The sequence below is a fragment of the Pseudomonas sp. GW823-FHT03E05 genome (assembly GCF_058796855.1).
The window spans coordinates 1,024,837-1,137,019 of record NZ_JBXAJB010000002.1; the positions used below are offsets into that span (position 1 = coordinate 1,024,837).

At 62.0% G+C, this 112,183-nt stretch carries 101 protein-coding genes, 1 other RNA gene and 3 pseudogenes (1 of these 105 cut by a window edge); 58 read left to right on the plus strand and 47 right to left on the minus strand.

Annotated elements, in window-relative coordinates:
• A protein-coding gene (locus AC1RCO_RS12450) for a YhbY family RNA-binding protein (protein ID WP_015634115.1) crosses the window boundary here: on the plus strand, positions 1-84 show its 3' portion. The gene continues 225 nt to the left of window position 1, outside the view; the window shows 84 of its 309 coding nt (coding positions 226-309); its start codon lies beyond the left edge, outside the window; its stop codon occupies positions 82-84.
• 12 nt (positions 85-96) lie between these two features.
• On the opposite strand, the gene AC1RCO_RS12455 is transcribed toward AC1RCO_RS12450, so the two are convergent.
• From AC1RCO_RS12455 to grpE, 8 genes are all read right to left on the minus strand, one after another.
• On the minus strand, positions 97-501 hold the full coding sequence (locus tag AC1RCO_RS12455) for a hypothetical protein (RefSeq protein WP_011059194.1): 405 nt from the start codon (positions 499-501) through the stop codon (positions 97-99).
• A gap of 28 nt (positions 502-529) precedes the next feature.
• Positions 530-1,006, minus strand: a complete 477-nt coding sequence (gene greA, locus AC1RCO_RS12460) for a transcription elongation factor GreA (protein ID WP_011059193.1) — start codon at positions 1,004-1,006, stop codon at positions 530-532.
• Complete coding sequence (carB, locus tag AC1RCO_RS12465; RefSeq protein WP_011059192.1) at positions 1,003-4,224, minus strand: carbamoyl-phosphate synthase large subunit; 3,222 nt, start codon at positions 4,222-4,224, stop codon at positions 1,003-1,005. Before carB ends, greA begins: the two co-directional genes overlap by 4 nt.
• 129 nt (positions 4,225-4,353) lie before the next feature.
• Positions 4,354-5,490 carry a glutamine-hydrolyzing carbamoyl-phosphate synthase small subunit gene (gene carA, locus AC1RCO_RS12470; RefSeq protein WP_011059191.1) on the minus strand — a complete coding sequence of 379 codons (1,137 nt, stop codon included), beginning with the start codon at positions 5,488-5,490 and terminating at the stop codon, positions 4,354-4,356.
• A 256-nt stretch (positions 5,491-5,746) separates the two neighbouring features.
• Positions 5,747-6,553: a 4-hydroxy-tetrahydrodipicolinate reductase gene (gene dapB / locus AC1RCO_RS12475; RefSeq protein WP_011059190.1), complete on the minus strand. Its 807-nt coding sequence runs from the start codon at positions 6,551-6,553 to the stop codon at positions 5,747-5,749.
• Positions 6,554-6,563: 10 nt separating this feature from the next.
• Positions 6,564-7,688: a molecular chaperone DnaJ gene (gene dnaJ / locus AC1RCO_RS12480; protein ID WP_015634112.1), complete on the minus strand. Its 1,125-nt coding sequence runs from the start codon at positions 7,686-7,688 to the stop codon at positions 6,564-6,566.
• Positions 7,689-8,010: 322 nt separating this feature from the next.
• A complete protein-coding gene (gene dnaK / locus AC1RCO_RS12485) occupies positions 8,011-9,927 on the minus strand; it encodes a molecular chaperone DnaK (protein ID WP_011059188.1) in 1,917 nt (638 codons plus the stop codon).
• A 102-nt stretch (positions 9,928-10,029) separates the two neighbouring features.
• A complete protein-coding gene (gene grpE / locus AC1RCO_RS12490; protein WP_011059187.1) occupies positions 10,030-10,596 on the minus strand; it encodes a nucleotide exchange factor GrpE in 567 nt (188 codons plus the stop codon).
• A gap of 250 nt (positions 10,597-10,846) precedes the next feature.
• Between grpE and recN the strand changes: the two genes are divergently transcribed.
• Positions 10,847-12,520, plus strand: a complete 1,674-nt coding sequence (gene recN / locus AC1RCO_RS12495; protein ID WP_011059186.1) for a DNA repair protein RecN — start codon at positions 10,847-10,849, stop codon at positions 12,518-12,520.
• Positions 12,521-12,614: 94 nt separating this feature from the next.
• Here recN and fur read toward each other — a convergent pair whose 3' ends face one another.
• Positions 12,615-13,019: a ferric iron uptake transcriptional regulator gene (gene fur, locus AC1RCO_RS12500; RefSeq protein WP_011059185.1), complete on the minus strand. Its 405-nt coding sequence runs from the start codon at positions 13,017-13,019 to the stop codon at positions 12,615-12,617.
• Between the two features lie 98 nt (positions 13,020-13,117).
• On the opposite strand from fur, the gene AC1RCO_RS12505 reads away from it, so the two are divergent.
• The gene (locus tag AC1RCO_RS12505; protein WP_011059184.1) at positions 13,118-13,645 is read left to right on the plus strand and encodes an outer membrane protein assembly factor BamE; all 528 of its coding nucleotides are present in this window, start codon (positions 13,118-13,120) and stop codon (positions 13,643-13,645) included.
• 60 nt (positions 13,646-13,705) lie between these two features.
• Here the strand turns inward: AC1RCO_RS12505 and AC1RCO_RS12510 are convergent, their stop codons facing one another.
• From AC1RCO_RS12510 to AC1RCO_RS12520, 3 genes are read right to left on the minus strand one after another with little or no spacing between them, the layout of a single operon-like run.
• Positions 13,706-14,020: an RnfH family protein gene (locus AC1RCO_RS12510; RefSeq protein WP_053149012.1), complete on the minus strand. Its 315-nt coding sequence runs from the start codon at positions 14,018-14,020 to the stop codon at positions 13,706-13,708.
• Positions 14,013-14,447, minus strand: coding sequence for a type II toxin-antitoxin system RatA family toxin (locus AC1RCO_RS12515; protein WP_011059182.1), 435 nt, complete (start codon positions 14,445-14,447; stop codon positions 14,013-14,015). The genes AC1RCO_RS12510 and AC1RCO_RS12515 overlap by 8 nt, the downstream gene beginning before the upstream one ends.
• Positions 14,448-14,454: 7 nt before the next feature.
• Positions 14,455-15,858, minus strand: coding sequence for a sodium-dependent transporter (locus AC1RCO_RS12520; protein ID WP_492617772.1), 1,404 nt, complete (start codon positions 15,856-15,858; stop codon positions 14,455-14,457).
• 117 nt (positions 15,859-15,975) lie between these two features.
• Here AC1RCO_RS12520 and smpB point away from each other — a divergent pair, with 117 nt between their 5' ends.
• A complete protein-coding gene (gene smpB / locus AC1RCO_RS12525; protein ID WP_011059180.1) occupies positions 15,976-16,458 on the plus strand; it encodes an SsrA-binding protein SmpB in 483 nt (160 codons plus the stop codon).
• 81 nt (positions 16,459-16,539) lie between these two features.
• Here smpB and AC1RCO_RS12530 read toward each other — a convergent pair whose 3' ends face one another.
• Positions 16,540-17,307: an FCD domain-containing protein gene (locus tag AC1RCO_RS12530; protein ID WP_011059179.1), complete on the minus strand. Its 768-nt coding sequence runs from the start codon at positions 17,305-17,307 to the stop codon at positions 16,540-16,542.
• A gap of 261 nt (positions 17,308-17,568) precedes the next feature.
• Between AC1RCO_RS12530 and AC1RCO_RS12535 the strand changes: the two genes are divergently transcribed.
• The 14 genes and pseudogenes from AC1RCO_RS12535 (at position 17,569) to AC1RCO_RS12600 (ending at position 35,857) form a co-directional block, all read left to right on the plus strand.
• Positions 17,569-19,263: a lactate permease LctP family transporter gene (locus AC1RCO_RS12535; protein WP_019095641.1), complete on the plus strand. Its 1,695-nt coding sequence runs from the start codon at positions 17,569-17,571 to the stop codon at positions 19,261-19,263.
• Between the two features lie 142 nt (positions 19,264-19,405).
• Positions 19,406-20,230 (plus strand): (Fe-S)-binding protein, encoded by an 825-nt coding sequence (locus AC1RCO_RS12540; RefSeq protein ID WP_093404858.1) that lies wholly within the window; start codon positions 19,406-19,408, stop codon positions 20,228-20,230.
• On the plus strand, positions 20,227-21,681 hold the full coding sequence (locus AC1RCO_RS12545) for a LutB/LldF family L-lactate oxidation iron-sulfur protein (protein ID WP_065364634.1): 1,455 nt from the start codon (positions 20,227-20,229) through the stop codon (positions 21,679-21,681). The genes AC1RCO_RS12540 and AC1RCO_RS12545 overlap by 4 nt, the downstream gene beginning before the upstream one ends.
• Positions 21,681-22,352 carry a LutC/YkgG family protein gene (locus AC1RCO_RS12550; RefSeq protein WP_161467220.1) on the plus strand — a complete coding sequence of 224 codons (672 nt, stop codon included), beginning with the start codon at positions 21,681-21,683 and terminating at the stop codon, positions 22,350-22,352. Before AC1RCO_RS12545 ends, AC1RCO_RS12550 begins: the two co-directional genes overlap by 1 nt.
• Entirely contained in the window at positions 22,349-25,159 is a 2,811-nt protein-coding gene (locus tag AC1RCO_RS12555; protein ID WP_492617738.1) for an FAD-binding and (Fe-S)-binding domain-containing protein, read from the plus strand. The genes AC1RCO_RS12550 and AC1RCO_RS12555 overlap by 4 nt, the downstream gene beginning before the upstream one ends.
• A 208-nt stretch (positions 25,160-25,367) precedes the next feature.
• Entirely contained in the window at positions 25,368-25,655 is a 288-nt protein-coding gene (locus AC1RCO_RS12560; RefSeq protein WP_019095638.1) for a PA2433 domain-containing protein, read from the plus strand.
• A gap of 88 nt (positions 25,656-25,743) precedes the next feature.
• Positions 25,744-26,137, plus strand: a transfer-messenger RNA (tmRNA) gene (ssrA, locus tag AC1RCO_RS12565).
• Positions 26,138-26,323: 186 nt separating this feature from the next.
• Positions 26,324-26,803 (plus strand): annotated as a pseudogene (locus tag AC1RCO_RS12570) (integrase arm-type DNA-binding domain-containing protein); the annotation flags it as partial.
• Between the two features lie 781 nt (positions 26,804-27,584).
• Entirely contained in the window at positions 27,585-28,463 is an 879-nt protein-coding gene (locus tag AC1RCO_RS12575; protein ID WP_492617739.1) for a DUF6731 family protein, read from the plus strand.
• The gene (locus tag AC1RCO_RS12580; protein ID WP_492617740.1) at positions 28,460-28,906 is read left to right on the plus strand and encodes a hypothetical protein; all 447 of its coding nucleotides are present in this window, start codon (positions 28,460-28,462) and stop codon (positions 28,904-28,906) included. Before AC1RCO_RS12575 ends, AC1RCO_RS12580 begins: the two co-directional genes overlap by 4 nt.
• Positions 28,907-29,034: 128 nt before the next feature.
• Positions 29,035-30,465, plus strand: coding sequence for a DNA cytosine methyltransferase (locus AC1RCO_RS12585; RefSeq protein ID WP_492617741.1), 1,431 nt, complete (start codon positions 29,035-29,037; stop codon positions 30,463-30,465).
• Positions 30,462-32,045, plus strand: coding sequence for an ATP-binding protein (locus tag AC1RCO_RS12590; protein ID WP_492617742.1), 1,584 nt, complete (start codon positions 30,462-30,464; stop codon positions 32,043-32,045). Before AC1RCO_RS12585 ends, AC1RCO_RS12590 begins: the two co-directional genes overlap by 4 nt.
• A 2-nt stretch (positions 32,046-32,047) precedes the next feature.
• A complete protein-coding gene (locus AC1RCO_RS12595) occupies positions 32,048-34,297 on the plus strand; it encodes a Z1 domain-containing protein (protein WP_492617743.1) in 2,250 nt (749 codons plus the stop codon).
• A gap of 1,173 nt (positions 34,298-35,470) precedes the next feature.
• Complete coding sequence (locus AC1RCO_RS12600; RefSeq protein WP_492617744.1) at positions 35,471-35,857, plus strand: DUF6124 family protein; 387 nt, start codon at positions 35,471-35,473, stop codon at positions 35,855-35,857.
• Positions 35,858-35,923: 66 nt separating this feature from the next.
• On the opposite strand, the pseudogene AC1RCO_RS12605 reads toward AC1RCO_RS12600, so the two are convergent.
• Together AC1RCO_RS12605 and AC1RCO_RS12610 are read right to left on the minus strand one after the other, a co-directional pair.
• Positions 35,924-36,437 (minus strand): annotated as a pseudogene (locus AC1RCO_RS12605) (helix-turn-helix domain-containing protein).
• Between the two features lie 100 nt (positions 36,438-36,537).
• The gene (locus AC1RCO_RS12610; protein WP_492617745.1) at positions 36,538-37,392 is read right to left on the minus strand and encodes a helix-turn-helix domain-containing protein; all 855 of its coding nucleotides are present in this window, start codon (positions 37,390-37,392) and stop codon (positions 36,538-36,540) included.
• 156 nt (positions 37,393-37,548) lie between these two features.
• On the opposite strand from AC1RCO_RS12610, the gene AC1RCO_RS12615 reads away from it, so the two are divergent.
• Together AC1RCO_RS12615 and AC1RCO_RS12620 are read left to right on the plus strand one after the other, a co-directional pair.
• On the plus strand, positions 37,549-38,097 hold the full coding sequence (locus tag AC1RCO_RS12615; protein WP_492617746.1) for a GNAT family N-acetyltransferase: 549 nt from the start codon (positions 37,549-37,551) through the stop codon (positions 38,095-38,097).
• 293 nt (positions 38,098-38,390) lie between these two features.
• Positions 38,391-38,828, plus strand: coding sequence for a GNAT family N-acetyltransferase (locus AC1RCO_RS12620; RefSeq protein ID WP_401403412.1), 438 nt, complete (start codon positions 38,391-38,393; stop codon positions 38,826-38,828).
• Positions 38,829-38,926: 98 nt separating this feature from the next.
• Here AC1RCO_RS12620 and AC1RCO_RS12625 read toward each other — a convergent pair whose 3' ends face one another.
• A complete protein-coding gene (locus tag AC1RCO_RS12625; protein WP_011059170.1) occupies positions 38,927-39,556 on the minus strand; it encodes a helix-turn-helix domain-containing protein in 630 nt (209 codons plus the stop codon).
• A 165-nt stretch (positions 39,557-39,721) separates the two neighbouring features.
• Here AC1RCO_RS12625 and AC1RCO_RS12630 point away from each other — a divergent pair, with 165 nt between their 5' ends.
• From AC1RCO_RS12630 to AC1RCO_RS12640, 3 genes are all read left to right on the plus strand, one after another.
• On the plus strand, positions 39,722-40,858 hold the full coding sequence (locus AC1RCO_RS12630) for an NAD(P)/FAD-dependent oxidoreductase (protein ID WP_492617747.1): 1,137 nt from the start codon (positions 39,722-39,724) through the stop codon (positions 40,856-40,858).
• Between the two features lie 26 nt (positions 40,859-40,884).
• Positions 40,885-41,262: a RidA family protein gene (locus tag AC1RCO_RS12635; RefSeq protein WP_015634090.1), complete on the plus strand. Its 378-nt coding sequence runs from the start codon at positions 40,885-40,887 to the stop codon at positions 41,260-41,262.
• A 99-nt stretch (positions 41,263-41,361) separates the two neighbouring features.
• Positions 41,362-42,417: a YkvI family membrane protein gene (locus AC1RCO_RS12640; protein WP_019092824.1), complete on the plus strand. Its 1,056-nt coding sequence runs from the start codon at positions 41,362-41,364 to the stop codon at positions 42,415-42,417.
• Between the two features lie 78 nt (positions 42,418-42,495).
• Here AC1RCO_RS12640 and AC1RCO_RS12645 read toward each other — a convergent pair whose 3' ends face one another.
• Positions 42,496-43,371, minus strand: a complete 876-nt coding sequence (locus tag AC1RCO_RS12645; protein WP_011059166.1) for a LysR family transcriptional regulator — start codon at positions 43,369-43,371, stop codon at positions 42,496-42,498.
• A gap of 151 nt (positions 43,372-43,522) precedes the next feature.
• Here AC1RCO_RS12645 and AC1RCO_RS12650 point away from each other — a divergent pair, with 151 nt between their 5' ends.
• From AC1RCO_RS12650 to AC1RCO_RS12675, 6 genes are all read left to right on the plus strand, one after another.
• Positions 43,523-44,974: an aldehyde dehydrogenase family protein gene (locus tag AC1RCO_RS12650; protein ID WP_492617748.1), complete on the plus strand. Its 1,452-nt coding sequence runs from the start codon at positions 43,523-43,525 to the stop codon at positions 44,972-44,974.
• The gene (locus AC1RCO_RS12655) at positions 44,971-46,020 is read left to right on the plus strand and encodes a membrane dipeptidase (RefSeq protein WP_019092821.1); all 1,050 of its coding nucleotides are present in this window, start codon (positions 44,971-44,973) and stop codon (positions 46,018-46,020) included. Before AC1RCO_RS12650 ends, AC1RCO_RS12655 begins: the two co-directional genes overlap by 4 nt.
• Before the next feature lie 122 nt (positions 46,021-46,142).
• Complete coding sequence (locus AC1RCO_RS12660) at positions 46,143-47,702, plus strand: BCCT family transporter (protein WP_492617749.1); 1,560 nt, start codon at positions 46,143-46,145, stop codon at positions 47,700-47,702.
• Positions 47,703-49,397 carry a hypothetical protein gene (locus AC1RCO_RS12665; protein ID WP_492617750.1) on the plus strand — a complete coding sequence of 565 codons (1,695 nt, stop codon included), beginning with the start codon at positions 47,703-47,705 and terminating at the stop codon, positions 49,395-49,397.
• Positions 49,378-50,031 carry a DUF3726 domain-containing protein gene (locus tag AC1RCO_RS12670; RefSeq protein WP_011059161.1) on the plus strand — a complete coding sequence of 218 codons (654 nt, stop codon included), beginning with the start codon at positions 49,378-49,380 and terminating at the stop codon, positions 50,029-50,031. Before AC1RCO_RS12665 ends, AC1RCO_RS12670 begins: the two co-directional genes overlap by 20 nt.
• Before the next feature lie 43 nt (positions 50,032-50,074).
• Positions 50,075-50,434: a RidA family protein gene (locus AC1RCO_RS12675; protein WP_175456899.1), complete on the plus strand. Its 360-nt coding sequence runs from the start codon at positions 50,075-50,077 to the stop codon at positions 50,432-50,434.
• A 1-nt stretch (position 50,435) separates the two neighbouring features.
• Here AC1RCO_RS12675 and AC1RCO_RS12680 read toward each other — a convergent pair whose 3' ends face one another.
• The 3 genes from AC1RCO_RS12680 to AC1RCO_RS12690 form a co-directional block, all read right to left on the minus strand.
• The gene (locus AC1RCO_RS12680) at positions 50,436-50,915 is read right to left on the minus strand and encodes a GNAT family N-acetyltransferase (RefSeq protein ID WP_053148985.1); all 480 of its coding nucleotides are present in this window, start codon (positions 50,913-50,915) and stop codon (positions 50,436-50,438) included.
• 69 nt (positions 50,916-50,984) lie between these two features.
• A complete protein-coding gene (locus AC1RCO_RS12685; RefSeq protein ID WP_492617751.1) occupies positions 50,985-52,625 on the minus strand; it encodes an ArnT family glycosyltransferase in 1,641 nt (546 codons plus the stop codon).
• 261 nt (positions 52,626-52,886) lie between these two features.
• Positions 52,887-53,771, minus strand: a complete 885-nt coding sequence (locus AC1RCO_RS12690) for an EamA family transporter (protein ID WP_015634081.1) — start codon at positions 53,769-53,771, stop codon at positions 52,887-52,889.
• A 115-nt stretch (positions 53,772-53,886) separates the two neighbouring features.
• Between AC1RCO_RS12690 and AC1RCO_RS12695 the strand changes: the two genes are divergently transcribed.
• Entirely contained in the window at positions 53,887-54,669 is a 783-nt protein-coding gene (locus AC1RCO_RS12695; protein ID WP_019092815.1) for an AraC family transcriptional regulator, read from the plus strand.
• A gap of 26 nt (positions 54,670-54,695) precedes the next feature.
• Here AC1RCO_RS12695 and AC1RCO_RS12700 read toward each other — a convergent pair whose 3' ends face one another.
• Positions 54,696-55,013, minus strand: coding sequence for a hypothetical protein (locus tag AC1RCO_RS12700; protein ID WP_011059155.1), 318 nt, complete (start codon positions 55,011-55,013; stop codon positions 54,696-54,698).
• A 365-nt stretch (positions 55,014-55,378) separates the two neighbouring features.
• Here AC1RCO_RS12700 and AC1RCO_RS12705 point away from each other — a divergent pair, with 365 nt between their 5' ends.
• Both AC1RCO_RS12705 and AC1RCO_RS12710 read left to right on the plus strand, forming a co-directional pair.
• A complete protein-coding gene (locus tag AC1RCO_RS12705; protein WP_015634078.1) occupies positions 55,379-55,849 on the plus strand; it encodes a hypothetical protein in 471 nt (156 codons plus the stop codon).
• 85 nt (positions 55,850-55,934) lie between these two features.
• Entirely contained in the window at positions 55,935-56,453 is a 519-nt protein-coding gene (locus AC1RCO_RS12710; RefSeq protein ID WP_177190977.1) for a hypothetical protein, read from the plus strand.
• A gap of 100 nt (positions 56,454-56,553) precedes the next feature.
• On the opposite strand, the gene AC1RCO_RS12715 is transcribed toward AC1RCO_RS12710, so the two are convergent.
• Positions 56,554-57,588 carry a zinc-binding alcohol dehydrogenase family protein gene (locus tag AC1RCO_RS12715; protein WP_370058611.1) on the minus strand — a complete coding sequence of 345 codons (1,035 nt, stop codon included), beginning with the start codon at positions 57,586-57,588 and terminating at the stop codon, positions 56,554-56,556.
• A 106-nt stretch (positions 57,589-57,694) separates the two neighbouring features.
• Here AC1RCO_RS12715 and AC1RCO_RS12720 point away from each other — a divergent pair, with 106 nt between their 5' ends.
• From AC1RCO_RS12720 to AC1RCO_RS12740, 5 genes are all read left to right on the plus strand, one after another.
• Positions 57,695-58,048: a winged helix-turn-helix transcriptional regulator gene (locus AC1RCO_RS12720; protein ID WP_047283843.1), complete on the plus strand. Its 354-nt coding sequence runs from the start codon at positions 57,695-57,697 to the stop codon at positions 58,046-58,048.
• 32 nt (positions 58,049-58,080) lie between these two features.
• Positions 58,081-58,446, plus strand: coding sequence for a hypothetical protein (locus tag AC1RCO_RS12725; RefSeq protein WP_169893843.1), 366 nt, complete (start codon positions 58,081-58,083; stop codon positions 58,444-58,446).
• Between the two features lie 122 nt (positions 58,447-58,568).
• The gene (locus AC1RCO_RS12730) at positions 58,569-60,035 is read left to right on the plus strand and encodes an ArnT family glycosyltransferase (protein ID WP_220223664.1); all 1,467 of its coding nucleotides are present in this window, start codon (positions 58,569-58,571) and stop codon (positions 60,033-60,035) included.
• A 148-nt stretch (positions 60,036-60,183) separates the two neighbouring features.
• Complete coding sequence (locus AC1RCO_RS12735) at positions 60,184-60,381, plus strand: hypothetical protein (protein ID WP_125063635.1); 198 nt, start codon at positions 60,184-60,186, stop codon at positions 60,379-60,381.
• An 85-nt stretch (positions 60,382-60,466) separates the two neighbouring features.
• Positions 60,467-60,925, plus strand: coding sequence for a hypothetical protein (locus AC1RCO_RS12740; protein ID WP_492617752.1), 459 nt, complete (start codon positions 60,467-60,469; stop codon positions 60,923-60,925).
• Between the two features lie 42 nt (positions 60,926-60,967).
• Here the strand turns inward: AC1RCO_RS12740 and AC1RCO_RS12745 are convergent, their stop codons facing one another.
• A complete protein-coding gene (locus AC1RCO_RS12745) occupies positions 60,968-61,525 on the minus strand; it encodes a pesticin C-terminus-like muramidase (RefSeq protein ID WP_011059147.1) in 558 nt (185 codons plus the stop codon).
• Positions 61,526-61,693: 168 nt separating this feature from the next.
• Between AC1RCO_RS12745 and AC1RCO_RS12750 the strand changes: the two genes are divergently transcribed.
• The 3 genes from AC1RCO_RS12750 to AC1RCO_RS12760 all read left to right on the plus strand — a co-directional run bounded on the left by AC1RCO_RS12750 (position 61,694) and on the right by AC1RCO_RS12760 (position 63,481).
• On the plus strand, positions 61,694-62,077 hold the full coding sequence (locus AC1RCO_RS12750) for a hypothetical protein (protein ID WP_011059146.1): 384 nt from the start codon (positions 61,694-61,696) through the stop codon (positions 62,075-62,077).
• A gap of 82 nt (positions 62,078-62,159) precedes the next feature.
• Positions 62,160-62,819, plus strand: a complete 660-nt coding sequence (locus AC1RCO_RS12755; protein WP_011059145.1) for a DUF2589 domain-containing protein — start codon at positions 62,160-62,162, stop codon at positions 62,817-62,819.
• A gap of 80 nt (positions 62,820-62,899) precedes the next feature.
• Entirely contained in the window at positions 62,900-63,481 is a 582-nt protein-coding gene (locus tag AC1RCO_RS12760; RefSeq protein WP_401403437.1) for a DUF2589 domain-containing protein, read from the plus strand.
• A 50-nt stretch (positions 63,482-63,531) separates the two neighbouring features.
• Here the strand turns inward: AC1RCO_RS12760 and pmrG are convergent, their stop codons facing one another.
• Entirely contained in the window at positions 63,532-64,209 is a 678-nt protein-coding gene (pmrG, locus tag AC1RCO_RS12765) for a lipopolysaccharide core heptose(II)-phosphate phosphatase PmrG (RefSeq protein ID WP_011059143.1), read from the minus strand.
• Positions 64,210-64,276: 67 nt separating this feature from the next.
• Here pmrG and AC1RCO_RS12770 point away from each other — a divergent pair, with 67 nt between their 5' ends.
• From AC1RCO_RS12770 to gliR, 4 genes and pseudogenes are all read left to right on the plus strand, one after another.
• Positions 64,277-64,573, plus strand: coding sequence for a hypothetical protein (locus tag AC1RCO_RS12770; protein ID WP_138641097.1), 297 nt, complete (start codon positions 64,277-64,279; stop codon positions 64,571-64,573).
• 131 nt (positions 64,574-64,704) lie between these two features.
• A pseudogene (locus AC1RCO_RS12775) lies at positions 64,705-65,583 on the plus strand (methyl-accepting chemotaxis protein); the annotation flags it as partial.
• Between the two features lie 201 nt (positions 65,584-65,784).
• On the plus strand, positions 65,785-66,489 hold the full coding sequence (locus tag AC1RCO_RS12780) for a methyl-accepting chemotaxis protein (RefSeq protein WP_373366100.1): 705 nt from the start codon (positions 65,785-65,787) through the stop codon (positions 66,487-66,489).
• Between the two features lie 172 nt (positions 66,490-66,661).
• A complete protein-coding gene (gliR, locus tag AC1RCO_RS12785) occupies positions 66,662-67,690 on the plus strand; it encodes an AraC family transcriptional regulator GliR (RefSeq protein ID WP_492617753.1) in 1,029 nt (342 codons plus the stop codon).
• Positions 67,691-67,696: 6 nt separating this feature from the next.
• On the opposite strand, the gene AC1RCO_RS12790 is transcribed toward gliR, so the two are convergent.
• The 8 genes from AC1RCO_RS12790 to mdaB all read right to left on the minus strand — a co-directional run bounded on the left by AC1RCO_RS12790 (position 67,697) and on the right by mdaB (position 77,182).
• Positions 67,697-68,065, minus strand: a complete 369-nt coding sequence (locus tag AC1RCO_RS12790; protein WP_492617754.1) for a glyoxalase superfamily protein — start codon at positions 68,063-68,065, stop codon at positions 67,697-67,699.
• Between the two features lie 116 nt (positions 68,066-68,181).
• Positions 68,182-69,648: an N-acyl-D-amino-acid deacylase family protein gene (locus tag AC1RCO_RS12795; RefSeq protein WP_174395811.1), complete on the minus strand. Its 1,467-nt coding sequence runs from the start codon at positions 69,646-69,648 to the stop codon at positions 68,182-68,184.
• A 1-nt stretch (position 69,649) separates the two neighbouring features.
• Entirely contained in the window at positions 69,650-70,510 is an 861-nt protein-coding gene (locus AC1RCO_RS12800; protein WP_053156278.1) for a MurR/RpiR family transcriptional regulator, read from the minus strand.
• On the minus strand, positions 70,511-71,860 hold the full coding sequence (locus AC1RCO_RS12805) for a GntT/GntP/DsdX family permease (RefSeq protein WP_492617755.1): 1,350 nt from the start codon (positions 71,858-71,860) through the stop codon (positions 70,511-70,513). It lies immediately after the preceding gene.
• A 190-nt stretch (positions 71,861-72,050) separates the two neighbouring features.
• Positions 72,051-73,496 (minus strand): SulP family inorganic anion transporter, encoded by a 1,446-nt coding sequence (locus AC1RCO_RS12810; protein ID WP_011059136.1) that lies wholly within the window; start codon positions 73,494-73,496, stop codon positions 72,051-72,053.
• Positions 73,497-73,724: 228 nt separating this feature from the next.
• Complete coding sequence (gene ggt / locus AC1RCO_RS12815) at positions 73,725-75,392, minus strand: gamma-glutamyltransferase (protein ID WP_492617756.1); 1,668 nt, start codon at positions 75,390-75,392, stop codon at positions 73,725-73,727.
• Positions 75,393-75,612: 220 nt separating this feature from the next.
• On the minus strand, positions 75,613-76,524 hold the full coding sequence (locus AC1RCO_RS12820; RefSeq protein ID WP_011059134.1) for a LysR family transcriptional regulator: 912 nt from the start codon (positions 76,522-76,524) through the stop codon (positions 75,613-75,615).
• A 67-nt stretch (positions 76,525-76,591) separates the two neighbouring features.
• On the minus strand, positions 76,592-77,182 hold the full coding sequence (gene mdaB, locus AC1RCO_RS12825) for an NADPH:quinone oxidoreductase MdaB (protein ID WP_015634065.1): 591 nt from the start codon (positions 77,180-77,182) through the stop codon (positions 76,592-76,594).
• A gap of 203 nt (positions 77,183-77,385) precedes the next feature.
• On the opposite strand from mdaB, the gene AC1RCO_RS12830 reads away from it, so the two are divergent.
• Positions 77,386-77,700 (plus strand): putative quinol monooxygenase, encoded by a 315-nt coding sequence (locus AC1RCO_RS12830; protein WP_011059132.1) that lies wholly within the window; start codon positions 77,386-77,388, stop codon positions 77,698-77,700.
• 7 nt (positions 77,701-77,707) lie between these two features.
• Here the strand turns inward: AC1RCO_RS12830 and AC1RCO_RS12835 are convergent, their stop codons facing one another.
• Positions 77,708-78,472 (minus strand): sulfite exporter TauE/SafE family protein, encoded by a 765-nt coding sequence (locus AC1RCO_RS12835; protein WP_065364667.1) that lies wholly within the window; start codon positions 78,470-78,472, stop codon positions 77,708-77,710.
• 214 nt (positions 78,473-78,686) lie between these two features.
• Here AC1RCO_RS12835 and AC1RCO_RS12840 point away from each other — a divergent pair, with 214 nt between their 5' ends.
• The 3 genes from AC1RCO_RS12840 to AC1RCO_RS12850 all read left to right on the plus strand — a co-directional run bounded on the left by AC1RCO_RS12840 (position 78,687) and on the right by AC1RCO_RS12850 (position 80,636).
• On the plus strand, positions 78,687-79,568 hold the full coding sequence (locus tag AC1RCO_RS12840) for a LysR family transcriptional regulator (protein ID WP_072442959.1): 882 nt from the start codon (positions 78,687-78,689) through the stop codon (positions 79,566-79,568).
• A 56-nt stretch (positions 79,569-79,624) separates the two neighbouring features.
• Positions 79,625-80,200: an NAD(P)H-dependent oxidoreductase gene (locus AC1RCO_RS12845; protein WP_015634061.1), complete on the plus strand. Its 576-nt coding sequence runs from the start codon at positions 79,625-79,627 to the stop codon at positions 80,198-80,200.
• A 64-nt stretch (positions 80,201-80,264) separates the two neighbouring features.
• The gene (locus AC1RCO_RS12850) at positions 80,265-80,636 is read left to right on the plus strand and encodes a MerR family transcriptional regulator (RefSeq protein WP_019095167.1); all 372 of its coding nucleotides are present in this window, start codon (positions 80,265-80,267) and stop codon (positions 80,634-80,636) included.
• A gap of 21 nt (positions 80,637-80,657) precedes the next feature.
• On the opposite strand, the gene AC1RCO_RS12855 is transcribed toward AC1RCO_RS12850, so the two are convergent.
• Both AC1RCO_RS12855 and kynU read right to left on the minus strand, forming a co-directional pair.
• Positions 80,658-82,061, minus strand: coding sequence for an amino acid permease (locus tag AC1RCO_RS12855; protein ID WP_011059127.1), 1,404 nt, complete (start codon positions 82,059-82,061; stop codon positions 80,658-80,660).
• A 110-nt stretch (positions 82,062-82,171) separates the two neighbouring features.
• On the minus strand, positions 82,172-83,422 hold the full coding sequence (gene kynU / locus AC1RCO_RS12860; RefSeq protein ID WP_236203631.1) for a kynureninase: 1,251 nt from the start codon (positions 83,420-83,422) through the stop codon (positions 82,172-82,174).
• Positions 83,423-83,609: 187 nt separating this feature from the next.
• Here kynU and AC1RCO_RS12865 point away from each other — a divergent pair, with 187 nt between their 5' ends.
• Entirely contained in the window at positions 83,610-84,083 is a 474-nt protein-coding gene (locus AC1RCO_RS12865; RefSeq protein ID WP_011059125.1) for an Lrp/AsnC family transcriptional regulator, read from the plus strand.
• A gap of 6 nt (positions 84,084-84,089) precedes the next feature.
• Here the strand turns inward: AC1RCO_RS12865 and AC1RCO_RS12870 are convergent, their stop codons facing one another.
• Positions 84,090-85,103: an AraC family transcriptional regulator gene (locus tag AC1RCO_RS12870; RefSeq protein ID WP_011059124.1), complete on the minus strand. Its 1,014-nt coding sequence runs from the start codon at positions 85,101-85,103 to the stop codon at positions 84,090-84,092.
• 369 nt (positions 85,104-85,472) lie between these two features.
• Between AC1RCO_RS12870 and antA the strand changes: the two genes are divergently transcribed.
• The 5 genes from antA (at position 85,473) to AC1RCO_RS12895 (ending at position 91,258) form a co-directional block, all read left to right on the plus strand.
• A complete protein-coding gene (gene antA, locus AC1RCO_RS12875) occupies positions 85,473-86,861 on the plus strand; it encodes an anthranilate 1,2-dioxygenase large subunit (RefSeq protein ID WP_492617757.1) in 1,389 nt (462 codons plus the stop codon).
• A gap of 2 nt (positions 86,862-86,863) precedes the next feature.
• Positions 86,864-87,355: an anthranilate 1,2-dioxygenase small subunit gene (gene antB, locus AC1RCO_RS12880; protein WP_492617758.1), complete on the plus strand. Its 492-nt coding sequence runs from the start codon at positions 86,864-86,866 to the stop codon at positions 87,353-87,355.
• Positions 87,356-87,372: 17 nt separating this feature from the next.
• Positions 87,373-88,395: an anthranilate 1,2-dioxygenase electron transfer component AntC gene (gene antC / locus AC1RCO_RS12885; RefSeq protein ID WP_492617759.1), complete on the plus strand. Its 1,023-nt coding sequence runs from the start codon at positions 87,373-87,375 to the stop codon at positions 88,393-88,395.
• Positions 88,396-88,462: 67 nt separating this feature from the next.
• Complete coding sequence (locus AC1RCO_RS12890) at positions 88,463-89,863, plus strand: amino acid permease (RefSeq protein WP_011059120.1); 1,401 nt, start codon at positions 88,463-88,465, stop codon at positions 89,861-89,863.
• Positions 89,864-90,049: 186 nt separating this feature from the next.
• Positions 90,050-91,258 (plus strand): benzoate/H(+) symporter BenE family transporter, encoded by a 1,209-nt coding sequence (locus AC1RCO_RS12895; RefSeq protein ID WP_065364672.1) that lies wholly within the window; start codon positions 90,050-90,052, stop codon positions 91,256-91,258.
• Positions 91,259-91,285: 27 nt separating this feature from the next.
• On the opposite strand, the gene pdxR is transcribed toward AC1RCO_RS12895, so the two are convergent.
• The 3 genes from pdxR to kynB form a co-directional block, all read right to left on the minus strand.
• Positions 91,286-92,785 (minus strand): MocR-like pyridoxine biosynthesis transcription factor PdxR, encoded by a 1,500-nt coding sequence (gene pdxR / locus AC1RCO_RS12900; protein WP_065364673.1) that lies wholly within the window; start codon positions 92,783-92,785, stop codon positions 91,286-91,288.
• 225 nt (positions 92,786-93,010) lie between these two features.
• Positions 93,011-93,862: a tryptophan 2,3-dioxygenase gene (gene kynA, locus AC1RCO_RS12905; protein WP_492617760.1), complete on the minus strand. Its 852-nt coding sequence runs from the start codon at positions 93,860-93,862 to the stop codon at positions 93,011-93,013.
• Positions 93,863-93,955: 93 nt separating this feature from the next.
• On the minus strand, positions 93,956-94,609 hold the full coding sequence (gene kynB, locus AC1RCO_RS12910; protein WP_015634049.1) for an arylformamidase: 654 nt from the start codon (positions 94,607-94,609) through the stop codon (positions 93,956-93,958).
• Between the two features lie 287 nt (positions 94,610-94,896).
• On the opposite strand from kynB, the gene AC1RCO_RS12915 reads away from it, so the two are divergent.
• The 3 genes from AC1RCO_RS12915 to AC1RCO_RS12925 all read left to right on the plus strand — a co-directional run bounded on the left by AC1RCO_RS12915 (position 94,897) and on the right by AC1RCO_RS12925 (position 96,368).
• Positions 94,897-95,241, plus strand: coding sequence for a cupin domain-containing protein (locus tag AC1RCO_RS12915; RefSeq protein WP_011059115.1), 345 nt, complete (start codon positions 94,897-94,899; stop codon positions 95,239-95,241).
• A gap of 126 nt (positions 95,242-95,367) precedes the next feature.
• Entirely contained in the window at positions 95,368-95,853 is a 486-nt protein-coding gene (locus tag AC1RCO_RS12920) for an Xre family toxin-antitoxin system antitoxin (RefSeq protein ID WP_492617761.1), read from the plus strand.
• A complete protein-coding gene (locus AC1RCO_RS12925) occupies positions 95,850-96,368 on the plus strand; it encodes an RES family NAD+ phosphorylase (RefSeq protein ID WP_011059113.1) in 519 nt (172 codons plus the stop codon). The genes AC1RCO_RS12920 and AC1RCO_RS12925 overlap by 4 nt, the downstream gene beginning before the upstream one ends.
• 336 nt (positions 96,369-96,704) lie before the next feature.
• Here the strand turns inward: AC1RCO_RS12925 and mmsB are convergent, their stop codons facing one another.
• Positions 96,705-97,592, minus strand: coding sequence for a 3-hydroxyisobutyrate dehydrogenase (mmsB, locus tag AC1RCO_RS12930; RefSeq protein ID WP_053156260.1), 888 nt, complete (start codon positions 97,590-97,592; stop codon positions 96,705-96,707).
• Between the two features lie 10 nt (positions 97,593-97,602).
• On the minus strand, positions 97,603-99,129 hold the full coding sequence (locus AC1RCO_RS12935) for a CoA-acylating methylmalonate-semialdehyde dehydrogenase (protein ID WP_492617762.1): 1,527 nt from the start codon (positions 99,127-99,129) through the stop codon (positions 97,603-97,605).
• Between the two features lie 149 nt (positions 99,130-99,278).
• On the opposite strand from AC1RCO_RS12935, the gene AC1RCO_RS12940 reads away from it, so the two are divergent.
• Complete coding sequence (locus AC1RCO_RS12940; RefSeq protein WP_053156256.1) at positions 99,279-100,229, plus strand: LysR family transcriptional regulator; 951 nt, start codon at positions 99,279-99,281, stop codon at positions 100,227-100,229.
• 45 nt (positions 100,230-100,274) lie between these two features.
• On the opposite strand, the gene yfiB is transcribed toward AC1RCO_RS12940, so the two are convergent.
• From yfiB to recC, 6 genes are all read right to left on the minus strand, one after another.
• Positions 100,275-100,769, minus strand: a complete 495-nt coding sequence (yfiB, locus tag AC1RCO_RS12945) for an outer membrane lipoprotein YfiB (protein WP_015634043.1) — start codon at positions 100,767-100,769, stop codon at positions 100,275-100,277.
• A gap of 14 nt (positions 100,770-100,783) precedes the next feature.
• Positions 100,784-102,052, minus strand: coding sequence for a diguanylate cyclase DgcN/YfiN (dgcN, locus tag AC1RCO_RS12950; protein WP_011059108.1), 1,269 nt, complete (start codon positions 102,050-102,052; stop codon positions 100,784-100,786).
• Positions 102,049-102,630: a regulatory sequestration protein YfiR gene (yfiR, locus tag AC1RCO_RS12955; protein WP_072451365.1), complete on the minus strand. Its 582-nt coding sequence runs from the start codon at positions 102,628-102,630 to the stop codon at positions 102,049-102,051. Before yfiR ends, dgcN begins: the two co-directional genes overlap by 4 nt.
• A 116-nt stretch (positions 102,631-102,746) precedes the next feature.
• Positions 102,747-104,828, minus strand: coding sequence for an exodeoxyribonuclease V subunit alpha (recD, locus tag AC1RCO_RS12960; protein ID WP_125063621.1), 2,082 nt, complete (start codon positions 104,826-104,828; stop codon positions 102,747-102,749).
• Positions 104,825-108,517, minus strand: coding sequence for an exodeoxyribonuclease V subunit beta (recB, locus tag AC1RCO_RS12965; RefSeq protein ID WP_077933300.1), 3,693 nt, complete (start codon positions 108,515-108,517; stop codon positions 104,825-104,827). Before recB ends, recD begins: the two co-directional genes overlap by 4 nt.
• Positions 108,514-111,966, minus strand: a complete 3,453-nt coding sequence (gene recC, locus AC1RCO_RS12970; RefSeq protein WP_492617763.1) for an exodeoxyribonuclease V subunit gamma — start codon at positions 111,964-111,966, stop codon at positions 108,514-108,516. The genes recB and recC overlap by 4 nt, the downstream gene beginning before the upstream one ends.
• Between the last annotated feature and the right edge of the window lie 217 nt (positions 111,967-112,183).

The following is a 112,183-nucleotide window of genomic DNA, read 5'->3' on the forward strand; positions in this document are numbered from 1 at the left end:
CAGGTCATCGGCAAGATGGCGCTGATCTACCGCAAGAACGCCAAGGTAAACAAGCAATTGTCGAACGTCCATCGTTTCCACTGACGTCGACTCGGGTCAAGGGTGTGCCTGGCGCACCCTGCCACCCCATCCCGGCACTGGCTGCAACACCAGTACCAGCCCGGAAAAACCCAGGACCAGATAGCTGAACAACTGCCAGCGCTGAGCTTCCGGCAACAAGATGCGTACGACGAAATACATCGCACACGCATACATCGCCATCAATAGCAGTTGCCCCCGAATATCCCGCCACAAGCTCCTCAGCCCTTCGGACTGGATCAATACCAGTATCTGCAGGACCAGGCACGCCGCCGAAAAACCTACCAGCAACGCACTGAGCAGCGACGAGATTTCTTCGATCAGCAAGGGGGCAAGGCCAATCTGCCCCAGGGCGGGCAGCAAGCCGAGATGCAACAACCACAAGCCGCCGACCCACAACATCTGGGCCAGCTGCCAAAGCATGGCGCCCGCGTGCAGCGGGCGCCTTCTTTCAGATGTGACGGACTTCGACAATCTCGTACTCGATAACGCCACCAGGCGTTTTGACCGCCACCACATCACCCTCTTCCTTGGCAATCAAGGCGCGAGCGATCGGCGAGCCGACGGAAATTTTACCGAGTTTGATGTCAGCCTCGTCCTCACCCACGATCTGGTAGGTGACGCTTTCGTCAGTTTCGACGTTGGCGATTTCTACCGTGGTGCCAAAGATCACCTTGCCGGTATGGGGAATGGTCGTGACATCGATGACCACCGAGTTCTGCAGGCGACCTTCAATATCGCGGATCCGCGCTTCTACCATGCCCTGCTGTTCGCGAGCAGCATGGTATTCGGCGTTTTCCTTCAGGTCACCCAACTCGCGGGCCGTACCGATGTCCTGGCTGAGCTTCGGACGCACGACCTTGGTCAGGTGAGCATGCTCTTCTTCCAGGGCGCGCGCGCCCTGGACGGTCATTGGGTATTTATTCATGCCTTCAATCCTGCGTGTAGATCCTGCAAGCGACGCACGGTCTTTTCCGGACCGAACTTCAACGCTTCACAGATAGCTTCGCCAGCAGCAATGGTGGTGGTGCAGTAGATCTTGTGCTGCAAGGCGTTACGACGAATGGAATAAGAGTCAGCAATCGACTGACGGCCTTCGGTGGTGTTGATGATCAGAGTGACTTCGTCGTTCTTGATCATATCGACCACATGCGGACGACCTTCAGTCACCTTGTTCACACGACGCACCTTCAGGCCGGCCGCCTCGATCAGCTTGGCGGTGCCCGCAGTAGCGACCACTTCGAAGCCCAAGTTGATCAGATCACGGGCCACGCCTGCAACCAGAGGCTTGTCATCGTCGCGCACGCTGATGAACGCAGTACCGCCGGTCGGCAGCACTTCGCTGGCACCCATCTGGGCCTTGGCAAAGGCTTCGCCGAAGGTGTCGCCCACGCCCATCACTTCACCGGTGGACTTCATCTCTGGGCCGAGGATCGGGTCGACGCCCGGGAACTTGGCAAACGGGAATACCGCTTCCTTGACGCTGTAGAAGTTCGGAATGATTTCCTTGGTGAAGCCCAGCTCTTTCAGGGTCTTACCGGCCATCACACGAGCAGCGATCATCGCCAGGGAGACACCGATGCACTTGGACACGAACGGCACGGTCCGGGAAGCGCGCGGGTTCACTTCGATGACGTAGATCTGATCGCCCTGCAGGGCCAGCTGCACGTTCATCAAGCCAACCACACCCAGCTCCAGGGCCATTTTCTTGACCTGCTCGCGCATCTCGTCCTGGATGTGCGCCGGCAGCGAGTACGGCGGCAGCGAGCACGCAGAGTCACCGGAGTGAACGCCAGCCTGCTCGATGTGCTGCATGATGGCGCCGATCACTACGTCGGTGCCGTCGCAGACCGCATCCACGTCCATTTCAATGGCGCAGTTGAGGAAGTGGTCCAGCAGCACCGGGCTGTCGTTGGACACTTGCACCGCTTCGCGCAAGTAGCGCTTGAGTTCATCTTCCTCGTAGACGATTTCCATCGCCCGACCGCCCAGCACGTAGGACGGACGCACCACCAGCGGGTAACCGATCTTGGCGGCGGCACGAATTGCTTCGTCTTCGCTGCGCACGGTAGCGTTTGGTGGCTGACGCAGGTTCAGGCGTTCGACCATCTGCTGGAAGCGCTCACGGTCTTCGGCGCGGTCGATAGCGTCTGGGCTGGTGCCGATGATCGGCACGCCGGCGGCTTCCAGGGCACGAGCCAGTTTCAGCGGAGTCTGGCCGCCGTACTGCACGATCACGCCTTTTGGCTTCTCGACACGGACGATTTCCAGCACGTCTTCCAGGGTCACTGGCTCGAAGTACAGGCGATCCGAAGTGTCGTAGTCGGTGGAAACGGTTTCCGGGTTGCAGTTGACCATGATGGTTTCGTAACCATCGTCGCGCAGCGCCAGGGCGGCGTGTACGCAGCAGTAGTCGAACTCGATGCCCTGGCCGATACGGTTTGGACCACCGCCCAGAATCATGATCTTGTCACGGGTCGAAGGTGCGGCTTCGCACTCTTCTTCATAAGTCGAGTACAGGTACGCGGTGTCGGTGGCGAACTCGGCGGCGCAGGTGTCGACGCGCTTGTAGACCGGGAACACTTCCAGCTTCTGACGATGTGTGCGCAGGTTCTTCTCGGTCACGCCCAGCAACTTGGCCAGACGCTGATCGGAGAAGCCTTTGCGCTTGAGGCGGAACATCAGGTCGCGGTCGATGGCCGACAGGCCCAGGGTCTTGACCTTCTCTTCTTCCTTGATCAGGTCTTCGATCTGCACCAGGAACCAAGGATCGATCATGTTCATGCCGAAGATCTGCTCGACGGTCATGCCGGCACGGAAGGCATCAGCCACGTACCAGATACGCTCGGCGCCGGGCACGGTCAGCTCGCGCTTGAGCACGTTCATGCTTTCCGGATTGCTCAGGTCGAGCTTGGGATCCAGGCCGCAAACGCCCACTTCCAGACCGCGCAGGGCTTTCTGCAGGGATTCCTGGAAGGTCCGACCGATGGCCATGACCTCACCCACCGACTTCATCTGGGTGGTCAGGCGCGCGTCGGCCTTGGAGAACTTCTCAAAGGCGAAGCGTGGCAGCTTGGTCACGACGTAGTCGATGGACGGCTCGAAGGACGCCGGGGTCTTGCCGCCGGTAATATCGTTGGACAGCTCGTCCAGGGTGTAGCCGACAGCCAGCTTGGCCGCGACCTTGGCGATCGGGAAACCGGTGGCTTTCGAAGCCAGCGCCGAGGAACGGGACACCCGCGGGTTCATCTCGATCACGACCATGCGGCCAGTGTTCGGGCAGATACCGAACTGCACGTTGGAACCGCCAGTTTCCACACCAATCTCGCGCAGCACCGCCAGGGAGGCGTTACGCAGGATCTGGTATTCCTTGTCGGTCAGGGTCTGTGCCGGAGCCACGGTGATGGAGTCACCGGTGTGCACGCCCATCGGGTCGAAGTTCTCGATGGAGCAGACGATGATGCAGTTGTCCTTCTTATCGCGGACCACCTCCATCTCGTACTCTTTCCAGCCGATCAGGGATTCGTCGATCAGCAGTTCCTTGGTCGGCGACAGGTCCAGACCGCGGGCGCAGATTTCTTCGAACTCTTCACGGTTGTAGGCGATGCCACCACCGGTGCCACCCATGGTGAAGGATGGACGGATGATGCAAGGGAAGCCCAGCTTGTCGAGGACCGCATTGGCCTCTTCCATGCTGTGGGCGATACCGGAGCGCGGGCACGCCAGGCCGATGGACTTCATGGCAGCGTCGAAGCGCGAACGGTCTTCAGCCTTGTCGATGGTGTCGGCGTTGGCGCCGATCATCTCTACGCCGAACTTCTCCAGGACGCCTTCACGTTCCAGGTCCAGGGCGCAGTTCAGCGCAGTCTGGCCGCCCATGGTCGGCAGCAGCGCGTCCGGACGCTCTTTCTCGATGATCTTGGCAACGGTCTGCCACTTGATCGGCTCGATGTAGGTGGCGTCGGCCATGGCCGGGTCGGTCATGATGGTGGCCGGGTTGGAGTTCACCAGGATGACCCGGTAACCCTCTTCGCGCAGGGCCTTGCAAGCCTGGGCGCCGGAGTAGTCGAATTCGCAGGCCTGGCCGATCACGATCGGGCCAGCGCCAAGAATCAGGATGCTTTTAATGTCTGTACGTTTTGGCATGGGTTGTCACTCAAATCCGCAGGTCAGTCGGCAAGCCGTCTTGAACATTCTCTGAGGCGCCCGAGGGGTTCCGCCGGATTTGCCGGGGCCGCCCTCAAGCGCTGCTCGCTACACTTTCAAGGCGAGCGCTTAGCGTCGCTTGGCCATCTCGTTGATGAAGCGGTCGAACAGCGGCGCCACATCGTTCGGACCCGGGCTGGCTTCCGGGTGGCCCTGGAAGCTGAACGCGCTCTTGTCGGTACGCTCGATACCCTGCAGGGTGCCGTCGAACAGCGACTTGTGGATCGCCCGGACATTGCCCGGCAGCGTGGCTTCATCCACCGCAAAACCGTGGTTCTGGCTGGTGATCATGACCACGCCGCTGTCCAGATCCTGCACCGGGTGGTTGGCACCGTGGTGGCCGTGGCCCATTTTCAGGGTCTTGGCACCAGAGGCCAGGGCCAGCAGTTGGTGACCCAGGCAGATGCCGAACACCGGAATCTCGGTTTCGAGGATTTCCTTGATCGCCTTGATGGCGTAGTCGCAAGGCTCGGGGTCACCTGGGCCGTTGGACAGGAACACACCGTCAGGCTTGAGAGCCAGCACATCGCTCGCTGGGGTCTGGGCAGGCACCACGGTGACGCGGCAACCGCGCTCCACCAGCATGCGCAGGATATTCAGCTTGACCCCGTAGTCGTAGGCAACCACGTGATACGGCAGCTCGGAAGCCTCGATGGTGGCGTGGCTGTCGGTCTTCAGATCCCAGACAGTCGAACGCCACTCGTAGCTTTCCTTGGTGCTGACGACTTTCGCCAGGTCCATGCCTTTGAGGCCAGGGAAGCCGCGCGCTGCAGCGATCGCCGCTTCTTCGGAAATGTTGTCACCGGCCATGATGCAGCCGTTCTGTGCACCTTTCTCACGCAGGATGCGGGTCAGGCGACGGGTGTCGATACCGGCGATCGCCACCACGTTGTTGGCTTTCAGGTAATCGGACAGGGACAGGGTGTTACGCCAGTTGCTGGCTACCAGCGGCAGGTCACGGATGACCAGGCCGGCCGACCACACACGGTCGGACTCGGCATCTTCCGGCGTGGTGCCGGTGTTGCCGATGTGAGGGTAAGTCAGGGTAACGATCTGTTGGGCGTAGGAAGGATCGGTAAGGATTTCCTGATAGCCGGTCATTGCGGTGTTGAACACCACCTCACCAACGGTTTGACCGTCGGCTCCAATGGCTTCGCCGCGAAAAATGCTGCCATCAGCAAGGGCGAGTATGGCTGGCTTAGTCAAGAAGACCTCCCGTAAATAGAGCCTGAAAGGGCGATCGCAGGTTGCAAAAAAGCGGAATGACGTATAGACACGTCACCCCGCTTCTTCGTCGAATTATCTGCGCGCTTTTAGTGGACACACTAAAGCTGTAGCTTACAGAAAAAGGCTTTTTCGGTCCACCGCTAATGAGCCCTAAAGGCAGAGGAATGCGACAGAACATCGCCTAGCGGTACGAAGTGGGGTTGAAGGACAGCCTCAACCCCACTTCAGATGCATCTCAACGCAGATCCAGCACATCCTGCATGTCGTATAGGCCGGCCTCGCGCCCGTCCAGCCACAGCGCGGCACGCACCGCGCCCTTGGCGAAGGTCATGCGACTGGAGGCCTTGTGGGTAATCTCCAGGCGCTCGCCCTCAGTGGCAAACAGCACGGTGTGATCCCCCACCACATCGCCACCACGAACCGTGGCGAAGCCGATGGTTTCACGCTCACGGGCGCCGGTATGGCCTTCACGACCATACACCGCGACCTGCTGCAGATCGCGCCCCAGAGCGCTGGCGATCACCTCACCCATGCGCAGGGCGGTGCCCGATGGCGCATCGATCTTGTGTCGGTGATGCGCCTCGATGATCTCGATATCCGCATCATCACCCAGCACCCGAGCCGCCATATCCAGCAGCTTCAGCGACAGGTTGACCCCAACACTGAAGTTGGCAGCGAAGACGATCGGAATCTCCTTGCCCGCCTCGGCCAGCAATTGCTTTTCCCTGGCACCCAGGCCGGTGGTACCGATCACCATGGCCTTGCCTGCCTTGCGGCAGAACGCCAAGTTCTTGAGCATCACTTCCGGCAAGGTGAAGTCGATCAGTACATCGAACTCATCAACCACCTTCTCCAGGCTGTCGGACATCGGCACGCCAAGACGCCCCAGGGATGCCAGCTCACCCGCATCCGCCCCCACCAGAGAACTGCCCGGACGCACGATCGCCGCGGTCAGCCCGGAGAGCGGCGAACGCAGTTGCACGGCCTCGACCAGGGTCTTGCCCATGCGCCCAGCGGCGCCCATCACTGCTATACGTCGCATGCGTTACTCCTTACAGGTCGCCGAAGAAGCGCTTGACGCCCTCGAACCAGCCGGTAGTTTTCGGCGAGTGAGAATTGTCGTCGTCCAGCGAACCACGCAACTCTTCCAGCAGCTCGCGCTGACGACGACTCAGGTTCACTGGCGTCTCCACCGCAACCCGGCACATCAGGTCGCCGGCACCGCCGCCACGCACGGGAGCAACGCCCTTGCCACGAATCCGGAACTGCTTGCCGGTCTGAGTTCCTTCGGGAATCTTCAGCTTGACCCGACCATCCAGGGTCGGAATCTCCAGCTCGCCACCCAACGCCGCATCTACGAAGCTGATGGGCACTTCACAGAACAGGTGCTTGCCGTCGCGCTGGAAGATCGCGTGCTCACGCACATTGATCACCACATACAGGTCGCCAGTCGGGCCACCCTGGGTCCCCGCCTCGCCTTCGCCGGACAGACGAATACGGTCGCCGGTATCGACACCTGCCGGCACTTTCACCGACAGCGTCTTGTACTCTTCGACCCGACCTTCGCCGTGGCACGAATCGCACGGATCGGAAATGATCTTGCCCTGGCCATGGCAGCGCGGGCAGGTCTGCTGCACCGAGAAGAAACCCTGCTGCATGCGCACCTGACCAATACCGCCACAGGTCGGACAAGTGACAGGGGAAGACCCCTTCTTGGCGCCCGAACCATCGCATGGCTTGCAGTTGACCAGTGTCGGCACACGGATATTCACCGTGGTGCCACGCACCGCCTCTTCCAGGTTCAACTCCAGGGTGTAACGCAGGTCGCTGCCGCGTTGCGCACCGCCACGGGAACCGCCGCGACCGCCACCGAAGAAATCACTGAACACGTCACCGAAGATATCGGAGAAGTTCTGCCCGCCGAAGCCGGCACCCCCGCCACCCATGCTCGGGTCGACACCAGCGTGGCCGTACTGGTCATACGCGGCACGCTTGCTGGAATCGGACAGTACTTCGTAGGCCTCGTTGGCCTCCTTGAACATGTCTTCCGACGCTTTGTCGCCGGGATTACGGTCCGGGTGATGCTTCATCGCCAAACGACGGTAAGCCTTTTTCAGCTCCGCATCGCTGGAGCCACGCTCCACACCCAACACTTCGTAATAGTCACGCTTTGCCATAAGTCTTTGCACTCTTAAGGACGTCCGGCAAACCCTCCTGAGCTCTGCCAAACTCGCTGAGCCCCAATACAGGCCCGGACCCAACTCACGTCAATTCAACGATCCTGGTCTTGGAAAGCCAACCCGGTTGCGGGCCGACCATTGCGGTCATCACAGCCGGAAAGCAGGAGCTTCTCCGACCCGACCGCCAGCGCACAAACGGAGCTTGTACGCCGTCAAAATTTCGCTGACTCCAGACACGCCAACGCGGGAGCAAGCTCCCGCGCGGCGACATCCTACCAGCCACCGCCCGAAGGCAGTCAACCGGCCGACCAACAAGCCATTACTTGTGGTCTTTTACTTCTTCGAACTCGGCGTCGACGACATCGTCGGCTTTTTCAGCGGACTCCGCGTGCGGTGCCGCGCCTTCTGCAGGCTGGGCCTGTTCGGCGTACATCTTCTGGGCAACCGGGGCCGAGACTTTCGACAGCTCTTCGACCTTGGCGTCGATGGCGGCCTTGTCGTCGCCCTTGACGGCAGCTTCCAGGGCAACCACGGCGGCTTCGATTGCGGTTTTCTCTTCCGCGGTCACTTTGTCACCGGCGTCAGCCACCATCTTGCGAGTCGAGTGCACCAGCGCATCACCCTGGTTACGGGCGGTGGCCAGTTCTTCGAACTTGCGATCCTCTTCCGAGTTGGCTTCAGCGTCACGGATCATCTGCTGGATCTCCTCATCCGACAGACCCGAGTTGGCCTTGATCACGATCGACTGAGTCTTGCCGGTAGCCTTGTCCTTCGCACCTACGTGCAGGATGCCGTTGGCGTCGATGTCGAAGGTCACTTCGATCTGCGGCACGCCACGTGGAGCTGGTGGAATGTCGGCCAGGTCGAACTTGCCCAGGGACTTGTTCTGCGCGGCTTGCTTGCGCTCGCCCTGCAGTACGTGAATGGTCACTGCGCCCTGGTTGTCGTCGGCAGTCGAGAACACTTGGGATTTCTTGGTAGGAATCGTGGTGTTTTTCTCGATCAGCGCGGTCATCACGCCACCCATGGTTTCGATACCCAGGGTCAGCGGGCTGACGTCCAGCAGCAGTACGTCTTTCACGTCGCCGGCCAGTACCGCACCCTGGATGGCAGCACCCATGGCAACAGCTTCGTCCGGGTTGACGTCCTTGCGGGCTTCCTTACCGAAGAAGTCGGTTACGGTCTTCTGTACCAGCGGCATACGGGTCTGGCCGCCGACCAGGATCACGTCGTTGATCGAACCCACGTCGATACCGGCGTCTTTGAGCGCGATACGGCAAGGCTCGATGGTGCGCTGAACCAGGTCTTCAACCAGCGACTCCAGCTTGGCGCGGGAAATCTTCACGTTCAGGTGCTTAGGACCGGTGGCATCTGCAGTGATGTACGGCAGGTTGACGTCGGTCTGCTGGCTCGAGGACAGCTCGATCTTGGCTTTCTCGGCAGCTTCTTTCAGGCGCTGCATGGCCAGCGGGTCACCCTTGAGGTTCATGCCGCTTTCTTTCTTGAACTCATCAACCAAGTAGTCGATCAAGCGGATGTCGAAGTCTTCACCACCGAGGAAGGTGTCACCGTTGGTGGCCAGCACTTCGAACTGGTGTTCGCCATCGACTTCAGCGATTTCGATCACCGAAACGTCGAAAGTACCACCGCCCAGGTCGTAAACGATCACGGTGTGATCGCCCTTGGCCTTGTCCATACCGTAGGCCAGAGCGGCTGCGGTTGGTTCGTTGATGATACGTTTGACGTCCAGGCCTGCGATGCGGCCGGCGTCTTTGGTCGCCTGGCGCTGGCTGTCGTTGAAGTAGGCCGGAACAGTGATGACCGCTTCGGTCACGGCTTCGCCGAGGTAGTCTTCGGCGGTCTTCTTCATTTTCTTGAGGATTTCAGCCGAAATCTGTGGCGGAGCCATTTTCTGGCCGTTCACTTCAACCCAGGCGTCGTTGTTGTCAGCCTTGACGATCTTGTAAGGGACCATCTGGATGTCTTTCTGCACAACTTCTTCGTCGAAACGACGGCCGATCAGACGCTTAACTGCGTACAGGGTGTTGTGCGGGTTGGTGACAGCCTGACGCTTGGCCGACTGACCTACCAGGATTTCGCCATCGTTGGCGTACGCGATGATCGACGGCGTGGTACGCGCGCCTTCAGCGTTTTCGATAACTTTTACGTTGCCGTTTTCAAGAATGGAGACGCACGAGTTGGTGGTCCCCAAGTCAATACCGATAATCTTGCCCATGTTAACTCTCCCGAAACTTTGGATTTGGATGCCGCAGCTGTGGTGGCAAACTGCGGTAGCACTTAAACGCTTGACTGATAAATGGGGGCTCTACAGCCGTTTTCAAGCCTTTTCGTCAATCGAAGGCGAAACCGGTGCAGGAGCCTTGCTGACCACGACCATGGCCGGGCGCAGCAGGCGACCGTTGAGCTGGTAGCCCTTCTGGAACACTTTCAGAACACTGTTCGGCTCGACATCCGCGCTTTCCTGCATGGCCATGGCCTGATGCTGTTCAGCGTTGAAGGGTTCGCCGTGTGGATCGATGGCTTCCAGCTGATAACGCTTGAGGGTGTCGTGGAACATCTTCAAGGTCAGCTCGATGCCTTCACGCATCGGGCGGATGCTTTCGTCGTCCGGGTTGGACAGCTCCAGGCCACGTTCCAGGCTGTCGATCACCGGCAGCAGGTCGCCGGCAAACTTCTCCAGCGCGAATTTGTGAGCTTTCTCCACGTCCTGCTCAGCGCGGCGGCGGACGTTCTGCAGATCGGCAGCAACACGCAAAGCCTGATCCTGCGCGCCAGCCAGTTGCTCTTCGAGCACTTGTACACGAGCCGCCAGGTCATCACCCGATGCCTCGGGAGCCTGATTGGCGTCTAGATTTTGCGTATCCAGCGTCTGTTCGTCAGCCATGAAATTCTCCTTTCAATATCGTCTGTGAGCCGGGCTCACTCTTCTGCCCAGCTATATGGGGTCGCATTTTCAAGGTTCAAGTCCGCAGCCACAGCAAAAGTCGTTCCGACCCGATAAATCCTGTATGTGGACATTACCGAGCGCACTAAAAAGCCAGAACGACCAAGCAAATCGAGCTAAGGGAAAGCATTGTCAGCCCGAAACAAAACACTGTATAAATAACCAGACATCTAGTTTGGGAGCGGCCTTAATGCTGGTGCACCTGTCCGTACACAATTACGCCATCGTCGAACACCTGGATCTGGAACTCGATCGCGGGATGAGCGTCATTACCGGCGAGACCGGTGCCGGCAAGTCGATCATGCTCGACGCGCTCGGCCTGACCCTGGGTGATCGTGCCGACAGCGGCGTGGTACGCCCCGGAGCCGACAAGGCCGATATCCTCGCCACCTTCGATCTGGCGGATATCCCCGAGGCCCACGCCTGGCTGGCCGAGCGTGACCTGGACACCGACGGCCCGTGCATCCTGCGTCGGGTCATCACGGCAGAAGGACGTTCCCGCGGCTATATCAACGGTACGCCCTGCCCGCTCGGAGACTTGAAAGCCCTGGGCGAACTGCTGATCGATATCCACAGCCAGCATGAACACCAGTCGCTGCTCAAGACCGATACCCATAGGCGCCTACTGGACGAGTACGCCGGCGCAACCGACCTGGCGCGCCAGGTGCAACTGGCTGCGCAGCGCTGGCGCCAGACCCGCCTGGAGCTGGAGCGCCTGTCCAACTCCGGCGACGAGCAGCGCGCTCGCCATCAACTGCTCAGCTACCAGCTCGAAGAACTGGAAAACCTGGGGCTCGGGGAAAATGAACTCGAACAGCTGGAGCAGGAGCACAAGAACCTGACCAATGCCGAAACCCTGCTGGGCATCTGCCGCCAGGTGGTGGAGCAATGCAGCGAAAGTGATTCAGGCAATGTCCTGAACGCCCTGACTGTCAGCCTCAACCGCCTGTCGAGCATCGGCAACTCCTCGGGCTCCCTGGGCGAGGCCACCAACCTGCTGGCCAGCGCGCAGATCCAGGTCGAAGAAGCCGTGGGCGAGTTGAATCGTTTCCTTGACCACTTCGACGCTGATCCGGCACGCCTGCAACAACTCGAAGAACGCCTCGACGCCATCTATACCCTGGCGCGCAAGCATCGCATCCAGCCCTTCGAACTCGCCGCCATGCAGCAAACCCTGCTGGATGAAATAGAGACTCTGGACGCCAATGACGAATCCATCGAACGGCTGGGCGAAGAGCTGCAATCCTTCGCTCGTCATTATCAGGAGAAAGCCCAGGAACTGAGCCAGTTGCGCCAGCAGGCCGCGACCAGCCTGGCCAGCGCAGTGGAGCAGGAAATCCAGCGCCTGGGCATGCCCGGAGGGCGCTTCACCATCGAGCTGCGCGCCAACAGCAGCGATGAACTGCTGCCCAACGGCCTGGAGCAGGTGGAACTGCTGGTCAGTGCCAACCCCGGGCAACCCCTCAAGGCCCTGGCGAAAGTCGCGTCCGGCGGTGAGCTGTCACGTATCAGCCTGGCGATCCAGGTCATCACCGCGCAGACCTCGCGGGTTCCCACATTGGTATTCGACGAAGTCGACGTGGGGATTGGCGGCCCGACAGCCGAGATCGTCGGCCAGCTGCTGCGCCGCCTCGGCGAACGCGGCCAGGTATTGACCGTGACACACCTGCCGCAAGTCGCCGCCCAGGGGCATCAGCATCTGTTCGTGCACAAGGTGCGCGGCAGCGATGCCACTCATACCGCAGTATCCAAGCTGGGCAAGAATGAGAGGGTCGAGGAGGTGGCGCGGATGCTCGGCGGCATCGACCTGACCAAGGAGTCTCTGGCCCACGCCAAGAAAATGGTGGTGACCGCCAAGGCCTGAACCTTCAGCGCTTCTTTTATATAGGCACAAAACACGAAGGCGACCCTAGGGTCGCCTTCGATCGTTTCACGACGATAAACGCCGCGTGAGGGGCTTACTTCTTCTTGCGCACGTACAGCACAAGATTGTGATCCACCAACTCGAAACCGTGCTTTTCGACAATCGCCTTCTGAAGCTTTTCGATTTCTTCGTCGAAGAATTCGATCACTTCACCAGACTCCACGTTGACCATATGGTCGTGGTGACCGCCATCCGCCAGCTCGAATACAGCGTGACCGCCATCAAAATTATGGCGTACCACCAGTCCGGCTGCTTCGAATTGAGTCAGTACACGGTAAACCGTGGCCAGACCCACATCCTCACCAGCTTCCATCAGCGCCTTGTAGACATCCTCAGCGCTCATGTGCCGCTGCTCGGTGGAATCGAGCATTTGTAGAATTTTGACTCGTGGCAGAGTCACTTTGAGGCCGGCTTTACGTAGTTCGCTATTTTCAACCATGGTCAGCTTTCTCGCCGATGCTGCTTCGCAGCTTCTCTTAATGCGGGTATGATCGGGGTTTACGTTGTCCCAGCCAAGATAGTGGAAGTCGCCCACCGATGCAAAACACCAAGCTCTTGCTAACCAGTTTCACCTTCGTGGGACTGCTCGCACTCGCCGGTTGTTCATTCCCCGGGGTTTACAAAATCGACATCCAGCAGGGCAATGTCGTCACGCAGGACATGATAGACCAGTTGCGCCCCGGAATGACCCGACGGCAAGTACGGTTTATCATGGGCAACCCTCTGTTGACCGACACGTTCCATGCCGATCGCTGGGATTATCTCTACAGCCTGCAGCCTGGTGGTGGTGAACGCCAACAGGAACGCGTGAGCCTGATCTTCAACGGCAACGACCAGTTGGTCAGCTTGGCCGGTGACTTCATGCCAGGTGTAAGCCGCGACGAAGCCCTGCTGGGCAAGGACAGCGCCAACACCGTGACAGCGCCTGCCGAGAACGTCGAAAAACCAAAAGCCGAGAAACCAGCCAAGCCTGGCTCGCTGCTCGACCAGATCCAGAAGGACGTGGATGGCGTGAAAACCGTGCCAGTTCCTACGCCTGAACCACTGGATACTTCGCCGGAATAATTTGTGGCGAAATAAAAAAGCCCGGGCATGCCCGGGCTTTTTATTGCCTGTCACCATCAATCACGATTCGCGCTTGCGAGCCTCGGCCGCTTTCGCCGCCCGCAGACGCCGAACCTCTTTCGGATCGGCCAGCAATGGGCGATAGACCTCGATCCGATCCCCCGCCTGAATCACATGCTGTTCAGGGTCACTGACCTGCTTGCCGAAGATCCCCACCGGACAAGCCGCCAGATCCAGTTCGGGAAACTGCTGCCCTATGGCTGAAGCCTGCAAGGCTGCACGCAGCGTCGACCCCTGAGGCACCTGCACACTGATCAACGCCTGGCGATCGACAGCCGCGTAGGCCACCTCAATCGAAATCATCGGCTCAGCCATGCAACTGCTTGGCCCGCTGGCAGAAAGCGTCCACCAGGGTATTCGCCGCCTGGTTGAACAGCGGCCCCAAGGTCGCTCGAACCAAAGGCCCCGCATAATCGAAAGACAGATCAAGGCTGATCTTGCAGGCCTTCTCGCCCAGCGGCTTGAACACCCACACGCCATGCAACTGATTGAATGGCCCCTCCTCCAGATTCATCTCGATCGACTGCCCCGGCACCAGATTGTTGCAGGTAACGAAGCGTTGGCTCATGCCGCCCTTGGCCACCGCCAGGCTCGCGCGCATCCGCTCTTCGCTGCTTTCCAGCACCTCGGCCGACGAGCACCAGGGCAGAAACTCCGGGTACCGGGCCACGTCATTGACCAGGTCGTAAAGGAACTGCGCCGGATAGGGCAGAAGGGCCGAACGTTGAATATGGGTCGTCATGTGAGCTTCATTTCCACAACTGGGCGGCAAACACCACAAGAATGCCGACGGGCGCCACATAGCGCATCAAAAACAAGGCCAGAGCGAACAACAGCGGGCTACGTAACGACAGCTCATCACGAACTGCCTCACGGCCCATCACCCAACCTGCAAATACCACGAAGCACAAACCGCCAAGAGGCAACATGATCCGCGAGGTGAAAAAGTCGATCACACCAAAGAAGTCCAGACCGCCGGCCGCGCCCCATCGGTAGAGATGAAAAACGCCGCCTTCGTTCACGAAAAATTTGGCCTGTTGCCAGATGTTGAAAGAGAACACCGTTCCCAATCCCACGAACCAGCAACTGAACGCCAGCCAGAATGTCACCCAGCCGCGGCGGATTTTAGTCCTCTCGACGAGATAAGCCACCATCGGCTCCAACAAGGAAATGGCCGAACTCCAGGCAGCGATCGCCACCAGGATAAAGAACACTACGCCCATAAGCTGGCCGAACGCCACATTCCCGAAGGCAAACGGCAGGCTGATGAACATCAGCCCCGGCCCTTCGCTGGGGTTCAGCCCGGCGGCAAATACAATGGGGAACAGGGCCATCCCAGCCACCAGCGAAACGAAGGTATCCAGCAGCGCCACCCCGACCACGGTGCCGGCCAGGGACGAATGCTTGGGCATGTAGGCGCCGTAGATCATGATCGAGCCCACTCCCACGCTGAGGGAAAAGAACGCGTGCCCCATGGCTGGCAACAGCCCGTCCAGCAAACGCTCCAGGCTGAAGTCGAACATGAAGTGCAGGCCCTGCATGAAATGCCCGGTGGTCATGCTGTAGCCCAGCAGCACCAGCAACATCACGAACAGCAGTGGCATCATGACCCGCAAGCTGCGCTCAAGCCCGGCCACCACACCCTTGGCAATCACCAGCGCCGACAACAGCATGAACAGCGTGTGCCACAGGGTCAGGCGCCAGGGATCGGCCGTCACCGCGGAAAAATAGGCGCCGACCTGATCCGCCGTGACACCCTGAAAATCGCCGCGCCCCATGTCGATGATGTAGTCCAGGGACCAACCACCCACCACGCTATAGAAGGAGAGGATCAGCAGCGCCGTGATCATTCCGGCAAAGGCGCCCCAGGACCACTTGGCCGAATGCCCGGCCTCCAGGGCCAGCACCTTCAGGGCATTCGCCGGGCTTTGCCGCGCGCGGCGGCCAATCAGGGTTTCCGCCAGCATCACCGGCAACCCGATCAGCGCAATACACGCCAGAAACACCAGGACAAAGGCACCACCACCATAGACGCCGACCATGTAGGGGAATTTCCAGATGCTCCCCAGGCCCACGGCCGAACCAGTTGCAGCGAGTATAAAGACCCAGCGGCTTGCCCAGCCGCCGTGGACAGAGACCCTGTCTGTCGACATCGTTAACACGCCCAACCGAAAAAAAAGAGCGCGCATTGTCCGGGATTCAATCAACCTGCTCAAGCACGCTGCGTCACCGTAGCCGACGCGCGCGCAACTCCCTATAATGCCGCCCCTATGGCTAAACAGAAGAAACACCCAACAGGGACCATCGCGCAAAATAAAAAGGCGCGTCACGATTACTTCATCGAACATCGGTTCGAGGCTGGCATGGTCCTGGCCGGCTGGGAAGTAAAGAGTCTGCGTGCAGGCAAGGCACAGCTGGTGGACAGTTATGTGCTGCTCAAGGATGGTGAAGCCTGGTTGCTCGGCAGCCACTTCACGCCATTGACCACCGCCAGCACCCACGTCATTGCCGACCCTACGCGCTCGCGCAAGCTGCTGCTCAACCAGCGCGAGCTGGAAAAGCTGTTTGCCGCCGTGCAACAGAAGGGTTATGCCTGCGTATGCCTTTCGCTCTACTGGAGCAAGCACCTGGTCAAGTGTGAGATCGCACTGGGCAAGGGCAAGAAGGAATACGACAAGCGTCATACCGAACGCGAGCGCGATTCCGATCGCGAACTGCAGCGTGCGGTGCGGACCAAGGGCAAGGAAGACTGATCTTCCTGCCTTGAGGTCGTTTTCGCCGGCAAGCCGGCTCCTACAGAACCCAGGTAGGAGCCGACTTGCCGGCGATTTGCATTACATGCCCTTGCGCCGTTCGGCCCGGGCCACTCGCTGCACTTCCTGACGCACTTCTTCGAGCACCTCCTGCACATAGAGAATGTGCCGGCTGGAGATTTCCCGTGCCTCTTCGGCCCGCCCTTCGATAATCGCCTGGTACAGGTCGCGGTGTTGGCTGATCAGCATGTCGCGGGTTTCCGTACGCTGCTTGTACATGCCGCCAATGTTGGTCACCACATTGCGCTTGAGCAGGTCGAACAGCCCGCGAATGGTGTGCAGCAGCACGGCGTTGTGGCTGGCCTCGGCAATCGCCAGATGGAACTTGGCATCCGCCGCACCCTCCTCGATACGACTGACATCGTCGGAACGGGAATAACAATCCTGCAACTCCTCGAAGGCTTGAGTCAGTCGCTCACGATCCACTGCCGTCGCCCGCAGCGCCGCGTAATAGGCGCAGGACGCTTCCAGCGTATGCCGGAACTCCAGCAGATCGCGCTGGGCATCGGTGTTGTTTTCCAGCAGGTGCAGCAGAGGATCGCTGAAGGTCGAGCCCAGGGATTCCACCACGTAGTTGCCGCCACCCTGGCGGCTGATCAGCAACCCCTTGGCCGTCAATTTCTGGATCGCTTCGCGCAGTGAGGGCCGGGAGACACCAAACTGCTCGGCCAGGGCGCGCTCGGCCGGCAGCCGCTCGCCAGCCTTCAAGGTGCCTTCAAGAATCATCCCTTCCAGACGCTCGACGATATCGTCGGACAAACGGCGCTGGCGTATCTGATCAAACCCCATAACTCACTCTCCCCCCTCCCGACCCTTCGCCGGGGGGCTCTATTCTGGCCTATTCATGGCGCGCCAACACCTGTCAGAACACGGCCATTTGCACCGATCAGATGCCCGCGCCATAGCGCATTCGACAAAAGTTTTAGGGCGGCAAATTGACACACCGAGCACAAGGCTTTTACCCTAGCCAACAGCGATTGTAAATTGGTCTTACCAATTAACCAAAACGCTAGCAGTGCCTGACCAACAACAATTAGGGGCCACCCCATTATGCAAACCTGGCAACAGCTCTATAGCCCGCTTGGCAGCCTCGGCCTGTCCGCCCTCGCCGCCGTCATCCCGATCGTGTTCTTCTTCCTGGCTCTGGCCGTGTTCCGTCTCAAAGGACACGTCGCCGGGAGTATCACCCTGGCCTTGTCGATCCTGGTGGCGATCTTCGCCTTCCAGATGCCCGCCGACATGGCCCTCGCTGCCGCTGGCTATGGATTTGCCTACGGTCTGTGGCCCATCGCCTGGATCATTGTCGCCGCCGTTTTCCTCTACAAGCTGACCGTGAAGAGCGGCCAGTTCGAAATCATCCGCAGCTCGGTGCTTTCGATCACCGACGACCAGCGCCTGCAGGTGCTGCTGATCGGTTTCTGCTTCGGCGCCTTCCTCGAAGGTGCGGCAGGCTTCGGTGCGCCAGTGGCGATCACCGCCGCCCTGCTGGTGGGCCTTGGCTTCAACCCGCTGTACGCCGCCGGCCTGTGCCTGATCGCCAACACCGCGCCCGTGGCCTTCGGCGCCCTGGGGATTCCGATCATCGTCGCCGGCCAGGTGACCGGCATCGACGCCTTCAAGATCGGCGCCATGACCGGCCGCCAACTGCCGCTGCTGTCGCTGTTCGTGCCGTTCTGGCTGGTGTTCATGATGGACGGTATGCGTGGCGTCAAAGAGACCTGGCCGGCCGCTCTGGTAGCAGGCCTGAGCTTCGCCGTCACCCAGTACTTCACCTCGAACTTCATCGGCCCAGAACTGCCGGACATCACCTCGGCCCTGGCCAGCCTGATCTCCCTGACCCTGTTCCTGAAAATCTGGCAACCCAAGCGCACCGCCGGCGCGCAGATTGCTGGTGCCACCTCCAGCGCGGCCATCACCGCCAGTGCCGGTGGCTTCGGCCAGCCACGCCAAACCCAGGCCTCACCCTACAGCCTGGGCCAGATCTTCAAGGCCTGGTCGCCGTTCCTGATCCTCACCGTGCTGGTGACCATCTGGACCCTCAAGCCCTTCAAGGCGATGTTCGCTGCCGGCGGCTCGATGTACGGCTGGGTGTTCAACTTCGCCATCCCGCACCTGGATCAGCTGGTGATCAAGATGGCACCGATCGTGACCACGCCAACGGCCATCCCGGCGGTATTCAAGCTCGACCCGATCTCGGCCACCGGCACGGCGATCTTCTTCTCCGCGCTGATCTCCATGCTGGTGCTGAAGATCGACTTCAAAACTGGTCTGACCACTTTGAAAGAGACCTTCTACGAGCTGCGCTGGCCGATCCTGTCCATCGGCATGGTGCTGGCGTTCGCCTTCGTCACCAACTACTCGGGCATGTCTTCGACCATGGCCCTGGTCCTGGCAGCGACTGGCGCGGCGTTCCCGTTCTTCTCGCCGTTCCTGGGCTGGCTCGGGGTGTTCCTCACCGGCTCCGATACCTCGTCCAACGCCCTGTTCAGCTCGCTGCAGGCCACCACCGCACACCAGATCGGGGTCAATGACACACTGCTGGTCGCGGCCAACACCAGCGGCGGCGTAACCGGCAAGATGATCTCGCCGCAATCGATCGCCGTGGCCTGCGCCGCCACCGGCCTGGTGGGCAAGGAATCGGACCTGTTCCGCTTCACCCTCAAGCACAGTCTGTTCTTTGCCACTATTGTCGGTCTGATCACCCTGGCCCAGGCCTACTGGTTCACCGGCATGCTGGTGCACTAAGCAACACCGATGGAACCGACGCCGCCCTCACCCGCGGCGTCAGTCATTCACCACCCGGTCTGCAAGGCTGCTGAAAGCTTGCTGGTTTATCTTTCAGCCGCCGCAACGGACGAATAACCGGGACCACCCGGAGACACGCCTGATGAGCGAGCTTTTCTACAACGCCGTGCCCAATGCGACCCGTGTCGCACCGCCGCTGGCCGAACCCCGGCAGTACCCTAGTGCGAAGCCGGCGCGGGTCTACCTGTTCGGCACCTGCGTGGTCGACCTGTTCTATCCCGAAGCCGGGATGGACGCGATTCACCTGCTGGAGCGCGAAGGCATTCGCGTGGATTACCCGCAAGGGCAAAGCTGCTGCGGACAACCGGCCTACACCTCGGGTTACACCGAGCAGGCGCGCACCGTGGCCCGCTCGCAACTGGCGCTGTTTGCCGGCGACTATCCGGTGGTGGTGCCGTCGGGTTCCTGCGCAGGCATGTTGCGCGAGCATTACGCGGACTTGTTCAAGGACGAGCCCGAAACGCTGAAACAGGTGCAGGCCCTGGCTGCCCGCACCTTTGAACTGGCCGAGTTCCTCCTGCACGTGTGCAAGGTGCAGCTCAAGGACAGCGGCGCACCGGTCAAGGTGGCGCTGCACACCTCCTGCTCGGCACGCCGGGAAATGAACACCCACCTGCACGGCCGTGAGTTGCTGTCACAGCTGAGCAACGTGGAACGGGTAGAACACAGCCACGAAAGCGAATGCTGTGGCTTTGGCGGGACTTTCAGCGTCCGAATGCCGGACATCTCCGGCGCCATGGTCGCGGACAAGACCCGGGCGCTGAAGGAATCCGGCGCCCACCAGGTACTGAGTGCCGATTGCGGCTGCCTGATGAACATCAACGGCGCGCTGGAGAAACAACAAGAGGCATTGCGCGGCCAGCACCTGGCGAGCTTCCTCTGGCAACGTACTGGAGGTGCGCAATGAGCACCCCAGAGCTGATTCCGACCACCAACGTGGCGGACGATTTTCGCACCCGGGCCCACCAGGCCCTGGGCGACCAACAACTGCGAAACAACTTTCGCAGCGCCATGGATTCACTCATGGCCAAGCGTGCGGCCTCTTTCAGCGATGCCCACGAAAGAGAACACCTGCGCGCCCTGGGCAATGCGATTCGCGCCCGGGCGTTATCCAAGCTGCCCGACCTGCTCGAGCGCCTGGAACAGAACCTGACCCGCAACGGTGTGACAGTGCACTGGGCGGAAACGGTGGACGAAGCCAATGGCATCGTCCTCTCGATCATCCGCGCTCACGAGGCGCGGCAAGTGATCAAGGGCAAATCGATGGTCAGCGAAGAGATGGAAATGAACCATGTCCTCGCTGAACAAGGCATTGAATGCCTTGAGTCGGACATGGGCGAGTTCATCGTCCAGCTCGACCACGAGAAGCCTTCACACATCATTATGCCGGCGATCCACAAGAATGCCGGTCAGGTCGCGTCCTTGTTCCACGACAAACTCGGCGTGGAGTACACCAAGGACGTTGACCAACTCATTCAGATCGGTCGCAAGGTCTTGCGGCAGAAATTCTTCGAAGCCGATATCGGCGTCTCCGGCGTCAACTTCGCCGTAGCGGAGACCGGCACCCTGCTGCTGGTGGAAAACGAAGGCAACGGGCGCATGTCCACCACCGTGCCGCCAGTGCACATCGCCGTCACCGGGATCGAGAAAGTCGTCGAGAACCTGCGGGACGTGGTCCCCCTGCTCTCGCTGCTGACCCGCTCGGCCCTGGGCCAGCCCATCACCACCTACGTCAACATGATCTCCGGCCCGCGCAAAGAGCATGAGCTGGACGGCCCCCAGGAAGTGCACTTGGTGCTGCTGGACAACGGCCGCAGCCAGGCGTTTGCCGACAGCGAACTGCGCCAGACCCTGAACTGCATCCGCTGCGGCGCCTGCATGAACCACTGCCCGGTCTACACCCGGGTCGGCGGCCACACCTACGGCGAGGTCTACCCGGGGCCGATCGGCAAGATCATCACCCCGCACATGGTGGGCCTGGCCAAGGTGCCGGATCACCCCAGCGCCTCGTCACTGTGCGGCGCCTGTGGCGAAGTCTGCCCGGTGAAGATCCCGATCCCGGCGCTGCTGCGGCGCCTGCGGGAAGAGAACGTCAAGGCCCCGGACAGCCCCCATCAAGTGATGCGCGGCCAGGGCAGCAAGTACTCGCGCAAGGAACGTTTCATCTGGAACGCCTGGGCCCGCCTCAACAGCTCGCCGACCCTGTATCGCCTGTTCACCCTGGCCGCCACCCGCCTGCGCGCCCTCGCCCCGAGCAAGGTCGGCCCCTGGACGCAGAACCACAGTGCGCCAAAACCCGCCGCCCGGTCGCTGCACGACCTGGCCCGTGAGCACCTGGACAAGCAGGGAGACCGCTGATGAGCGCGAAACACAACATCCTCGCCAAGCTGCGCAACAGCCTGAGCGGCACCACGCCGATTGTGGATAACTTCGATGAGGCGCTGGTCACCGAGCCTTACAGCTACAGCGCGGAACAACGCATCCCGCAGCTGCGCAAACAGATGGAAGCAGTGCACACCGAAATCCACCTGAGCACCGGCGCCGGTTGGCCCGAACTGCTGGCCCGCCTGCTGCAGGAACGCCAGTTGCCCAGCCTGCTGATCGCCCCCGGCACGCCCCACGGCCAGCGGGTCACCCAGTACTGGGCCGAGCACCCGCAACTGCCGGCGCTCAAGGCCTACGACCGCCCGGTGGAAGAATGGAAAGCCGAGCTATTCAACGACACCCCGGCCAGCCTCACGACCACCCTGGGCGCCATCGCCGCCACCGGCAGCCTGATCCTCTGGCCAACCCGGGAAGAACCGCGGCTGATGAGCCTGGTGCCGCCGGTGCATTTCGCCCTGCTCAAGGCCAGCGAGATCCGCGACAACTTCTATCAGGTGCAGCAACAGATGAACTGGGCCGCCGGCATGCCGACCAACGCGCTGCTGGTGTCCGGCCCGTCGAAGACCGCTGATATCGAGCAAGTCCTGGCTTACGGCGCCCACGGCCCGAAAGACCTGGTGGTGCTGATCCTGGAGGACCAATGAGCCTACCGGCCGCTTTTCTGCGTGATGCCCAGCAACTGATTCCCCAGGAGCGGCGCTTCGACGACCCGCTCTCGACCCTGGCCTTCGGCACCGACGCCAGCTTCTACCGGCTGATCCCCAAGCTGGTGATCCGCGTCGAGTCCGAAGATGAAGTGGTGACCCTGCTCCAGCTGGCCCAGCGCGACCGGGTGCCGGTGACCTTCCGCGCGGCGGGCACCAGCCTTTCCGGGCAGGCCATCAGCGACTCGGTGCTGATCGTTCTGGGGGATAACTGGAACGGCAAGGAGATTCGCCACCAGGGTACGCAGATTCGTCTGCAGCCTGGTGTGATCGGCGCCCAGGCCAATGCCTGGCTGGCACCTTTCGGGCGCAAGATCGGCCCCGATCCGGCCTCGATCAACGCCTGCAAGATCGGTGGCATCGTCGCCAACAATGCCAGTGGCATGTGCTGCGGTACCGCGCAGAACACCTATCACACCCTGGCCGGCATTCGCCTGGTACTGGCCGATGGCACGCGTCTGGATACCGAGGATGAGGCCAGCATCGCCGCCTTCCGCGCCAGCCATGGTCCGCTGCTGGAGCGCCTGGCCGAGCTGGGCCGCAGCACCCGCGCCAACAGCGAGCTGGCAGCGAAGATCCGCCACAAATACCGGCTGAAAAACACCACCGGCCTGTCCCTCAATGCCCTGGTGGATTTCGACGAGCCACTGGACATCCTCAGCCACCTGCTGGTGGGTTCCGAGGGCACCCTGGGCTTTATCAGCGCAGTGACCTACGACACGGTGATCGACCACCCGAACAAGGCGTCGGCGCTGATCGTCTTTCCCGATGTGGAAACCTGCTGCAACGCGGTGACCGTGCTCAAGAGCCAGCCGGTGTCGGCGGTGGAACTGCTGGACCGCCGCAGCCTGCGCTCGGTGCAGGACAAGCCCGGCATGCCGGCCTTCGTCCAGCAACTCTCGGCCAACGCTTGCGCGCTACTGATCGAGTCCCGCGCCGCATCCTCGTCTCTGCTGCATGAGCAACTGGCGCAGATCATGAATTCCCTGGCCGCCTTCCCGGTGGAAAAGCAGGTGGACTTCACTGAAGACCCGCAGGAAAACGCCAAGCTCTGGGCGATCCGCAAGGACACCTTCCCGGCGGTGGGCGCGGTGCGCAAGACCGGCACCACGGTGATCATCGAAGACGTGACCTTCCCCGTGGAACAGCTGGCCATCGGCGTCAACCGCCTGATCGAGCTGTTCGACAAGCACCACTACGACGAAGCGATCCTGTTCGGCCACGCCCTGGAGGGCAACCTGCACTTCGTCTTCACCCAGGGCTTCAACAGCAGCGAGGAAGTGAACCGCTACCAGGCGTTCATGGACGACGTGGCGCAACTGGTGGCGGTGGAATTCGGCGGTTCGCTGAAGGCCGAGCACGGCACCGGGCGCAACATGGCCCCCTTCGTCGAGCTGGAATGGGGCAGCGATGCCTACCAGCTGATGTGGCAGCTCAAGCGCCTGCTGGACCCCAACAACATCCTCAACCCGGACGTGGTACTCAGCGAAGACCCGCAGATCCACCTCAAGCACCTCAAGCCACTGCCGGCGGCCGACGAGATTGTGGATAAGTGCATCGAATGCGGCTTCTGCGAGCCGGTGTGCCCGTCCAAGGGGCTGACCCTGAGCCCGCGCCAGCGCATCGTCATCTGGCGTGATATCCAGGCGCGTAAACGGGCCGGCATCGATACGTCCGAGCTGGAAGCGGCCTATCAATACCAGGGCATCGACACCTGCGCCGCCACCGGGCTGTGCGCCCAGCGCTGCCCAGTGGGCATCAACACCGGCGAGCTGGTGAAGAAACTGCGCAGTGAACACGCCACCCATAACGGCACCGCCGACTGGCTCGGCTCGCACTTTGCCACCACCTTGCAGGGCGCCCGCTTCACCCTGCACGTGGCCAACGGTGCGCGCATGCTCTTGGGCGCGCCGCGCCTGAGCAAGCTGTCGGCGAGCCTGACACGCCTATCCAAAGGCCAGGTGCCGCAGTGGAGCAGCGCCATGCCTCAGCCGGAAAAGGCCATTCGCTTCAGCCCGAGCGTCAGCGACGCGCGTCCGCGGGTGGTGTACCTGGCAGCCTGTGTGTCCCGGGTCATGGGGCCAGCGGCGGGCGACAAGGAGCAAAGCTCGCTCTACGAGAAAACCCGCGGCCTGCTGGAAAAGGCCGGTTATCAAGTAGTGCTGCCGGACAACCTGGACAACCTCTGCTGCGGCCAGCCGTTCGCCTCCAAGGGCTACGCCACCCAGGCCGAGGACAAGCGCCAGGAACTGATCGGCGCCCTGCTCCACGCCAGCCGCGGCGGCCTCGACCCGATCTACTGCGACACCAGCCCCTGCACCCTGCGCCTGGTGCAAGACCTGGGGGACGTGCGCCTGGACCTCTACGATCCGGTACGTTTCATCCGCACCCACCTGCTGGAGCGCCTGGAGTTCACGCCGCAGGAAGCGCCGATCGCGGTGCACGTCACCTGCAGCACCCAGCACCTGGGCGAGAGCCAGGCCTTGATCGAACTGGCCCGGCGTTGCAGCAAGAATGTGGTAATCCCCGAAGGCATCCACTGCTGTGGTTTCGCCGGCGACAAGGGTTTCACCACCCCGGAGCTCAACGCCCACTCCCTGCGCAGCCTCAAGGACGCGGTGCAGTATTGCAGCGAAGGCATCTCCACCAGCCGCACCTGCGAAATCGGCCTCAGCCAGCATGGCGGGATCGACTATCACGGGCTGGTCTACCTGGTGGATCGGGTAACCCGGGCCAAGGCGCTCTGAGCCATCGAGCCGGAAAAAAGGGGCGTTTTCGCCCCTTTTTTGTGCCTGGCGGAAAACGCCCCTGGCTTTTTCATTCCTTCGAAAAAAAAACAGAACCCCAGCGCGCGGCTACAGTCCATTTTCTAGGCCCGCAAAAAAGGGCTTAGCCCACTCGGCCGCCGGCCCTGTTGACCGGCAACACCGAGCCCCTGCGATCAAGGAGATAACCATGAAGCGTTCCGCACTGGCTGGACTGTTCATTACCGCCGCGATGCTGGCCTCCCCGGTGTTTGCCGCCGGGCAAGAGGACCTGTGCCAGATCAACCTGCAAAAGATCAAGGATGCCAAGGTCAGCACCGAAGCCATGAGCTCGGACCTGAGCAGCGACATCGACGCCACGGTGCAGCAAGCCACCGCCGAACAGGCCAAGGGCACCGAGCAAGGCACCAAGAATTGCATCTCCCTGACCACCCAGGCGATCCAGAAATTGCAGAACAACACCAAGGGCGATCAGTAGGCCGATGCACTGGGCCAACCTTCGGGTTGGCCTTCTGGCCTCGGTTAGCGTAGAATCCGTCCACCTGTTGGTAATGCACAACAGGTTCGGGGCCGTTTAGGATTCGACGCCGGTTGCGAAACTTTAGGTGCATGCCGAGTTGGTAACAGAACTCGTAAATCCACTGTTGCAACTTCCTATAGTTGCCAATGACGAAACCTACGGGGATTACGCTCTCGCTGCGTAAGCAGCCTTAGCCCTTCCCCCCTGGTACCTTCGGGTCCAGCAATCATCAGGGGATGTCTGTAAACCCAAAATGATTGTCATATAGAACAGAATCGCCGTGCAGTACGTTGTGGACGAAGCGGCTAAAACTTACACAACTCGCCCAAAGCACCCTGCCCGTCGGGTCGCTGAGGGTTAACTCAATAGACACGGCTAAGCATGTAGTACCGACAGCGGAGTACTGGCGGACGGGGGTTCAAATCCCCCCGGCTCCACCAACTCAACAATAAAAGACGTCCATGGACGTCTTTTTTTGTGCCTGAAATCCAATGAATACGGGATTTTCAGGGCTGCGAGAGGCTTTCCAGGTTTTTTGAGTTCCAGGCGGTTTGGTATTCCCAATGGTATTCCCGGCTACCCGGGCCAATCTTGGGAATGCCAAAAGGTGTCATGGAGTACTTCTCATGTGCGCTCAAACCACTCGCCCCTCCGACCGTCAGCTCAAGGCGGTCAAACCGAAAGACAAGGATTACGTCCTCACCGATGGCGACGGGCATCAGCTGCGAGTCAGGGTCAATCGCTCGATGCAGTGGAATTTCAACTACCGGCATCCCGTAACCAAGCACCGAATCAACATGGCACTCGGCTCCTATCCCGAGGTTTCTCTTGCGCAAGCCAGGAAGAAAACCGTTGAGGCTAGAGAGCTGCTTGTACAGGGCATCGACCCCAAAGCTCAACGCAATGAATTGCAGGAAGCAAAACGAGCGGAAACGGAACATACGTTCGAGGACGTAGCCACCGCGTGGTTCAAATTGAAGAAGGATTCCGTCACTCCGGCGTATGCCGAAGACATCTGGCGCTCGCTCACACTACGTGCTTTTCCAAGCATGAAATCAACGCCGTTATCGGAAGTGAACACGCCGATGGTCATCAAACTGCTTCAAAGGCAAGCACCGGAACGCCTTGTCAAACAACACTGCAGCATCATCCAGGAGTTCAACAGCCAGCTAAACGTCCTGCGGAAAATGCAGCAGAATGCTTTGTGCTCCATTAAGCCGAAGAGTGGCAGCCTGCCGTAGTTTATTCGCAGCATCTTCAGGAGTGAGCGATGCAGTATCGATGGTGTTGGATTTGGGGAGGCTGACTAGTAGCGAGAGATCAAACATCACGGATGTCCTCCGAGATAGTTTGCAGCTTGAACCAAATAGCCAGGGTGGAGCACGAGCTTAAAAGGCGGGCATGCCATTTTCCTTATCTCCTTGGTTTGATTAAGGATTGCCATCCACCGTTCTGACGCAGCATAGGGTGGTAAACCGTACGGGGGTCAGAAACCGGAAACCAAGGAACCGGCCAGGCCTAAGCCTGCCCAGCACGGTTCGACATAGAAAAGCAGCAGCTAGCACTCGAAGTGCTGCCTGTGCAGAATGGAAGAAACCGCGCCTTGGTTTTGATTCAGGTTCTGACGCCCGGTCGCGGGATTGACCGCAACGAAGCAAAGCGTAAATGTGAAGCCGCGACAACATAAGCATGCAGTATCAATAGGCTCTGCATCTCAACGAAAGCTGCCAACCAGCCGCAAATACTCTGCGGTATCTACGGGATTTCGTAGATGGCAATCTAGCGTGGCAGCGGAGTGGCGTTATGCTACCATTTCAAGGTTAAGCAAAAGCAAATTTCAAGTAAGAGGTTTAGACCTCTAATCGAGCGATTTCAGGGAAGAATAGAGTGACAAAAAAAATAATTCGCGTACATCTTTTTGCAGTTGATGAACGCCTAGCTAAAGTACAGTTGGAATCGGTACTCGAATCTGTAAGTTCTGCATCTCTAGAAGACAGACTTAGAACATTTAGCGATTACGAACTTCGGATCGATAAAATTGAACCGCCTTCAGATGAAAAAGCCTTTTGGCTAATGGATTTTGGAAAATTTCGTTGGGATGGGCCAGGTCAAGGCGGCCGGACTACCCATATTAAAGACATTACTTTAACCGATGGGCATTCTTTCGCAGAAGATACCGCTGCGCTTTTTGTGCGTGGACGAGATGGTCGAGGCTGGCTATTAATTCAGCATAATCATAATGGCGCAAGAGCATCTGCCATCGAAAAGTATTTAAGTATATACCTCAATGACAGCCAGTCTTACGTCTATGAGCTAAGTGTAAAAATGCGAGAAGATGCGTTTGCGCGTTTGGAACAGGCAAAACATTTTACAAAGGTTAAAGTTAAGGTAGCTACAGCATCACTAACCCCGGAGCTTTTGGAAGGAAACCTATCCATTCAAAGCGCCCTTGCTGCGTCGATGCCACTACATGGTGATTATATTACAATTGAGGTCTCAACACGAAAACGCAAAGCTGAAAATGGCTTAAGTGTGCTTCCGATGATCGGTTGGCTTAAGAAACTTGTCCAAAGTGACGCGATAGAATCTGCTGAGGTAAGGGCAAGTGATGGCAATCATAGGCCCGAGCCAATTGACTTATTAGAAGGGAAACTGTCTAAAACATTTAATATAACCGAGAAGTCCAAGGGAAGAATTACTCAAGCTCAGCGCTGGAACATGTTGGAACAAGCGCTCGCAGATTGGCAGTCAGTGATAAAATCATGAACCTCCAGCATAGACTGTTTCATAAATGGTATCCTGCAGTGGCGTCTTTATTATTGACCGCCTTGCTAGTAGCACTATCAATTTCATTTGGTTTTGCTTACGGCGTTAGTGATCGGTCAGCATTTCTTTCGGCCTCGATAAGTTTGGGGGCAATTTTGACAGGCTTTACGGCTACATCTCAAGCGATCTTGATGACTTTGCCGGAAGGCGGACTCTTGCTAAGACTACGATCCAGCGGGTATATAAATGATTTAGTTGGCTGCTTTGTAGCCGCTATAATTGGGGCTTCCGCCTTTGTAGCTCTGAGCTTAATAGGATTTTTTATAGTAGCGCTTAACCCCTATTTTTATTATATCTGGTTCTTTTCATTATTTTATTGTGTTTTGACTCTTTTCAGACTGAGCAAGCTGATGATGCTGATATTGAAATACGGCGCAAAGTGATCACGCTTAACTCATTAACTTGGTATTTGGTGCTGTATAAAATATGGTGAACAACTGTTGCAAATATAGTATATTCCTATTTTAGGTCTTGATTTTGATGGGTGAGCTAGCGGTATGGTCCAATACTCATGGAGAGCGGAGTCTATGGAGATGATTTTTTTAGTGAAATTGCCGTGCTTGCTCGGGCTCCTATCATGCTAGGTTCACATTTCCGTTTTATCGATTTATTTTCGGGGCTTGGCGGCTTTCACCTCGCATTAAATCGATTGGGGGGGGAGTGTGTATTTGCTGCGGAATGGAAACCTCATCTTCAAGATCTTTACGAGAAAAATTTTGGAATTCGCCCTTCTGGTGATCTGACGCTAATATCTCCAGTCGATGTCCCTGATCACGATTTGCTTGCTGCTGGCTTCCCATGTCAGCCATTTTCAAAGGCAGGGGAGCAATTAGGTTTTGAATGCACAAAGCAAGGCGGACTGTTTTTTGACGTAGAGGAAATATTAAAAGAAAAACAACCAGCCTTTTTCATTCTTGAAAATGTACCTCACTTACTTAAGCATGATGACGGGCGGACCTGGGAAAAAATACAAGAAATTTTAGGACTCAATGGTCTTGGTTATCATGTGAGAGCGACGAAGCTATCTCCGCATAATTTTGGCATTCCTCAAATTCGCGAGCGTGTATATATTGTTGGCTCAAAGGAGTCATTAGATAACTTTCAGTGGCCACTAAAAACAAACGCCGAAACTTCGATCGAAAGTGTGCTTGATAGCAATCCTCCAGATGCTAAAAGATTTTCAACGCGAATAGCAGACTGCCTTAAAGTATGGAATGATTTTCTTGAGGCGTGTCCAGAAAGGGTTAGGCTTCCATCATATCCTTTATGGTCCATGGAATGGGGGGCAACCTACCCCTTTGAAAATGACACTCCGTACTCGCGAAGGATGCTTGCTGGTAGCAAGGCCCTAGATGGGTTCAAAGGCAATCATGGACTAGACTTGGATCTTCTCGATACTATCGATAAAAAATGGGAGTCTATACCAAGCCATGCCCGAACGGAGCAGATGAGGTTCCCAACTTGGAAGCGAACTTTTATTAGACAGAATAGGCAATTCTATCAAGATAATAAAGATTGGATTGATCCTTGGTTACCGAAAATTCTAAGTTTCGCTTCTAGCCATCAAAAATTAGAGTGGAATGTACAAGGCGGCGTTCAAGATATATGGCAGTACGTCATCCAGATGCGTGCTTCTGGGGTGCGTGTAAAGAGACGAACAACTGCTCCTAGCCTAATTGCAATGACAGACACTCAAGTGCCAATAATTGGCTGGGAAAGAAGATACATGACGCCTAAGGAGTGTGCGCGACTTCAAAGTATGGAAGAGCTAGCGTTTCTTCCGGATACTTCGACACAAGCCTTTAAAGCTCTAGGTAATGCCGTAAATACTAAAGTTGTTGAGGCGGTGGCTAGTGCATTGCTCATGTCTACAAAAGGAGTGGATTTTAACATGGATGATCGGACAGGCCTGCAACTTTCGAGTGAGTTGAGTGTTGCATGAATGACCTCAATATTATAGATGTGGCACCCATTGAAATTCGTCCGGAAGTAACCATACTTTCAGTACTGAGACACTTAAATTATAAAGCATGGTTTGCAATCGCAGAGTTTATAGATAATGCAATTCAAAGCTCCATCGCAAATTATGAAGCATTACAAGAAAATGATGAGACCTATAAATTAGTTGTCGATATACGGCTGAATACAACAAAGCCTGGCAGTTTGATAATTACGGATAACGCGGCGGGAATTTCGCTTAAAGACTTTCCCCGAGCGTTTAAAGCTGCACAGGTACCAGACATGAAGGGTGGACTTTCAGAGTTTGGTATGGGAATGAAAAGCGCTGCCTGTTGGTTCGCAGAAAAATGGAGCGTTAGAACTAAAGCTCTGAATGAAGCAGACGAGAGATTAATAAGCTTCGATGTTCAAAATATTATAAATAATAAAATTGAACGCCTTGAAGTGGAAAGTAGACGCGTAAAGATTTCGTCGCATTATACAGTTGTAAACCTGCAAAACCTGCACCATCTTCCTCAAGGAAGAACAGTCGGCAAGATTAAAGACCATCTCACTAGCATTTACCGCGTTTTTTTACGCAATCAAGACGTCGTTATTCGTTTTAACGGTGAGCCTCTGGTGTACACTCCACCTCTTATCTTAAGAAGTAAGAAGTACTCCGCTCCTGGACAGGTATTTGACATATCCGCTCCGGAGATTGAGTGGAAAAAAGACATCAATCTCGATTTCGGTGCAGGTCAAAGGGTTTCTGGCTTTGTCGCGCTACGAAAGGTTGGATCTACTCCCTTAGCTGGTTTTGCGCTATTTAGGCGGAACCGGTTGATTGTAGGTAGTCATGATGAAACATACCGACCTTCATTCATTTTTAAAAATACAAACAGTTATCCATATCAAAGACTTTTCGGAGAACTCCACATTGAAGGGTTTGAAGTTAGTCATACGAAAGATGGTTTTCGCTGGGAAGAATACGAAGATATTTTTTTAGAGCTTCTAAAAAACGAGATCAGCTCTGAGCCTTTAGACCTGCTATCTCAAGCTGAAAACTACCGAGCTCTGCCTACAAAAAACACCATAGAACAGAACGCTATAGAGGCGACACAGATTGTCGCTGATTACATTGAGTCTACTGTCGCACCCATAATTATCGAAGCGCGACAACAGCCTGCTTCACCTGCTCCCTTACCATTAGAGCTTGAGTCAAGTCCTTTACAAGCATCCGAAAGGACAGTAAGTGTAGATGATGGGGATTGGAGTTGGGTAATAACACTCAGAACATCTATTGATCCTGCCGTAAATGATTGGGTTAGTCTTTCTAAAATGGAAAATGGAGATGAGGACTCTAGCCGTTTGCGGCGTATTAGTTTAGATGTCTCTCTAGCTCATCCGTTTTCCTCCGAGTTCTTGGGTGCTAACAACGAAAATATAGAGCTGTTCTTACGTATAGCTACTGCGGTTTGTATCTCACTAGTACTTTCTGAAGATCTTACCTCTGAACCTCCTCACGTAGTACTTTGCCATTTGAATAGCCTCCTGAGAGGCGCGCTAAGACGCAAGGAAATTTGATTATGGACATAGCTGTTGGTGATTTGAAGTCAAATGATTACGGTTTGCTGTGGGAGCCTCAAGTATTAGAAGTTACAGAGGAGTTTCTGCGAAATAAGACGAAGGATCAAAGTCCGAGTTATGAGGACTTGACCGAAGGGGAAGACTCTGTCCTATCTGAAGCTAAGCGAATTTTAGGGCGTTGTTTACCGCCCGACAGCATAGCTGGAAGTGAAACAGGATTAGTCATTGGTTATGTTCAGAGCGGTAAAACGATGTCCTTCGAAACGGTTATCTCCTTGGCTAGGGACAACGGTTTTGGAATGGTCATCGTTTTCGCGGGAACCAAGACTAATTTGAGAGAGCAGTCAGAAGATAGACTTAAAAAAGATCTAGGAATTGAAGAGGGCGAGAACTGGCACCTTTTTTCAAATCCAACTAAAGGTGCTAGCAGTCAAATATCCGACAAAATAGGCGCATGGCGAAGGAGGCCGAAAACAAAACGTGCGATACTGATCACAGTACTGAAGCAAATTAATCATTTAGACAATCTGTTCGCTTTGCTGAAAGATCTTCCTTTAAATGATTTACCTGTGCTGATTATCGATGATGAAAGTGATCAAGCTAGTCTAAATACTAACGCCGCGAAAATCCGTACGAACCAAGTTGACGAAGATACTAAAAGTGCTACATATGATCGAGTTTGTTTGATACGCAGCCAGTTCCTCGCTCACTCCTTTCTTCAGTACACAGCAACGCCACAGGCAAATTTACTTCTCGCTCATGCAGATATTTTGAATCCTTCCTTCGCGGAGTTGGTCACACCTGGTCCCGCGTACACAGGAGGCAAAGCTTTTTTTAGAGACAATCCAGCGCTAATTAAAGAGATCCCGGCGACTGAAGTCCCAAGTAAGAATAATGTCGTGGATAGCTCCCCTAAGAGTCTTCTCAGCGCGCTTAGGTATTTTTTGTTGATAGCAGCCCAGCATTCGTTAACTCGAACGAAGGGCAAAGACAAAAATAGATCTATGATGGTGCATCCTGCGATGCAAACCGCCTCACATAAAGCGTATAAAACTTGGCTGGATAGATCATTCAAAGCTCTAAAAGGGATCATTCTAAATGACTACACTAATTCTCCCGCCGAAATAGAAAAAAGGTTTGCGGTTGAATACGCCTCTTTGAAGCAGACATTTCCTAAAATCCTTCCATTAAATACACTTTTGCAGGAAATGATCCAAGAAGTTCTCGATGAAATTACCATTGTAGAGGTGAATGGCACTCCAGATGCAGAGAAAAAAATTGACTGGAAGTTGTCTCCTTATTGGATTGTGGTAGGTGGTGCCAAGCTTGATAGGGGATACACCGTAGAAGGCTTGGCTATTACATATATGCCAAGGCCGCTAGGAAATGCGGCAGCGGCAGATACTTTGCAACAGCGAGCTCGCTTCTTTGGCTATAAAAAAAGTTATCTAGGCCTTTGTCGTGTTTTCGTACAATCTGATGTTAGATCCGCATTTTCAAACTATGTTGAGCATGAGGAATTTGTGCGTACCGCATTAATGGAGCATCGTGGCCGGCCGCTTATTGAATGGAGGCGCGACTTTGTTTTAAGTGCGCTAATGAAGCCGACAAGGCCGAATGTAATAGGGCTCGACACAAGAAAAATAACTGTTGATGGCTGGATATACCCCAAAGCTCTTCATCGTGATTCTGTTGCTGTGTCAGAAAATAAGAAACTACTACACAAGGTAGTTGCAGACTGGTCTGCAAATTTTGGTTGCCCCGTGAATTGTTCGATCTACCCTCAGTTCCAACGGGCCAATTCAACGACTACAGTAATTGAGGGCGTTCCACTTCTAAACGTGCTAAGTGAGTTTCTTTTAACACTCCAAGTAAAAGACACTCGTGATGCAGAATTACATAGTGCAATTTTAGTATCTTTGGCTGAACTTCAGCGCATTAATTCAAAAGCAGTAGTTGATGTTTTTTTGATGAATGGGCTAGAATCTCAGTATCGAACTAGAGAAAACGCCAGGGGTTATTCTCGCGATGATTTTAATGCTCCTATAAACCAGTATTTCAGTTTAAGCGCCAACGCGATCAATGATAAAAGCTATGCATTTAAAGATCGTATCACATTGCAACTTAGGCGGTTTAACTTGGGAACCAAGCCGGGAGATACATCTAGCGCTAACGTATTTGACGTGACTTGGTTTTCATTGCACATCCCCTCAAAGCTTAAAAAAGAGTTGGTAATTGAGTTGAGATAGCAAAGGCCAACTTGACATTAGCCTAATACTTGATCGCTAAGCGACTTTGCATTTAATACCAACAACAAATAATAAAGCCATATAAATGAGCTTCATAGCTGCGATCGCGTAGGCTATGAAGCTCAGCTTTTTGTTTCGCACAACGCATATTTATTCGTAAGATTAAATCGTTTCGCACATCTCTAAAAATAAAATAGAATTTTAGAAGCGAAACCATTGAGTTTCTAACTAGCAAACTCTCTCTCTGAAAACGCTCAGAGACAGATATTTCAGAATATATTTAAACACTTGATTCTACCCGAAAGACATCCCACCCTGATTGAGCATCTGAGCCCATCCCGTCGGTTAACGGCGCAGATTGTGTAAAAATGCAGGCCCCGTTTTTAAATCTGCGCGACTACATAAAATCTGCCGGTGGTTCAGTAAACTGCAGATCTTAAATTTACGTAGCACCCAATTTGCGCTTGGTTCTAACCGTCAACCCGCTCTTAATTTTTTTAGACCGCCTCAGCAGATTGCTCTCTGTTGTCCCGACAGCTGGAAGAAGTTCTACGCTCATCATGGATACGAAGCACGGTAGTCACAGCGGATGTGCATCATCGTCAGGTCGAATACAAGCGGGAGGTTAATGGAATGCTATTGGGTGAAGTATTTCTATTGGTATTCCAATCAAAATACAAAACAAACATTAATTATAATAATCAATGAGATAAAAGACCGACTCAGATTACCCCGGCCAAACAAAGCACCAACAAAGCCCGCCTTATGCGGGCTCTGTTGTTTCTGGCCTTAGCGTTCCGCCACCATCGCCAACCGCCCCTCCCCGCACTCACAAACCGCGCCTTCGTTCCCCCAAAGCAGCGTTAAGTCTCTTTCTATTGTGCGAACTTTCCTAGAAACTCCTAGCCGCTTGCGCCTACCCCCTCACCCTGGCTAGCCTCGATCCGTCACTGCAAATTCAGTGACCGGGTTTAGCAGTTCGACGTGTAACTAGGCGCATGGCGCCCCCATTACGTGGCGCTTTTTTTGGCTCCGCTTTATGGCGGCCGTGCGCAGGGCACCCTCGGGTGCGCCGGGTTCCTAGTACACCGGTCTGCTAACCTGCGAACGGCCGCCGCCCTATCGTTTAGCAGCGACGGTGAAGGCTCCTATCTCTGTACTAGGAGTTACGCCATGAAAAAGCTCGTCCCCGATCCGCCCCTCACAGCTGCCCAGCGCGGCAGAAACCCCGACCACGATCTGGCCAATCAGCAGATCCGGCAAAAACTGTCACTTCAGCCTGCCGATGCTTCTCTGATCCAGTCGCTGAAGAAAACCATCAGTACCCCGGTGAGTCGCGATTCCTTGTTCTCAGTATGCGGCGGTATCAGCGCCGAAGAAGCCCTGCTCCACGTCTCCCTGCTGCTGAAAAGCGCCGAAGAGGTTTCCGATGAAATCACCGAACGCGGCAGCGGCATCGAGCGCGGTCTGATCTGGTCCCTGGTGCACTCGGTGGAAATGGCCCGGGCCGTGGTGGATGCCTTGCTAGATGGCAGTCGCCACACGCAAACGCTGAAGTAGAACGCCCCACGAAAGCACGGCGCGGCAGCACGATCTGGCGCGCTGTTGCTTGATGAGTAGAGCGCTTCAACGCTCCGACATCACCACCATCACTTCCGCATCCTCCTCCCCTTCCGCCAGGTAGATATGGCCGACACTGCTGTTGAAGTAGGCCGTCTCCTGCGGGCCAATGCTCACCGCTTCCACGGTCTCGAACTGGATTCGCACACGCCCCGACAGCACCAGGGCGAACTCCTGCCCGGGGTGGCGGATGTAGTCCTCGAACTGCTGCAGCTCGCGGGCAAAGATTCGTGCGTACATGGGGGTCATGCTGCGCCCGGGAAAGTCGCCGGCCACGGGGTGGTAGTCGTAGTGGCCGGTGCTGTAGCCGGGGGCGTCGGCGATGGTGGTGCTGAACCACGGTCGGTTGCACCTGGACGCTGCAGGCCAGGCCTGGGGGGAACAGTTGAGCGATGTCGACACCCAGGGCGGGGGCCGCGGCGGCGAGTTTTTCGTAGCTGACCGATATCTGCACGAGCTCCATTTTCGACAGGGTCGACAGTACGACGCCGGAGCGTTCCGAGAGCTGTTTTAGGGTCAGCTCGTCCTATGGACAACCGATCGCGCGCTGGAATCAGTGTTATATCTAGGAGGGAAACCTTTTCCATAGTGCGCCTTCCCTCCTCTATTTCGACCGCAGGTCAGCCCTGCTCCCCCTCCTCTCTCTTGTGCTTACGATAACGGGAGAGCGAAATTCCCGTTTGGCGCTTGAAGTAGCGACACAAGTAAGACGCGTCGACGAAGTTCAATTCGTCGGCCACACGGCCAATAGCCAAGTCACTGTATAAAAGAAGAGCCTTGATCTCCAAGGTTACCTGCCGATCGATCAGGCCCTTGGGTGTGTCATTGAAAAACGCTTTGGTCAACTGCGACAGGTAGAACGGCGTGATATTCAGTGCGTCGGCGTAGAACTTCACATCTCTGTGGCGCACACAATGTTTGCCTATCAATTCCCAGAAGCGCCAACTGAGCATTTCCTTCCGGCTGAACCCCCTGTTTTCTATCTGGTTGGCTGGAAGTTGCTCGGCTATTTTCAGAAAGAGGTTCTGCAGCTGATTGCGCAACATGATGCGTTGGTAGGTGGGACAGGTCTGCGCAATGTTCCGCATCTGCGTCACCCACCCCTCTATCAGCGGCATGTCGTCCTTGGATGGAACGCAATGAGGATGGTCATGCAGAAATACGAACAAGGTATTGGGTAGCGGGTAGGCAACCTCCGCGGCAAAACTTTTCGGCATAAGGCAGAAAAACACCTTGAAGCGCCGCGAGCGACGTTTGAGCAAGGCAATAGTGTCCTCAGCCAGCAGCATCACAGCACCGCGCCTAACCGCATGCTCTTTGAAGTTAAGTGTGAAGTGGGCACTACCGCAGAGGCATACCAGCAGCGTCAAGTAAGCGTGACCGAAGGAGAGCGGTAAACCGAGCCCTTCCGCTAGCGTGGTTTCTCCCATCCGCATCGAGTCGTCAGGAGCGGAAAGTTTCGGAATGTGATGCATAGTGACCCAGCGCTACAACAAACAAGAGCCAAAATCCTATCACCGCTTGGCGCAGCTGTTTCGAAAAGTACCGAGAAAGCCGAGGTACTGGCGTGTACCGATGATCTGTCTCCCAATACTCTGTCCCGAACGAACCAATCCATTCGGGTACAGGACATGACACTTGAAACAGAACGACTCTTGCTTCGCCCCTGGCAGGCCACAGACGCCGCCGATCTATACGAATATGCCAAAGACGCCCGAGTCGGCCCTATCGCTGGCTGGCCCCCACACACCAGCGTGGAGAACAGTGCCGACATCATCCGTACGGTCTTCAATCACCCCGAGGTGTACGCGGTCGAACTGAAGGAAAATCGCCGTGCTGTTGGTTGTGTGGGCATTCTCATAGGCAGCAACAGCAATTTTGAAATCAGTGAGCAGGAAGGGGAAATCGCCTACTGGATCGGTGTGCCGTACTGGGGCAAAGGCCTGACTCCGGAAGCCGTGCGTGAAGTGATGCGACACGCCTTTGAAAACCTGAATCTCAAAGCACTTTGGTGTGGTTACTTCGCCAACAACATCCAGTCCTATGTTGCTCAATCCAAGTGTGGCTTTCGCTTTCATCACACGGAAGAAAACAAATACAACCAGTTCCTCCAAGACTATCGGACAGAACACATTAGCCGTATCACCTACCAAGAATGGCTGGACCATACGAAAGAGTAAGGACACAAACCCAAGATACCGGGGGGCGGAGGCAACGACCGGCGGACGCAGCCTGGTGACGACGTAAACCGCACGAACGCCGCAGAGGAGTTCAAACCTTACTTGGAGCTGCACGGAGAGCTAACCGGAATCCCTCGCCGCCCCAGAACTGCCGCGAACTGCAACAGCTAGAGTGCGAAGCCTGCCGCAGGACAGCGCCGAGCTGTTCGTCGCGCTGCTGGCGAAGGCGCAGGAGGAACTGAATGCCCGTGAAAGTTAATTGAGCCTTATCCACACCCCAGTTCAGGAGACTTATGAAAATCTCGCTTACCCAAGTAACGCAAAAAAACTATGAAGCGATTTGTGAACTGGAGGTTACTGAAGAGCAGGAAGACTACGTGGCAAGTAATACCTGGTCGCTCGTTGAGGCTGCGTACAACCCAGGTTACTTCACACGCGCCATCATCGCGGATGGAAAGCCCGTAGGCTTCTTTATGTGGGTGCAAGAGTCAAAAGGCAAAGTTTCTATCTGGCGCTTTATGGTGGACAAAGAACATCAGCAGAAATCCATCGGTAGAGTAGCGCTGGGCCTCGCCCTACATGAAATAAAACAGATCGCGGATTTGGAAGAAATTGAAATTTGCTACAACCCCAACAACATCGTAGCCAAAGGGTTTTACTCCAGTTTCGGGTTTGTCGAGGTTGGTATGGATGCAGACGGCGAAGATATGCTGGCGAGGATCAGGATTTGAACTGCGCCAAATACAATCCGAGCTTTGCACAACAGTTCTAATTACCTTCAACTCCAACCGCTTATGACTCAGGAGGGCGCAGAGGATGATCAGGGGCCTCAACGCTCCGACATCACCACCATCACTTCCGCATCCTCATCCCCTTCCGCCAGGTAGATATGGCCAATGCTGCTGTTGAAGTAGGCAGTCTCCTGCGGGCCGATGCTCACGGCCTCCCCGGTCTCGAACTGAATTCGCACACGCCCCGACAGCACCAGGGCGAATTCCTGCCCGGGGTGGCGGATGTAATCCTCGAACTGCTGCAGCTCGCGGGCAAAGATCCGCGCGTACATGGGGGTCATGCTGCGCCCGGGAAAGTCCCCGGCCATGGGGTGGTAGTCGTAGTTGCCGGTGCTGTAGCCGGGGGCGTCGGCGATGGTGGTGCTGACCACGGTCGGTTGCACCTGGGCGCCGCCGGTCTGGATCAGGTTCGGCGCGGGGGTGAACAGCCGGGCGATGTCGACGCCCAGGGCGCGGGCTGCTGCGGCGAGTTTTTCGTAGCTGACCGAGACCTGGGCCAGCTCCATTTTCGACAGGGTCGACAGCGCCACGCCGGAGCGCTCCGAGAGCTGTTTGAGGGTCAGCTTCTGGTTTTTACGAATGGTCCGCAGGCGTGCGCCGACCTGGGTCCGGTCGATCAGTGGATGGGCGTGGGAGCTCGAGGCGGGCTGGGCTCGGTCGGAACTCATTGAGGCTCTCTGTCTGGCAAATAAGGGCAACCGCGACGCTAGCCGGGGCACGTGGCGAAATATTAACCCATGACCCCGGGTTGACTGGAAAATTCTCATATCTTACATTTCTCGTATGTGAGAATTTTGACCCCTGTCATTTCCCAGCGATTCAGGAACCCCGGCATGCACGCGAACCAATGCTTCGACTTCGTCATCATCGGCGCCGGTATTGCCGGTGCTTCCCTGGCCTATCGCCTGGCCGGGCAGGCCAGCGTGCTGGTGCTGGAACGTGAATCGCAGCCGGGCTACCACTCCACCGGGCGCTCGGCGGCGATGTTCATGGAGGCCTACGGCACCCCGCAGATCCAGGCCCTGACCCGCGCCAGCCGGGCTTTCTACCAGCGGCCGCCGCAGGGTTTCTGCGATCACCCGTTGATGGAACCCCGTGGCTGCCTGTACGTGGCCAGCGAGGAACAGCTGGACCAATTGCAGCAAACCTACAATGAAACCCGCGCCCGCTCCGCCAATGTGCGCCTGATCACGGCCGAACAGGCCCGGGCCCTGGTGCCCTGCCTGCGCCCCGAGGCCGTCGCCGGGGCGATGCTGGAAACCGCCGCCCAGGACCTGGACGTGCACGCCCTGCACCAGGGCTTCCTGCGGGCCATGCGCCGGGCCGGTGGGCTGCTGGAGTGCGACCTGCACATAGTCGAGGCCAGCCGCGAAGACCGCCACTGGAACCTCAAACTCAGTGATGGCCGCGTACTGCAGGCGCGCAATCTGGTGAACGCTGCCGGCGCCTGGGTCGACGACGTGGCCCAGCTGTGCGGCGTGGCCCCCATCGGCCTGCAACCCTGCCGGCGCAGCGCCTTCACCTTCGATGGCCCACCGGATGAAGACTTCAGCCGCTGGCCGGCGGTGATCGGCATCGACGAAAGCTTCTACTTCAAGCCCGACGCCGGCCAGTTGCTCGGCTCCCCGGCCAATGCCGACCCGGTGCCGCCCCAGGACGTGATGCCCGAAGAGCTGGACATCGCCACCGGCATCTACCACATCGAGAACGTCACCTCCCTGAGCATCCGCCGCCCGCGCCACAGCTGGGCCGGCCTGCGCTCCTTCGTCGCCGACGGCGATCTGGTGGTGGGCTGGGACGACAGCTGCGAAGGCTTTTTCTGGCTCGCCGCCCAGGGCGGCTACGGCATCCAGTCGGCGGCCGGCGTCTCGCAACTGGCCGGCGCCCTGCTGCTGGGGCAACCGGTCCCAGAAGAACTGCTGAGCCAGGGCGTCGATGCCCAGGCCCTGGCCCCCGCTCGCTTGCGTTAACCCACCCAGCCCACGAGGCCCTTGCCATGTCCAATGACATCCAGCGTTATCCCAGCCACCTGCCCTACCCCTTTTCCCGGGCGATCCGGGTCGGCGGCTTCCTGTTCCTCTCCGGCCAGGTGCCCATGAGCGCCGAAGGCGAAGTGGTGCACGGCGACATCCGCGTGCAGACCGAGGCCGCCCTGGCGCGCATCGGCGAGACCCTGGCCGAATGCGGTGCCAGCTTCGACCAGGTGGTGAAGAGCACTGTCTGGCTCACCGACATGCAGCACTTCGCCGGCTTCAACGAGGTCTACCAGCGCCACTTCAAGAACGGTTTCCCGGTGCGTTCCACCGTCAGCGCCCAACTGGCGCTGGGGGTCGATGTCGAGATCGAAGTCCAGGCCTGGGTCGGCGAAAACTGAGTCACCCGCCCCAGCCCTCAAGTGCGATGCCCAGGGCCGCCACAGCCATGAATGTGGTGGTCCACCCCACATAACAACAAAAAATCGAGGCTAATCGTCATGAAAGAAAGTCTGAAGATCGCCGGCGCCTTCGTCGGTGTGATTGTCGGCGCGGGGTTCGCCTCCGGTCGTGAACTGCTGTTGATGTTCGTCGACTTCGGCGCCTGGGGCCTGGCGGGTGCGGTGGTCAGCGCGGCGCTGTTCACCTTCCTCGGCATGGCCCTGGCCAGCATGGGCAGCCGCCTGCGAGCGGCGTCGCACAAGGACGTGGTGCAGGCCCTGTGCGGCAAGCACCTGGGGGCCCTGGTGGACCTGATGATCACCTTCTTCATGTTCGCCGTGACCGTGGTGATGCTGGCCGGCGGCGGTGCCCTGCTGGAACAGCAATTCGGCATTCCCGCCATTGCCGGCAGCGTGCTGGTGACCCTGATCGTGGTCGCCATCGTGTGCCTGGACGTGCACAAGGTCATCGGCATGATCGGCGCGGTGACGCCCTTCCTGATCATCACCGCGGTGGGCGTGGCCCTGTATGGCGCCGCGACCCGCGACCTGAGCTTCGGCGAACTCAATCAACTGGCGGCCAAACAAGAAGCCGGCGCCAGCCACTGGCTGCTGGGCGCCTTGCTCTACGTCTCCTACAACATCGTGGCCGGGGTGCCGATCCTGGCGATCATGGGCGGCGCGGCCAAGGGCGAAAAACAGGCGATGTGGGGCGGCATTTTCGGTGGTGCGCTGCTGGGCCTGCTGATGCTGGTGATGAGCCTGGGCCTGCTGTCGCGCCTGGACAGCGTGGCGGACCTGCCGATGCCCATGCTGTCGATCGCCAGCGAAGTCTCCCCGGCCCTGGGGCTGCTGATGGCGCTGATCATCTTCTGCATGATCCTCAACACCGCCGTGGGCACCCTGTACTCCTTTTCTGCGCGGCTGTTTCCGGCGGGCACCCGACAGTTCCGCCTCGGCTCCATCGCCGCCGGCGCCCTGGCGTTTGTCGGCAGCCTGGTGGGTTTTATCAGCCTGGTGGGGCAGGTGTATCCGTTCTTCGGCTACCTGGGGTTCCTGCTGATTGCCGCGGTGGTGATCGGCTGGCTGCGACCACGACGGGTGGTGGTGGCGTAAGCGTCGCTCGATGGGGCAGGCACCCGGGAATTATCCCAGGTGCCTTGAGTCAAGCCCGGGGCCGTAGGAGCGGCCCGCTCAAGCAAACCGGCTCCCTTTGAGCGCCTTCAAGAAGGTATAGGACGCATGGTTCAACGTCTCTCGCGGGGCGGTGATCACGCTCACCGAGCGCACGATGCGCTGGTCTTCCAGGCGCAGGAAATTCAGCTGGTCACCCGCTGCCGAACGGCTGAGCAGTTCCGGTAGCAAGGTCACGCCCATGCCCTGGGCCACCAGCGCCAGCAAGGAGGTGGTGTTTCTGACGCTGAGGGTCGAGTGGTCGCGGATGTGCCGGAACTCGGCGGCGTTGATCTCGGCGCCCAGGCCGCTGTTGATGAAGTTCTGCCCGTCCAGATCGCTCCAGCGCAGCGGGCGCGCCAGGCGGTTGAGGGGGTTGTCGCTGGCGCAGACCACGCAGAAGGCGTCGGAGAACAGGAAGTCCTGGTCGATGTTGGGGATGCTCGCCGGTACGGTGCCGATGCCGATGTCCACGTCGCCGCTGAGCACCGCTTGCACCACTCGCTCGGAATCCATGTCGCGGATATCCAGGTGGAACTGCGGGTGCTGTTCATGGAATTGCTTGAGCAACGGCGGCAGCAGGGTAATGGCGAAGGACGGCACCGCCGCCACCCGCACCAGGCCGGTCTCGGCCTTGGCGTAGGTCTTGATGGTGCTGATGGTGCGGTCGAAATGCGCCAGTTCGCGCTGGGCTTCCAGCAGCACGAAACGCCCCAGGGGGCTGAGCTGGTTCTTGCGCTCGCCTTCGAACAAGGCGCCGCCCAGTTCCTCTTCCAGTTGCTTGAGCGAGAGCGACACCGCTGCCGGTGTGCGGTGCAGGCGCTGGGCAGCCTGGGTCAGGCTCTGGCTGGTGGCCACCGCGACGAAAAACTGCAAATTGGAGATCTTGATGCTCATGGCGGCGCGTCCTGCTGGCAAAGGTATAGCTTAAATTTTACTTAAACAACCTTAAAATTTATTAGATTTACTTAATACAAGGCCGACTCATAATCCTCCCAGAACCGCACAAAGGCAACGCCCCGCCTGGCGTGCCGCCCTGGAGGATTTCATGAGCGACAACCATCACAACTACATCGCCGGCCAATGGCTCAAGGGCGCCAGCGAGATCGAGAACCGCAACCCGTCCGACACCCGCGACCTGATCGGCCTCTACGCCCAGGCCTCCCGGGCGCAGTTGGACAGTGCCATTGCCGCCGCCAGCGAGGCCCAGCGAATCTGGGCCCGCAGCGGCCTCGAGCAACGCTACAAGGTGCTGATGGCCATCGGTCAGGAGCTGATGCAGCGTTCTGCGGAAATCGGCAGGACCCTGTCCCGGGAAGAAGGCAAGCCCATGGCCGAAGGTGCTGGCGAGGTGTACCGCGCCGGGCAGTTCTTCACCTACTACGCTGCGGAAACCCTGCGCCAGTTGGGGCAGACCGCCGACTCGGTGCGCGACGGCATCGAGATCGATATCCGCCGTGAACCCATCGGCGTGGTGGCGATCATTTCGCCGTGGAATTTCCCCATGGCCACCGCCTGCTGGAAGATCGCCCCGGCCCTGGCCTTCGGCAACGCCGTGGTGTGGAAGCCGGCCAACCTGACCCCGGCCAGCGCAGTGATTCTCAGCGAGATCATCGCCCGCCAGGACTTGCCCGCGGGCCTGTTCAACCTGGTGATGGGCGCCGGTTCCGAGATCGGCCAGGCGCTGATCGAGCACCCGGGCATCAACGCCATATCCTTCACCGGCTCGGTGGACGTGGGCAAGGGCATCGCCGCCTCGGCCGCCGCCAACCTGACCAAGGTGCAACTGGAAATGGGCTCGAAAAACGCCCTGGCAGTGATGGACGACGCCGACCTCGACCTGGCGGTGAGCTGCGCGGTGAATGGCGCCTTTGGCGGCACCGGGCAGAAGTGCACCGCCTCCTCGCGGTTGATCGTGCATGCAGGCATCCACGATGCCTTCGTGGAAAAACTGCTGGCGGCAACCCAGGCGCTCAAGGTCGGCCATGCCCTGGAAGCCGGTACCCAGATCGGCCCGGTGGCCAGCGCCGCACAGCTGGAGGCCAACCTGGCGAACCTACAACTGGGCCAGCAGGAAGGCGCCGAACTGCTCACCGGCGGCCAGCGCCTGGAGCTGGAAAGCCCCGGTTACTACCAGGCACCGGCGCTGTTCATTGGCGGCAGCAATGCCATGCGCATCAACCGCGAAGAGCTGTTCGCGCCCATCGCCTGCGTGATCAAGGCCGGCAGCTACGAAGAGGCCCTGAGCCTGGTCAATGACACCCGCTTCGGCCTCACCGCCGGCATCATGACCCGCTCCCTGGCCCGCGCCAGCCACTTTCGCCGCAATGCCCGGGTCGGCTGCGTGATGGTCAACCTGCCCACCGCCGGCACCGACTACCACGTGCCTTTCGGCGGCCGTGGCGAGTCCAGCTACGGCCCGCGCGAGCAGGGGCGCTCGGCGGTGGAGTTCTACACCCACGTGAAGACCGGCTACATCGCCGCGGGGGCGCCACTATGAGCCTGCCCCAGACCTTCGCCAGCCGCGGCCCGCGCATCGATGCCATGCAGTACGACAACTGGTCGGAAAAGATCTTCCAGCAGATGCGCGAAGGCGGCGTCGATGCGGTCCACGTGACCATCGCCTACCACGAGACCTTCCGCGAAATGGTGGCCAATATCGAAGCCTGGAACCGCAGGTTCCAGCGCTACTCGCACCTGATCCTGCACGGCAAGTGGGCCAGCGACATCGCCCTGGCACGGCAGACCGGGCGCACGGCGATCTTCTTCGGTTTCCAGAACCCCTCGCCCATCGAGGACGACATCGGCCTGGTGGAAGTGGTGCACAGCCTCGGCGCACGCTTCATGCAGCTGACCTACAACAACCAGTCGCTGCTGGCCACCGGTTGCTATGAACAGGAAGACCCGGGCCTGACCCGCATGGGCAAGCAGGTGGTACGGGAGATGAACCGGGTCGGCCTGGTGGTGGACATGTCCCACTCCGCCGAACGCTCGACCCTGCAAGCCATCGAGCACTCCGAGCGCCCGATCGCCATCACCCACGCCAACCCGGCGTTCTGGCACGCGGCGCTGCGCAACAAGTCCGACACCGTGCTCAAGGCCCTGGGCCAGAGCGGTGGCATGTTCGGTTTCTCGCTGTACCCGCACCACCTCAAGGACAAGAGCGCCTGCAGCGTGCAGAGCTTCTGCGAAATGATCGCGCGCACCGCCGAGCTGATGGGCGTCGAGCACCTGGGCCTGGGTTCCGACCTGTGCCAGGACCAGCCCAACAGCGTGGTGGACTGGATGCGCGTCGGCCGCTGGACCCTGGATGTCGACTACGGCGAAGGCTCCAAGGCGCAACCGGGCTTCCCCGACCAGCCGGCCTGGTTCCGCGACAACCGCGACTTCCCCAACATCGAGGCGGGCCTGCACGGCGTGGGTTTCAGCGCCCAGGAGGTCGCCGCGATCATGGGCGGCAACTGGCTGCGCTTCTTCGAGAACAATTTTGTTCCGGCCAAGGCCCAGGCAGGTGCCGCCGCCCACCCTCACGAGATCGCGGTCTGAGACCCCCGACTGTTTCCCGATTGTCCTGACGTCCGGCCTGAACAGGGTCATCGCCAAGCACTAACAACAACAAATGCGCCCATAACAATTATTAGCGATCGACAACGCAACACGGAGGCACCATGGAAATTCCAGGCGAAATCAAAGCGGGGATCGACACCCGCTCGCTGCACAGCCGCGCCGCTGGAACCCTCGACTGGTCGATTTTCTGGATCAGCGGAGGTTTCTTCCTGCTGTTCCTGGTCATTGCCCTGATAGACCTGAACACCCTTTCCAGCCTGATCGGCCACGCCTTCACCTGGAGCACCCACTACTTCGGCCTGTACTGGCAGGTGCTGATGCTGGCGACCTTCGGCGCCAGCCTGTACATCGGCTTCACCCGCCTGGGCCGGGTGCGCCTGGGCGGCGTCGGGCACAAGCCCAGCATCAGCACCTTCAACTGGGTATCGATGATCATGTGCGCCCTGCTGGCCGGGGGCGGCGCCTTCTGGGCCGCTGCCGAACCCATGATGCATTTCATCGCCCCACCGCCGTACTTCGGCGCCGTGGCCAAGAGCGACGCCGCCGGCGTGGCCGCACTGTCCCAGTCGTTCCTGCACTGGGGCTTCATGGCCTGGGCGGTGCTCGGCAGCCTGCTGACCGTGGTCTACATGTACCTGCACCACGAAAAGAACCTGCCGCTGATGCCGCGCACCCTGCTCTATCCGCTGCTGGGCGAGCGTGCCCTGAAGGGCCCGATTGCCGTGTTCGCCGATGCCTCGGCGATCATCGCGGTGGTGGCCGGCACCATCGGCCCGGTGGGTTTTCTCGGCCTGCAGATCGCCTTCGTCCTGCACTCGGTGTGGGGCGTGCCGAACACCATCATGGTCCAGGCCATGGTGATTCTCTCGGTGACGGTGATCTACACCCTGTCCTGTGTGGTGGGCCTGGGCGGCCTGCGGCTGGTGAGCAAGGTCCACGTGTGGCTGATGCTGGGCCTGGCGGCGTTCCTGTTCATCTTCGGCCCCACCCTGTTCCTCAGCGAAACCCTGGCCCAGAGCCTGGCGGTGCACGTCACCAGCTTCTTCCAGATCGCCCTGTACCGCGATGACAACGCCTGGCTCAACAGCTGGACCCTGTTCTACTGGGGCTGGTTCATCGGCTACGCGCCGATGATGGGTATCTACGTGGCCAAGGTCTCCCGCGGGCGCAGCATCCGTGAGGTGATCACCCTGATGTCGGTGGCCGCCCCGCTGATCACCATGCTCTGGTTCACCCTGGTGGGCGGCACCGGGATCGGTATCGAACTGCAGTCGCCGGGCCGCGTGATCAGCCACGGCGTGCAACCTGAGGCGCTGCTGCTCGGGGTGGCCCAGTCGATGCCGCTGCCCAACCTGATTTCGGCGCTGTTCCTGTTCCTCAGTTTCTTCTCGGTGGTCACCAGCGCCGGCTCCATGTCCTATACCGTGGCCATGGCCATCAGCAGCAACCACGCCGAATCCCCGGCCTGGCTGCGGGTGTTCTGGGGCGCCGGCATGGGCCTGGTGGGGGCGACCCTGATCACCCTCGGTGAGGGCGGCATCAGTGCCTTGCAGTCGTTCATCGTGATCACTGCGGTGCCGGTGTCGCTGCTGATCCTCCCGGCGGTCTGGGACGCGATCCGCATTGCCCGGCAAATGGCCCGTGAACAGGGGGTGCTCTGAATGAACCTGCGACCACCCGCCAGCGTCATGAAGGCGGCGCGCCTGGGGGCCTTCCACCAGTCCCGGCTGTCGTTCATGCGCCAGTTGCTGCGCCGCCTCAAGGCTGAAAACTGGCAGTTCCAGCGCCCGCTGTGGACCCTCGACAGCCAGGGCGTGGGCCGCGCGGTGTACACCGCCACCGGCCCGCAGCGCAGCTACAGCCTGGTGGCCTTCGCCCATGACCTGGACCCGGCACTGCGCTCGGACCGGGTCATCGCCACCGCCTGGGATGCCACCTTCGCCCTGTTCGACGGCATCCCCGATGCCGCCGACCTGGACCGCCTGGAGGCCAATGTGCCGAAGCAGGAAGCCGGGCGTATTTCCTCCCGCGAGCTGTGCATGGCCCGGGCCAACCGTTCGGTGCGGCTGTTCGACCATGTGATCGAGGCCCTGGCTGCCGGTCGCCAGCCGCAGCGCGAGTTCATCGATGAAGTCGGCTACCTGATGCGCACCACCGCGGTCTATGGCAGCGGCAAGTTCGGCGCCGCCGACCGTGAAAGCATCGCCCAGCGGCCGGAGCTGGCGGCACCCTTCCAGGCGGAAATGCTCACCGTGTTCCTGATCCGCACCTTCACCCTGGACCTGGTGGAGCACCTGGCCCAGGCCCGGGCGCCCCGGCAGGCGGTGCCCCTGGAGCCGCAACTGCGCCGGCGCCTGGGCATCGGCAACTCCACGGGGCTGGGCATGGCGCCGTTCCTGCTGAACCATCCAGTGCTCTTGAACAACTGGGTACAGGCCCGGGAAACCGCCCTGCAACGGGTACGCGCCGTGCGCCAGCCATCGGCTGCGGAGCGCCAGCGGTTCGTCGAGTTTCTCACCCGGGCCCAGGCCGGCATCGGCCACTGGCACTCCGAGCACGAACTGCAACACGGCCGCATCCTGCAACTGCAAGGTGACCTGCAGCGCCTGGAGCACCATCTCGCCAGCGGCATCCTGGAGCAGGATTCCCCCTGGGACGAACTCTATCGCTGGGCCGAAGGCGCGCTGTCGCTGGAAGCCCAGGAATGCCTGGTGTCGCTGCTGCTGGAGCCCTACGGCCACCTGGTGGATGAGCTGGGCGCCGGTATGCAGGCCGATGAGCAGGCCAGCTTCAGCGTCGACGGCAGCATGAGCATCGGCCGCCTGCGGCAGATACTCGACGAGCATTATTCCTGGGTCGCGGCCATCGACTTTTCCAGCCAAGCCAGCCGCGCGCTGTTCTGGTACGTCTCCGAGGAAAAACTCGAACCGCGGATCGGCCAGCGCTTTGCCGAGCCCGGGCAAGACCTGGAGCAGCCCCTGGCAGTGGCCCGGGACATCGCCCAGTTGCAAGCCGCCCTGCCCGGCTGGAGCGACGCGCAAAGCGTCGCCAGCTTCCTGCTGCGGCACCCGGAACATCGCCACAGCCTGCGCCGGGTGCAACTGGCGCCAGCGTTCCCCTACGCCGACATCCAGGACAATCTGATCGACCAGGCGCTGCTGCCCATCGACCTGCTGCGCTGCAAGCTGTCGTTCTTCGGCGCCACCCACTTCGACCCGCGCTCGGATCGCTGGGTACGCATCACCCTCTACCAGAACGCGCCCTTCCCCCATGAGCTGGGGCAGATGGCCGCGGACGACTGGTCCTACCCCAACCTCGACAGCCAGGAGCAGCGCCGTGCATGCCTCGTTGAATGAAATCGAAAGCCTGTGCAAGAAAGCCGCCCGCGGTGCCGGGCTGTCCTGGGGCCTGGCGGAGGAAGCCGGCAAGGCCGCGCGCTGGCTCTCGGCCCACGGCCTCGACGGGCCCGGCGTGCTGGCCACGCAACTGCGACAGAATGACGGCTGTGCCTACCAGCAACTGGCCCCGGATGTCAGCGCCGAGCCCTGGCAGGTGCCAGGGCATGCCCTGTGCCCGCTGATTGCCGGGGCGACCCTGAGCGACCACGCCTACCTGCTGCGCAGCAACGGCCGCATCGAGCTCCGGCAGGTGGCGCACCCGCAACTGCTGCTGCCCTTTGCCAGCGCCACCGCGCGCCAGCTCGGCCTGTGGCTGGAGCTGTCCTGGAACGGCTGCTGCCTGAAGTTTTCCCCCTCGGGCGAAGCCTGGCTGGTACGTGCGCAGAACCTGGGCGCCGCCACAGCCGCCCAGGTGCGCTGCGCTTGCACAGATCCTGCCGGCACCCTCGGCAAGCCTCTGGCGGGCAGCATTCCGGACCTGGGCGACAGCCCCCAGCACGACCTCGATCACCTGGCCGCCCGCACCTACGTGCCGGCCTCCGAAGCCTCGCGCCTGCTGGGCGCCGGGGCCGGCCTGAGCGACAACAACTGACCTTTCCACCCTTGAACCAATGGACGAACCAATGGACCTCGACATGACCTCATCCCTCCAGCGAATCGGCACCACCGCGCGCTTCAGCCAGGCCGTGATCCACAACCGGACCGTCTACCTGGCAGGCCAGGTTTCGCAATTGACCGAAGGGGACATCCGCGCCCAGACGCAGGATGTGCTGCAACAGATCGACGCCCTGCTGGCCAGGGCCGGCACCGACAAGGGCCACCTGCTCAGCGCGCAGATCTGGCTCAAGGACATGGCCGACTACCCGGCCATGAACCTGCTCTGGGATGCCTGGCTCGAAGGTGTGCAGGCACCGGTGCGGGCTTGCGTGCAGGCGCCCATGGCCAAGCCGCACTACCGTATCGAAGTGTTGGTGATTGCTGCGCAACCGGCCTGAATCAGCCCAGCCCTGGCCCGGTCTCAGTGGCCACCAGGGCCCGCTCCATGATCAGCGTCAGCTCCTCGCCCTCATAATGCTCGCGTACCCGGACAAAGCCCAGGCGGGCATAAAAGCCTTCAGCGGTGACCGACGAGGGCACCACCAGCGAGGTCTGGCCCGAATCCAGCGCCGCCTGCTCGACCGCGGCCATCAGTTGCCGCCCCAGGCCCTGGCCGTGGTAGGCCGGGTCGACAAACACCGAACGCACCGCACGCCCGTCGAGGCTGGCGGTGCCCCGCAATTCCCCGTGCACCAGGGCGACAAACATCTGCCGGCGCTGCATCAGTTGGCGCACTGCATCGGGGGTGAAGCTGGCCTGGACCCGCTCGATCACACTGGCGGGGTAGTCCTGGGCATTGCTGGCGAGCAAGGCCGCCAGGATCACCTGGCTGACCTGTGGAGCATCGGCCGGTACGGCCGGACGAACCTGATATTGCATGACCACTCCCTGGTTATCCCGCGGATGACAGTGGCCAAAATACGGCCCGCCCCAGGCCCTGCCAAGCACTTATTGCAACTGGAACACCAGGCAGGGGTTGTCGTTGAGCCGCCCCTCGAACACCGGCAACTGATTCTCCAGGGAGGTGTTATCCAGCAGCCCCCGGTCCTTGCGCGCGATGATCACCCAGGAGTCATGGGGCAGCGAGTCCAGGTGCCCGGGGTCGTCGCCACTGACGAACAGCGGCTGTTCGTCGTGGTCCAGGTTCATCATGTAGCGCACCGCCCAGGTGTCCTGGCCCAGGTTGAAGAACACCAGCGGCCCGGGGCTGGCCTGGCGCAACTGCTCCACCTGGGAAACGAAGGTCCTGGTGTCGAACTGCAGGTCCTTGGCCGGGTCCACCACCGCCACCAGCAACGTCCATTGCGCCGCCAGCGCCAGGGCGCTGAGCAGCACCAGGCGCCGCCCGAAACTGCCCAGGGTCCTGCGCCAGCCATACAGCGCCAGCAGCTGCAACACGACGAAGATCGCGATCAGCAGCGGCATGGACACCGGCGGCCAGTAACCGTGCTTGTGCCAGCTGTGGCGCAAGACGAACAGCACCAGGATGCACAGCCCCGGCAGCAGCCCCACCAGCCACAGGTAGCCGCTGCGCACCTTGCCCAGCCAACCCCGGGCCGTGAGCAGGCCGTAGGTCGCCACCGCAGCGAACATCGGCACCATGGGCAGGATGTAATAGGCGCGCTTGAAGTGCGGCACCGACAGGCCCAGCAGGATCATCAGGCCACAGGCCCCCAGCCGAAGTACCAGGCGCAGCTGCGGGTTCACATGGCGCTGCGACCATTGCCGGCGCAATACCCAGAGCGTCGCCAGGGCCAGGGGCACCACCGGGAAGTAGCGGTACAGCGCCAGCTGGAAGTAGAAGTAGAACGGCTCGCCGCTTTCATCCAGGCGCCCGACCACCTGCATGTTGTAGACCTGACGGACGAAATCTTCGCCACCAGCGAGATAGGCCAGTTGCATCAGCAGCCACCAGCAGCCGGCCAGCAACAGGAGGCCACTGACGCCATAGGCGAGCACCCGTTTGATCAGCGTCAGCCGCGCCTCGCGGGTGCGGCTGTCCCCCAGCAACCAGTAGGTGCAGGCCACCCCGCAGACTTCCACCAGCCCCAAGGGCCCGCGAATGGCAAAGGCCAGCACCAGCAGCGGCAGCACCGCCCACAACCGCAGCCGGGAGCCCAGTTGCTCGCCGCTGTGCAGCAGGTAGAAGGTGCCCAGGCACAGCAGGGAAACCATCTGGTCCAGGCACACCGAGCGGGACTTGTCCAACAGCTGGCTGGTCAGCGCCGTGAGCAGCACCGCGAGCAGTGCCCAGGTGCGCCCCGAAGGCGCCAGCAAGCGATACAGCAGCGCCAGCACCCCGGCCGAGGCCAGCGCGGTGGGCAGGATATTGGCCAGGTGGTTGGGGGCGCCGAAAGCCTGGGCGAACAGGTAGCTGAAGAAGGTCGCAGTGCCCGGGTAGTCCGGGTATGGCTGGCCGTAGGTGGTGGGGAACAGGCTGGCGCCGTGGCGGAACATTTCCTGCAGGAACAGCGCCCAACGGCCGTCGAAACCCTGGGGCTGCTGGTCCCAGATGCCAAAGGTGAACAGCAGCAGGGCCACCAGGTAAATACCCCAGGCCTCAATACTCAAACGCGTTTCTCGAACCATCTTCGCCCCACCAGAAAGCGCCGCACCCAAAGCGAGGCATTAAGGCTGGACATGTTGCTCGCGCAGCCCCTGAACGGTGCCTGAACAAGGATAAAAAACCCGCTCCGGCACAGCCGACTGTAGCCGCTGCCGAGCCCGCGAGGCTGCGAAAAGGCCCGTAGGGCCTTGCCTGGCGGTCTCCTGGCAAACCTCTGGCGGCCTCAGGGTCCCTGCGCTTCCTGCGACAGTGCCGCCCGGAGCGTTCGCAGCCTGCGGCAGCGGCTACAGGGAACGGCGACCCAGGGTGAAAAACCGGCGCCAGTCGAACTGCCCCACCGCCAGCGCCAGCAGGATCAGGCCCATGGAAATGCCCTCCTCGACCCCAAGCCGCTGCCCCAGGATCAACACCGAACCGGCCATGCCGAACACCGGGATCAGCAGCGACAAGGGCGCCACCCGGGAGACCGGATACTCGCGCAGCAACAGGTTCCAGCCCCAGTAACAAAAGTGCGTTGCAGCATAGACCTGAAACATCAGCGACAAGGCCGCGCCGGCGGACACTTGCCCGGCCAGTTGCAAAAACGGCGCCGCACCATGGCTTATCCAGGTCAATGCCAGCAGCGGCAATGGCGCAAACAGGCTCGCCCAGACCACGAAAGCAAACACCTCGCGCACCCCGCAGCGCTTGATGATGACGTTGCCCACGCTCCAGCTGAATGCACTCACCAGCAGCAGGGCATAACCCAGGCTGGTGGCATGCCCGGGGCTGTCGCCAATGATCCGCAGCAGCCCCCACAGGGCAATGGCCGTGGCCAGCACCTGTTGCAGGCGCAGGCGCTCGCCGAACAGCAGCACGCCCCAGCCCAGGGAGAAAAAGGCACTGAACTGGATCAACAGTGCAGCCGTGCCCGGCGCCACGCCGTGATCGATCCCCAGGTTGATCAGCGCCCACATGGCCACGCCGAAAATCAGCCCGTAGGCCGCCAGCCAGGCGAATGCCACCGGCGGGCGCGGCACCAGGAACACCCAGGGCAGCGCCGCCAGGGTGAAACGCAGGGCGGTGAGCAGCAACGGATCGATACTGGCCAGGCCCAGTTTGGTGATGGGAAAGTTCAGGCCCCACAAGGCCGTCACCAACAGGGCCAGGAACAGGTGTTTTTTCTGCATGTCGCGCGATCCAGGACAGGCGGCCGCAGGTCATTCCCCGGCCGGGGCCGAACTATCGCCCCGGCGCGCCATGGCCCGCTTGCAGTATCAGGTCAATTATCAGTAGATTCGGGCCATGCAACCCATCGATATCGACCCTTACGAAAATACCCCGCGGGATGTGGTGGTCACCGCCATCGACTACCCCGACGGCCTATACTTCGCCGAGCACCAGCACCGGCGCGGGCAGTTCGCCTATGCGGCCACGGGGGTGATCAGCGTCTTCAGCGACCAGGGCAACTGGGTGGTGCCGCCGCAGCGGGCCATCTGGGTGCCGGCCGGCGTGCCCCACGCCATGCACATGAGCGGGCCGGTGACCATGCTCAACACCTATGTACGGCCCCGGGCAGCCAAGCGCCTGGGCCTGCCGGAGCAATGCCAGGTGCGGGAGGTGTCCGAGCTGCTGCGCCAGTTGCTGCTGCGGGCCACGGCCATTCCCCCGCGCTACGCCGTGGGCAGCGTGCAGGGCCAGGTGATGAACCTGCTGCTGCATGAAGTCGCGGCCATGCCGGCCCTTGCCCTCAATGCTCCGCTTCCCCGCGAGCCACGGCTGGCCAGGGCCTGCCGCGAGGCGCTGGAGCAACCTTCGCTGGAGTTGGGGATCGATGAAATGGCCGAGCGCGCCGGCATGAGCCGCCGCACCTTCACCCGGCTGTTCCGCCAGCACACCGGCATCAGCTTCGTCGAGTGGCGCCAGCAGGCCTGCCTGCTGGCTGCCGTGGTGCGCCTGGGCCAGGGCGAAGCCGTGACCCGGGTCGCCAGCGACCTGGGCTACAGCAGCCCGAGCGCGTTCAGCGGTGTGTTTCGCAAGGTATTGGGCGAGACGCCCAGCCGCTACTTTGCCCGGGCCCGGGCCTGAAGGACCCGAGCCGGAGCGAGGCCGTGCTAGAGGAACACGGCGGACAACATCCCCAGCGCGCCGAGGCAGAAGCCGATCAAGGCACCGCGCCCAGGCGCCTGCTGGAACAGGGCCCAGATCACCAGCGGCTCCAGGAGCAGCAGCGACGTTACCGAGACCACGGTGATGATCCAGATGTCGCCCACCGCCACGTAACCCAGCCAGTAGGCCGCCAGCAGGCAGATACCGCCCAGGCACATGATCAGCACCGGCAACGCCAGTTCGGCACCGGAGGTGTTGCCGGAATGGGCCAGCCGCGCCACCACCACTTCACTGTAGATGGCACAGAACTCGCCCAGCACCATCAGCCCTACAGCAGAAACTCCGAGTAATTCTTTGGACATGTAACAAACCCCTTCGTATTGAGAGCCCGATTTTTCAGCTCCCAGGCATTGATCGCTCCGCTGACGGAGCCTGTATCTCGATGCGCAGGGGTACGAGGCAACTCGGTAATATCCAGGAACTTGAACATGTCCATCTCCTTCTGGGTGGGGGTACAAACCGGGCCCGTGCACGACCGACGGGCCGCTGCCTGTATAAGGGATTTTCTGCCCCGGCGTCATCCACCAGAGCGCGTCGACCGCGAAAAAACCACGCAAACTCCACAAACAGACAGGCTCGCTGCCGATAGCCTTGCTCCGGTCATTCTCAGCCTGAAGCCACTGCCACCATGCCCCAGCCGTCCACATCCCTTCGCACCGTTGAGCCCTCTGATTGGGTTGCCACCTATTTCATCAGCGTCGCGACGCTAGCCCTGGTCCTGACATTGCTGGTCAACCTGGTCGTGCAGTTCAGCAGCCGGGACCCGTGGAGCAATCTGCTCGATGTCCTGTCTTTCAGCGTGGTGGCACTGCTGGTGAGCGTGGCGGTGATAGGCGCCGTCGCCGCCCTGCCCTGCATCCTGTTCTTCTGGCTGGCCCAGCGTTTCACCTGGCGCCATCTGTGGATCTACCTGTTGGGCGGAGCCCTGGCGGCGCTGCCCGCCATTCCCATGGTGGTGGGCCTGTCTCCCGGCTTTTTCAACCTCCCGCACGGCGTCAACATCCTTGAGCGCTATGCACCGTTGGCACACTTGTTCGGCGCTTGCGGGGCCTTTCTGGGAGCGATGTCCTGGTGGCTCAGCGGGCGTCATCTGCGCTGACTACTTCCTGCAGGAGCCGGCTTGCCGGCAAAGAAAGCTCCCACGGCCCCGGCCTTGTCACTCACCTCAAGAAGCGATATTTCCCATGCCCGCAAAAACGCCAACCCTTCGTACCGTGCAGCCTGAAGACTGGTTCGCCGCCTACTTCATCGGCGTCACGGCCCTGGCCACGCTCGTGGCCGTGCTGATGATGCTGGGGATGCTGGCCGGTGCCGGCGCGTTGAACACGGACATCATTCTCCAGACGCTGTTCGTGGGCCTGCTGACCCTGGTGTTGAGCGGTGTGCTGATCGGCATTTTCACGGTCCTGCCCTGTGTGCTGTTCTTCTGGCTGGCCCAGCGCTTTGCCTGGCGCAATGTGCTGATCTATCTGTTCTGCGGTGCACTGGCGGCGATGCCGACCATTCCGCTGGTGATGAGCCTGGCCCCGTCGAGCTTCTACACCGACTCGCCGGATGAAGAACCCGAGCCCGAAGGGCTGGCGCGCTACCTGCCGGTGGCGCCGCTGTTCGGCTGTTCTGGGGCCTTCCTCGGCGGCATCTTCTGGTGGCGCAGCGGGCGCCACCTGCGCCGATCAGCCCTCCCCGACACTCCACTTCCATAGGAGCCGGCTCGCCGGCGCAGAGGCCCTGCGGCCCTGCGCCAGAGGTGGTGCCGCCTTCGCTGGCAAGCCAGCACCCAATCAGCGCCCACCCAGCCAGCGCCTACAAGGAGGCGATGGGCTGGGCGTCGCGGGCCACTACCACCTTGCCCGGCAGGCCGCCCTGCTCCACGCGCTCATGGGCCCGGCGCAGGCTGTCGGCGTTGAACGGGCTGAAGACTTCATTCAGGGTGCAGCGGATCAATCCCTGGTCCAGCAACTGCGCCAGCCGGTTGAGGATGTGGTGCTGCTCGATCATGTCCGGGGTCTTAAACAGGGCGCGGGTGAACACCATCTCCCAGTGCAGGGATACGCTCTTGGCCTTGAGTGGCACCGCATCGAAGAAGTCGTGATCGTCGATCAGCGCGATATGGCCATGGGGCACGATGATCCGGGCCAGCTCGGCATAGTGCCGCTGGGTATGGGTCAGGGCGGCAATATGGGTCACGGGTGGCAGGTCCAGGGCCGCCAGTTGCTCCACCAGCGAACGAGAATGGTCCAGCACCTGATGGGCCCCCAGGTCCAGGCACCACTGGCGGCTGTCCGGCCGCGAAGCCGTGGCGATGACGGTCATTGCGGTCAGCCGGCGCGCCAGCTGGATCAGCACCGAGCCAACGCCACCGGCACCGCCGACAATCAGCAGCGTGCCCTGTTCAGCGAGGTCGCCGGGCACCCGGCCCAGGCGCTCGAAGAGCAATTGCCAGGCGGTCAGCGAGGTCAGCGGCATGGCGGCCGCCTGGGCGAAGGACAGGCTGGCCGGCTTGTGCCCCACCAGGCGCTCGTCCACCCGGTGCAGCTCGGCATTGGCGCCATCGCGGGTGAAGGTGCCGGCATAGAACACCGCGTCCCCAGGGGCGAACAGGGTCACCGCGCTACCCACCGCGCGGACCACGCCACTGGCGTCCCAGCCCAGGGTCCGCACCTCGTCGGGCACCGCCACCTGGCCGGCGCGGACCTTGGTATCCAGGGGGTTGACCGACACTGCCTCGACCGCCACCAGCAGGTCGTGGGGTTCCAGTGGCGGCGGGTCCAGTTGCACCTCGCAGAACGCGTGGGGGTCAGACAAGTGCGAGCCTTTGAGGTAGGCGATGGCCTTCATTGCAGAGCTTCCTTGGCGATTGAAAGCGCACACTTAAATCCCTCATGCCCTGCCCGCACAAGTAGGGTACTTTTGCGTACCAGCTACGCAAAAGGGTCGTCAGGCAATGAAAAACAAACACTATCAGGACATTCCAGGCTGCCCGGTGGAGGTCACCCTGGACCTGATCGACGGCCGCTGGAAAGGCGTGGTCCTGCACCAGTTGCTGGCCAACGAGTTCCTGCGTTTCAACGAACTGCAACGGCGCCTGCCGGGGATCTCCCAACGTCTTTTGACCAAGCAGTTGCGGGACCTGGAAGCCGCCGGCCTGGTGTCGCGCACGGTGTACGCCGAGGTGCCGCCGCGGGTGGAATACCGCCTGACCGACGAGGGGCAATCGCTGCAGCCGGTGATCGAGGCGCTGTCGGCCTGGGGCCGCGGGCGCATCAGCCGGCAACAGCAGGAAAGCGCCCTCACCTGATCCCTCACCAGAGCCCTCACCAGAGCCCTCCCATGCCCACCCACCCGGATGCTCCAGCAAGGTTCAAGGTCTACCAGGGCTCGACCCTGCTCGGTTGGTCGGCCCTGGAGTCGGCCGACCCGCCCATGGGTGTGGCCTTCGGCCAATTCATCGCCGCCCCGGCCTATGCCGGCCTCCAGCAGCAGGTTCGCGCACTGGCAGGAGCGAGCCAGAGCGGGCTGCACCTGGTAGTACACCACCTCGACCAACCCGTGCCGGCCCTGGGCGTGAGCATTCAGGACTACTCCGCCGAATGTGGCGCCGATGCCATCGAGATCACCGTGCTGGGCATCGCCTACCCCCTCTACGAACAGCTGTTCCCGCAAGCCGTGGCCGCCTACCAGCAGGCCATGGGCTAATCCGCGCACAGCCGCACGCTTTCCCCCTACTTGTTCACAATTCGTTAAGACTTGCCTACGTATACTTTCGGGCTTGCCCGCGGCCTTCCGGCTGCGCCCCTCGACCTGCCGGCGCACAACTCATGTCACGACCCGCTCCGCTGCTGTTTCTGCTGGCCTGCCTGCTGTTCTTCTTTGCCCTGGGCAACCACCAGTTGCAAGGTTCCACCGAAGCCCGGGTGGCCGGGATCGCCATGGAAATGCACCTGGACGATGACTGGGTCACACCGCGCCTGTTCGGCACGCCATTCCTGGAAAAACCGCCGCTGAGCCTGTGGCTCGATGCCGGGGCCATCCGCGCCTTCGGCGGCACGCCCCTGGCGGTGCGCCTGGCCTCGGCCTTCGCCGGGCTGTTCAGCGTGATGCTGCTGTACGCCATGCTGCGCCGCTTTGGCCGGCCGGCAGCCCTGGCGGCCATGGCCGGGCTGATGCTGGCGACCATGGCCAGTTACTGGAGCAACGTGCGCGGCGTGGGCGAGGATGCCCTGCTCAGCCTCGGGGTAACCCTGGCCCTGCTGGCGTTTTTCCAGGCCCATCGACGCCAGGCCGCGCAGCAGCCGGCGCTGCTCTCCTGGCTGGCGTTCGCCGGCGGGATCGCCATCGCCACCCTGAGCAAGGGCGTGCTCGGCCTGGCCATGCCCGGGGTGGTGATCTTCGCCTACCTGCTGGCCGACAGCCTGATCGACAAGCGCTTCACCTTCAGCCACTGGCTGCGCCCGGGCCTGCTGACCCTGCTGGGGCTGGTGCCGCTGATGATCTGGCTGTACATGCTCTACCAGCGCGGCGGCCTGCAGGCCCTGGGGGAAGTGCTGTGGACCAACAGCGTCGGGCGCTTCGACGGCTCCTTCGAGGAGGCCGGGCACTACGAGCCCTTCTACTACTACCTGGCCAAGCTGCCCCAGGCCTTCCTGCCGTGGAACATCCTGGTTTACCTGGGCCTGTGGCATTTCCGTAAAACCCTGGTGCAGAACCGCTACCTGCTGTTTTTCAGCCTCTGGCTGCTGGCGCAGTTCGCCCTGCTGTGCCTGGCTTCGAGCAAGCGCACGGTGTACCTGATGTCCCTGACCCCGGCCGCGGCGGTGCTGGCGGCGGAATATGGCGCAGTACTCTACCAGCGCCTGGCCAAGCGGGCCCCGGGCACGGGTTTCTGGAGTGCCGTGGGGCGCCAGCGCAGGGGGTGGCTGATAGCGCTCATGGCCCTGGTGATCGGCGGCTATCTGGTCAACGCCCAATGGGCCGCGCCCAGGGCCGACCGCGAACTGTCGTTCGTTCCAGTGACCGACCGGATCATGGCGTTGCAGGGTAGCGGGCACCAGCTGGCGCTGTACCAGGCCAACGAACGCATCGCCGGCGCCAGCGTGTTCTACACCCAGAGCCTGCTCAAGGACCTGCAGAACGAGGCGCAACTGCTGGCCTTCTTGCGCGAGTCGCCGCAGCACATGGCGGTACTGGGTGGCGCCGAGGCGCCCAAGCCGCCGCTGCAGATCCAGCAGACCCTCATGGTGGGCCGCCAGGCCTACTACTTCGTCAACCTGGCGCCGGCCGGCTGAACGCAAAAAAAACGGCACCTGAATCAGGTGCCGTTTGCCCATCCCCGCCGCCCATGCCCCTTGAACCCTTTCCCGCTGATACCCGCCCGCCGCCCTTGAAACCATGACTCCTGCCCAACGACGGGCTTTCCCCGAAAAGGAGTCAGACATGAGCATCAGCGTTATCAGTAGCCCCCTGAGCCGGGCCGTTGCCCAGAAGGCCGGGTTGCGCCAGCAACTGGCGGCGCAAAACATCCTTGGGGTGGAAAACATCAACGACAACGCCATCGGGAACACCGTGGCCAAGGAACTGATCGCCAAGAGCAGCAAGGAAGGCCTGCGTCGGGACTACCTCGACGCCCGCTGAGCCTTGCCCCCGGCGACACCCTCGTTGCCGGGATCTTCCCTATGTTCGTGTCGGGCCGTTACGGCCTGGAAAAGGAGATATTCCCATGTTGATTCTGCGTTCACTGATCCTCGGCCTGAGCCTGCTGGCCAGCGCTGCCCAAGCCCTGGAAACCACCAATCTCCCACCCGCCACCCTCAAGGCCTACGCCGCCACCCTGAGCACCGCCGCCGGCAACAGCCAGTGGCAGCAGCTGTGGAAACGCTCTCGGGACCAGGGCGCATTCAGCCAACAGGGTGAACAACCGCGCTTTACCATCACCCAGGACAAACTGCCGGACATGGCTCGCAGCACCTTGATCAATGCCAGCAGCGTAACCCCGCAGAACACCACCCAGGCGCTGTACCGCTATGAGTTTTCCAACCCCATCGGCCAGGCCAAGGGCATTTCCCTCAAGGCCATGTGCCTGTTGGTGGACTGGCGCTCGCTGCCCAGCGGCACACAACCCGACGACACCAGCCACATGGGCAACGCCAGCCTGCTGCAAACCTACCCCTGCCCTTGAAACCGGCAAGCCGCCCAGGCCTTGAGCCTGGGCGGCGAGCACTTACGAGGTTAGCTGCGAGCCCAGCAGATCAGCCTCCTTGCGCCGGCGAGTGCCGTAGCTGTCGCCAAAGTTGCGCAGGTTGGCCAGGGCACTCTTCCAGTCGCGGGCCACCACCTGGGCCCAGAAGTTCGGTGTGCGACTGGCCAGGTTGCCGTACTGAAAGGCCACCGAGGCGATAACGGTCTGCATCGGTGCCGGCAGTTGGGCGAAGTCCACTCCGCTGGCCTGGGTGTAGTTCGCTGCCAGAAGATCGACGAAGGGCGCCTTGAATGCCTCGTCCACCAAAAGCGCCTCGTCACTGCTGATGTTCAAGGGCTGGCCGTCGAGAAACGCCTTGGCCTTGAGCCCCTTCAGCCCCAGGTAGGGGGTCAGTCGCCGGATCAGGTCCGCCGGCAGATTGAGCGCCTGCAGGTCCTCTACGTTCCGTTGCCCCAGATCGAAGCCTGTGCCCACCGTGACGCCACTCTTGCTCTTGTCCGGATCGGGCACATAACCGCGGGTAATGGCAGCTCCCTCCAGAGCGGCGATAAAGCTGAAATCAATCGCGTAGCGTGACATGGATTTTTCCTCATCCAGTTTAGGAAAATCCAGTGCACCACCAGCGACCGATACAACATCAGAATGTAATAGTTCCCCTTAATAGGGGGGAAATTTCCCACTGAACAGAGGACGAGACACCTCCTTAGGATCAAACCAGCCTTATCCATAATTCCAAGGAGGTACCAAATGGACGTGAAAGACCTCGTACTCATCGATGTTCGCCAGCTCCCTCACTCGCTCCAGGCCCTCATCGACTGCATCGGACTGGAAAATGCCTACCGCCTGACCCGTGAATACGGCGGCCGCCCCAAGTACATCCCCAAGCACGCCGAACGTACCTCCCTGGCTTTGATCCTGCCGCCCGACGCCCTCAACGCGCTGATCGAGCGTTTCGCCGGCCTGGCCCTGGAGATCCCCAAGGCCGACCACTTCTGCCGGCAGATCCGCAACCAGCACATTCAACTGGAAAGCCTGGGCGGTATTTCCCGCAGTGTGCTGGCGGACAAGTACGGCCTGAGCCTGCGGCAGATCGGCAACATCCGCCGCCTGGATGCCAACACTCACCGGTAATCGATTCCTGCTGAATCGGCCTTCACGGCTTTCTTAACCTGCAAGGGCGCATTTCGCGCAACAAAGAACAAGGAGCTAGACCATGGCAGATATCGATAAGGGCCTGATTGGCGGCGTGATCGCCGCCCTGCCCCTGGACAAGATGATCACCGGTCCACTGATGGCGATGATTCAGGCGCAGGTCGCCGCGAGCAAAGCCTATGCGGACTTCCTGATGGGCGTGTGCATTCAGAACGGCCAGGCGGTTTCGGTGCAGTTCGACTATGACGAAACCCTGGTGGATGAGCAGGGGGTGTACAAGGGCACCGTGAAGAAGTCGATGCGTATCCCGTTGCTGGCGGCCATCAGTCACCCCAACATCACCATCGAGGAAGGCTCCATCGAGTTCGAGCTGACCATCAGCCAGATGGCCGAGGACACCAGCAGCACCGAAGCCTCCGGCAGTTTCGAGGCGAAGATGGGCTGGGGCCCGTTCAGCGTTTCGGTCAAGGGCGCGGCGAGCCACAAATCGACCCAGACCCGCAAGACCGACACCCGTGCCCGCTACGCCATCAGCACCAAGATCGTCCGCCAGGACCCACCGGAAGCCCTGATGCGGGTCATCGACTTCCTCACCGACGCAGCCACCAAGCCTGTGCGGCTGCCTAGCACTCAACCGACCGACACCGACAAGCTGCCCACCGCCAACGCGCTGAAAATGCCCGATGCCGCGGACGAGAAGAAAACCGGCACCGGCGGTTGATCCACACCGCGCCTTCGCCCCAGTAACCCGCCCCGCCTTCATGGCGGGGCACTTCAGCCACCGAACAAGGAGCGTGATCCATGGCGTTTTTTTCTCGCAGCAAGGAGCCCATGTCCGCCAGCGACCTGAGCCATATCACCCGCGGCATGCATCAGGCAGCAGCCGCCACCCACAACCTGATCGCCCAGCAGTACATCAAGTTGTTCGACCAGTTCTTCGACTACAACGTCGACGACCTGGGCACGCCGATGAAGGCCAAGATGGTCGAGGTGGCGCTCAACGAAGACCACATCATCAATGTGCCGCTGATTGCCCTGGTCTCGCCCAAGGGCCTGGCCCTGCACAAGATGACTGTCGACCTGTCGGTGCGCATGCAGGCCACCGAGCTGCAGAAGGCCAGCCACGACCTGGAGAACGGCGAGCTGCAGAGCGAGAAGTTTTTCGTCACCTTCGGTAGCGGCAAGCGTGACGGCCAGGAACGCGACCCGGACGAGGTACAGATCAGCATGGAGTTTCGCGACTGCCAGCCGCCGGAAGCGATCCAGCGCCTGATCGAGGAGTTCACCAACCTGATCAGCCCGCAGCGCATCAACGACGGCCCGCTAGCCACCCCGCCAGCGGCTGGCACGCCACCGGCCGAGCCGGACCTGCTGGCACCTTGAGCCGCTTCCTATGCCCCTGAAGGCCAGCTACACGGAGCGGCCGCCTGCGGTCAGGGCTTGAGGTTCACCGAGCGCCAGTCACTGGCCTCGATCAGGCCGAGCATCTTCGGCGCGCCATTGAGGGTATCGGTGGAGACGAACAGGGAAGCGCCGTACCCCAGGGTCGGGGTCGCCCGTTTCAGGTCCTGCTCCATCTGCGCCATGCATTCGCTGTGGGTCACCAGCACCAGGTTGCGCCCGGCGACCTTGTGCGCCATGACATCGCGCAACATGGTGTTCTTGCAGTTGAACAGCCAGCCATCGCCACTGCTGACCTTGCTGAACATGTAGCTCGCGGTCTGCGCGGTGCGCGTCAACGGGCTGTTGTAGATATCGGTACGCTCCAGGCCCAGGTGCTCGAACTGCGCGCCGAGCCCCACCGCCACCTCGCGGGCCCGGTCGGTAATGCCATCGGCCGGGCCCAGGCACGCGGCATTGGAGCGGTCGCAGCGCTCCATGTGGCGCACCAGCACAATCATTTCGCCCTTGTCCCAGGCGGCCGTCAGGGCCTGGAGCCCGGCCCCGTTGCCGTGGCTCAGGTCGGGCACCGAGGCCGGCCGGAGCAGGAACAGCCCCAGGGGAATCACCAGGCAGGCGCCCAGCAGCAGCGCCAGCAGGTTCTTGTAACGGACCAGGACGCGCCCCAGGAAGGGCCGCTTGCTCGCCGGCAACACCAGTCTTGTAGTCAATTCCCAGCCGCCCTTACGAGAATGTTCCGATGTGTTGAGCAGCGCACAGCAAGGCTACGAAAGCCTGATGACAATTGAACGCTGGCCGATGCCCGTGGCATCGACCGCCCAGACTCTAGGGCGCCGGGCGTGGGACCCGAGTGAAATCAATGTGAAAAAAAGCTCAACGGACCGGCGGCACATCCCGCAAAATAGCCGTCCATCGCCTAAAACATTGTCTTGGGACAATGCCGACGAAATCGTTTCAGCTATGGCACATCCCGCCGATACACCCCCTACAAAACACCTTGCTGGTCACCAACAACAACAATCTTCCAGCCAACTCAAGATCAAGAAGAGCTACGTTCCTGGAGGAATTCAATGAGTAGTTGGTTTGCCAACATCAGCGTCAACCTTAAGCTGGGCCTGGGTTTCGGCCTGGTCCTGGCCCTGACCACCGTCCTTGCACTGACCGGCTGGACCAGCCTGGGCAGCCTGATCGACCGCAGCAACTGGATGAGCGACATCACTCAGCTCAACAGCGGCCTGACCAAGCTGCGGGTCACCCGCCTGCAGTACATGCTGGCCAACGGCGACGAAACCGCCGCCCAAGGCGTGCAGAACACCCTGGACGATTTCAGCGCCCAGCAGAAAAAACTCCTGGCCTCGTTCCAGAGCCCGGAAAACATCAAGCTCCTGCAAGGCCTGGGCGCGACCATCAGTGCCTATCAGGATTCGCTGAACAAGATGCGCAACGCCTACCGCAGCGGCGACGCCGCACGCCTGGCGATGAACCAGAACGCCGAACGCGCCAATGACCTGATCAACGGGATCAACTCCTGGGTCAAGCAGTTGCCCCTGAGCGATGAGCGCTTTACGCAGTTCCAGGCCATCACCCAGGCCAAGGAAGCCTTCCAGCTGGCGCGCTATGAAGTGCGCGGCTACGTCACCACCAACAACCCGGACACCGAACAGAAAGCCGTCACCCAGCTCAACGCTGCGATTGCCGAAATGGATCAGCTCAAGTCCCATTTCAGCAGCACCCAGCGCGATGCCCTGCAACAGCTCGAAACCGCCCTGAGCGGCTACCGCAGCTCGCTGCAGGCCTTCAAGGTCGCCTTCACCAACGCCGTAGAGGCGCGCAAGGAAATGACCGACCAGGGCGCCGACATCGTCAGCCGCAGTGACGCCCTGTACCAGATCCAGCTGGACCGCCGCGACATCGAGAGCGCCCAGGCCCGCAGCCTGCAGCTGATCAGCACCCTGCTGGCGCTGCTGGTCGGTGTACTGGCCGCCGTGATCATCACCCGGCAGATCACCCGCCCGCTGCAGGAAACCCTGGCCGTGGTCGAGCGCATCGCCTCCGGCGACCTGACCGAGAACCTGCGGGTCACCCGCCGCGACGAACTGGGCGTGCTGCAACAAGGCATCGTGCGCATGGGCGTGACCCTGCGCGAGCTGATCAGCGGCATCCGCGACGGCGTGACCCAGATCGCCAGCGCCGCCGAAGAACTGTCCGCGGTGACCGAAGAAACCAGCGCCGGGGTCAACAGCCAGAAAGTCGAGACCGACCAGGTGGCCACCGCCATGCACGAGATGACCGCCACCGTGCAGGAAGTCGCGCGCAATGCCGAAGAAGCCTCCCAGGCCGCGGCCGCCGCCGACGGCGAAGCCCGCCAGGGCGACAAGGTGGTGGCCCAGGCCATCGAGCAGATCGAGCGCCTGGCCAGCGAAGTGGTGCGCTCCACCGACGCCATGACCGTGCTGCAACAGGAAAGCGACAAGATCGGCAGCGTCATGGACGTGATCAAGGCGGTGGCCGAACAGACCAACCTGCTGGCACTGAACGCCGCCATCGAAGCCGCCCGCGCCGGTGAAGCCGGCCGTGGTTTCGCCGTGGTCGCCGACGAAGTGCGGGCCCTGGCCCAGCGCACCCAGAAGTCCACCGAAGAGATCGAGGAACTGGTGGCCGGCCTGCAGAACGGCACCCAGCAAGTGGCTACCGTGATGAACAACAGCCGCAGCCTGACCGACAGCAGCGTCGAGCTGACCCGCAAGGCCGGCGCCTCGCTGGAAAGCATCACCCGCACCGTGTCCAACATCCAGTCGATGAACCAGCAGATCGCCGCCGCTGCCGAGCAACAGAGCGCCGTGGCCGAAGAGATCAGCCGCAGCATCATCAACGTGCGCGACGTCTCCGAACAGACCGCCGCCGCCAGCGACGAAACCGCAGCCGCAAGCGTTGAACTGGCGCGCCTGGGCGGCCAGTTGCAGATGATGGTCAGCCACTTCCGCGTCTGATTCGCGCAGGCCCCTTCGCCGGCAAGCCGGCTCCTACACCCTCCGTAGGAGCTGGCTTGCCGGCGAAAGGCGCCAATCCCCGGACCCGAGCATTTACACCCATCAGGGTTTGCCCTTACCTTTCCCGGTCTTCGTCCTGCTGTCCTAGGGATTAGTCACCAGGAACCCGTTCATGCCCAGCCTCGGTTTTACTTCGGTCCCGCCCCTGCTGAAATACCTGCTCTATGCGGAGCAATTGGGTATTGCCACCGAGCCGGCGCTGGCGGCGGCCGGGCTTAGCGCCGCGCAGTTGAACGACACCAGCCTGCGCCTGCCGATGGAGGTGCATGAGCGGCTGCTGGACTATTTCTGCCAGCACTCGGGCGATCCGCTGTTCGGGCTCAATTCGGCGCGCTTCGTCAAACCCAGCTCGTGGAATGTGCTGGGCTACATCACCATGAACTGCGCGACCCTCGGCGAAGCCATGAGCCGCATCATGCCGTTCGAAAAACTGGTGGGGGACATGGGCACCAGCCGCGCCGAAGTCACTGGCAACCAGGTGCGGCTGATCTGGAGTTGCCGCCATCAGCGCCCGGACATCCGCCGGCACCTGGTGGAAAACGTCCTGGCGTCCTGGCTGTTGTATGCGCGCTGGATCGCCGATTCGCAGTTGTCGCCCAGCGCGGTGTGGTTCGAACACGCCCTGCCGGAACCCGCCGAGGCGGCGCAGTACGAGGCGTTGTTCGGCTGCCCGGTGCTGTTCCAGCAACCCTGCTCGGCGCTGGTGGCGCCGCTGGAGTACCTGCAGATGCCGCTGCGCCAAGCTGATGCGCGCCTGCTCAAGACCCTGGAAGAACATGCCCAGGCGATGATGGCTTCCCTGGGCGATGCGCCCCTGGCCTTGCAGGTGCACAACGTGCTGCGCCAGTTGCTCAAGGACGGCCTGCCGCGCAAGGAGCAGGTGGCGCAGCACCTGCACCTGTCGGTACGCACCCTGCAGCGCCAACTGCAACAGGCTGGCACTTCATACCAGCAGATTCTCGACGACCTGCGCCAGGAGCTGGCCGAGCACTATCTGCGCCACAGCGAGCTGTCGATCCAGGGCATCTCCGATTGCCTGGGTTTCACCGAACCGCGCTCGTTCCACCGCAGTTTCAAGACCCGCACCGGGCTGACCCCGGGGCAGTTCCGCCTGAGCGCGCAGAGCTCCGGCAAGGCCTGAAACCCGTTACACGCTGATGACGTTGGTGAACACCAGGCGATTGCCGAACGGGTCGCTGATGGTCATGTCCTGGCTGCCCCAGGGCATGGCCTGGATCTGCGGATGGGAGAAGCGGTACTGCTTGGCCAGCAACTGCTGCTGGAAGGTTTCCAGTTCATCGGTCTCGATCCGCAGGGCCGCACCCGGCGAGCAGTCGCCATGGTGCTCGGTAAGGTGCAGCACGCACTCGCCCCGCGAGACCTGCAGGTACAGCGGAAAATCGGCTTCGAAGCGGTGTTCCCAATCCAGGGAGAAACCCAGGAAATCGAGGTAAAACTCCCGGGCCTTGGCTTCATCGAAGATCCGCAGGATGGGGGTGGTTTTGCCAAAGCTCATTGCGCGACTCCCTGACTGAAATGAGCCGACTATACAGACGGCGATTATCAGCAGTTCGGCGCCGCTCGGGGATTCTTTAATAGCACAGCGCCATCATTGTGATGGAGGTCAACAAATCAGCCAGCGGATGCAAATCCCGGGCGCAGGTCACCTTCCCGGGGCAGGAAGCGCCCCTGGCGTTCACCGTTGGCCCGGCCCTGGGCAAAACTGCACACGCCATTGACCCAGACCCCATCGATGCCTTGCGCGGCGCGCTGCGGCTCCTTGAAATCCGCCACGTCGCGCACCCGCGCCGGGTCGAACAGCACCAGGTCGGCCCAGTGCCCTTCGCGGATCTCGCCACGCTGGTGCAGGCCGAAGCGCGCCGCGGACAGCCCGGTCATCTTGTGCACCGCAGTGTGCAGCGGGAACAGGCCCAGGTCGCGGCTGAAGTGCCCGAGTACCCGGGGGAAGGCGCCCCACAACCTTGGATGGGGGAAAGGATCTTCCGGCAGGCCATCGGAGCCGATCATCGACAGCGGATGGGCGAGGATGCGCCGCACATCGTTTTCATCCATGCCGTAGTACACCGCCCCCGCCGGTTGCAGGCGCTCGGCGGCGGCCAGCAGGCTGACGCCCCAGTCGGCGGCGATCTCGCTCAAGTCGCGACCGCCCTGCTCGGGGTGCGGTGTGGACCAGGTGATGGTGATGCGGTAGGCATCGGTGACCTGCTTGAGGTCCAGGGTCGAGGAACTGGCGGCGTAGGGATAGCAGTCGCAGCCCACCGGGTGTTCCCGGGCGGCGTTTTCCAGGGCTGCCAGCAGTTGCGGGCTGCGCCCCCAGTTGCCGGCGCCAGCGCACTTGAGGTGCGAGACGATCACCGGTGCCCGGGCCGCGCGACCAATCAGAAAAGCTTCGGCCATGGCCTCCAGCACCGGCTCGAACTCGCTGCGCAAATGGGTGGTGTACACCGCGCCGAACGCCGTCAATTCCTGGGCCAGTTGCAGCACTTCATCGGTCTCGGCGCAAAACGCGCTGGCGTAGGCCAGCCCACTGGACAGGCCGAGGGCGCCGTCCTCCAGGCTTTCGCGCAGTTGCCCGCGCATGGCGCTGATTTCATCGGCCGTGGCCGTGCGAAACAGGTCCGGCAGATGGTTGCTGCGCAGCGCGGTGTGCCCCACCAGCGCCGCCACGTTGATCGCCGGGCGCGCGGCATCCACCGCCGCGCGGTAGTCACGAAAACGCGGGTAGACGAACATCGAGCGCTCGCCCAGCAGGTTCATCGGGTCCGGCGGGTCGCCCTTGAGGGTCACCGGCGCGGCGCTGATCCCGCAGTTGCCGACGATCACCGTGGTCACCCCCTGGCTGAGCTTGGGCAACATCTGCGGCTGGCGAATCACCACCGTGTCGTCATGGGTATGCACATCGATGAAACCCGGGGCCAGCACCCGCCCGGCGGCGTCGATCTCTTGCTCGGCGCTGGCCGCGGACAGATCGCCGATGCGCGCGATGCGCCCGTCGAGGATGGCCAGGTCGGCGGGGTAACCGGGACGGTCGCTGCCGTCGATGATCAGGGCGTTGCGGATCAGCGTGTGGTAGCGCATGTCAGTCTCCCAGGGGCAGGCAATCGTCGCCGCCACGGTAATGGTCCAGGGCCAGCTTGATCCGTCGCAGGCGTTCCTGGTTGTCATCGGGCAGGGCCAGGGCCAGCTCGGTGGCCAGCACATCAATGGCCAACAGCATGCCGTAGCGGGCCGCGGTGGGTTTGTAGATGAGCGAGGTCTCGGCGCTGTGCAGCGGCAGCAGCACATCCGCCAATTGCGCCAGGGGCGAGTCGGGCAAGGTAATGGCCAGGATCCCGGCGCCGTAGGTACGGGCCAGGGCCACCGCCTCCAGCAGCTCGGGGGTGATACCGGTCAGCGAACAGGCGATCACCGCGTGCTGCGGCCCCAGGGCGGCGGCGGTGACACGCATCATCACCGGGTCGTGGCAGGCGGCAATGGGGTAGCCCAGGCGTACCAGGCGCACTTGCAACTCGCTGCTGCACAGGGTCGAGCAACCGCCCATGCCGAAGGCGTGGATCATCCGCGCGCGCCCCAGCAGGCGCACCGCATCGGCGAATTGGGCCTCCTCGAAACCGGCCAGATGCTGGTGCAGCGCAGCTTCGATATCGCCAACGATCTGCCGGTAGAACCCGGACTGTTCCGGGGTGCCGGCAGGGTCCAGGAAGCGGCTGCCCACCCCACTGGCCTGGGCCAGCTGCAGGCGCAACTGGCGCAAGTCGCGGCAGCCGACGCTGCGGGCAAAGCGCGACAGGGTGGCGGCGCTGACTTCAGCGCGGCGGGCCAGTTCGTCGAGGCTGGCAGAGGCGGCAAAGCCCACATCGTCGAGCATCAGCCGGGCGATCCGCCCTTCCCCGGCGCTGAGAAAATCCAGGCGCGAGCGGATCTGGTAAAGGATGTCCATCTACAAAAACTCCGCGAGGACCAGGGTCAGTCCGAAGGCGATCACCGAGATCAGGGTCTCCAGCACGGTCCAGGTCTTGAAGGTCTGGATGACGGTCATATTGAAGTATTCCTTCACCAGCCAGAAGCCGCCGTCGTTGACGTGGGAAAGAATCACCGAGCCGGCGCCGGTGGCGATCACCAGCAGTTCCGGGTGCGGGTAGCCCAGGCCGACGGCCACCGGCGCCACCACCCCGGAAGCGGTGGTCAGGGCCACGGTGGCCGAACCGGTGGCGACCCGCATCAGCACCGCGAACAGCCAGCCCATCCACAACGGCGAGAGCTGGAACTCATGGGCCAGGCCGACGATCTGCTCGGTCACCCCGGAGTCGATGAGAATGCGGTTGAGGCCGCCGCCGGCCCCCACCAGCAGGGTGATGCTGGCGGTGGGCGCCAGGCATTCGTTGGTGAACTTGAGGATCGATTCGCGGTTCATGCCCTGGGCCAGCCCCAGGGTCAAGAAACTCACCAGGGTGGCCACCAGCAGGGCGATCACCGAGTTGCCGATAAACAGCAGGAACTGGTTGAGGCCGGTGCCGGGCTCGGCCAGCAGGTTGGCCCAGCCGCCGAGAAGCATCAGCACCACCGGCAGCAGGATGGTGGCCAAGGTCAGGCGGAAACTCGGCAGGCGCAGGCGCGGCTCGCGGGCGATGAACTGGCGCTCCAGGGGGTTCTGCGCCGGCAGGTGGATGTGCGGCACGATGAACCGCGCGTACAGCGGCCCGGCGATGATCGCCGTGGGCACACCGATCAGCAGCGCATACACCAGGGTCTGCCCCACCGACGCCTGATAGGCCTGCACCGCCAGCATCGCTCCCGGGTGCGGCGGCACCAGGGCGTGCACCACCGAGAGCCCGGCGACCATCGGCAAGCCCACCATCAGCAGCGACACCCCGACCCGCCGCGCCACGGTGAAGGCAATTGGCACCAGCAGTACGAAGCCCACTTCGAAGAACAGCGGCAGCCCCACCAGGAAGGCGATGCAGACCATGGCCCAGTGGGCGTTGCGTTCGCCGAAGCGGTCGATCAGGGTGCGCGCCACCTGCTCGGCACCACCGGATTCGGCCATCAGCTTGCCGAGCATGGTGCCCAGTGCCACCACCAGGGCGATATGCCCCAGGGTCTTGCCAACCCCGGCCTCGTAGGCGCTCACCACTCCGGAAGGCGGCATGCCGGCCATCAGCGCCAGGCCCACCGACACCAGGGTGATGACGATAAAGGGGTTGAGTCGGTAGCGGGCGATCAACACGATCAGCGCAATGATGGCGACTGCGGCGTAGCCCAGCAGCCAAGAACCCGTAGCGGGAGCCATGGCGTCCTCCTTGAAAACAGCGTCACTTTCGAATGGTTGTGAAATTCATTAATCACTTAGAAAGGTGAACTTCAAACCGAGTGAAACTTATTTTCGTAAAGAGGCAGGCTTTGTCGCGAACAGCTAAGTGAAAGGGCGGCTTATGAAAATCGGCAGTGGGTATTTTCATCCACTGCCGCGGTGGCCGATCTCAGTCGTGATGCTCTCGGGCACGCTTGAGCAGCTTCTTGCAGCGCTCGGACAGGTGCAGCACCCGCAACTGCTTGCCGGCCTTGGCATAACGCTCGCGCAGGGTTTTCAGCGCGGCGATGGCCGAGTAGTCGACAAAACTCAGGTGGCGACAGTCGACAGTCACGTGCCGAGGATCGCCCGCCGGATCGAACTGGTTGAGAAACGGCGTGGTGGAGGCGAAGAACAGGGTGCCATGCAGTTGGTAGTGCTTGCTGCCGTCGGCTTCCAGGTGGCTGTCGGCGTACAGCTCGCGGGCCTGCTGCCAGGCGAAGTTGAGGGCGGCAATGACGATGCCGCAGAACACCGCCATGGCCAGGTCGGTGAACACGGTGATCACGGTCACCGCGAGGATCACCAGCACATCGTTGAGCGGCACCTTGTTGATCACCCGCAGGGACGCCCAGGCGAAGGTCTGCTGCGACACCACGAACATCACCCCCACCAGCGCCGCCAGGGGGATGCGCTCGATCAGCGGTGAGAGAAACAGCACGAACAGCAGGATCAGAGCGCCCGCCACCACGCCCGACAAACGCCCGCGGCCACCGGAACTGAGGTTGATCACGGTCTGGCCGATCATCGCGCAGCCACCCATGCCGCCGAACATTCCCGAGACCACATTGGCCGCGCCCAGGGCCACGCATTCACGGTCCGGGTAGCCGCGGCTTTCGGTGATTTCGTCGGTGAGGTTGAGGGTCAGCAGGGTTTCCAGCAGGCCGACCATGGCCATCAGGAACGCATAGGGCGCGATGATGCCCAGGGTCTCCAGGTTCCACGGCACCTGGGGCAGCGCCAGGCTCGGCAGGCCGCCGGCGATGTGGGCCATGTCCCCCAGGGTGCGGGTCGGCAGGCCCAGCAGGTACACCAGCGCGCCGACCCCGAGGATCGCCACCAGGGCCGGTGGCACCGCCCGGGTCAGGCGCGGCAGCAGATAGACGATGGCCATGGTCAATGCCACCAGCCCGGCCATCAGGTACAGCGGCTGGCCGCTGAGCCAGTGTTCGCCGCTCTTGAAATGTTCCAGCTGGGCCAGGGCGATGACGATCGCCAAGCCGTTGACGAAGCCCAGCATCACCGGGTGCGGCACCATGCGCACCAGCTTGCCCAGGCGCAGCAGGCCGAAGGCGACCATCACCAGCCCGCCCAGCAGCACCGTGGCCAACAGGTACTGCACACCGTGCTGCACTACCAGGGCGACGATCACCACCGCCATGGAGCCGGCCGCGCCGGAGACCATGCCCGGCCGCCCGCCGAACAGCGCCGTCAGGGTGCAGATGAAGAAGGCGCCATACAGGCCCATCAACGGGTTGAGGTGGGCCACCAGGGCGAAGGCGATGCATTCGGGCAGCAAGGCAAAGGAGGTGGTGAGTCCGGCCAGGACATCGGCACGCAGACGTTTTGCTTTCATGATTGACCTGATAGACGGACCGGCAGGCGCGGCCCTGGGAAGTGCGGAAAGAAGGCGGGGAATGTTACGGAATTGAGCCGCCTCCGACCAGCCGGCCGTCGGCGCCTGCACAACGAAGGTAGGAGCTGGCTTGCCAGCGAAGAGGCCGCTCGACCTGGCGCCAGGCTTGCGTGCCCTTTCGCCGGCAAGCGGAACGCCGCCCGGCCAGCTCCTACAGGGGTTCAGCGGTTATTTGACGACCTTGCCGACACCGCGGCCGCGTGGGTCGGAAGCGGTTTCAAGCGCGGTGCCATTGACCCGGATCGCCTGGATATCGCCCATCTCCCAACCCTGGTCTTCCAGGGTGTAGCCCATGGTTTTCAGCTCATCGGCGACCTTGCCGGTGAGCGGCGCATAGGCGTCGTAGTAGATCGTGTCCTTGGGCAGCAGTTGGTGATGCACGCGCTGCGCGGCCACGGCCTTTTCCAGGGGCAGGTTGTAGTCATAGAGGTTGTTCAGCACCTGGAAGATCGAGGTGAAGATCCGCGAACCACCGGGGGTGCCCAGCACCAGGGTGACCTTGCCGTCGCGGGTCACCAGGCTCGGGCTCATGGAGGACAGCATGCGCTTGCCCGGGGCGATGGCGTTGGCATCGCCACCCACCACGCCAAAGGCGTTGGCTACGCCTGGCTTGGCGCTGAAGTCGTCCATTTCGTCATTGAGCAAGAAGCCAGCGCCCTTGACCACCACGCCACTGCCGTAATCCCAGTTCAGGGTGTAGGTGTTGCTCACCGCGTTGCCCTGGGCATCGACAATGGAGAAGTGGGTGGTCTGGTGCGGCTCAAGCCCGGGGCGCACTTTCTCGGTAGCCGAGATGGCGTTGGGGTTGACCTCGGCGGCGCGTTTTGTCAGATACGCCGGGTCGGTCAGTTGCTTGACCGGAACATCGGAAAACGCCGGGTCGCCCAGGTAGTCGGCGCGGTCGGCGAACACCCGCTTTTCGATTTCCGCCAGCAGGTGAATGTACTTGGCTGAATTGAGCTCCACACCCTTGAAGTCCGCCGCGCGCTCTTCCTTGATGCTGATCAGCTGCGCCAGGGCCACCCCGCCAGAGCTGGGCGGCGGCGCGGTGTACAGGGTGTTGCCACGGAAGGTCACCTGCAGCGGCTGGCGCCACTGGACCTTGTAGTCCTGCAGGTCCTGCTTGGTGATCAGGCCCTTGTCGGCCTGCATCTGCGCCACCAGCAAGTCGGCGGTCTTGCCGCTGTAGAACTCCTTGGCGCCCTGGTCGGCGATGCGCTCCAGGGTCGCGGCCAGTTCCGGCTGACGGAAGGTCTCGCCCGGTTTCATGCTGCCGAAGTAGTCGCCGAAGTTGGTGGTGCCGTTGAACAGCTTCAACGCATCCTCGCGGTACTGGTACTGCTTGTCGGCCACCTTGAAGCCGTTCTTCGCATAACCCACGGCCGGGGTGATCAGCTCGCTCCAGGGCAGCTTGCCGAACTTCTGGTGCGCCTCCCACAGGCCCATCACCGTACCCGGCACCCCGGCAGCGCGGGCGCCCACCAGGCTCAGGTTCTCGATCACCTCGCCCTTTTCATTCAGGTACATGTTCCGGGTCGCGGCCTTGGGCGCGGTTTCCCGGTAGTCGAGGAAGTAGGGTTTGCCGTCGATGTACATCGTCATGAACCCGCCGCCACCGATGTTGCCGGCCTCGGGGTAGGTCACGGCCAGGGCGAAGGCCGTGGCCACCGCGGCATCCACCGCGTTGCCGCCCTTCTTGAGGATTTGCGCCGCGACATCGGCGCCGTACTGGTTGGGCGCGGCCACCGCGCCGCCTTCCAGGGTCACGGCGAAGGCCGAGCTGCTGGCGGCGATGGCGGCCGTCAGGGCCAGGGTCTTGAACAACAGAATGCGCATAGGTCCTTCCTTTTCTTGTTATTGAACGGCAAGAACCTTAGGCCCGAGACGGGGGGTTGAGCAATCGCCAATCGTGGCACGAACGTCCCAAGCCTCCGCCATGGATAACCGTAGGAGCTGGCTTGCCAGCGAATGCAGTTTCAAGAGTTGCGCAAAACCCGGGGGCCCCTTCGCCGGCAAGCCGGCTCCTACGGGGGATAGGCGGGGAATGGAGGAGCCTTCAGCCCTGGAACTCGGGGTTGGCGTAATCGGCCAGCTTGCCCTGGATGAAATCCAGGAAGCACTGGATGCGCAGGGCCAGTTGCGAGTTGCGGTAGTACACGGCGTTGATCGGCTGGCGATAGCCGCTGTTGAACGAGGCCAGCACCGGTTGCAGGCGCCCGGCGCGGATGTCGTCGATGGTCATGAAGTGCGACAGGCAGGCAATGCCCTGCCCTTCCAGCGCCAGGTGGCGCAGGGTCTCGCCACTGGAGGCGCTGATGCCCGGCTGGATCTGCCAGCGGTCGCCATGCACATGGCGCAGCGGCCAGTGATTGAGGGTCTCGGTCTGGGTGAAGCCCAGCAGGGTGTGCCCGGCCAGTTCGGCCACGCTCTGCGGCGTACCGTGGCGGGCCAGGTAGTCAGGGCTGGCGAGGATGTGCAGCGGGCTGCAGCCCAGGGAGCGGGCATGCAGGGTGGAATCCGCCAGCACCCCGATGCGGATGGCGATGTCGGTGCTCTGCTCCAGCAGGTCGATGATCAGGTCGTTGCTGTTGAGCTCCAGCTGGATATCCGGGTACAGGCTGCGGAACTCGGCCACGTAGGGAACGATGGCATGCAGCATGAAGGGCGATGCGGCGTTGATCCGCAGGCGCCCGGACGGGTTGCGCTGGCGCGAGGACAGGCGCTCTTCGAGCTCGTCCATCTGATCGAGGATCAGCTTGGCCTGTTCGAAGAAGTAGCGCCCTTCCTCGGTCAGGTCCATGCGTCGCGTGGTGCGGTTGATCAGCGTGGTGTCGAGCTTGGCCTCCAGCCGCGACAAGCTGCGGCTGACCGCCGAAGGGGTCTGGGCCAACTGCTCGGCGGCGGCGGAAATCGAGCCGCACTCGATGACACAGACGAAGACTTGCAACTCGTCGGATCGGGCTTTCACATGAGTCCTCTGGCGGCAGCGGGGCGAGATCGCCCCTGAATTTCAAGGCACTCAATAGTAGCCGGATTCAGCCCGGCAGATTGAACACTGCCTTGAGGTGTTCCTCGTAACGCTGCACATCGCCTTCGATGTTCGGGCGTTTCATCACGTCCACGCAGAGAAAGGTTGGCAGGGCGCTCATGCCCAGGAACTGGTTGGCCTTGTGGAACGGGAAGTAGACCGCGTCCACGCCCTTGGCCTCGAAGAAGTCGGTGGGATCGTCGAAGGCTTGCTGCGGGGCGTTCCAGGTCAGCGAAAGCATGTACTGCTTGCCCTGGATCAGGCCGCCGCTGCCGTACTTCTGCGAGGCATCGGAGCGGGTCCGGCCGTCGCTGGCGTAGAGGCTGCCGTGGCCTTCGGTGAAGACTTCGTCGATGTATTTCTTGACGATCCACGGCGCGCCCATCCACCAGCCGGGCATCTGGTAGACGATCACGTCGGCCCAGAGAAACTTCGCCACTTCTTCCTGGATGTCGTAGCCCTCGTCGATATGGGTGACCTTGACCTCCAGGCCGCCACGATCCAGTACCGCCAGGGCGGTGTCGTGCAGGGTCGCGTTGTAGCGGCCATCGGAGTGGGCGAATTGCTTGGCGCCATTGAGCAGCAGTACTTTTTTCATGATCCAGCCTCATCGGGAACAACCCGTTGCGCATCGATGGCGGCGGGCTGTAAAGATTGAAAACGATGGCGGCAGGTTAATCAGGCCAGGGCCGGAGAATAAGCCCGGGTTGTTCAAAATACATTTGACTCAAACGCACGAATCAGTGGTGGATTGTTGCCTTAGAATTTTTGCCGACCTCCCCATCAGCAAGAGTGCTCCTTATGCCCACACCCCAGGCCTTCATCCTTCACGCCAAGACCCGCCCGGAACGGGCTGATGCCTTCGAGGCGTTCTTTCTCGGCCATGTAGCCGCCAGCCGCGCTGAAGCCGGCTGCATCGAATACCACATGCTGCGGGACCGACAGGACCCGAGCCTGTTCATTTTCTACGAGGTCTGGGCTTCCCAGGAGGCGCTGGATAGCCACTCCAGCCTGCCGCACATGCAGCAGTTCCTCGACGCGCGCATGGACTACCTGGAGCGCGACTTCGAGATCCGCGCCATCGACATGCTCAGCCCGGCCGCGGCTGGCCGCTGAGCAAAAGCTAGCCGCTGATCAGCAAGTGCCCGCCCAAGAGGCCCATGCCGACAAAGAACACCCGCTTGAACAACTGGGCGCTGATGCGCTGGCGCAACCACTGCCCCAGCCACATGCCCAGCAGCGCCGGGGCCAGGGTCAGCAGCGAGGCCCCCAGCTCGGCGCCGCCCAGGGCGCCGCGCCACAGCAGGCCGCCGGCCAGGGCCAGGGTCGAGACGGTGAACGACAGGCCCAGCGCCTGCACCAGCTGATCCTTGTTCAGCCCCAGGGCTTGCAGGTAGGGCACCGCCGGAATCACGAACACCCCGGTGGCCGAGGTGATGACCCCGGTGACCAGCCCGCACAGCGGCCCCAGCCAGCGCTCCTGGGCCGCCGACACTCGCAGGGTCGGCAACAGCAAGCCGCTCAGGGCATATAGCAGTAGCGCCGCCCCCAAGCCCCGCACCACCCAATGCCCGGCGTCGATTCCCAGCCACAGGGAGCCGGCGGCGGTGCCGGCAAAGATCGCCAGCAGCATCGGCCACAGGCGCTTGAGCAAGGCCGGCAGATGCCCGCCAAAGGCCAGTTGCCAGAGATTGGTCAGGGTCGCCGGGATAATCAGCAGGGCCGCAGCCTGCGCCGGTGCCATAGCCAACCCCAAGAGGCCCATGGCAACGGTGGGCAGGCCAAGACCGATCACCCCCTTGACCATGCCGGCCAGCACAAAAGTGCCGATCACCAACAGGGAAAGGGCCATTCCGAGATTCTGATAAAACGCGAGCGAGCTGTTCATGGGCCTATCCTGCGCCCTGCCCGCCCTGCTGAAAATCTGCCATATACTGAGCCAGCCTCTTGCCCGGCAATAGGCACATACAAAAACCTATTGCCCGTACCGCCCCAGGAGCTGGCTTGCCAGCCAAAGCGATTTCGAGATTTGCGCAGAACCCAGCGGCCTCTTCGCCGGCAAGCCGGCTCCTGCAAAAATGACGCTCCCCGAGAGATGCCCCATGCACTTCGACCTGATCGACCTGCGCCTGTACCTGAACATTCTGGAGGCCGGCAACATCACCGCCGGTGCCGCTCGCAGCCACTTGTCGCTGGCCGCCGCCAGCGCTCGAATCCGCGCCATGGAGGCCTCGCTGGGCATCGAGTTTCTCGAACGCGGGCGTCGTGGCATCCGCCCGACAGCCGCCGGCAAGGCCCTGGCCCAGCATGCACGAACGCTGCTGCTGTACGCCGAGCACCTGCAGCAGGACCTTGGCGAATACGCCAGGGGGGTCAAGGGCCAGGTGCGCCTGTTGTGCAACACCACCGCACTCAGCGAGTACCTGCCAGAGCTGCTGGCAGACTTCCTGCACAGCCAGCCCCATGTCGATATCGAGCTGCAGGAGCTGCCCAGCCAGCGCATCACCCACGCCCTGCGCCAGGGCGCGGCGGACCTGGGGATCGTCTCCGATGCGGTGGACACTCAGGGCCTGATGACCCGGGCCTTTCGCGACGACCCACTGGTGCTGGTGATGCCCCCGGACCACCCCTTGGGTGCCCTGGCGGCCCCCAGCTTCAGCGACAGCCTGGCCCACGACTATGTCGGCCTGGCCAGCCACAGCGCCCTGGCGGTGTACCTGGAGGAACAGGCCCTGCATCTGGGCCGGCGCATGCAGTTGCGCATCCGCGCCGAAGGCTTCGACGCCGTGCTGCGCATGGTGGCCCGCGGCGCCGGGCTGGCCCTGGTGCCCCTGGCGGCCCTGCAACGCAACCTGCACCTGGCTCTGCAAAGCCGCCCCTTGAACGAGGCCTGGGCACGCCGCCGCTTGCTGCTGTGCGCCCGCGACTTCAACGCCCTGCCCCTGTATGCCCAGGGCTTGTGCCGTGCGCTGCTGGAGCCTTGACTCTCCCCTTAGGGGCAGACTTTAGCCTTGGGGTTTATTCCTCAAGGACCACGGCAATGAGCAAACGCATCCTGGTGATTCTCGGCCACCCTTCGCGCCACAGCCTGTGCGCGGCATTGAGCGAGCGCTACGTGAAGGCGGCGCAGGAAGCCGGCCATGAAGTGCGCCAGCTCAGGCTCGGCGACCTGCATTTCGACCCGGTGCTGCGCGAAGGTTATCGCCAGATCCAGCCCCTGGAAGAAGACCTGCAGCAGGCCCAGGCCGACATCCTCTGGGCCGAGCACCTGACCTGGGTCTTCCCCATCTGGTGGGGCGGCATTCCGGCGCTGATGAAGGGCTTTCTCGATCGCGTGCTGCTGCCGGGCTTCGCCTTCAAGTACCGCCCCGGCAAAGCTTTTCCGGAGCAGCTGCTAAAGGGCCGCAGCGCCCACCTGCTGGTGACCATGGATACACCGCCCTGGTACTTCCGCTGGTTCTACCGCATGCCCGGCTTGCAGCAGATGCGCCGCACCACCCTGGCCTTCTGCGGCATCAAGCCCTTGCGCACCCTGACCTTCGGCCCGGTGCTGGACGCCAGCCAGGAACGCCGGGCCGACTGGCTGCTGCAAGTGGAGCACCTTGCCAGGCAGTGAAAGCGCCGGATAATGCGCAACGCCGTCCACCGCCCGACGACCCGGTACTGGAAAAGGAGCCTTCATGTACATCGGCCAAGCCGCGCAACTGTCCGGAACCACGGTCAAGAGCATCCGTCATTACGAGGCCATCGGCCTCTTGCCCGAAGCGCCACGCCAGGGTCGCTACCGCCTGTATGACGCGCAGAGCGTCGAGCAACTGATATTCATCAAGTGCGCCCAGCAGTTGGGCTTCAAGCTCAAGGAACTGCAGCAGGTGTTCGCCACCCACCAGGGGCAGGCCTTCCCCTGGGACCGGGCCCAGGCGGCCCTGGCGCAGAAAAAGCGCGAGCTGCAACAGCAGATCGAGGATTTGCAGCAGTTGCAGGGCCGGCTCGAACTGTTCGAGACCAGCCTGCAACAGGCGCGAGAGGAATGCCCCCTGGGCAGCCGCTAGGACCGCCCGGGCGGCCTTGCTTCAGACCTCCGACAAGCCGGCGACCACCCGCGGCTTACGAAAGCACAGGTAATAGACCAGGGTCAGCAACAGCAGGAACGGCACCCCGAACACCAGGGTCATCTTGAACGCCTCGGTGAAGAAGGTGGTGATCATCACCGCCCCCATCAGCACCAGCCCCAGCAGGGTGCTGTAGGGAAACAGGCGCATGCGGAACGACAACTGCTGCTCGCCGTGGCGCTGGTGATAGCGGCGGAAGCAGTAGTGGGTGAGGAAGATCATGAACCAGGTGAAGATCGCGCCGAACATCGAGATCGCCATCATCAGGGTGAACGAACTCTCGGGGTACAGCACGTTGACCAGGGTCGCCAGGGCGATGCCGGAGCTGGACAGCAGCAGGGCATTGAGCGGAATCCCGTTCTTGCTCAGGGCCCCCATGGACTTGGGCGCATAGCCGGCGCGGGACAGGCTGAACATCATCCGCGTGGTGATGTAGAGCTGGCTGTTCATCGCCGATAGCGCGGCGATCAGGATCACGAAATTCATCACCCCGGTGGCCCCGGGAATACCGATGGTCTGCATCACCGTGACGAACGGGCTCTGGGCCTTTCCGGCCTGGGCCCAGGGCACGATGGCCAGCATCAGCGCCAGGGTCAGCAGATAGAACACCACCAGGCGCACGATGGTGGCGCGAAAGGCCTGTTTCACCGCGCGTTGCGGGTCCTTGGCCTCGCCCGCCGCCACCGCGATCATCTCCACGCTCAGGTAGCTGAAGATCGACACGATCACGGCAATCCACATGCCTTCGAAACCGTTGGGAAAGAAGCCGCCGTGAGCGCTGTAGTTGTGCAGCCCGTAGTCGGGGTTGCCAGAGCCGAACACCACGTACACCGCCAGGATGATGAAGCCGACGATGGCGGCGATCTTGATGGTGGAAAACCAGTATTCGAAGTTGCCGAAGGTCTTCACGCTGATGCCGTTGAGCACGATCAGCACGCTGGAGAAGGAGATGATCCACACCCACTCCGGAACGTTGGCGAACCAGTACTTCATGTACATGGCGATGGCCGTGACTTCGGCACCCACCGCCAGCACGATGGCCGCCCAGTAGGCATAGCGCACCAGGAAGCCGGCCAGCGGGCTGACGTAGAACTCGGCGTAGGCACCGAAGGAGCCGGAGGTGGAATGGGCCACGGTCATTTCCGCCAGGCAGCCCATCAGGATCAGGGTGATCAACGCGCCGATGGCGTAGCTCAGCAGCACGCTGGGGCCGGCATAACCGATGGCGTAGGCGCTGCCCATGAAGAGCCCGGTGCCAATGGCCCCGCCGATGGCGATCATGCTCATCTGGCCGGCGGTCAACTGCCGCCTGAGGCCGTGCTCGCGATTGGATATCGCTTCGAAACCCTTGTTGGAGGTGGTCACTTTGAGTGCCTCTTTATTGTTGTGTGCACGTATAAATCGTTGTGACGGCCCGTCCTTGTGCCGCTGGCCTGGTCGCCGCACAGGGCGGCAACCAGGGGGTGAAACACACCTCAGGTCACGCTGTGGCGCACCTGGAATTGCGCCTGGGCCCAGGTTTTCTGGTCGAGGATTTCACCGAGGATCTGCACCGCGTCCCATACCTCGCTGAAGCGGGTGTACAGCGGAGTGAAGCCGAAACGCATGATCCGCGGCTCGCGGTAATCGCCGATCACGCCCCGGGCGATCAGGGCCTGGATCACCGCGTAGCCTTCGGGGTGCTCGAAGCTCACGTGGCTGCCACGCTTGGCATGCTCACGCGGGGTCACCAGCTTCAGCTCGTGACCGACGCAGCGCTGCTCCACCAGCTCGATGAACAGGTCGGTCAGCGCCAGGGACTTGCGCCGCAGGCTCTGCATGTCGGTCCGTTCGAAGACTTCCAGGCCGCATTCGACCATGGCCAGAGAGGTAATCGGCTGGGTGCCGCACAGGTAGCGGGCAATGCCGCTGGAAGGCTCGTAGCGGGTGGCCATGTCGAACTGCCGGGCATGACCGAACCAGCCGGACAGCGGCTGGGTAACCAGGTCGCAGAGCGCCGGAGCGACCCAGGCGAAGGCCTGGGAGCCGGGGCCGCCATTGAGGTACTTGTAGGTGCAGCCGATGGCGTAGTCGGCGCCGCTGCGGCCCAGGTCCACCGGCACCGCACCGGCCGAGTGGGCCAGGTCCCAGATGCTCAGGGCGCCCGCCTCGTGGATCAGCCCGGTGGTCGCCTGCATGTCGTGCATGTAGCCGGTCTTGTAGTTGACGTGGGTCAGCAGCACCACCGCGGTGTCCTGGTCGATGGCCGCCGGCAGTTGTTCCGGGCTGTCCACCAGGCGCAGGGAGTAACCCTGCTGCAGCAGCTGCGTCAGGCCTTCGACTATGTACAGGTCGGTAGGAAAGTTGCTGCTTTCGGAGACGATCACCCGCCGCTGGGGCGCACGTCCGGCCTGGACCTGCAGGGCGGCGCTGAGGACCTTGAACAGGTTGATGGAAGTGGTATCGGTGATGACCACCTCACCAGCACCCGCACCGATCAGCGGCGCCAGCCGATCCCCCAGGCGCTGGGACAGGTCACGCCAGCCGGCCGTGTTCCAGCTGCGGATCAGGCCCTCGCCCCACTCTTGCTCGATCACCTGCCGGGCCCGCTCGGCAGCGGCCACGGGGCGGGCACCAAGGGAGTTGCCATCGAGGTAGATCACCCCTTCGGGCAGGCTGAACTGTTGGCGCAGCGGCGCCAGGGGGTCCTGTTCATCGAGACGCAGGCAGTGGTTTTTATCGATCATTGGCAGTCCTGTCTTGGTCAATGTCATGCCCACCGGAAGGGGCCGGGCACGGGGTCCTGGAAACCCGAAAACTTGAGAAATAATGGACGAAGGCCGGGAGAATTTTCGTGCAAAGTGCAGCGCGCTGTCGTACTAATCTCGAATAAAATTCTAATCCTCCAATAAAAAACGCGGATTTATGCCAACCATGACCCTCGACTCCACGGACCTGCGCATCCTCTACTTCCTGCAACAGGACGGGCGTATCAGCAATCAGGAACTGGCGGAGAAAGTCGCCCTCTCGCCCTCGGCCTGCCTGCGCCGCCTGCGCCTGCTGGAAACGGAGGGGATCATCAGCGGCTATCGCGCCCAGCTCAATGCCGAGCGCCTGGGCATCGAGCTGGAGGCGATCGTCCACGTATCCCTGCGCCAGGACGTGGAAGGCTGGCACGAGACCTTTATCGGCAAGGTCCAGCAGTGGCCGGAAGTGGTGGCCGCCTACGTGATCACCGGCGCCAGCAACTACGTGCTGCGCATCCAGGCGCGCAACCTCAAGCACTTCTCGGATTTCATCGTCAACCATCTGAACCGCGCCTCGGGCGTGACCGACATCCGCTCGGAAATCGTCCTGCAGAAGATCAAGGAACAGAACAGCCTGCTGGACCTGGTGCAGCGCAAGTAAGGCGTCCTAGAACCCGGCCGGGCGCCGCGCGGGGTGACGCTGGGCAGTGACGCTCGGGGTTTCGTCGAACAGCTTGCGGTACTCGGCGGAGAACCGCCCCAGGTGGGTGAAGCCCCAGCCCAGGGCAATCTCCGAGATGTTGCGCGCCGAGCCGTGCTCGAGTATTTCCTGGCGCACGCCATTGAGCCGGTGGCGCTTGAGGTAGGCCATGGGCGACAGGGCGAAGTACTTGCGAAAGGCCTCGAACAGCTTGAAGCGCGAGACGCCGGCGGCGGCCTCCAGGTCTTCCAGGTGCACGGTCTCGCGGGCATGTTCATGCAAGTGCTGGCGGGCCCGTACCAGATAGTGGGGCAGCTTGACCCCGAGCATCGCCCGCAACTCGCTGGAATAGTTGTTGGGCTGGGCCAGGATCAGGCCCTTGATCAATGAGCTTTCGATTTCCCGGGTGAAGGCCAGCTGTTCATAGAGCTCGTTGCCCTGTGCCAGTTCGCCGATGAAATGCTGCGCCATGCGCCACCATGCCGCGGCGGCACCGTGCAGCGCATCCATGCCGGGCTCGAAACGCAGCGGCTCCAGCACCGGGCGCTGCAACAAGCCTTCCAGGGCCTCGCTCATGGCCGGCCGGGAAATCACCACCTGCAGCTTGCGACAGTCTCCGGAGATGGCCAGCACCTGGCTTTCGTTGGGGGCGATGATCACCCCCTGGCCGCGGTCCGAGCGCAAGAGGCGCCCGTCCTTGCTCAGTTCCTGCTCGCCGCACAACGGCAGGCTCAGGCTGTAGCTGCTGAAGCGCTCGGTGTCCTGGATATCCACCACCACATCGGTGCCGTATTCGATGATGCCCAGGGTCGTGGAACGGGACCTGAGCACGTTGGCACTGTGGTGGAACCGAATGCGTTCGGGGTTGGCGGTTTCCAGGCGGTGAGGCCCACAGATTCCCGCCATCCAGTTCCTGGCCCCTTCAAGGTCAAAGCGATCGATACGAATCTCGCGAAACTGCCCATCAGCCTTGCTATTCATCACGGCGCACCCACGGCAATTTTTATTCAGCGCGCTCTGACGGCGCGTCTTGTATGACAGGGCAAGTTTTGCGCCAGCCGACGGCGCTGCCAACCCAGTGGATAGCAATCGTCGACTAAGTGGATAACCGGGCCCCATCACCCTCATTGGCTGCGCTCACAGTAGCCGATCAGCGCACCAACAGGCAGCCATCCATCGCTTGCCTGCACGATGCTGGGTAGATGCTACCCAGGGGCCTGCTGCTCCATGCCTTGCCGGGAACGGGCAATTTTGTGGATGACCTTGGCCGACTAAGCGGATAGCCGAAGGCCCCCTCCCCTCTCTCTAATGACTGCACCCGATTGGCCTGAATAAAAAAGGTACCGACTCATGAGTGGTGCAAGAAACGTCGAGCAGTGGCAAGACTTCATCGGCAGCTGCCTGGATTTTCGTCCCGCGGACGGGGTGTTCCGTATCGCCCGGGACATGTTCACCGAACCCGAGCTGTTCGACCTGGAGATGGAGCTGATCTTCGAGAAGAACTGGATCTACGCCTGTCACGAAAGCGAGTTGCCCAACAACCACGACTTCATCACGATGCGCGCCGGGCGCCAGCCGATGATCATCACCCGCGACGGCGAGGGCCGGCTCAATGCCCTGGTCAACGCCTGCCAGCACCGCGGCACCACCCTGACCCGGGTCGGCAAGGGCAACCAGTCCACCTTCACCTGCCCCTTCCATGCCTGGTGCTACAAGAGCGACGGGCGCCTGGTGAAGGTCAAGGCGCCAGGGGAATACGACGAGGGCTTCGACAAGGCCACCCGCGGCCTGAAGAAGGCCCGCATCGAGAGCTACAAGGGCTTCGTCTTCATCAGCCTGGACGTGGCCGCCGACAATTCCCTGGAAGACTTCCTCGGCGACGCCAGGATCTTCTTCGACATGATGGTCGCCCAGTCCCCCGACGGTGAACTGGAGGTGCTGCCGGGCAAGTCCGCCTACACCTACGACGGCAACTGGAAGCTGCAGAACGAGAACGGCCTGGACGGTTATCACGTCAGCACCGTGCACTACAACTACGTGGCCACGGTGCAGCACCGCCAGCAGGTCAACGCCGACAGCGGCGCCGGCAGCAGCGCCACCCTGGACTACAGCAAGCTCGGCGCCGGCGACGCCAGCACCGACGATGGCTGGTTCGCCTTCGAGAACGGCCACAGCGTGCTGTTCAGCGAAATGCCCAACCCGGCGGTGCGCTCCGGCTACGCCAGCATCATGCCGCGCCTGGTGGCCGAGCACGGCCAGGCCAAAGCCGAGTGGATGATGCACCGCCTGCGCAACCTGAACATCTACCCCAGCCTGTTCTTCCTCGACCAGATCAGTTCCCAGTTGCGGATCATCCGCCCCATCGCCTGGAACAAGACCGAGATCATCAGCCAGTGCATCGGGGTCAAGGGCGAGAGCGACGCCGACCGGGAAAACCGCATCCGCCAGTTCGAGGATTTCTTCAACGTCTCGGGCATGGGCACGCCGGACGACCTGGTGGAGTTCCGCGAGGCCCAGCGCGGCTTCCAGGGGCGCCTGGAGCGCTGGAGCGACATCTCCCGCGGGCGCCAGCACTGGGTCAGCGGGCCCACCGCCAACAGCGAGAACCTGGGCATCCAGCCGGCCATGACCGGCACCGAAATCACCCATGAGGGGCTGTACGTCAACCAGCACCGCAACTGGCAGAAATTCCTCCTCGACGGCCTGCAGAGCCGGCCCCTGAAACTGCGTGAGGTGTAAGCATGAATGCGCAACTGCAGTACCAGATCGAGCAATTCTTCTACCGCAAGTCCGAGCTTTGCGATGCCCAGGACTGGGATGCCTACCTGCAACTGTTTGCCGTGGACAGCGAGTTCCACCTGCCCCAGTGGGACTCGGAACACGTCTACACCCGGGACCCGAAACGCGAGATGTCGCTGATCTACTACGCCAACCGTTCGGGGCTGGAGGACCGGGTGTTCCGCCTGCGCACCGGCAAGGCGGCCTCGACCATCCCCATGCCGCGCACCCTGCACATGGTCAGCAACCTGCGCATTGCCGAGGGCGACAACGGCCTGCTGCGGGTACGCCTGAACTGGCACACGCTGTTCTATCGCCTGGCCACTTCCGAGGAGTTCTACGGCCACGCCACCTACGACCTCAAGCCCCAGGGCAACAGTTGGCTGATCCAGCGCAAGCACGTGCTGCTGCTCAACGACACGATCAACTCGGTGCTCGATTTCTATCACCTCTGACCCACGGAAGTTCTCCCATGACGCACAAGGTCGCGTTCAGCTTTGCCGACGGCAAGACCCTGTTCTTCCCGGTCAAGGCCAATGAAATCCTGCTCGACGCCGCCCTGCGCAACGGCATCAAGATCCCCCTGGACTGCCGCGAAGGGGTGTGCGGCACCTGCCAGGGCCGTTGCGAGTCGGGCCAGTACAGCCAGGACTATGTGGACGAAGAAGCCCTCAGCGCCCAGGACCTGGAACAGCGCAAGATGCTCACCTGCCAGACCCGGGTGCAGTCCGACGCAGCGTTCTATTTCGATTTCGACTCCAGCCTGTGCCACAGCGCCGACCCGGTGCAGTTGCAGGGCTCGGTGATCGACGTGCGCCAGGTGTCCGAAAGCACCGCCATCCTCCACCTGGATCTGGGCGGCCATCAGGCGCCACTGGATTTCCTCCCGGGCCAGTACGCCCGCCTGAGCATCCCCGGTACCGGCACTAGCCGGGCCTACTCCTTCGCCAACCGGCCGGCGGCGGACAACCAGTTGCAGTTCCTGATCCGCCTGCTGCCCGACGGGGTGATGAGCAACTACATCCGCGAGCGCTGCCTGGTGGGCGACACCCTCCAGCTGGAGGCGCCGCTGGGGGCCTTCTACCTGCGCCAGATCAGCCGTCCGCTGATCCTGGTGGCCGGTGGCACCGGGCTCTCGGCCCTGCTGGCGATGCTCGAACAGATCGTCGAGCAGGGCTGCCAGCAGCCGGTGCACCTGTACTACGGCGTGCGCCACAGCCGCGACCTGTGCGAGCTGGAGCGGATCCAGGCCCATGGCGAACGCCTGGCGGACTTTCGCTTCACCCCGGTGATCAGCGACGCCGACCCGGATTGGCCGGGCAAGCGCGGCTACATCAGAGAACACTTCGACAGCAGCGAACTGCGGGACCAGGACACCGACATGTATGTGTGCGGGCCGCCGCCAATGGTCGACTCGATCCGGATCTGGCTGCAAGAACAGCAACTTAACCGCGTTCAGCTGTATTACGAGCGGTTCACCGAGAGTAATATCTGATCCCGTCAGCATTCGCCGTGATCGACCCCGATCGATCCTGATAACAACTAGAAGAGAGCGCACATTAGTGGATCAAACCTTGAAGCAGGGTGAACTCAAGCGTGGCTTGAAGAACCGCCATATTCAGCTGATCGCCCTGGGCGGGGCGATCGGCACCGGACTGTTCCTCGGCTCGGCCGGGGTTCTCAAATCCGCCGGACCTTCGATGATCCTGGGCTACGCGATTGCCGGGTTCATTGCCTTCCTGATCATGCGCCAACTGGGGGAAATGATTGTCGAGGAGCCGGTGGCCGGTTCCTTCAGCCACTTCGCGCACAAGTACTGGGGCGGCTATTTCGGCTTTCTCGCGGGCTGGAACTACTGGGTGCTGTATGTCCTGGTGGGCATGGCCGAGCTCACTGCGGTGGGCAAGTACGTGCAGTTCTGGTGGCCGGAGATCCCCACCTGGGTCAGCGCCGCGGTGTTCTTCGTGCTGGTCAACCTGATCAACATGATGAACGTGAAGTTCTTCGGTGAAGCCGAGTTCTGGTTCGCCATTATCAAGGTAGTGGCCATCGTCGGCATGATCGTCCTCGGCTGCTACATGCTGTTCAGCGGCAGCGGCGGCAGCCAGGCCTCGGTGAGCAACCTGTGGTCACACGGCGGCTTCTTCCCCAACGGCGGCACCGGCCTGCTGATGGCCATGGCCTTCATCATGTTCTCCTTCGGCGGCCTGGAACTGGTGGGCATCACTGCCGCCGAAGCCGCCGAACCGCGCAAGGTCATTCCCAAGGCCATCAACCAGGTGGTCTACCGGGTGCTGATCTTCTACGTCGGCGCCCTGGCGGTGCTGCTGTCGCTGTACCCGTGGGACGAACTGCTGGTGAGCCTCAACGCTGGCGGCGACGCCTACAGCAGCAGCCCGTTCGTGAAGATCTTCTCGCTGATCGGCAGTGATGCCGCAGCGCAGATCCTCAACTTCGTGGTCCTGACTGCGGCGCTGTCGGTGTACAACAGCGGCGTGTACTGCAACAGCCGCATGCTCTATGGCCTGGCCGAACAGGGTGACGCACCCAAGGCGCTGATGAAGCTCAACAAGCAGGGCGTGCCGATCCTGGCCCTGGGCATTTCCGCGCTGATCACCCTGCTCTGCGTGCTGGTCAACTACCTGGCGCCCCATGAAGCGCTGGAGTTGCTGTTCGCCCTGGTGGTGGCCGCATTGATGATCAACTGGGCGCTGATCAGCCTGACCCACCTGCGCTTTCGCAAGGCCATGGCCGAGCAGGGCGTGGTGCCTTCGTTCAAGGCCTTCTGGTCGCCGCTGAGCAACTACCTGTGCCTGGCCTTCATGGTGATGATCGTCGGCGTGATGTGGATGATCCCCGGCATCCGTGCCTCGGTGTACGCGATCCCGGTGTGGGTCCTGGTGATCTGGGGCTTCTACCTCCTGAGCCGGGCGAAGAAAGCTTCGCAACCCGCCCTGCGCTAAGCCCACAGGTTCACGCCACACCCCCGAGCCCGGCCTTATCCAAGGCCGGGCTTTTTTGTCGGCGCCGCCAAAGTGGTCTGCCAGCAAACAAGAATGTGGCTCGAAACGATAGTCCATCCGTTACCTAGAATCGGGCCTCTCCCGGCGCTTGGGCCAGGGAGCCTGTTCCTCGACGGAGAGTGGCTTATGAACAGAACCGCGACAGGCCTTAGACCGGCCGATATCTTCTCTCCCACCGTGGCGGCACTGATCTCAGTGCTGGTGAACTATGGCGGGACCTTCATCCTGGTGTTCCAGGCCGCTGAACTGGCCCGGCTGACACCCGCCCAGACCACCTCCTGGGTCTGGGCCGTGTCCCTGGGCGTGGGCCTGAGCGGCATGTGGCTGAGCCTGCGCTACAGGGCGCCGATCATCACCGCCTGGTCTACCCCCGGGGCGGCCTTCCTGGCCACGGTGATGCCCTTCACGCCCTATGCCGAGGTGATCGGCGCCTACCTGGTTTGCGCCCTGGGGTTCATCGTCCTGGGCGGGTCCGGGGCTTTCGACAAGCTGGTGCGCCTGATTCCCAAGGGCATCGCGGCTGGCCTGCTGGCAGGCATCCTGCTGCAGTTCGGGATCAACGCCTTTGGCGGCGCGAGTGCCGATCCACTGCTGGTGATCGTGCTGGTACTGTCCTATGCGGTGCTGCGGCGCTTCACTTCACGCTTTGCCGTGGTGGGCATCCTGTTCATCGGCCTGGCGTTGCTGATCGTCCAGGAGCGGGTCGACTTCGCCAGCGTGCACCTGAGCTTCGCCGCTCCCCTGTTCACTGCGCCACAGTTCTCCGTGTCGGCCTTGCTCGGCGTGGCCCTGCCACTGTTCGTCATCACCCTGACCGGCCAGTACATGCCGGGCATGCTGGTGTTGCGCAATGACGGCTTCCAGACCAGCGCCAACCCGCTGCTCACGGTCACCGGTTTGGGCTCGCTGATCATGGCGCCGTTCGGCGCTCACGCATTCAACGTGGCGGCGATCACCGCGGCGATCTGTACCGGCGAGGATGCCCACCCGGACCCGGGCAAACGCTATATCGCCGGTATCGCCTGCGGCGTTTTCTACATCCTGGTGGGGACCTTCGGGGTCACCCTGGCGACCCTGTTCATGGTCTTGCCCAAGGCCTTTATCACCACCCTGGCCGGCCTGGCATTGCTGGGGGCAATCGGCGGCAGCCTGGCCAACGCCATGGCCGATACGGCCACCCGGGAAACCGCGCTGATCACCTTCCTTGCCACTGCCGCCAACGTCACTTTGCTGGGGATCGGTGGTGCCTTCTGGGGGCTGGTTGCCGGGCTGACCGTGCACCTGTTGATCCTGGGCCCGCGCAGCGCCCTGGCACTGGAACGCGCCAAGCCCTGACCGCCGGCGCTGGAAAAAGGCCGCTGGCTAGGGCTTTCCCAGGGCCTGGGCCAGACGCGCCATCGCCGCCTCGATCTCATGGGCGCTCAGGGACGCATAGCCCAATAGCCAGCCCTGCTGCTTCTGCTCGCCCGCATAAAGCCGGCTGAGCCCCGGCAACTGGATGCCAGCCCTGGCCGCGCGTTGCTGGGTCAGCTCCTCGCTCCAGCCGGGCTCCAGAAGACACGGGACCTGCAACCCGCCGGGTGGCGGCAAGGCCCTGGCAATGCCCGGCAAATGCCGCCCTATGGCCTCGAGCATGGCCTGCCGGCGCCCGGCGTAGAGCTTGCGCATGGCCCGTACATGGGCGTTGTAGTGCCCCTCCTCCATGAACCGCGCCAGGGTCAGCTGGAGGATCTGCGGCGTGTGCCCGTCCATGATGCTGCGGGCACTGCTGAAGGCCCCCACCAGTTCGGCGGGCAGGATCATGTAGCCCATGCGCAGGCCCGGATAGAGAGTCTTGCTGAAGGTGCCGATGTACAGGGTGCGCCGAAACGGGTCCAGGCCCTGGACGCAGGCGGTGGGCAGGCCCTCGTAGTGGAACTCGCTGTCGTAGTCGTCCTCGATGATCCACCGGTCGTGCTCGGCGGCCCAGCGGGTCAGCTCCAGGCGGCGCTCCAGGGACAGGGTGGCACCCGTGGGGTACTGGTGCGAGGGCGTCACATAGACACAGCGGGCGCCGCTGCGGTCGGCTCGCAACAGGTCGGTGCGGATGCCCTGGCCATCCACATCAATGGGCACGATCCGCGCCTCGGCCGCCTCGAAGGCCTTGCGCGCGCCGAAGTAGCCCGGGTTCTCCATCAGGATCGGCTTGCCGGCGTCCACCAGCAGTTGCGCGCACAGGAACAGCGCCTGGCGAGTGCTGCTCAGCACCAGGATCTGCTCGGGCTGCACCTTGGCCCCGCGTTCCAGGTTGAGGTAGGCGGCAATCGCCTTGCGCAGGGGCAGCGCGCCCTGGGGATCGCCATGCAGCAGCACGCTGGCACGGTAATCCTTCAATGCCTGGCGTTGCAGGCGCTCCCAGACCTCCAGCGGGAAGCTGCGGGTTTCCGGCAAACCGGTAGCGAAGGCCGTGACCGCCTGCTGATCGCTGACCCCACCCCGCGCCAACAGTGCCGCGCCGCGCCGGCTCAGGCCCGCTCCCGGTTCCGGGCTGTGGGCCGGCAACCCTTGCTGGAGCTGGCGCCGGCGGGACGGGCCACGCAATTGGGCACCGATGGTTTCGCAGACATAGCTCCCCGAGCCTTTGCGCCGCAGGACAAAACCGTCGCGCTGCAACTGCACATAGGCGTTTTCCACGGTGTCACGCGATACCGCCAGCGACTTGGCCAGGGCCCGGGTCGCCGGCAGCTTCACGCCAGGGCCCAGGGCGCCGTCGAGGATCAGCCCGCGCAAGGCGCGCTGGATGCGCTGGTGCAGGTCCAGAGGGCGGAACTCAGGATCGCTGAGCCGCATCTTGAGGGTTTCAAGCTCGAAGGTCCGGGACATGTGGTCTGCCTTAGAGAGTAAAAATGGTGCACCGAAGGCGGCCACCTTATCCCCAGAGCGCAACTGCCGCCAGCGCCCGCTGCTCTCTAACGACCTCTGTAGCCGCTGCCGCAGGCTGCGATAAGGTCCGGAGGACCTTCCAGATCTCAAGAGCGCGTCTGCTGTGCAGGCCATCAGACGCCAGCAGGCACATGAAAACGCCCCGGCAGGCGGGGCGTTTTCGGGTCAGAGCGAGGAGCGCACTCGCCACAGTTCGGGAAACAGCACGGTGTCGAGCATCTTGCGCAGGTAGCCCACGCCCTCGGTACCACCGGTACCGGGCTGGAAGCCGATGATGCGCTCCACCGTGGTCACATGGCGAAAGCGCCACTGGCGGAAGGAATCTTCCAGGTCGATGAACTTCTCCGCCAACTGGTACAGGTCCCAATAGGCCGAAGGGTTGGCGTAGACCTCGCGCCAGGCCGCTTCCACCGACGGGTCATGCTGAGTCGTGGTGGTGCTGTCCAGTGCCAGGCGCGCAGGGTCGATGCTCAAGCCACTGCGGGCCATCAGGGCGATCGCTTCGTCATACATGGACGGCGTGGCAATCGATTCTTCCAGGGATTGCAGCAGCTCGGGACGGTGGGCATGGGGCCGCAACAGGGCCGCGCTCTTGTTGCCGAGGATGAATTCGATCTCCCGGTACTGGAACGACTGGAAGCCCGAGGACTGGCCCAGGTAAGGCCGGATCGACTTGTACTCGGACGGCGTCATGGTGGCCAGCACCGCCCAGGCGTGCACCAGTTGATCGAAAATCCGCGAAACCCGCGCCAGCATCTTGAACGCCGGCGGCAACTGGCCCTGGCGCACATGCTCGCGGGCCGCCTTGAGCTCGTGCAGCATCAGCTTCATCCATAGCTCCGAGGTCTGGTGCTGGATGATGAAGAGCATCTCGTTGTGGTCCGGCGACAGGGGATGCTGGGCGCTGAGGATGCGCCCCAGGTCCAGGTAGTCGCCGTAGCTCATGGAGTCGGAAAAATTCAGCTCGGCGTTATGCCACTCAGCCGGCGGATTGCTTGAAAAGGGACATTGGCTCATCGCGTGGGCTCCTCGCCTCAGGCAGCGGTTGCCCATCGCTGGCTGCGCAGCCCGGATCGGGATGCACAACGGCGCGAAGGGCCAGCTGTGTATTTATTGTAGGAATGAATCGGCCAGGGGGCGCAGGATCGCCCGCACCGGACTGGCGTCCAGGTGAGCGAAGCGCAGTGGCAGGGCAATCAGTTCGTAGTCGCCTTCGGCAACCTCATCGAGAACCACGCCTTCGAGGATCGCCATGCCATGGCGGGCCACGGTGTTGTGGGCGTCCATGGTCTTGGACTGCTGGGGGTCGAGGGACGGGGTGTCGATGCCGATCAGGCGCACGCCGAGGCTGGCCAGCAGCTCGACAGTGGCTGGAGCAACGGCAGTAAAGTCCGGGTCCCAGGCACTCAGCGGAGCCTGTGGATAAGTACGCAGCAACACTCGCGCAGGCAAGTTTTCGAGGCGCCCGAGCAACGCCTCGGGCTGCACCAGAGCACCGCTGTCCAGGCAGTGCAGGACCCGGCACGGGCCCATGTAGACATCCAGCGGCACTTCACCGATGGGCAGGCCGTCCGGCCGGTAATGCAGGGGCGCATCGACATGGGCACCGGTGTGGGGCGACAGGGTCACCCGCCCGACATTCACCGGGCACTCGGGGCCGAACTGCCAGACGCGCTCCTCCTGGAACGGCGTATCTCCCGGCCAGGTCGGGGTTGCGGTACTCAACGGCGGGCTGATATCCCACCAGCGTGGTGTATTTTCCATTCGTGCGGCTCTTAGGTCACTCCGAGCTGAATGATACGAGCGAAACCGGTAAAGATTCTTGCGAAATAACTCGGGCAGCCGCGGATATTTCGCAATTACTGCTAACAAAGCCCTGTTTGCCGAATGAATCTTGCAACCGCCACCCCTCTTCCCGGCCCTGCGCCCAGCCACCTCGACTCGGGGCAGGCGCTGCGCTTCTGGATACCCCGAGGTCGAGTACAGACAACCCCCTGCCCGCCAGGCGCTATAGGGTGCGGCTTCAGTTCTCTGCCTGCTAGGAGCACAGCATGTCCCAACCCATCACCGTTCTTCGCGACACTCATCCGCTGCCGGTGCTCGACGCCTGCAAGTGGGAAAAACTCCAGGGCGATCCGCACACCGTCAACCTCAACGCCTACACCAGCGAGGATGGCAGCAAGATCATGGGCACCTGGATCTGCACCCCGGGCAAATGGCGGGTGGCCTATGAAAAGTGGGAGTACTGCCATTTCCAGGAAGGCTACTGCGTGATCACCCCGGACGGCCGCGACCCCATCCACCTGCGCGCCGGCGATATCTTCGTAGTGGAGCCCGGGATGAAAGGCACCTGGGAAGTGGTGGAAACCGTGCGCAAGTACTTCGTCTTCGCCTGAGCCCTCCCTCGATACCGGGAGCCCGCGTCAGCCGGGCTCCCCTGGCCGTGTTGCGATTCAAGCCAGCACCTTTTGCCAAATGTCTATATAATCACTGCCAAATGGCAAAAGGCAGGAGCAGCACTCATGGTCGCGCTGACAGGCACCGGCCTCGTTCCCAAGCGGCGAGGCAAACTGGTATTGAAAGAGCAGTCCTCGGACATCCTTCTGGGTGGCCGGGCACGCTTTGACGATCGTATCTCGATCTATCGCCTGACCGAGGAGGGCATCCCGCTGACGGCGATCATCAAGTTCGTCTCCTCGGTGCCCATGCTCAAGGACGAACAGGTCCTGGCCAAGATCATCGGCCTTTCCGAACGCACCCTGCACCGGCGCCTGAAAACCCCGGACGAGCCGCTGAACCCGGAACAGAGCGCCCGTGCGGTGCGCTTCGCCCAGGTGCTGGCCAAGGCCGAGGACATCTTCGGCAGCAGTGAAGAGGCCCAGGAGTGGATGGCCAAGCCGATGATGGGCCTGGACGGCCACAAACCGGTGGACCTGCTGACCAACCCCATCGGTTTCGAACTGGTGGACGAGTTCCTCACCCGCCTGGAATACGGGGTCTATCAGTGATCAGTGTGCCGGGCAGCAGCACCCTTCACTTCTGGCGGCTGGACGCCGCCCGACACGCCGACAGCTGGGACAGCGGCATTGGCGCCGAGCTGTGTGGCGGCCGCTGGAACTCCAAGGGCGTGAAGGCGGTATACGCCAGCGCCGACCCGGCCACGGCGATTCTGGAAGTGGCGGTGCACAAGGGTTTTGCCGCCCTGGACAGCGTGCCCCATGTACTCACCGGCGCCCTGATCCAGGACCCGACCGCCATCTACCGAGTCGATGAAAACCGTATTCCCAACCCCAACTGGCTGGTGCCGGGGATTCCCAGCGCCGGCCAGCAGAAGTTCGCCGATCAGTTGCTGGCGGACCACCCTTTCGTGCTGGTGCCCTCGTCGGTTTCCCGGCACAGCTGGAATATCCTGATCAATCCGCTGCTGGCCAAGGGGCTGTACCAGGTGGTGATCCAGGAACGCTTCGGCCTCGACACCCGCCTCAACCCTCCCTCCGGCACCGTTGCCAGCCGGCCGAACTGAGCCGGGCAAAAAAAAGCGGGAACCTGCCCGACGCAGGTTCCCGCAAATGCCCCGGCTGAAGGGGCTGCATTCAATGACGCGTGGAGCCGCTGCTGAGCCCGCGAAGCTGCGAAAAGAACCGAAGGGCCTTGCCTGGCGATACCCAGACAAACCTCTGCCGGGTTTGAGACCGCTGCGTCTCCTGCGGAGCCGTTCGCAGCTTGCGACAGCGGCTACATCGCCCCTTGTAGCCGCTGCTGAGCCGCAGGACCTGGTTTGGCGATACCCAGAGAGACCACTGGCGGCGTTCAGATTGCCGCGCAAACCCGCCAGCGCCCCCTCCCTACAAGCGACGCCTTACTGCGGCTTGCGGTAGCTGTTGACGATGGCCGAGAAGTCCTTGCCACCTTCCCCACGCTGGCTCATGGCCTGGTACAGCTGCTGTGCCACGGCACCGAGCACCACCGGCTGGTGGGCCTGGCGCGCGGCTTCGGTGGCCAGCCCCAGGTCCTTGAGCATCAGCTCGGCACCAAAGCCTCCGGTGTAGCCGCGGGACGCCGGGGCGGTTTCAATCACGCCCGGCCACGGGTTGTAGGTGTCGGAACTCCAGCACCGGCCGGTGGAGCTGTTGATGATCCCCGCCAGCACTTGGGTGTCGATGCCCAGGGCATCCCCCAGGGCCATGGCTTCGCTGACGCCGATCATCGAAATCCCCAGCAGCAGGTTGTTGCAGATCTTGGCGATCTGCCCGGTGCCCACTTCACCGCAGTGCACGATGTTGCGGCCCATCTGCGCCAGCACCGGTTGCAGGGTGGCGAACAGTTCGGCGCTGGCGCCGACCATGAAGGTCAGGGTCCCGGCCTGGGCGCCGCCGGTGCCACCGGATACCGGAGCATCGGCCATGGCCACGCCCTGCTTGGCGGCGGCTGCGGCCACTTCACGGGCGGTCTGTGGGTCGATGGTGCTGCAATCCACCGCCGGAACCCCGCGGCCAATACCCGCCAGCACCCCATCCTCGCCCAGCCAGACGCTGCGCACATGGGCCGCAGCGGGGAGCATGGTGATCACCAGTTCGGCGCCTTCGGCGGCGGCCTTGGGCGAAGCACTGATACGCCCGCCCAGTTGCGCCAGCTCTGCCAGCACGCTCTGGTTGAGATCGAACAGGTTCAACTGATGGCCAGCCTTGATCAGGTTGCGGGCCATGGGCGCGCCCATGTTGCCCAGGCCGATAAATGCAATGTTCATGTCAGGCTCCTCAACGCAGGCTGATGGTGGTGTTCACACCGTCATTGACGCTGTCATCGTCGAACCAGCGGCTGGTGACGGTCTTGGTCTGAGTGTAGAACTGCACCACTTGCTTGCCGTAGGGGCCCAGGTCGCCGAGCTTGGAACCGCGGGAGCCGGTAAAGCTGAAGAATGGAACCGGCACCGGAATCGGGATGTTGATGCCCACCTGGCCGACGTCGATTTCGCTCTGGAACTTGCGCGCCGCCGCACCGCTCTGGGTGAACAGGCCGGTGCCGTTGCCGAAGGGGTTGGCGTTGACCAGGGCGATGGCCTGGTCCAGGGTATCCACCTCCAGCACCACCAGCACCGGGCCGAAGATTTCCTGGGTGTAGATCTGCATGTCGGTGGTCACCCCGGAGAACAGGGTCGGGCCGATGAAGTTGCCCTGCTCGTAGCCCGGAACCTTGATGTCGCGGCCATCGAGCTCCAGCTTGGCGCCTTCTTTCACGCCGCTTTCGATCAGCTCCAGAATCCGCGCCTTGGCACGCTTGGAGACCACCGGGCCGACATCGGTGCCCGGCTCGCTGCCGGCGTTGACCTTGAGTTTCTGCGCCAGGGCCTTGAGGTCCGGCAGCCATTGTTTCGCCGCCCCCACCAGCACCACCACCGAGGTGGCCATGCAACGCTGGCCGGCAGCGCCGAAGCCGGCGCCCACCAGGGCATTGAGGGTCTGTTCGCGGTTGGCGTCGGGCAGCACCACGGCGTGGTTCTTGGCGCCCATCATCGATTGCACGCGCTTGCCGTGCTTGCCCGCCAGGTCATAGACGTGGGTGCCGACCGCGGTCGAACCGACGAAGGACACCGCCTTGATGTCCTTGTGGGTGCACAGCGCATCCACCACGTCCTTGCCGCCGTGCACCACGTTGAGCACACCGGCCGGCACCCCGGCCTCCACCGCCAGCTCCACCAGCAGCATGGTGGACAGCGGGTCCTGCTCGGAAGGCTTGAGGACGAAGGTGTTGCCGCAGGCGATGGCCATCGGGAACATCCACAGCGGAATCATTGCCGGGAAATTGAACGGGGTGATCCCGACGCACACGCCGATCGGCTGGCGCAGGGTGTAAGTGTCCACGCCGCCGGCGACGTTTTCGGCGAATTCGCCCATCTGCAGGGTGCCGATGGAGCAGGCATGCTCCACCACTTCCAGGCCGCGGAAGATGTCACCCTCGGCGTCGGCGATGGTCTTGCCCTGCTCGGCGCTGAGGACCACGGCAATGCGTTTGGAGTGCTCGCGGATCAGGGCCTGGAGCTTGAGCATGATGCGCATCCGCGCGCCAATCGGGGTCAGTTTCCAGGTCTGGAAGGCGCGCTGGGCAGCGGCGATCGCGGCGTCGACTTCAGCGGCAGTGGCAAAGGGCACCTTGGCCAGCACTTCCTGGGTCGCCGGGTTGACGATGTCGTGCCATTCCTGGCTCTGGGACTGGACCCATTCACCGTCGATCAGCAGTTTGACCTGTTGCAGGGTGGTGCCGTCGGGCTTGAGGGATGCGTTCATGGGGTCTCCTGACTTCTTGAGTTCTTATGCAGGGAAACCAAGGCGGGCAAGCGCCTTGAAAGAGGGGCTGTCGCGAGTTGGTATCGGACGGTTTTTGGAGTATAGATGTGCAAACTTCTAATAAGAACGCACATAAAATCCGGTCCATCATGCAAAAAAACATCACCTCGCTAAGCACCCTGAACTGGGACGACCTGAAGTTTTTCCTCGAAGTGGCGCGCACTCGCAAGGCCAGCAGCGCGGCCAAGCGCCTGGCGGTGGACTACACCACGGTGTCGCGGCGCATCGGGTCCCTGGAAACCGCCCTGGGCACCTTGCTGTTCGAAAAATCCCGCACCAACGGCTTTGTCCTCACCGCCGAGGGCCAGCGCCTGCTGGGTTATGCGGAGTCCATCGAAAGCACCCTGCACATGGCGTGCGAGCAGGTCTCGGGCTCCGGAGTGGCGTTGTCCGGCCATGTGCGCATGGGCTGCACCGAAGGCTTCGGCACCTTCTTCATCACCCCGCAACTCAGCCACTTCCTCGACGCCTACCCGGCAATTTCGGTGGATATCCTGCCGCTGCCGCACTTCATCAGCCTGTCCAAGCGCGAGGCGGATATCGTCATCGCCCTGGAACGCCCGGAGCACGGCCCCTATGTGTGCTGCAAGCTGTGCGACTACCGCCTGCAGCTGTACGCCACCCAGGAATACCTCGATCGCCACCCGCCGATCCGCCGCCCCGGCGACCTGAGCGAGCATCAATTCATCAGTTATGTGGATGACCTGGCCTTCAGTTCCGAGCTGCTGTACCTGGCCAATGTGGTGCCCGGGGCCAGCGCCAACCTGCGCAGCACCAGCGTGATTGCCCAGTACGTGGCAGCGCAGCAGGGCCGCTCGCTGGCGATCCTGCCGTGCTTCCTGGCGGCCCAGGACCCGCGCCTGCTGCCAGTGCTGCCCAAGGAAATCAACCTGACCCGGCAATTCTGGATGTACTGCCGGGAGGATCTCAGGAAGTTGAAGCGGATCACCCTGTTATGGGATTACATCCGCGAGGTGACCGAGCAGAATCGGCCGCTGCTCATGGGCGAGAGTCGCAGCATGCGCTTCGCCGCCCCCTGACCCTTAGCGGCCGCAAGGCTGCAGCCGCAACCCGCAGGTCGTCGATCAGTCGGCGATCACCACGATCGACACCCGACGGTTCTCGGTACGCCCGGCCACGGTGCTGTTGGAGGCCACCGGCTCGCTGCTGCCCAGGCCGCGCAGCTGGATGTTTTCTTCACGCATGCCAACCTGGGTCAACACCTTGACCACGCTCTTGGCCCGGCGCACGGACAGTTGCACGTTGTAGGCCTCCTTGCCCGACGCGTCGGTGTGACCGTCGACCCGGACCTTCTGGATATCGACGCTGAGCAGCGCCTTGCCGATGCGCTGGACGATCTCGGTGCTGGCCTGGTTCAGGGTTTCCACATCGCTGCCAAACAGCACCTTGCCCGACAGGCCAAAGGCCCAGCCTTCATCCGTCAGTTCGAAGCCCTCCTGTTTCAGTACCGCGATCTGTTTCGGGGTCAGACCTTTGGGCGGCACGCTCTGACAGCCGGCCAGGGCCAGCAGGGCCATGAACACAAGAGTGCTGAACAGTCGAACCGAACGTTGCGTCATCGAGAACAAGGGAATTAGCTCCTGTTTTGAACCTGAACGATAGGAGGCTCCGCCCCCACTGTGTGTTGCCCGCCTCGCGAACCGCGCTTGGCTTGGTACATGGCCGCGTCGGCGGCATTCAACAGACTGCCCGGTGTCGCACCATGATCCGGGTACACGGCAATACCGATACTCAGCGATGTCAGGATCGACAGGCTGCCGGGCAGTTGAATCGGTACTTCCATGCTGCTGATGATCTTGTCGGCGATGCGCTGGGCATCCTCGACCCGGTGCAGCGGGGTCAGCAGCACGGCAAATTCGTCCCCGCCCAGGCGCGCCACCAGGTCGTCCTCGCGCAACTGCGCGCGAATCCGCGTGGCCACAGCCACCAGCACCGCATCGCCAGCGGCGTGGCCGAAGTTATCGTTGATCTCCTTGAACCGGTCGCTGTCGAGAAACAGCACCGCCATGCGCTCGTTGAGCTTGTTGGCGCTGCGCAGGGCACGGATCAGCCGGCCTTCGAAGAACGCCCGGTTGGGCAGGCCGGTCAGGCTGTCGTGGCTGGCCTGGTGGGCCAGGGTTTCATTCTCGCTTTGCAGATGGGTCTGCCAGGCTTCCAGCTCATCGAGCAGGGCGTTGAAGTCGTTGCCCAGGTTGTCCAGTTCGGCGATTTCCGCAGGCGGCACCCGCTGATCGAAGGCCCGTTCGCGCCGGGCCGCGTGCGCCACATCGGCGAGGCTGCGCAACGGTCCGGTGATGCCCCGCAGCTGGCGGCGCGCCAGGTACAGCGCCAACCAGGCGCTGAGGGCGATGCACAGCACGATGCCCACCAGGCCACTGAGGAGAAACCGCAACAGGCTGCCGCCATGGCCGGTGACATTGATGGTGCCGATTTCCCGCCCCTGGTGCAGGATCGGCAGGCTGATGGGCTTTTCCAGAAAGGCGCTGGCGACGTGCATTTCCAGGTTGGTCAGAAAGCCGCTTTCCGGGCGCTGCCAGCTGGCCAGCAACTGGCCCTGGCTGTCATACACCTTGGCGTCGGCCACCTCTTCGGTGGAGGCGATCAGGGCCAGGGCCTCGGTGGCCACCACACTGTCGTTGAACACCACTGCAGCTTCCACGGTGTAGCTGATGGAGCGGGCGATCAGGTGCAGGTTGTGATCGGCGTACACGCGCAGGGCCAACACCCCGAGAAAGGTCAAGGACAGGCTGGCCATGGAGATCGCCAGCAGAGCGACGATCAGGTGGCCGCGACCGATGACCGACCGCAGTGTAGGGCGGGCGTTGGGCTTGAACAGTTTCATGGGGCCGCCGGACGACGACGGGAAAGCTGCAGCACGCTGGGATGAATCTTCACCCCACTGCGCGCCACGGAATCCAGGTTGACCTCGAACGACACCTGGCTGTCGCCGACCCGCAGGCAGAACAGGCTGCCCACGGTGCACTGGTCGCCCCCCTCACTGATGCTCAGCACCGGTTGCCCGATCAGCGAGTTGAACAGACGGGTACGCTCATCATTGGACAATTTGCCGACATAGACCGAATCGCACTCACTGGCCAACGACGGGTTGTTGGCCAGCAGACGCCGCACCAGCACCGGGCGGCCGGTGGCCTGGGTCGCGCCCTTGAGCAGGTCATCGGTGTATTCGGTGGGGCCAACCACGCACAGACGCAGTTGCGCAGGCTCCACGGGCCAGCGAGCGTAGCTGAGAATGCCCAGCACCACTTGGGTTACAGCCTTGGCCCGTTGCTCGGCCAGGCTCGCGGCCGCCGGTGGCTCCGACTGCGCGATGGCCAACAGGCTGAACAGGCAGAGAATGGTCGACAGCACACACTGTCTCCACCCCAAAATGCGCTCTGTCCTCAAGACAGCCACGTCCATGCAGGGATTCTCTTTGATTTTCACGGAAATGATGCCGCAACGATAGCACAACCCGGGAAAATGCAGCGAGACCAGCGCCCGAGCACGATGCCTGAGAAAAGCCGGAAACATGGGCGTCAGTCCAACTCCAGCATCAACCCGCTCAGACGCTTGACCTTGCGCCGAACAGCCTCTTCGAACACTCCGGCACGGGGCTCGATCAGGCTGAACCAGTCCTTGGCCCGGGTGATACCGGTATAGATCAGCTCCTTGGTCAGCACCGGGTTCAAAGCGTCGGGCAGGATCAACGCGGTGTGGGCGAACTCCGAGCCCTGGGACTTATGCACAGTCATGGCGTAAACGGTTTCCACGTCATTGAGCCGGCTTGGCAGCACCAACCGCACCCCGCCCTGGCCATCGTTGCGCGGAAAGGCGACGCGCAGCACCTGACGCCCCGCCTCCGAGCCTTCCTGCTCAGGCAGTTTCAGGGCGATGCCGATATCACCGTTCATCAGGCCCAGGCCGTAATCGTTGCGGGTCATCAGCACCGGGCGGCCCTCGTACCATTGCTGGTCGCTGTCGATCAGCCGGGCCTTGAAAAGCGCCTGGGTGATCCGCAGGTTCAGGCCTTCGACACCCCAGGGGCCCTTGCGCACCGCGCACAGCAATTGGAAGCGATCAAAGGCCTGCAGGACATGGCGCGCCCAGTCGGTCCAGCGCCGATCCTCCAGAGGCGTACCCGGCGGCGGGCGCTGGCTGCGCAGTACATTCAGGTAGTGGCGGTAGCCTTGCGGCCCCTCGCCATGGCCCTCCAGCAGCAGCCGCTCCAGGGCCCGATCCTGCTCGCCCTTGAGGCTCAGGCCATACAGGTCGGCATGGCTGCGAGCCGCCAGCAGGCGCCGGGCCTCATCGGCCTGCTGCTGGTTGACCCAACGCGCCAGCTGGCCGATGCCGCTGCCTTCGCCGAAACGCCGGGAATGGCGCAGCATCACCACCTGCTGCGCCAGGGGATGCTGGTGGGCGCTGTCTTCCTGCAGGCCGCTGGCTCCCAGGTTCTCGCCACTGACCGCCTCCAGCCAGGCCCGGGTCTGCGGGTTGTACCAACCGGCCTCGGCGTCACGGCACAGGTCGCCGAGCACGGCGCCGGCTTCCACCGAGGCCAGTTGGTCCTTGTCCCCCAGCAACACCAGGCGTGCATGGATGGGCAAGGCGTCCAGCAGGTTGGCCATCATTTCCAGGTCGATCATCGAGGCTTCGTCCACCACCAGGACATCCAGGGGCAACCGGTTGCCGGCGTGATGGCGGAAATGCCGGGTGCCCGGGCGATTGCCCAGCAAGCGGTGCACGGTGGTCACCTCGCTGGGGATCATTTCCCGCACCTCATCGGGCACCGCCAGGGAACGCACCTGCAAGCTGATGGACTCGGTCAGGCGCGCCGCGGCCTTGCCGGTAGGCGCCGCCAGGCGAATGCGCAGCGGCTTGCGTGCTTCCACCGCCGGGCCCTGGAGCAAGGCCAGCAGGCGCACCACGGTGGTGGTCTTGCCGGTGCCGGGGCCGCCGGTGATGATGCTGAAGGCGCCCCGGGTGGCCAGGGCACAGGCGAGTTTCTGCCAGTCGACGGGCCCCGCCGCCTTGGCCGGGCCGAACAGCCCGTCGAGGCGCGCCGCGAGGTTTTCCGGCGTGGCCTCGGCCAAGGCCAGGCGCTGGCGCAAGGCGTTGTCGATACGCCGCTCATAGGCCCAGTAGCGGCGCAGGTACAGGCGCTTGCCGGACAGCACCAGCGGCCGCTGCCGGGAAGACTCGGCATGATCCGCCGCCAGGGCCACCAGGCGGCTGCCGGCCAGGACCTTGCACCAGTGCGCCCCTTCAAGCCCCATCAACACCTGGGACGGCAGCGCCGGTGCGCCGTTTTGTGCGTCGCCTTCGGGCGGCAGCGACAGGGCGAAGTCCGGCTCCTTGAGGGTTTCGAACAGGTCCAGGCAGACATGCCCGTGCCCCAGCTGATGGCTGGTCAGGGCCGCGGCCATCAGTACCAGCGGATCACAGCCCGGGTCCAGCTCATGCAGGAAGCCGACAAAGGCCCGGTCCAGGGAACGCAGCCAGCCGCGCTCGACCCAGCGCTCAAGCAACAGCAGCAAGTCGTCGGCGCGGCTCAGGGGCACCAGGTCGAAGGCCGGTTGCGGCGCCTGGTCCAGTGCATCGAACAGGTCCTGGGTCATAGCAGCACTCCCTGCTCCCAGGCGGGCTCGGCCTTGGGTGGCTCGGGCTGGCCCTGGAACATGCGGTCCAGTTGCTCGATCAACTGTCGAGGCGGCCGGGCGAAGTAGGCCCCCTGGCTGGCGGCACGGGTGCCCCGCAGGAACAGGTACAAGGCGCCGCCCACATGGCGATCGTAGTCGTAGTCCGCCAGCCGGGCCTTCAATTGCCGGTGCAGGGCCAGCAGGTACAGCACGTATTGCAGGTCGTAACGGTTGTCGAGAATCGATTGTTCCATGGCCTGCTCGGTGTAGGCCGCGTCGTCCGCGCCCAGCCAGTTGGATTTGTAGTCGGCCACGTAATAGCGGCCCTGGTGCTCGAAGGTCAGGTCGATAAAGCCCTTGAACATGCCGTTGAGCAATACCGGCTCGGCCGTGACTCGGGGCGCGCCCTGATGGGTTTGCTGGCGTACCCGCTCATCGAGCTTGAGCACATCGACCTTGTGGCTGGCGAACCAGAACTCCATCTCGACCCGGTACTGGGTCAACTGCCCGAGCACCACCGGTGCCTGGCCCTCGCCCAGGGGCAAGGGCGCTTGCAGCAGGTGCTGCAGCCAGTCGCTCAGGGTCGGGATCCAGCCTTGCCAGCCGCGGCGATTGCAGCGCCGGGCCACGGCGTCCTCGATCGCCTCGGGGGCAGCGGCAAAACCCTCTTCCCCGGCCCACTCCAGCAGGCCATGAAGGAAGGTCCCGGGGTTCGGGCCGCGGGGGAAGCGGTGGATATCGCCGCCGCTGGCCAGGGTTTCCCGAGGAGCTTCGGGGTCCAGGCGTTCGTCGTCGAAGAGTTTCTGCGCCTGGGGGTTTTCCGGCGCCTCGGTGCTGCCCGCCCCCAGGATGTCGCTGATTCGCAGGGCACTATAGGAGGCAATCCACCAGTTTTCCGCGGCGCGACGGCTAGGCGTCAGCGGCGCCAGCAGGGTGGCCTCGTTGCGCGGTGGCTGATAGCGCTGGTCATCGACGACGGGCAGCTCGGACACGCCAATCGCAGCGCAGCCCTGCTGCAGGTCCAGCAGCCAGCGCAACAAGGCGCTGGATTCGCCCAGGACATCGCCGCCGCCCAGCAGGTAACCCAGGGCCGAAAGGTGCAATACCGAGCTGCTGTGATTGCCCCGTTTGAGATCGGCCACCCCCAGCCAGCAGGCATGCTGGGCCCGGGTCAGGGCCACATAGAGCAGCCGCAGGTCTTCCGCCAGGCGCTCTTCATCGGCCAGGGCAATCAGCTCCGGGGTGGGCCGCAGGCTGACCTGGGGCTTGCCGGCAGCATCGTGGTAATGCAGCGGCAAGCGGCTGCCATCCACCGGCTTGGTGGAACAGATGAAGGGCAGGAACACCAAGGGGTATTCCAGGCCCTTCGACTTGTGGATGGTCACCACCTTGACCAGTTGCTCATCGCTTTCCAGGCGCAGGATCTGCTCCTCCCCTGCCTGCCCGGACAGCGCCAGGTGCTCGGCCAGATGGCGGATCAGGGCCTGCTCGCCGTCGAGTTCGGCGGCGCTTTGTTGCAGCAGCTCGGACAGGTGCAGAAGGTTGGTCAGCACCCGCTCGCCATCACTGCGGGCCATCAGCGCCTGGGGGAGCTGGAAGTCATGCAGCAGGCGCCGCAGCATCGGCAGCACGCCCTGGCTGCGCCAGATCGCCCGGTAGCCACGGAACTGCATGACCCGCGCTTCCCAGGCCAGTTCATCCTGGTTGAGCCGCTCCAGCTCCAGCAGCGGCAGGTTCAGGGTCAGGGACGCCAGGGCCGCGCGCAGCGGCCGCTCCACGTCCGGCTCGGCGCAAGCCTTGAGCCACACCAGAACATCCCGGGCTTCCTGGGCGGCGAACACCGAGTCCTTGTCCGACAGGTACACACTGCGCACCCCGCGGGCCGCCAGCTCGCCGCGCACGGCCTGGGCCTCCTTGCCATCGCGCACCAGGATCGCGATATCCGCCGGCAGCAAGCCTTTCAGCGCTTGCTGCTCACGGACAAACCCACTGCGCCCCTGCTGGCCGCCATTGAGCAGGCCGACAATCGCAGTGGCGCAAGCCGCCGCCTGATGCTGGCGATACTGGGCCCCGGACAGTGGCTGCTCCGAAGGCAATTGCCAGAAGTTAAGTGCCGGCACCGGCTGGCCGTCGACCAGCAATTGCTCCTTGCGCCCCTGGGCGGCCACCGCCAGGAATGGCACCGGGTTCTCGCCATCCGCTTCGCGAAACAGGAAGGCTCCCTGTCCCTGCGGCCGCTGTTCGGCTTGCAGGAACACATGGTTGACCGCGCTGACCATCGCCTGGCTGGAACGGAAGTTGGTGCCCAGGGTGTGCAGGCGCCCGCTGGTGGCCTGGCGTGCCCGCAGGTAGGTGTAGATATCGGCGCCACGGAAGGCGTAGATCGCCTGCTTGGGATCGCCGATCAGGAACAGGCCGGTCTCGGGGTCGTTGGCCTCGATCCGGTAGATGCTTTCGAAGATCCGGTACTGCACCGGGTCGGTGTCCTGGAATTCGTCGATCAGGGCCACCGGGAACTGCTCGCGGATCAGGGTCGCCAGGCGCTCGCCGCCATCGCTCTGCAGGGCGCTGTCCAGGCGCAGCAGCATGTCGTCGAAGCCCATCTCGGCGCGCCGCCGCTTCTCTTCTTCGAAACGTGCCCCCACCCATTGCGCGGCGTGTTGCAGGACCGCCGCATCCGGGCTGGGCAAGGCATCGAGGCTGGCCTTGAGCCCGGCCATGGCGTCAAGCCCGGGGTGATCGGGGGCCGCGCCTTTCCAGGCCTCGCTCATGCCTTCGGGGGTCAGGCGGGTGAAGCCGGTGCCGATGTCCAGCTGCTCGACGGATTCGTCCTCGGCCCAGGCACTGATCTTTTCGAACCAGGGCTCGAAGAACCGGGCCTGCATCTTGCGCCCGTCGACGCTCTTGCTGGCCACGCCTTGCAGGCAGATCTCCCGCAGTTGCGCGGCCCACTCGCGCCAGGGCGCCTTGATCTGCACCAAGGCTTCACGACGTTCTTGCAGGCAGGCTTCGATCAACTCGCTCGGCGTCTGTTCGGGTGGGTCCCGACGCTCGTTGCCGAACATTGCCCGCACTCGGGGCATGAGTTCGGCCGGCCCGACCCAATGGCTGCGCACCCAGTTCAGGGCATCCCCCTGCATCGGGTAGCAGAACAGCCGCCAGTAATCGCGCAGAACCTGGCCCAGCAGGTCGCTGTGATCGGTTTCCAGGGTCTGGGTGAACAGGCTGCCGCTGTCGAACGCATGTTCGCGCAACATGCGCTGGCACCAACTGTGGATGGTCGAGACCGCGGCCTCATCCATCCATTGCGCGGCGATGTCCAGGCGATTGGCACAGGCGGCCCACTGCTCGACGGGGTATTGCTCACGCAACTCGACGATCAGGCCATCGGGGGCGCTGGTTTCATCGCGAAAGAAGCGCGCGGCTTCTGCCAGGCGCGTGCGAATGCGCTCGCGCAATTCCTTGGTGGCGGCATCGGTAAAGGTCACCACCAGTATCTGCGGCGGCAGCAATTCACGCCCGAAACCCGCCGCCTCGCCGCCATGGCCCAGCACCAGGCGCAAGTAGAGCGCGGAGATGGTGAAAGTCTTGCCGGTACCGGCACTGGCCTCGATCAACTGGCTGCCGCGCAGAGGAAATGCCAGGGCCAGGGGAGCTTGTGCAGTCATGCGCCTGCCTCCTCGCCGAGCGCCGAACGCCAGGGAGCATTCAACAGGGGTCGATAAAGGGTCTCGGCCCAACCGCTGAAGGTTTCATCGGCGATCAGTGCGTTGTAGTCGGCGAATTGGCGGGCCAGGGCCGGGCTTTGCCGGCGTTCGCCCTCGCTGTTCTGGCCGTCGCCATCGTAGGTCTTGCGTGCAGCGGCCGCGGCTTTGTCCGGGTCGCTCTGGCCCAGCCAGGCGAAGGCGGTCTTGATCGCCACCGGCAGCGGCTGGCGCATGCCGGCCTGCCAGGCCTGCAGCAGGTTGCCGAGAATCTGCCGGGCCACCTCCTGCTCCAGCGGCGGCAACAACAGGCTGTCATCGCTGGCCACCAGCGCGGTGGTCAAGGAGTAACCACTGGCGCAGGCCAGCAGATGATTGACCCAAGGCTTGATCAGCCGATGCCATTTACGGGTCTTGGTCGAGCCGATGCCGTTGGGGATGGCGCTCACAGCCAACAACCCGCCATCAGCTCGCTGGTGCAGGCTGCTGAGCCAACCTTCCAGGCGCACGCCTTGCAGTTCCAGGCTCACCGGCAGCGCACTGGTTACCGGGGTCGGCCACAGGTCGAGCAGTTGCCGATAACGCTGCAACAGGTCCGGCAGGGGCTCCAGCAGTTCGCGCTGCAGGCATTCGCCAAAACCGGCCATGGGCAACAGGCCACTGGCTTGCAGCCTCTGGGCCTGGGCCTGCAAGGCTTGCTCGGGCTGCGCGGCGTCGCCCAGCGCCGCTTCCAGCAGGCTGTCGCTGAGGCTGTAGCGCTGCAGGGCATCGAGCACGAAGGGCTCTTCATCGGCCAGCGGTGCTTCCATGGCTTCAAAGAACACCTTGAGCCTTTGGCTGAAGAAATGCCGCACCGGGTTGCGCAGGAAATCCTGCAACTGGGCAAGGCTCAGGGGCTCGTCCTGGACATAGGATTCCAGGCGTTCGACTGCGCCCAGTTCCTCTCGGACCTGATGCAGCACTTGCCACTCCCGGGCGTAGCTGAACAGCGTGTCGCTGTCGTGGAAATAGCGGGCACTGAAGGGTTGCAGGGGATGCTCCTGGGTCAGGGCCTCCAGCAGGGAGTCCTGCTCATCGGGCAGCCGCCAGCCGCTGGCCAGGTGATCGCGCAACTGGCCGATCAGGACCGAGGCCGGGCGCTCGCTGTTGTCGCGAATGCTGCGGCCAACCCAACTGACATAAAGTTGGTCACGAGCCGAGAGCAGGGCTTCAAGCAGTAGGTAACGGTCGTCTTCGCGCCGTGATCGGTCGCCGGGGCGGTAGTCGCTACCCATCAGGTCGAAGTCCAGAGGCGGCTGCGCCCTGGGGTAATCGCCATCGTTCATGCCCAGCAGGCACACCAGCTTGAAGGGAATGGCGCGCATCGGCATCAGGGTGCAGAAGTTCACCGCTCCGGCGAGGAAACGCTGGGACAGGCGCCCCTGGTCCAGGCCGGCCAGCCAGGCTTCGCGGACCACCGTCAGCGGCAACTGATCTTGCAGGCCCACAGACTCGCAGGTTTCCAGCCAGTTTTCCCGCAGGTCGTCGAGCTGTCCCAGCAGGTAATCATCGTGCTCGTTGCTGGCAAGGAAGAACTGCTCCAACAGGTTGTGCAGGCGCTCGCCCCACTCCGCCGGAACCGCCGGCTGGGTGAGTTGCTGGTAGGCGAACTGCAGGGCGTCAAGAAGGGCGACCAGGGGACCGATCAGCGCCGCATCCAGGCCACCGATCTCGTCATAAGGCTCGATACCGTCACAGGCGTCGGAGCGGCCGACGGCATAACCCAGGAGCATGCGCCGCAGGCCGAAACGCCAACTGTTCTGCTCCAGTTCCGGGGGCAGCCCCAGTTCTGCGCGCTGCTCGGCATTCATTCCCCAACGGATGCCGGCACCTTCAATCCAGCGGTGCAGGGTCGGCAGGTCGGCTTCGTCGACGCCAAAACGCGCACGCAGGGCTGGAACGTCCAGCAGGTCGAGAATCTCACTGACCGGAAAACGACTGTCCGGCAGCTTCAATAGATGTTCGACGGCGATCAGCAGCGGGTCACGGCCACGCTGGCCCTGGTCAGTGAGGGTAAAGGGAATGAAGCGCCGGTCATCCCGCTCCAGCTGGCCGAACACGGCGCGGATATGCGGGGCGTAGCTGTCGATGTCCGGGACCATGACGATCACATCCCGGGGCCGCAGATCGGGCTCTGCACTGAAGCGCGCCAGGAGCTGGTCGTGAAGGATTTCCACTTCTCGCTGGGCGCTGTGGGCAATGTGAAAGCGGATCGATTGATCGTGCTGGATATCGACCTGCGGCCACAACTCACGTGTTTCGTTCAGCGGGCGCAGTTCGAGAATGTCGTCCTGCAATTGCTGGAGCATGCTGGCCGGCTGGCTGTCACTGAACAGATCGATCCGACCATCGCGAAAAGCGCTGCGATAGCTGTTGGGATCGTCATAGCTGTCCAGCAGGTTGATGTAGTCACGGCCTTGCTTGCCCCAGGCGGCCAGCAGCGGGTGGGCGTGCTGGTGCAGGGTTTGCGGATCCAGGGCCTGAGGCATGCCGGCCTTGCGCGCCTGGCGTTTGTATTGGTGGCGCAGCAGGTCCTTGTCGGCAACGATATCGGCCCAGTGATGGCGACAAGGGTTGTGCACACACAGCAGCACCTGACTGAAGCGGGCCAACCCGGCCAGTGCCTCCAGGGCCTGGGCCGGCAGCGAAGAGATACCGAAAACGATCACTCGGGACGGCAAGCCCCTGGGCGCCACCTCCAGTTGGTTGATCCGCTCGATAAAGCGCTGGTGAACGCCTGCGCGACTCTGGGCCATCCCCTCGGTGCCGACATCCAACAGCAGCGCGCGCCATAGCTCGGCCTGCCAGCAGTTGGCAGGCGTCAGGGCCTTGGTTTCACCACGACCATTGCGCAGTTGGTGGCGGCCGGCGGCCCAATCCTCCAGCCAGTCGGCTCGATATACCTGGTATTGGTCGAACAGATCGGCCAAACGCTCGGCCAATTGATAGCGCTTGCGCAGGTCACTGTCGTGGGTCAGGAAGCGTTGCAGGGGTTCGAAATGCGGCTCATCGATCAACTCCGGCAACAGGCGCATCAGCCGCCAGGTCAGGGGAGCTTTATCCAGCAGGGATTTGGGCGGGATTTCGTCTCGCCCCAGGACCAGGCGGTACAACTGCCACATGAAACTGCCCGGCAATTGCACATCAATGGCAGCGGCAATACCGCAGCCACCGCCGTCATCCACTTCGGGGTCTTCGGCCAGGGCCAGTTTCAGCCATTGGGCGATACCGTTGCTCTGTACCAGGGCAATTTCATTTTCCAGGGGCGCCAGGGGATAACGCCGCATCCAGCTGACCACCAGGCTGCGCAACTCGTCCAGGCGGTTACCGTGAACCACCATGAAACCAGGGTTGAGGGACGAGGCGTCCGGCATAAAGGCTTCCTTGGAGAATGCAAAAAGCTAGGGCGGAACCTTAGCACTGTCACCGGGCAGTGGCAGCCAGGTCGAGCAAACAGTGACAGAGAAAGCGCCGGGCTTTTATGTCGCGCAAAAACAAAACCCCAACTGCATGTGCAGTTGGGGTTTCGGAATTTAATCTTGACGATGACCTACTCTCACATGGGGAAACCCCACACTACCATCGGCGATG

Bases quoted from the DNA above. Each gene is read 5' to 3' on its own strand.
- AC1RCO_RS12455 (WP_011059194.1), bottom strand. From the start codon at position 501: ATGCTTTGGCAGCTGGCCCAGATGTTGTGGGTCGGCGGCTTGTGGTTG.
- greA (WP_011059193.1), bottom strand. From the start codon at position 1,006: ATGAATAAATACCCAATGACCGTCCAGGGCGCGCGCGCCCTGGAAGAA.
- carB (WP_011059192.1), bottom strand. From the start codon at position 4,224: ATGCCAAAACGTACAGACATTAAAAGCATCCTGATTCTTGGCGCTGGC.
- dapB (WP_011059190.1), bottom strand. From the start codon at position 6,553: ATGCGACGTATAGCAGTGATGGGCGCCGCTGGGCGCATGGGCAAGACC.
- dnaJ (WP_015634112.1), bottom strand. From the start codon at position 7,688: ATGGCAAAGCGTGACTATTACGAAGTGTTGGGTGTGGAGCGTGGCTCC.
- dnaK (WP_011059188.1), bottom strand. From the start codon at position 9,927: ATGGGCAAGATTATCGGTATTGACTTGGGGACCACCAACTCGTGCGTC.
- grpE (WP_011059187.1), bottom strand. From the start codon at position 10,596: ATGGCTGACGAACAGACGCTGGATACGCAAAATCTAGACGCCAATCAG.
- recN (WP_011059186.1), top strand. From the start codon at position 10,847: ATGCTGGTGCACCTGTCCGTACACAATTACGCCATCGTCGAACACCTG.
- fur (WP_011059185.1), bottom strand. From the start codon at position 13,019: ATGGTTGAAAATAGCGAACTACGTAAAGCCGGCCTCAAAGTGACTCTG.
- AC1RCO_RS12505 (WP_011059184.1), top strand. From the start codon at position 13,118: ATGCAAAACACCAAGCTCTTGCTAACCAGTTTCACCTTCGTGGGACTG.
- AC1RCO_RS12510 (WP_053149012.1), bottom strand. From the start codon at position 14,020: ATGGCTGAGCCGATGATTTCGATTGAGGTGGCCTACGCGGCTGTCGAT.
- AC1RCO_RS12515 (WP_011059182.1), bottom strand. From the start codon at position 14,447: ATGACGACCCATATTCAACGTTCGGCCCTTCTGCCCTATCCGGCGCAG.
- AC1RCO_RS12520 (WP_492617772.1), bottom strand. From the start codon at position 15,858: ATGTCGACAGACAGGGTCTCTGTCCACGGCGGCTGGGCAAGCCGCTGG.
- smpB (WP_011059180.1), top strand. From the start codon at position 15,976: ATGGCTAAACAGAAGAAACACCCAACAGGGACCATCGCGCAAAATAAA.
- AC1RCO_RS12530 (WP_011059179.1), bottom strand. From the start codon at position 17,307: ATGGGGTTTGATCAGATACGCCAGCGCCGTTTGTCCGACGATATCGTC.
- AC1RCO_RS12535 (WP_019095641.1), top strand. From the start codon at position 17,569: ATGCAAACCTGGCAACAGCTCTATAGCCCGCTTGGCAGCCTCGGCCTG.
- AC1RCO_RS12540 (WP_093404858.1), top strand. From the start codon at position 19,406: ATGAGCGAGCTTTTCTACAACGCCGTGCCCAATGCGACCCGTGTCGCA.
- AC1RCO_RS12545 (WP_065364634.1), top strand. From the start codon at position 20,227: ATGAGCACCCCAGAGCTGATTCCGACCACCAACGTGGCGGACGATTTT.
- AC1RCO_RS12550 (WP_161467220.1), top strand. From the start codon at position 21,681: ATGAGCGCGAAACACAACATCCTCGCCAAGCTGCGCAACAGCCTGAGC.
- AC1RCO_RS12555 (WP_492617738.1), top strand. From the start codon at position 22,349: ATGAGCCTACCGGCCGCTTTTCTGCGTGATGCCCAGCAACTGATTCCC.
- AC1RCO_RS12560 (WP_019095638.1), top strand. From the start codon at position 25,368: ATGAAGCGTTCCGCACTGGCTGGACTGTTCATTACCGCCGCGATGCTG.
- AC1RCO_RS12580 (WP_492617740.1), top strand. From the start codon at position 28,460: ATGAACCTCCAGCATAGACTGTTTCATAAATGGTATCCTGCAGTGGCG.
- AC1RCO_RS12585 (WP_492617741.1), top strand. From the start codon at position 29,035: ATGGAGAGCGGAGTCTATGGAGATGATTTTTTTAGTGAAATTGCCGTG.
- AC1RCO_RS12590 (WP_492617742.1), top strand. From the start codon at position 30,462: ATGAATGACCTCAATATTATAGATGTGGCACCCATTGAAATTCGTCCG.
- AC1RCO_RS12595 (WP_492617743.1), top strand. From the start codon at position 32,048: ATGGACATAGCTGTTGGTGATTTGAAGTCAAATGATTACGGTTTGCTG.
- AC1RCO_RS12600 (WP_492617744.1), top strand. From the start codon at position 35,471: ATGAAAAAGCTCGTCCCCGATCCGCCCCTCACAGCTGCCCAGCGCGGC.
- AC1RCO_RS12610 (WP_492617745.1), bottom strand. From the start codon at position 37,392: ATGCATCACATTCCGAAACTTTCCGCTCCTGACGACTCGATGCGGATG.
- AC1RCO_RS12615 (WP_492617746.1), top strand. From the start codon at position 37,549: ATGACACTTGAAACAGAACGACTCTTGCTTCGCCCCTGGCAGGCCACA.
- AC1RCO_RS12620 (WP_401403412.1), top strand. From the start codon at position 38,391: ATGAAAATCTCGCTTACCCAAGTAACGCAAAAAAACTATGAAGCGATT.
- AC1RCO_RS12625 (WP_011059170.1), bottom strand. From the start codon at position 39,556: ATGAGTTCCGACCGAGCCCAGCCCGCCTCGAGCTCCCACGCCCATCCA.
- AC1RCO_RS12630 (WP_492617747.1), top strand. From the start codon at position 39,722: ATGCACGCGAACCAATGCTTCGACTTCGTCATCATCGGCGCCGGTATT.
- AC1RCO_RS12635 (WP_015634090.1), top strand. From the start codon at position 40,885: ATGTCCAATGACATCCAGCGTTATCCCAGCCACCTGCCCTACCCCTTT.
- AC1RCO_RS12640 (WP_019092824.1), top strand. From the start codon at position 41,362: ATGAAAGAAAGTCTGAAGATCGCCGGCGCCTTCGTCGGTGTGATTGTC.
- AC1RCO_RS12645 (WP_011059166.1), bottom strand. From the start codon at position 43,371: ATGAGCATCAAGATCTCCAATTTGCAGTTTTTCGTCGCGGTGGCCACC.
- AC1RCO_RS12650 (WP_492617748.1), top strand. From the start codon at position 43,523: ATGAGCGACAACCATCACAACTACATCGCCGGCCAATGGCTCAAGGGC.
- AC1RCO_RS12655 (WP_019092821.1), top strand. From the start codon at position 44,971: ATGAGCCTGCCCCAGACCTTCGCCAGCCGCGGCCCGCGCATCGATGCC.
- AC1RCO_RS12660 (WP_492617749.1), top strand. From the start codon at position 46,143: ATGGAAATTCCAGGCGAAATCAAAGCGGGGATCGACACCCGCTCGCTG.
- AC1RCO_RS12665 (WP_492617750.1), top strand. From the start codon at position 47,703: ATGAACCTGCGACCACCCGCCAGCGTCATGAAGGCGGCGCGCCTGGGG.
- AC1RCO_RS12675 (WP_175456899.1), top strand. From the start codon at position 50,075: ATGACCTCATCCCTCCAGCGAATCGGCACCACCGCGCGCTTCAGCCAG.
- AC1RCO_RS12680 (WP_053148985.1), bottom strand. From the start codon at position 50,915: ATGCAATATCAGGTTCGTCCGGCCGTACCGGCCGATGCTCCACAGGTC.
- AC1RCO_RS12685 (WP_492617751.1), bottom strand. From the start codon at position 52,625: ATGGTTCGAGAAACGCGTTTGAGTATTGAGGCCTGGGGTATTTACCTG.
- AC1RCO_RS12690 (WP_015634081.1), bottom strand. From the start codon at position 53,771: ATGCAGAAAAAACACCTGTTCCTGGCCCTGTTGGTGACGGCCTTGTGG.
- AC1RCO_RS12695 (WP_019092815.1), top strand. From the start codon at position 53,887: ATGCAACCCATCGATATCGACCCTTACGAAAATACCCCGCGGGATGTG.
- AC1RCO_RS12700 (WP_011059155.1), bottom strand. From the start codon at position 55,013: ATGGTGCTGGGCGAGTTCTGTGCCATCTACAGTGAAGTGGTGGTGGCG.
- AC1RCO_RS12705 (WP_015634078.1), top strand. From the start codon at position 55,379: ATGCCCCAGCCGTCCACATCCCTTCGCACCGTTGAGCCCTCTGATTGG.
- AC1RCO_RS12710 (WP_177190977.1), top strand. From the start codon at position 55,935: ATGCCCGCAAAAACGCCAACCCTTCGTACCGTGCAGCCTGAAGACTGG.
- AC1RCO_RS12715 (WP_370058611.1), bottom strand. From the start codon at position 57,588: ATGAAGGCCATCGCCTACCTCAAAGGCTCGCACTTGTCTGACCCCCAC.
- AC1RCO_RS12720 (WP_047283843.1), top strand. From the start codon at position 57,695: ATGAAAAACAAACACTATCAGGACATTCCAGGCTGCCCGGTGGAGGTC.
- AC1RCO_RS12725 (WP_169893843.1), top strand. From the start codon at position 58,081: ATGCCCACCCACCCGGATGCTCCAGCAAGGTTCAAGGTCTACCAGGGC.
- AC1RCO_RS12730 (WP_220223664.1), top strand. From the start codon at position 58,569: ATGTCACGACCCGCTCCGCTGCTGTTTCTGCTGGCCTGCCTGCTGTTC.
- AC1RCO_RS12735 (WP_125063635.1), top strand. From the start codon at position 60,184: ATGAGCATCAGCGTTATCAGTAGCCCCCTGAGCCGGGCCGTTGCCCAG.
- AC1RCO_RS12740 (WP_492617752.1), top strand. From the start codon at position 60,467: ATGTTGATTCTGCGTTCACTGATCCTCGGCCTGAGCCTGCTGGCCAGC.
- AC1RCO_RS12745 (WP_011059147.1), bottom strand. From the start codon at position 61,525: ATGTCACGCTACGCGATTGATTTCAGCTTTATCGCCGCTCTGGAGGGA.
- AC1RCO_RS12750 (WP_011059146.1), top strand. From the start codon at position 61,694: ATGGACGTGAAAGACCTCGTACTCATCGATGTTCGCCAGCTCCCTCAC.
- AC1RCO_RS12755 (WP_011059145.1), top strand. From the start codon at position 62,160: ATGGCAGATATCGATAAGGGCCTGATTGGCGGCGTGATCGCCGCCCTG.
- AC1RCO_RS12760 (WP_401403437.1), top strand. From the start codon at position 62,900: ATGGCGTTTTTTTCTCGCAGCAAGGAGCCCATGTCCGCCAGCGACCTG.
- AC1RCO_RS12770 (WP_138641097.1), top strand. From the start codon at position 64,277: ATGACAATTGAACGCTGGCCGATGCCCGTGGCATCGACCGCCCAGACT.
- AC1RCO_RS12780 (WP_373366100.1), top strand. From the start codon at position 65,785: ATGACCGCCACCGTGCAGGAAGTCGCGCGCAATGCCGAAGAAGCCTCC.
- gliR (WP_492617753.1), top strand. From the start codon at position 66,662: ATGCCCAGCCTCGGTTTTACTTCGGTCCCGCCCCTGCTGAAATACCTG.
- AC1RCO_RS12790 (WP_492617754.1), bottom strand. From the start codon at position 68,065: ATGAGCTTTGGCAAAACCACCCCCATCCTGCGGATCTTCGATGAAGCC.
- AC1RCO_RS12795 (WP_174395811.1), bottom strand. From the start codon at position 69,648: ATGCGCTACCACACGCTGATCCGCAACGCCCTGATCATCGACGGCAGC.
- AC1RCO_RS12800 (WP_053156278.1), bottom strand. From the start codon at position 70,510: ATGGACATCCTTTACCAGATCCGCTCGCGCCTGGATTTTCTCAGCGCC.
- AC1RCO_RS12805 (WP_492617755.1), bottom strand. From the start codon at position 71,860: ATGGCTCCCGCTACGGGTTCTTGGCTGCTGGGCTACGCCGCAGTCGCC.
- AC1RCO_RS12810 (WP_011059136.1), bottom strand. From the start codon at position 73,496: ATGAAAGCAAAACGTCTGCGTGCCGATGTCCTGGCCGGACTCACCACC.
- ggt (WP_492617756.1), bottom strand. From the start codon at position 75,392: ATGCGCATTCTGTTGTTCAAGACCCTGGCCCTGACGGCCGCCATCGCC.
- mdaB (WP_015634065.1), bottom strand. From the start codon at position 77,182: ATGAAAAAAGTACTGCTGCTCAATGGCGCCAAGCAATTCGCCCACTCC.
- AC1RCO_RS12830 (WP_011059132.1), top strand. From the start codon at position 77,386: ATGCCCACACCCCAGGCCTTCATCCTTCACGCCAAGACCCGCCCGGAA.
- AC1RCO_RS12835 (WP_065364667.1), bottom strand. From the start codon at position 78,472: ATGAACAGCTCGCTCGCGTTTTATCAGAATCTCGGAATGGCCCTTTCC.
- AC1RCO_RS12840 (WP_072442959.1), top strand. From the start codon at position 78,687: ATGCACTTCGACCTGATCGACCTGCGCCTGTACCTGAACATTCTGGAG.
- AC1RCO_RS12845 (WP_015634061.1), top strand. From the start codon at position 79,625: ATGAGCAAACGCATCCTGGTGATTCTCGGCCACCCTTCGCGCCACAGC.
- AC1RCO_RS12850 (WP_019095167.1), top strand. From the start codon at position 80,265: ATGTACATCGGCCAAGCCGCGCAACTGTCCGGAACCACGGTCAAGAGC.
- kynU (WP_236203631.1), bottom strand. From the start codon at position 83,422: ATGATCGATAAAAACCACTGCCTGCGTCTCGATGAACAGGACCCCCTG.
- AC1RCO_RS12865 (WP_011059125.1), top strand. From the start codon at position 83,610: ATGACCCTCGACTCCACGGACCTGCGCATCCTCTACTTCCTGCAACAG.
- AC1RCO_RS12870 (WP_011059124.1), bottom strand. From the start codon at position 85,103: ATGAATAGCAAGGCTGATGGGCAGTTTCGCGAGATTCGTATCGATCGC.
- antA (WP_492617757.1), top strand. From the start codon at position 85,473: ATGAGTGGTGCAAGAAACGTCGAGCAGTGGCAAGACTTCATCGGCAGC.
- antB (WP_492617758.1), top strand. From the start codon at position 86,864: ATGAATGCGCAACTGCAGTACCAGATCGAGCAATTCTTCTACCGCAAG.
- antC (WP_492617759.1), top strand. From the start codon at position 87,373: ATGACGCACAAGGTCGCGTTCAGCTTTGCCGACGGCAAGACCCTGTTC.
- AC1RCO_RS12895 (WP_065364672.1), top strand. From the start codon at position 90,050: ATGAACAGAACCGCGACAGGCCTTAGACCGGCCGATATCTTCTCTCCC.
- pdxR (WP_065364673.1), bottom strand. From the start codon at position 92,785: ATGTCCCGGACCTTCGAGCTTGAAACCCTCAAGATGCGGCTCAGCGAT.
- kynA (WP_492617760.1), bottom strand. From the start codon at position 93,862: ATGAGCCAATGTCCCTTTTCAAGCAATCCGCCGGCTGAGTGGCATAAC.
- kynB (WP_015634049.1), bottom strand. From the start codon at position 94,609: ATGGAAAATACACCACGCTGGTGGGATATCAGCCCGCCGTTGAGTACC.
- AC1RCO_RS12915 (WP_011059115.1), top strand. From the start codon at position 94,897: ATGTCCCAACCCATCACCGTTCTTCGCGACACTCATCCGCTGCCGGTG.
- AC1RCO_RS12920 (WP_492617761.1), top strand. From the start codon at position 95,368: ATGGTCGCGCTGACAGGCACCGGCCTCGTTCCCAAGCGGCGAGGCAAA.
- mmsB (WP_053156260.1), bottom strand. From the start codon at position 97,592: ATGAACATTGCATTTATCGGCCTGGGCAACATGGGCGCGCCCATGGCC.
- AC1RCO_RS12935 (WP_492617762.1), bottom strand. From the start codon at position 99,129: ATGAACGCATCCCTCAAGCCCGACGGCACCACCCTGCAACAGGTCAAA.
- AC1RCO_RS12940 (WP_053156256.1), top strand. From the start codon at position 99,279: ATGCAAAAAAACATCACCTCGCTAAGCACCCTGAACTGGGACGACCTG.
- yfiB (WP_015634043.1), bottom strand. From the start codon at position 100,769: ATGACGCAACGTTCGGTTCGACTGTTCAGCACTCTTGTGTTCATGGCC.
- dgcN (WP_011059108.1), bottom strand. From the start codon at position 102,052: ATGAAACTGTTCAAGCCCAACGCCCGCCCTACACTGCGGTCGGTCATC.
- yfiR (WP_072451365.1), bottom strand. From the start codon at position 102,630: ATGGACGTGGCTGTCTTGAGGACAGAGCGCATTTTGGGGTGGAGACAG.
- recD (WP_125063621.1), bottom strand. From the start codon at position 104,828: ATGACCCAGGACCTGTTCGATGCACTGGACCAGGCGCCGCAACCGGCC.
- recB (WP_077933300.1), bottom strand. From the start codon at position 108,517: ATGACTGCACAAGCTCCCCTGGCCCTGGCATTTCCTCTGCGCGGCAGC.
- recC (WP_492617763.1), bottom strand. From the start codon at position 111,966: ATGCCGGACGCCTCGTCCCTCAACCCTGGTTTCATGGTGGTTCACGGT.